Origin of the sequence: Streptomyces monashensis (genome assembly GCF_001866665.1) — a bacterium.
GTDB lineage: Bacteria > Actinomycetota > Actinomycetes > Streptomycetales > Streptomycetaceae > Streptomyces > Streptomyces monashensis.
In genome coordinates this window covers 56,503-169,983 of sequence record NZ_MLYO01000031.1, presented here as the reverse complement: position 1 = coordinate 169,983, position 113,481 = coordinate 56,503, and the positions used below count along the sequence as shown (strand labels likewise).

The 113,481-nt window shown below is 73.3% G+C and carries 97 protein-coding genes and 2 pseudogenes (2 of these 99 cut by a window edge); 52 read left to right on the top strand and 47 right to left on the bottom strand.

Annotated features, from left to right (window positions below):
* On the bottom strand, positions 1-195 hold the 5' portion of the coding sequence (locus BIV23_RS18755) for a tetratricopeptide repeat protein (RefSeq protein ID WP_071382023.1). The gene continues 153 nt to the left of window position 1, outside the view; the window shows 195 of its 348 coding nt (coding positions 1-195); the start codon lies at positions 193-195; the stop codon falls past the left edge of the window.
* Between the two features lie 507 nt (positions 196-702).
* On the opposite strand from BIV23_RS18755, the gene BIV23_RS18750 reads away from it, so the two are divergent.
* The 6 genes from BIV23_RS18750 to BIV23_RS18725 all read left to right on the top strand — a co-directional run bounded on the left by BIV23_RS18750 (position 703) and on the right by BIV23_RS18725 (position 8,465).
* Positions 703-1,137, top strand: a complete 435-nt coding sequence (locus tag BIV23_RS18750) for an OsmC family protein (protein ID WP_071382022.1) — start codon at positions 703-705, stop codon at positions 1,135-1,137.
* A 162-nt stretch (positions 1,138-1,299) separates the two neighbouring features.
* Entirely contained in the window at positions 1,300-2,283 is a 984-nt protein-coding gene (locus BIV23_RS18745) for an ABC transporter permease (protein WP_071382074.1), read from the top strand.
* Position 2,284: 1 nt separating this feature from the next.
* On the top strand, positions 2,285-3,238 hold the full coding sequence (locus tag BIV23_RS18740; protein ID WP_079173235.1) for an ABC transporter permease: 954 nt from the start codon (positions 2,285-2,287) through the stop codon (positions 3,236-3,238).
* Entirely contained in the window at positions 3,235-5,319 is a 2,085-nt protein-coding gene (locus BIV23_RS18735; RefSeq protein ID WP_071382021.1) for a dipeptide ABC transporter ATP-binding protein, read from the top strand. The genes BIV23_RS18740 and BIV23_RS18735 overlap by 4 nt, the downstream gene beginning before the upstream one ends.
* A gap of 67 nt (positions 5,320-5,386) precedes the next feature.
* Positions 5,387-7,069 (top strand): ABC transporter family substrate-binding protein, encoded by a 1,683-nt coding sequence (locus BIV23_RS18730; RefSeq protein ID WP_177239946.1) that lies wholly within the window; start codon positions 5,387-5,389, stop codon positions 7,067-7,069.
* 97 nt (positions 7,070-7,166) lie between these two features.
* Positions 7,167-8,465: a serine hydrolase domain-containing protein gene (locus BIV23_RS18725; RefSeq protein WP_071382020.1), complete on the top strand. Its 1,299-nt coding sequence runs from the start codon at positions 7,167-7,169 to the stop codon at positions 8,463-8,465.
* 30 nt (positions 8,466-8,495) lie between these two features.
* On the opposite strand, the gene glpK is transcribed toward BIV23_RS18725, so the two are convergent.
* Positions 8,496-10,025: a glycerol kinase GlpK gene (glpK, locus tag BIV23_RS18720; protein ID WP_071382019.1), complete on the bottom strand. Its 1,530-nt coding sequence runs from the start codon at positions 10,023-10,025 to the stop codon at positions 8,496-8,498.
* Positions 10,026-10,070: 45 nt separating this feature from the next.
* Positions 10,071-10,838 (bottom strand): IclR family transcriptional regulator, encoded by a 768-nt coding sequence (locus BIV23_RS18715; RefSeq protein WP_071382018.1) that lies wholly within the window; start codon positions 10,836-10,838, stop codon positions 10,071-10,073.
* Between the two features lie 194 nt (positions 10,839-11,032).
* On the opposite strand from BIV23_RS18715, the gene BIV23_RS18710 reads away from it, so the two are divergent.
* A complete protein-coding gene (locus tag BIV23_RS18710; protein WP_079173234.1) occupies positions 11,033-11,530 on the top strand; it encodes an ATP-binding protein in 498 nt (165 codons plus the stop codon).
* A gap of 68 nt (positions 11,531-11,598) precedes the next feature.
* Entirely contained in the window at positions 11,599-12,642 is a 1,044-nt protein-coding gene (locus tag BIV23_RS18705) for a PP2C family protein-serine/threonine phosphatase (RefSeq protein ID WP_079173233.1), read from the top strand.
* A gap of 103 nt (positions 12,643-12,745) precedes the next feature.
* Here BIV23_RS18705 and BIV23_RS18700 read toward each other — a convergent pair whose 3' ends face one another.
* The 5 genes from BIV23_RS18700 to BIV23_RS18685 form a co-directional block, all read right to left on the bottom strand.
* Complete coding sequence (locus BIV23_RS18700; RefSeq protein WP_071382071.1) at positions 12,746-13,711, bottom strand: pirin family protein; 966 nt, start codon at positions 13,709-13,711, stop codon at positions 12,746-12,748.
* A 131-nt stretch (positions 13,712-13,842) separates the two neighbouring features.
* Entirely contained in the window at positions 13,843-14,712 is an 870-nt protein-coding gene (locus BIV23_RS50385) for a hypothetical protein (RefSeq protein ID WP_177239945.1), read from the bottom strand.
* Between the two features lie 460 nt (positions 14,713-15,172).
* Positions 15,173-16,156 carry a pyridoxal-phosphate dependent enzyme gene (locus BIV23_RS18695; RefSeq protein ID WP_071382016.1) on the bottom strand — a complete coding sequence of 328 codons (984 nt, stop codon included), beginning with the start codon at positions 16,154-16,156 and terminating at the stop codon, positions 15,173-15,175.
* Positions 16,157-16,224: 68 nt separating this feature from the next.
* Complete coding sequence (locus tag BIV23_RS18690; RefSeq protein ID WP_245790573.1) at positions 16,225-17,526, bottom strand: VWA domain-containing protein; 1,302 nt, start codon at positions 17,524-17,526, stop codon at positions 16,225-16,227.
* A 53-nt stretch (positions 17,527-17,579) separates the two neighbouring features.
* Positions 17,580-18,437: an AAA family ATPase gene (locus BIV23_RS18685; protein WP_071382014.1), complete on the bottom strand. Its 858-nt coding sequence runs from the start codon at positions 18,435-18,437 to the stop codon at positions 17,580-17,582.
* A gap of 122 nt (positions 18,438-18,559) precedes the next feature.
* Between BIV23_RS18685 and BIV23_RS18680 the strand changes: the two genes are divergently transcribed.
* The 4 genes from BIV23_RS18680 to BIV23_RS18665 all read left to right on the top strand — a co-directional run bounded on the left by BIV23_RS18680 (position 18,560) and on the right by BIV23_RS18665 (position 21,784).
* Entirely contained in the window at positions 18,560-19,135 is a 576-nt protein-coding gene (locus BIV23_RS18680; protein ID WP_071382013.1) for a TetR/AcrR family transcriptional regulator, read from the top strand.
* 276 nt (positions 19,136-19,411) lie between these two features.
* Entirely contained in the window at positions 19,412-20,155 is a 744-nt protein-coding gene (locus tag BIV23_RS18675; RefSeq protein WP_071382012.1) for an ABC transporter permease, read from the top strand.
* Between the two features lie 22 nt (positions 20,156-20,177).
* Positions 20,178-20,849 (top strand): ABC transporter permease, encoded by a 672-nt coding sequence (locus BIV23_RS18670; RefSeq protein ID WP_071382011.1) that lies wholly within the window; start codon positions 20,178-20,180, stop codon positions 20,847-20,849.
* On the top strand, positions 20,846-21,784 hold the full coding sequence (locus BIV23_RS18665; RefSeq protein ID WP_071382070.1) for an ABC transporter substrate-binding protein: 939 nt from the start codon (positions 20,846-20,848) through the stop codon (positions 21,782-21,784). Before BIV23_RS18670 ends, BIV23_RS18665 begins: the two co-directional genes overlap by 4 nt.
* Positions 21,785-21,804: 20 nt before the next feature.
* Here BIV23_RS18665 and BIV23_RS18660 read toward each other — a convergent pair whose 3' ends face one another.
* The 7 genes from BIV23_RS18660 to rhaI all read right to left on the bottom strand — a co-directional run bounded on the left by BIV23_RS18660 (position 21,805) and on the right by rhaI (position 30,795).
* Entirely contained in the window at positions 21,805-22,959 is a 1,155-nt protein-coding gene (locus tag BIV23_RS18660; protein ID WP_071382010.1) for an ABC transporter ATP-binding protein, read from the bottom strand.
* 61 nt (positions 22,960-23,020) lie between these two features.
* Positions 23,021-23,662 carry a LutC/YkgG family protein gene (locus BIV23_RS18655; protein ID WP_071382009.1) on the bottom strand — a complete coding sequence of 214 codons (642 nt, stop codon included), beginning with the start codon at positions 23,660-23,662 and terminating at the stop codon, positions 23,021-23,023.
* A complete protein-coding gene (locus BIV23_RS18650; RefSeq protein ID WP_071382008.1) occupies positions 23,659-25,137 on the bottom strand; it encodes a LutB/LldF family L-lactate oxidation iron-sulfur protein in 1,479 nt (492 codons plus the stop codon). The genes BIV23_RS18655 and BIV23_RS18650 overlap by 4 nt, the downstream gene beginning before the upstream one ends.
* A complete protein-coding gene (locus tag BIV23_RS18645; RefSeq protein WP_071382007.1) occupies positions 25,134-25,889 on the bottom strand; it encodes a (Fe-S)-binding protein in 756 nt (251 codons plus the stop codon). Before BIV23_RS18645 ends, BIV23_RS18650 begins: the two co-directional genes overlap by 4 nt.
* Before the next feature lie 120 nt (positions 25,890-26,009).
* Entirely contained in the window at positions 26,010-27,458 is a 1,449-nt protein-coding gene (locus BIV23_RS18640; protein ID WP_177239944.1) for a rhamnulokinase, read from the bottom strand.
* Positions 27,455-29,494: a bifunctional rhamnulose-1-phosphate aldolase/short-chain dehydrogenase gene (locus tag BIV23_RS18635; protein WP_071382005.1), complete on the bottom strand. Its 2,040-nt coding sequence runs from the start codon at positions 29,492-29,494 to the stop codon at positions 27,455-27,457. Before BIV23_RS18635 ends, BIV23_RS18640 begins: the two co-directional genes overlap by 4 nt.
* A 134-nt stretch (positions 29,495-29,628) precedes the next feature.
* The gene (rhaI, locus tag BIV23_RS18630) at positions 29,629-30,795 is read right to left on the bottom strand and encodes an L-rhamnose isomerase (RefSeq protein WP_071382004.1); all 1,167 of its coding nucleotides are present in this window, start codon (positions 30,793-30,795) and stop codon (positions 29,629-29,631) included.
* 282 nt (positions 30,796-31,077) lie between these two features.
* Here rhaI and BIV23_RS18625 point away from each other — a divergent pair, with 282 nt between their 5' ends.
* From BIV23_RS18625 to BIV23_RS18585, 9 genes are all read left to right on the top strand, one after another.
* Positions 31,078-32,595 carry a sugar ABC transporter ATP-binding protein gene (locus BIV23_RS18625; RefSeq protein ID WP_071382003.1) on the top strand — a complete coding sequence of 506 codons (1,518 nt, stop codon included), beginning with the start codon at positions 31,078-31,080 and terminating at the stop codon, positions 32,593-32,595.
* Positions 32,592-33,662 carry an ABC transporter permease gene (locus tag BIV23_RS18620; RefSeq protein WP_071382002.1) on the top strand — a complete coding sequence of 357 codons (1,071 nt, stop codon included), beginning with the start codon at positions 32,592-32,594 and terminating at the stop codon, positions 33,660-33,662. The genes BIV23_RS18625 and BIV23_RS18620 overlap by 4 nt, the downstream gene beginning before the upstream one ends.
* A complete protein-coding gene (locus tag BIV23_RS18615; RefSeq protein WP_071382001.1) occupies positions 33,655-34,644 on the top strand; it encodes an ABC transporter permease in 990 nt (329 codons plus the stop codon). The genes BIV23_RS18620 and BIV23_RS18615 overlap by 8 nt, the downstream gene beginning before the upstream one ends.
* Positions 34,645-34,688: 44 nt before the next feature.
* Positions 34,689-35,768: a rhamnose ABC transporter substrate-binding protein gene (rhaS, locus tag BIV23_RS18610; RefSeq protein ID WP_071382000.1), complete on the top strand. Its 1,080-nt coding sequence runs from the start codon at positions 34,689-34,691 to the stop codon at positions 35,766-35,768.
* 17 nt (positions 35,769-35,785) lie between these two features.
* The gene (locus BIV23_RS18605; RefSeq protein ID WP_071381999.1) at positions 35,786-36,106 is read left to right on the top strand and encodes an L-rhamnose mutarotase; all 321 of its coding nucleotides are present in this window, start codon (positions 35,786-35,788) and stop codon (positions 36,104-36,106) included.
* Complete coding sequence (locus BIV23_RS18600; protein ID WP_071381998.1) at positions 36,103-37,464, top strand: BNR repeat-containing protein; 1,362 nt, start codon at positions 36,103-36,105, stop codon at positions 37,462-37,464. Before BIV23_RS18605 ends, BIV23_RS18600 begins: the two co-directional genes overlap by 4 nt.
* 59 nt (positions 37,465-37,523) lie before the next feature.
* Positions 37,524-38,549: a LacI family DNA-binding transcriptional regulator gene (locus tag BIV23_RS18595; RefSeq protein ID WP_071381997.1), complete on the top strand. Its 1,026-nt coding sequence runs from the start codon at positions 37,524-37,526 to the stop codon at positions 38,547-38,549.
* 98 nt (positions 38,550-38,647) lie between these two features.
* Positions 38,648-39,949, top strand: a complete 1,302-nt coding sequence (locus BIV23_RS18590) for an alpha/beta fold hydrolase (RefSeq protein ID WP_071381996.1) — start codon at positions 38,648-38,650, stop codon at positions 39,947-39,949.
* A 60-nt stretch (positions 39,950-40,009) separates the two neighbouring features.
* Positions 40,010-40,867, top strand: coding sequence for a pentapeptide repeat-containing protein (locus BIV23_RS18585; protein ID WP_071381995.1), 858 nt, complete (start codon positions 40,010-40,012; stop codon positions 40,865-40,867).
* Here the strand turns inward: BIV23_RS18585 and BIV23_RS18580 are convergent.
* Positions 40,829-42,418 carry a cytochrome P450 gene (locus BIV23_RS18580; protein ID WP_079173232.1) on the bottom strand — a complete coding sequence of 530 codons (1,590 nt, stop codon included), beginning with the start codon at positions 42,416-42,418 and terminating at the stop codon, positions 40,829-40,831. The genes BIV23_RS18585 and BIV23_RS18580 overlap by 39 nt on opposite strands.
* Before the next feature lie 141 nt (positions 42,419-42,559).
* Between BIV23_RS18580 and BIV23_RS18575 the strand changes: the two genes are divergently transcribed.
* Both BIV23_RS18575 and BIV23_RS18570 read left to right on the top strand, forming a co-directional pair.
* The gene (locus BIV23_RS18575; protein ID WP_071381994.1) at positions 42,560-43,165 is read left to right on the top strand and encodes a TetR/AcrR family transcriptional regulator; all 606 of its coding nucleotides are present in this window, start codon (positions 42,560-42,562) and stop codon (positions 43,163-43,165) included.
* Between the two features lie 81 nt (positions 43,166-43,246).
* Complete coding sequence (locus BIV23_RS18570; RefSeq protein ID WP_071381993.1) at positions 43,247-43,972, top strand: DUF2470 domain-containing protein; 726 nt, start codon at positions 43,247-43,249, stop codon at positions 43,970-43,972.
* Here BIV23_RS18570 and BIV23_RS18565 read toward each other — a convergent pair.
* From BIV23_RS18565 to BIV23_RS18550, 4 genes are all read right to left on the bottom strand, one after another.
* Positions 43,940-45,142: a lactonase family protein gene (locus BIV23_RS18565; protein WP_177239950.1), complete on the bottom strand. Its 1,203-nt coding sequence runs from the start codon at positions 45,140-45,142 to the stop codon at positions 43,940-43,942. The two genes, BIV23_RS18570 and BIV23_RS18565, sit on opposite strands and share 33 nt — an antisense overlap.
* Positions 45,143-45,252: 110 nt before the next feature.
* Entirely contained in the window at positions 45,253-46,275 is a 1,023-nt protein-coding gene (locus BIV23_RS18560; RefSeq protein ID WP_071381992.1) for a hypothetical protein, read from the bottom strand.
* A gap of 122 nt (positions 46,276-46,397) precedes the next feature.
* The gene (locus BIV23_RS18555; protein ID WP_177239943.1) at positions 46,398-47,651 is read right to left on the bottom strand and encodes an FUSC family protein; all 1,254 of its coding nucleotides are present in this window, start codon (positions 47,649-47,651) and stop codon (positions 46,398-46,400) included.
* A 74-nt stretch (positions 47,652-47,725) separates the two neighbouring features.
* A complete protein-coding gene (locus BIV23_RS18550; RefSeq protein ID WP_071381991.1) occupies positions 47,726-48,220 on the bottom strand; it encodes an FBP domain-containing protein in 495 nt (164 codons plus the stop codon).
* An 88-nt stretch (positions 48,221-48,308) separates the two neighbouring features.
* On the opposite strand from BIV23_RS18550, the gene BIV23_RS18545 reads away from it, so the two are divergent.
* Positions 48,309-49,244 (top strand): DUF3626 domain-containing protein, encoded by a 936-nt coding sequence (locus BIV23_RS18545; protein WP_079173231.1) that lies wholly within the window; start codon positions 48,309-48,311, stop codon positions 49,242-49,244.
* Here the strand turns inward: BIV23_RS18545 and BIV23_RS18540 are convergent.
* Positions 49,189-49,836, bottom strand: a complete 648-nt coding sequence (locus tag BIV23_RS18540; protein WP_071381990.1) for a helix-turn-helix transcriptional regulator — start codon at positions 49,834-49,836, stop codon at positions 49,189-49,191. The two genes, BIV23_RS18545 and BIV23_RS18540, sit on opposite strands and share 56 nt — an antisense overlap.
* A gap of 276 nt (positions 49,837-50,112) precedes the next feature.
* Here BIV23_RS18540 and BIV23_RS18535 point away from each other — a divergent pair, with 276 nt between their 5' ends.
* From BIV23_RS18535 to BIV23_RS18525, 3 genes are all read left to right on the top strand, one after another.
* On the top strand, positions 50,113-53,292 hold the full coding sequence (locus tag BIV23_RS18535; RefSeq protein ID WP_071381989.1) for a cytochrome P450: 3,180 nt from the start codon (positions 50,113-50,115) through the stop codon (positions 53,290-53,292).
* A gap of 177 nt (positions 53,293-53,469) precedes the next feature.
* Positions 53,470-54,759, top strand: a complete 1,290-nt coding sequence (locus tag BIV23_RS18530) for an ROK family transcriptional regulator (RefSeq protein ID WP_071381988.1) — start codon at positions 53,470-53,472, stop codon at positions 54,757-54,759.
* A 137-nt stretch (positions 54,760-54,896) separates the two neighbouring features.
* Positions 54,897-55,778, top strand: coding sequence for an alpha/beta fold hydrolase (locus BIV23_RS18525; RefSeq protein ID WP_071381987.1), 882 nt, complete (start codon positions 54,897-54,899; stop codon positions 55,776-55,778).
* Positions 55,779-55,938: 160 nt separating this feature from the next.
* Here the strand turns inward: BIV23_RS18525 and BIV23_RS18520 are convergent, their stop codons facing one another.
* Positions 55,939-56,970 (bottom strand): PHP domain-containing protein, encoded by a 1,032-nt coding sequence (locus BIV23_RS18520; RefSeq protein WP_071381986.1) that lies wholly within the window; start codon positions 56,968-56,970, stop codon positions 55,939-55,941.
* 124 nt (positions 56,971-57,094) lie between these two features.
* Between BIV23_RS18520 and BIV23_RS48680 the strand changes: the two genes are divergently transcribed.
* Entirely contained in the window at positions 57,095-57,340 is a 246-nt protein-coding gene (locus BIV23_RS48680; protein WP_071381985.1) for a hypothetical protein, read from the top strand.
* Positions 57,341-57,358: 18 nt separating this feature from the next.
* On the opposite strand, the pseudogene BIV23_RS18510 reads toward BIV23_RS48680, so the two are convergent.
* Positions 57,359-58,207 (bottom strand): annotated as a pseudogene (locus BIV23_RS18510) (glycoside hydrolase family 16 protein); the annotation flags it as partial.
* Positions 58,208-58,465: 258 nt separating this feature from the next.
* Here BIV23_RS18510 and BIV23_RS18505 point away from each other — a divergent pair.
* Both BIV23_RS18505 and BIV23_RS18500 read left to right on the top strand, forming a co-directional pair.
* A complete protein-coding gene (locus BIV23_RS18505) occupies positions 58,466-60,925 on the top strand; it encodes an ArnT family glycosyltransferase (protein ID WP_071381983.1) in 2,460 nt (819 codons plus the stop codon).
* A 42-nt stretch (positions 60,926-60,967) separates the two neighbouring features.
* Complete coding sequence (locus tag BIV23_RS18500) at positions 60,968-61,912, top strand: ribose-phosphate diphosphokinase (protein WP_071381982.1); 945 nt, start codon at positions 60,968-60,970, stop codon at positions 61,910-61,912.
* A gap of 19 nt (positions 61,913-61,931) precedes the next feature.
* On the opposite strand, the gene BIV23_RS18495 is transcribed toward BIV23_RS18500, so the two are convergent.
* Entirely contained in the window at positions 61,932-62,312 is a 381-nt protein-coding gene (locus BIV23_RS18495; protein ID WP_079173240.1) for an anti-sigma factor antagonist, read from the bottom strand.
* Between the two features lie 157 nt (positions 62,313-62,469).
* Complete coding sequence (locus tag BIV23_RS18490) at positions 62,470-63,420, bottom strand: NADP-dependent oxidoreductase (protein WP_177239942.1); 951 nt, start codon at positions 63,418-63,420, stop codon at positions 62,470-62,472.
* 71 nt (positions 63,421-63,491) lie between these two features.
* On the opposite strand from BIV23_RS18490, the gene BIV23_RS18485 reads away from it, so the two are divergent.
* A complete protein-coding gene (locus BIV23_RS18485) occupies positions 63,492-64,460 on the top strand; it encodes a GlxA family transcriptional regulator (RefSeq protein ID WP_177239941.1) in 969 nt (322 codons plus the stop codon).
* A gap of 1 nt (position 64,461) precedes the next feature.
* Here BIV23_RS18485 and BIV23_RS18480 read toward each other — a convergent pair whose 3' ends face one another.
* Positions 64,462-66,087 (bottom strand): amidohydrolase, encoded by a 1,626-nt coding sequence (locus BIV23_RS18480; protein ID WP_071381979.1) that lies wholly within the window; start codon positions 66,085-66,087, stop codon positions 64,462-64,464.
* A 33-nt stretch (positions 66,088-66,120) separates the two neighbouring features.
* Positions 66,121-67,632 (bottom strand): APC family permease, encoded by a 1,512-nt coding sequence (locus BIV23_RS18475; protein ID WP_071381978.1) that lies wholly within the window; start codon positions 67,630-67,632, stop codon positions 66,121-66,123.
* Between the two features lie 145 nt (positions 67,633-67,777).
* Here BIV23_RS18475 and BIV23_RS18470 point away from each other — a divergent pair, with 145 nt between their 5' ends.
* Positions 67,778-68,497: a TetR/AcrR family transcriptional regulator gene (locus BIV23_RS18470; RefSeq protein WP_071381977.1), complete on the top strand. Its 720-nt coding sequence runs from the start codon at positions 67,778-67,780 to the stop codon at positions 68,495-68,497.
* A 44-nt stretch (positions 68,498-68,541) separates the two neighbouring features.
* Positions 68,542-69,006 carry a pyridoxamine 5'-phosphate oxidase family protein gene (locus BIV23_RS18465; protein WP_071381976.1) on the top strand — a complete coding sequence of 155 codons (465 nt, stop codon included), beginning with the start codon at positions 68,542-68,544 and terminating at the stop codon, positions 69,004-69,006.
* 140 nt (positions 69,007-69,146) lie between these two features.
* On the opposite strand, the gene BIV23_RS18460 is transcribed toward BIV23_RS18465, so the two are convergent.
* Positions 69,147-69,596, bottom strand: a complete 450-nt coding sequence (locus tag BIV23_RS18460) for a nitroreductase family deazaflavin-dependent oxidoreductase (RefSeq protein ID WP_071381975.1) — start codon at positions 69,594-69,596, stop codon at positions 69,147-69,149.
* Between the two features lie 199 nt (positions 69,597-69,795).
* On the opposite strand from BIV23_RS18460, the gene BIV23_RS18455 reads away from it, so the two are divergent.
* The 3 genes from BIV23_RS18455 to BIV23_RS18445 all read left to right on the top strand — a co-directional run bounded on the left by BIV23_RS18455 (position 69,796) and on the right by BIV23_RS18445 (position 71,906).
* Positions 69,796-70,257: a nuclear transport factor 2 family protein gene (locus BIV23_RS18455; RefSeq protein WP_071381974.1), complete on the top strand. Its 462-nt coding sequence runs from the start codon at positions 69,796-69,798 to the stop codon at positions 70,255-70,257.
* 200 nt (positions 70,258-70,457) lie between these two features.
* Positions 70,458-71,687: a cytochrome P450 gene (locus BIV23_RS18450; RefSeq protein ID WP_071381973.1), complete on the top strand. Its 1,230-nt coding sequence runs from the start codon at positions 70,458-70,460 to the stop codon at positions 71,685-71,687.
* Positions 71,688-71,699: 12 nt separating this feature from the next.
* Entirely contained in the window at positions 71,700-71,906 is a 207-nt protein-coding gene (locus tag BIV23_RS18445; RefSeq protein WP_071381972.1) for a ferredoxin, read from the top strand.
* On the opposite strand, the gene BIV23_RS18440 is transcribed toward BIV23_RS18445, so the two are convergent.
* Positions 71,881-72,468 (bottom strand): TetR/AcrR family transcriptional regulator, encoded by a 588-nt coding sequence (locus tag BIV23_RS18440; RefSeq protein WP_071382066.1) that lies wholly within the window; start codon positions 72,466-72,468, stop codon positions 71,881-71,883. The two genes, BIV23_RS18445 and BIV23_RS18440, sit on opposite strands and share 26 nt — an antisense overlap.
* 119 nt (positions 72,469-72,587) lie before the next feature.
* Between BIV23_RS18440 and BIV23_RS18435 the strand changes: the two genes are divergently transcribed.
* Positions 72,588-73,046, top strand: a complete 459-nt coding sequence (locus tag BIV23_RS18435) for a nuclear transport factor 2 family protein (protein WP_071381971.1) — start codon at positions 72,588-72,590, stop codon at positions 73,044-73,046.
* 25 nt (positions 73,047-73,071) lie between these two features.
* On the top strand, positions 73,072-73,605 hold the full coding sequence (locus BIV23_RS18430; protein ID WP_071381970.1) for a flavoprotein: 534 nt from the start codon (positions 73,072-73,074) through the stop codon (positions 73,603-73,605).
* Here BIV23_RS18430 and BIV23_RS18425 read toward each other — a convergent pair.
* The gene (locus BIV23_RS18425; RefSeq protein ID WP_071381969.1) at positions 73,602-74,468 is read right to left on the bottom strand and encodes a hypothetical protein; all 867 of its coding nucleotides are present in this window, start codon (positions 74,466-74,468) and stop codon (positions 73,602-73,604) included. The genes BIV23_RS18430 and BIV23_RS18425 overlap by 4 nt on opposite strands.
* Before the next feature lie 253 nt (positions 74,469-74,721).
* A complete protein-coding gene (locus BIV23_RS18420; protein ID WP_071381968.1) occupies positions 74,722-75,603 on the bottom strand; it encodes an endo alpha-1,4 polygalactosaminidase in 882 nt (293 codons plus the stop codon).
* 140 nt (positions 75,604-75,743) lie between these two features.
* On the opposite strand from BIV23_RS18420, the gene BIV23_RS18415 reads away from it, so the two are divergent.
* Positions 75,744-76,712: an aldo/keto reductase gene (locus BIV23_RS18415; protein ID WP_071381967.1), complete on the top strand. Its 969-nt coding sequence runs from the start codon at positions 75,744-75,746 to the stop codon at positions 76,710-76,712.
* Positions 76,713-76,725: 13 nt separating this feature from the next.
* Here BIV23_RS18415 and BIV23_RS18410 read toward each other — a convergent pair whose 3' ends face one another.
* Entirely contained in the window at positions 76,726-77,535 is an 810-nt protein-coding gene (locus tag BIV23_RS18410; protein ID WP_071381966.1) for a phytanoyl-CoA dioxygenase family protein, read from the bottom strand.
* A gap of 70 nt (positions 77,536-77,605) precedes the next feature.
* Between BIV23_RS18410 and BIV23_RS18405 the strand changes: the two genes are divergently transcribed.
* Entirely contained in the window at positions 77,606-78,490 is an 885-nt protein-coding gene (locus BIV23_RS18405) for a helix-turn-helix domain-containing protein (RefSeq protein ID WP_071381965.1), read from the top strand.
* 292 nt (positions 78,491-78,782) lie between these two features.
* Positions 78,783-80,666: an RICIN domain-containing protein gene (locus BIV23_RS18400; protein WP_245790568.1), complete on the top strand. Its 1,884-nt coding sequence runs from the start codon at positions 78,783-78,785 to the stop codon at positions 80,664-80,666.
* A gap of 1 nt (position 80,667) precedes the next feature.
* On the opposite strand, the gene BIV23_RS18395 is transcribed toward BIV23_RS18400, so the two are convergent.
* The 5 genes from BIV23_RS18395 to BIV23_RS18375 form a co-directional block, all read right to left on the bottom strand.
* Positions 80,668-81,159, bottom strand: coding sequence for a universal stress protein (locus BIV23_RS18395; RefSeq protein WP_071381964.1), 492 nt, complete (start codon positions 81,157-81,159; stop codon positions 80,668-80,670).
* Between the two features lie 32 nt (positions 81,160-81,191).
* Positions 81,192-82,445 (bottom strand): arsenic transporter, encoded by a 1,254-nt coding sequence (locus BIV23_RS18390; protein ID WP_071381963.1) that lies wholly within the window; start codon positions 82,443-82,445, stop codon positions 81,192-81,194.
* A 62-nt stretch (positions 82,446-82,507) separates the two neighbouring features.
* Positions 82,508-83,752 (bottom strand): polysaccharide deacetylase family protein, encoded by a 1,245-nt coding sequence (locus BIV23_RS18385; RefSeq protein WP_177239940.1) that lies wholly within the window; start codon positions 83,750-83,752, stop codon positions 82,508-82,510.
* 199 nt (positions 83,753-83,951) lie between these two features.
* On the bottom strand, positions 83,952-84,653 hold the full coding sequence (locus BIV23_RS18380) for a DUF4232 domain-containing protein (protein WP_071381962.1): 702 nt from the start codon (positions 84,651-84,653) through the stop codon (positions 83,952-83,954).
* A gap of 152 nt (positions 84,654-84,805) precedes the next feature.
* On the bottom strand, positions 84,806-86,197 hold the full coding sequence (locus BIV23_RS18375; protein WP_071381961.1) for a serine/threonine-protein kinase: 1,392 nt from the start codon (positions 86,195-86,197) through the stop codon (positions 84,806-84,808).
* Positions 86,198-86,244: 47 nt separating this feature from the next.
* Here BIV23_RS18375 and BIV23_RS18370 point away from each other — a divergent pair, with 47 nt between their 5' ends.
* Entirely contained in the window at positions 86,245-86,793 is a 549-nt protein-coding gene (locus BIV23_RS18370) for an RNA polymerase sigma factor (RefSeq protein ID WP_071382063.1), read from the top strand.
* Between the two features lie 15 nt (positions 86,794-86,808).
* Here BIV23_RS18370 and BIV23_RS18365 read toward each other — a convergent pair whose 3' ends face one another.
* Positions 86,809-89,178 (bottom strand): SpoIIE family protein phosphatase, encoded by a 2,370-nt coding sequence (locus BIV23_RS18365; RefSeq protein WP_071381960.1) that lies wholly within the window; start codon positions 89,176-89,178, stop codon positions 86,809-86,811.
* A gap of 266 nt (positions 89,179-89,444) precedes the next feature.
* Between BIV23_RS18365 and BIV23_RS18360 the strand changes: the two are divergent.
* Positions 89,445-92,542, top strand: a pseudogene (locus BIV23_RS18360) (glycoside hydrolase family 2 TIM barrel-domain containing protein).
* On the opposite strand, the gene BIV23_RS18355 reads toward BIV23_RS18360, so the two are convergent.
* Positions 92,523-93,065: a methylated-DNA--[protein]-cysteine S-methyltransferase gene (locus BIV23_RS18355; protein ID WP_071381959.1), complete on the bottom strand. Its 543-nt coding sequence runs from the start codon at positions 93,063-93,065 to the stop codon at positions 92,523-92,525. The pseudogene BIV23_RS18360 and the gene BIV23_RS18355 overlap by 20 nt on opposite strands.
* A gap of 178 nt (positions 93,066-93,243) precedes the next feature.
* Here BIV23_RS18355 and BIV23_RS18350 point away from each other — a divergent pair, with 178 nt between their 5' ends.
* The 3 genes from BIV23_RS18350 to BIV23_RS18340 all read left to right on the top strand — a co-directional run bounded on the left by BIV23_RS18350 (position 93,244) and on the right by BIV23_RS18340 (position 95,902).
* On the top strand, positions 93,244-93,483 hold the full coding sequence (locus BIV23_RS18350; protein WP_071371402.1) for a hypothetical protein: 240 nt from the start codon (positions 93,244-93,246) through the stop codon (positions 93,481-93,483).
* Between the two features lie 3 nt (positions 93,484-93,486).
* A complete protein-coding gene (locus BIV23_RS18345) occupies positions 93,487-93,864 on the top strand; it encodes a toxin Doc (protein ID WP_071381958.1) in 378 nt (125 codons plus the stop codon).
* A 295-nt stretch (positions 93,865-94,159) separates the two neighbouring features.
* On the top strand, positions 94,160-95,902 hold the full coding sequence (locus BIV23_RS18340) for an RICIN domain-containing protein (protein ID WP_071381957.1): 1,743 nt from the start codon (positions 94,160-94,162) through the stop codon (positions 95,900-95,902).
* Between the two features lie 39 nt (positions 95,903-95,941).
* Here BIV23_RS18340 and BIV23_RS18335 read toward each other — a convergent pair whose 3' ends face one another.
* Positions 95,942-97,114 (bottom strand): lactate 2-monooxygenase, encoded by a 1,173-nt coding sequence (locus BIV23_RS18335; RefSeq protein ID WP_071381956.1) that lies wholly within the window; start codon positions 97,112-97,114, stop codon positions 95,942-95,944.
* Positions 97,115-97,537: 423 nt separating this feature from the next.
* Between BIV23_RS18335 and BIV23_RS18330 the strand changes: the two genes are divergently transcribed.
* Positions 97,538-97,972: a subtilase-type protease inhibitor gene (locus tag BIV23_RS18330; protein ID WP_071381955.1), complete on the top strand. Its 435-nt coding sequence runs from the start codon at positions 97,538-97,540 to the stop codon at positions 97,970-97,972.
* 482 nt (positions 97,973-98,454) lie between these two features.
* Here the strand turns inward: BIV23_RS18330 and BIV23_RS18325 are convergent, their stop codons facing one another.
* Positions 98,455-99,981 (bottom strand): MFS transporter, encoded by a 1,527-nt coding sequence (locus BIV23_RS18325; protein WP_071381954.1) that lies wholly within the window; start codon positions 99,979-99,981, stop codon positions 98,455-98,457.
* A 189-nt stretch (positions 99,982-100,170) separates the two neighbouring features.
* Here BIV23_RS18325 and BIV23_RS18320 point away from each other — a divergent pair, with 189 nt between their 5' ends.
* The 3 genes from BIV23_RS18320 (at position 100,171) to BIV23_RS18310 (ending at position 102,031) form a co-directional block, all read left to right on the top strand.
* Positions 100,171-100,515, top strand: coding sequence for an ArsR/SmtB family transcription factor (locus BIV23_RS18320; RefSeq protein WP_071381953.1), 345 nt, complete (start codon positions 100,171-100,173; stop codon positions 100,513-100,515).
* 6 nt (positions 100,516-100,521) lie between these two features.
* On the top strand, positions 100,522-101,046 hold the full coding sequence (locus BIV23_RS18315; RefSeq protein WP_071381952.1) for an SRPBCC family protein: 525 nt from the start codon (positions 100,522-100,524) through the stop codon (positions 101,044-101,046).
* A gap of 121 nt (positions 101,047-101,167) precedes the next feature.
* Entirely contained in the window at positions 101,168-102,031 is an 864-nt protein-coding gene (locus BIV23_RS18310; RefSeq protein ID WP_107471201.1) for a ribonuclease BN, read from the top strand.
* On the opposite strand, the gene BIV23_RS18305 is transcribed toward BIV23_RS18310, so the two are convergent.
* The 5 genes from BIV23_RS18305 to BIV23_RS18285 all read right to left on the bottom strand — a co-directional run bounded on the left by BIV23_RS18305 (position 102,028) and on the right by BIV23_RS18285 (position 109,216).
* Positions 102,028-104,853, bottom strand: a complete 2,826-nt coding sequence (locus BIV23_RS18305) for an NHLP bacteriocin export ABC transporter permease/ATPase subunit (RefSeq protein WP_071381951.1) — start codon at positions 104,851-104,853, stop codon at positions 102,028-102,030. The two genes, BIV23_RS18310 and BIV23_RS18305, sit on opposite strands and share 4 nt — an antisense overlap.
* A gap of 1 nt (position 104,854) precedes the next feature.
* On the bottom strand, positions 104,855-107,104 hold the full coding sequence (locus tag BIV23_RS18300; protein ID WP_079173230.1) for an NHLP family bacteriocin export ABC transporter peptidase/permease/ATPase subunit: 2,250 nt from the start codon (positions 107,102-107,104) through the stop codon (positions 104,855-104,857).
* Entirely contained in the window at positions 107,089-107,892 is an 804-nt protein-coding gene (locus BIV23_RS18295; protein WP_071381949.1) for an HlyD family efflux transporter periplasmic adaptor subunit, read from the bottom strand. Before BIV23_RS18295 ends, BIV23_RS18300 begins: the two co-directional genes overlap by 16 nt.
* 154 nt (positions 107,893-108,046) lie before the next feature.
* The gene (locus tag BIV23_RS18290; protein ID WP_071381948.1) at positions 108,047-108,262 is read right to left on the bottom strand and encodes a hypothetical protein; all 216 of its coding nucleotides are present in this window, start codon (positions 108,260-108,262) and stop codon (positions 108,047-108,049) included.
* 540 nt (positions 108,263-108,802) lie between these two features.
* Positions 108,803-109,216, bottom strand: coding sequence for a PaaI family thioesterase (locus BIV23_RS18285; protein ID WP_071381947.1), 414 nt, complete (start codon positions 109,214-109,216; stop codon positions 108,803-108,805).
* Positions 109,217-109,422: 206 nt separating this feature from the next.
* Between BIV23_RS18285 and BIV23_RS18280 the strand changes: the two genes are divergently transcribed.
* Positions 109,423-110,847 (top strand): S1 family peptidase, encoded by a 1,425-nt coding sequence (locus BIV23_RS18280; RefSeq protein WP_071381946.1) that lies wholly within the window; start codon positions 109,423-109,425, stop codon positions 110,845-110,847.
* A gap of 145 nt (positions 110,848-110,992) precedes the next feature.
* Here the strand turns inward: BIV23_RS18280 and BIV23_RS18275 are convergent, their stop codons facing one another.
* Positions 110,993-113,128 (bottom strand): SpoIIE family protein phosphatase, encoded by a 2,136-nt coding sequence (locus BIV23_RS18275; RefSeq protein ID WP_071381945.1) that lies wholly within the window; start codon positions 113,126-113,128, stop codon positions 110,993-110,995.
* Positions 113,129-113,479: 351 nt separating this feature from the next.
* On the opposite strand from BIV23_RS18275, the gene BIV23_RS18270 reads away from it, so the two are divergent.
* Positions 113,480-113,481 carry a 2-nt sliver of a response regulator transcription factor gene (locus BIV23_RS18270; RefSeq protein ID WP_071381944.1) on the top strand. The gene runs 610 nt beyond the window's last position, so only 2 of the gene's 612 nt are visible here; the start codon is cut by the window's right edge — 2 of its three bases fall inside, at positions 113,480-113,481; its stop codon lies beyond the right edge, outside the window.

Below are 113,481 nucleotides of genomic sequence, written 5' to 3'. Positions count from 1 at the left end.
CTCGGCGCGGCGCAGTTGGGCCGAGTGGTAGTAGGCGCGGGCCAGCAGCAGCCGGGGTCCCGTCTGCTCCGGCACCTCCTCGACCAGCCCGGTCAGCACCCGTGCCGCACCCGCGTAGTCCTTGGCGTCGAAGAACTGCCGTGCACGCTCCCAGCGCTCGGCGGGCGTGCCGTGGTCGTAGTACGTGGTCTCCACTCGCGTCTCCACTGTGACCTCCTTCGACGGCCACAACGGAACGCGTTCGTTCAATATTCCACTGGCTGTTCCGGGTGTCCGGGGCGGCCGGCTCGGCGTCGGCCCGCTCGGTGACCAGGGCGAGCACGCGGCCGGCCACGGCCCGGTCCGCGTCGGGGATGCACGCGTAGATCCGCGCGCTGACCGGCGCGGTCGCGGCGCAGGCCGCGGCGTACAGCTCCCGTCCGGCGTCGGTGGCGCGCACCTGGGACGGCTCCTCGGCGGACACCGGACCGGCGGCCGTCAGTGCCTCCATCGCGCGCAGCGCATCGCCTCGGTGACCTTCACCGCACCCGTGACCTCGGCGACGAGGCCGGCCCGCTCGACCGTGCCGTCGGCCACGACGACGAGCCGGAGGACGACGGACCGCAGGAAGTCAGCCCCAGCGGGGCAACCGCCCGGTCCACCGCGACCCGGGACGCGCTCACCTCGTCAGAACCGGCCCGCCGCGGGGTTAGGGTCGCCGGCATGACCGACAACTCCCTGCGCTCCGTCACCGTCGAGCGCACCAGCACCGGCCACTTCGTGGCGACGAACGCCCGCGGCGGCTCCGTCTCCTTCGGCACCGGGGCCGCCGGCGACACCGAGTTCACCCCGGTCGAGCTGCTCCTCGCGGCGCTCGGCGGCTGCACCGCGGTCGACGTGGACATCGCGACCACCCGGCACGCTGAGCCCACGTCCTTCACCGTCGCCGTGCGGGGCACCAAGGTCGACGACGACCTCGGCAACCGCCTCACCGACCTCGCGGTGACCTTCCACGTCGCGTTCCCCGACGGCGAGGGCGCCGAGCGGGCCCGGGCCATCCTGCCCCGGGCCGTCAGGACCTCCCACGACCGGCTCTGCACGGTCAGCCGCACGGTGGAGACGGGAACACCGGTGACGGCGACGATCGCGGACGCCTGACGCCGTGTAACACCGGGACGCTCCGACATCTCCCCCATTGCCGGGTATTCCGGACCGTTTGCTGCGACAGTATGTCGGCCTCGTGGCGGGACCGGCCGAAGCCTGGCTTTCTCCGCAAGGTACGAACCAAAGTGATGATCACGCCTTGGGGAGGTGCTGCGGATGGTCCGCTCTGTGCTGCGCAAAGCAGCGGGCTGGGTGCTGATGATCGTGGTCGCGACCAACGCCACGTTCTTCCTGGCCAGTTGGTTCCTGGACCCCCGGTCCAACTTCAGGGAACTGCGGCCCGTCCGCAGCGAGGCCCAGATCGACCAGGCCCTCGCGCCGTACGGCCTCGACCCGCGGGTCCCGGTGGTGCACCGCTGGTGGGACTGGCTCACCTCGGTGGTCCTCCACTTCGACTGGGGGAAGTCACCCACCGGCGTCCCCGTCAACGGCGAGGTGGGCTACCGGGCGCTGGTCAGCGCGGAGTTGGTGCTCGTCGCGACGATCCTGTCCGTCGTCGTCGGCGTCGCGCTCGGGGTGTACACCGCGGCCCGGCAGTACGGCTTCGCCGACCGGATCTCGCAGGCGGTGTCCATCGCGGTGCTCAACGTGCCGACGTCCGTGGCCGCGCTCGCGGTGGTCTTCGTCGCCATCTGGCTCAACCAGCACGCCGGACTGCGCTTCCTCTACGTCGCCGGGGAGAACTCGCCCGACGTCACCGGAACGCTCCCGGTCATCGGCGACCGCCTGCTGCATCTGATCCTGCCGACCCTGACCCTGACCCTGATGGGGTACGTCGGCTACCACCTGACCCAGCGTTCCCTGCTCCTCGACACCCTCGACGCCGACTTCGTCCGCACCGCCCGGGCCACCGGGCTCACCTGCGGCCAGGCGATCCGCCGGCACGCGCTGCGGGCCGCGCTCATCCCGACGGCGGCCTCCGTGGCGTTCGGCATCCCCGCGATCTTCACCGGCGCCGTCATCACCGAGACGGTCTTCGGCTGGAACGGCATGGGCCGCTACTTCATCCAGACCATCGCCAAGAACGACGTGCACGGCGCGGTCGCGACGGCCGCCTTCGCCGCGGCCCTCACCGCGATCGGCGCGATCCTCGCGGACATCGCCACGGTCTTCCTCGACCCGAGAGTGAGAGTGAGCTGACGTGGCCACCGACGCGACCCCGCACGCCCCGTCGCGCCCGACGTCCGACGCTCCGGCCCGTACGGCGGCCCGCCCCGCGCCGCAGCCGGCCGAGCTCGGCCTCGGCCGGCTCTATCTGCGCCGCTTCGTACGCAACCGCCCCGCCGTCGCCGGTGTGGTGATCTTCCTGCTGCTGGTGCTGTTCAGCGCCTTCGGCGGCCGGTTCACCTCCTACGCCTACACCGACGCCGACTTCACCGCACTCACCCGCCCGCCGGGCGCCGCGCACTGGTTCGGCACCAACCAGGGCGGCGACGACATCTACGCCTGCGCCGTGCACGGGCTCCAGCGCTCCCTGGTGATCGCGGTGAGCGTGTCCGTGCTGACGATCGTCGTCGCCGCGCTCGTCGGCGCCGGCGCCGCCTACGCCGGCGGCCGCGTCGAGCGGGCGACCCTCGCCCTCGTCCACTTCCTGCTGATCGTCCCGTCGTTCCTCGTCCTCGCCCTGGTCTCGCACCGGCTCGCCGGCGACTGGCGCGTCCTGATCGTCGTCCTCACCGTGTTCGGCTGGATGCCGACCGCGCGGGTGATCTGGTCCGTGTCGACCTCGCTGCGCGAACGGGACTATGTGACGGCGGCGCGCTTCATGGGCGTCGGCCCGCTACGCATCGTCCTGCGCCACATCATCCCCAACCTGGGCTCCCTGCTGATCGTCAACCTCACCCTGGGCGTCGTGACGACCGTGCTCAGCGAAACCGCCCTGTCGTTCCTCGGGTTCGGCGTGCAGACCCCGGACGTCTCCCTCGGCACGATGCTCGCGGACGGAGCGGGCACCGTCACCAGCGCCCCCTGGCTGTTCGCCTTCCCCGCGGGACTGGTCGTCCTGCTCACCGTGTCGATGACGCTCATCGGCGACGGACTGCGCGACGCCCTCGACCCCACGTCCGTGACCGGTTCGGCGGGAGGCCGACGATGACCCTCGCGACCCCCGCGCCCGTCCCCGCGGCCACCGGCGCGCCCGCCCCCGTGCTCTCCGTGCGGGACCTGCGGATCTCCTTCCCCTCCGAGGCCGGCCCCGTCGAGGCGGTACGCGGCGTCGGTTTCGACCTGCTCCCCGGCCGCACCCTGTGCATCGTCGGCGAGTCCGGCTCCGGCAAGTCGGCCACCGCCACGGGCATCATGGGCCTGCTGCCGCCCTCCGCCGACGTCGGCGGCCAGGTGCTGCTGGAGGGCCGGAACCTGATCGGCCTCGACGACCGCGAACTGTCCCGCGTCCGCGGCAGATCCATCGGCATGGTCTTCCAGGACCCCCTCTCCGCGCTCACCCCGATCTTCTCCGTGGGCCGGCAGCTCTCCGACGCCCTGCGGGTCCACCAGGACCTGACCCGGCGCGCCGCCTGGGAGCAGGCCGTCGAACTCCTCGACCTCGTCGGCATCCCCGACCCGCGCGGCCGCGCTGCCGCCTTCCCGCACGAGTTCTCCGGCGGCATGCGCCAGCGCGTGGTCATCGCCCTGGCGATCGCCAACCGGCCGTCCGTGCTCGTCGCCGACGAGCCCACCACCGCGCTCGACGTCACCGTCCAGGCACAGATCCTCGACGTCCTGCGCCGGGCGCAGCGCGAGACCGGCGCCGGGCTCGTCCTCATCACGCACGACCTCGGCGTCGTCGCGGGCCACGCGGACGACGTCGCCGTCATGTACGCGGGCCGGTTCGTGGAACACGCGGGCGTCGAGGAGCTGTTCCGCCGGCCGACGATGCCGTACACCGCGCGGCTGCTCGCCGCCGTACCGACCGTGGACGGCGGCGAGCGCCGGCCTCTCGTGCCCATCGGCGGGGAACCGCCCTCCCTGGTCGGCCTGCCGGCCGGCTGCCCCTTCGCGAGCCGCTGCGCCGTCGCCCTCGACGCCTGCCGCGCCGACGAACCCGGGCTGCGCGAGGTCGGCGGGCACGGGCGGGTGGCGTGTCTGCGGGCCGGGGAGATCGCCGACGGCACCCTCGACCCGGCGGGCGGCGCCGCACCGGCCGACGACCGGGTGCCCGCGGCCCGGGCCGCTGCCGGTGAGGTGGTGCTGCGCGTCGAGGACCTCGTGAAGACGTTCCCGGTGACCAAGGGCGCCGTCCTCAAGCGCCGGATCGGCACACTGCACGCCGTCAACGGCGTCGGCTTCGAGCTGCGGGCCGGCGAAACCCTGGGCCTCGTGGGCGAGTCCGGCAGCGGCAAGACGACGACCCTCATGGAGATCCTGCGGATGCGGCGGCCCGAAGGCGGCCGGATCGAGATCGCCGGCACCGACGTCGCCACGCTCGCCCCCGGTGCGCGCGCCCGCGCGCTGCGGCAGGACGTCCAGATCGTCATGCAGGACCCGCTCGGCGCCCTGGATCCCCGCATGCCGGTCTCCCAGCTGCTCGCCGAACCGCTGCGGGCCGCGGGCCGGGACCGCGCCTCGATCCGCGCCCGGGTGCGCGAACTGCTGGCCCTGGTCGGCCTGGACGACACGGCGGGCGCCCGTTTCCCGGCCGCGCTCTCCGGGGGCCAGCGCCAACGCGTCGGCATCGCCCGCGCCCTGGCGACGGAGCCGAGGCTGCTCGCCCTGGACGAGCCGCTGTCCGCCCTGGACGTCTCCGTACAGGCCGGGGTGATCAACCTGCTGGCACGCCTGAAGTCCGAACTCGGCCTCGCCTACCTCGTGGTCGCGCACGACCTGGCCGTGATCCGGTACGTCTGCGACCGCATCGCGGTGATGTACCTCGGCCACATCGTCGAGACCGGCGAGACCGAGGCGATCTTCGCCGACCCCCGGCACCCCTACACCCGGGCGCTGCTGTCCGCGGTCCCGGTGCCCGACCCGGCGCGGGAGCGCGCCCGCGAACGCATCGTGCTGGAGGGCGAACAGCCCGGCGCCGCCCGCCTGCCCGACGGCTGCGTCTTCGCCGACCGCTGCCCGCTGTACCGCCGCGCCGACGACACCGTACGGCAGCGCTGCCGCACCCGGCGCCCCGAGCCCGCCCTCGTGCCCGGCCGCCCCGGCCACCAATACGCCTGCCACGCGGTCTGACCGGCCCCGTCCCCGGGCCCGCAGCCACCCTCCGCACTCCCCGCCGACCCAGAAGGAACCATCCGCCATGCGCGCACGACTGGCCCTGCCCGTCGCTCTCCTCGCCGCGATCTCCGTCACCGCCACCGCCTGCCAGTCCTCGTCCGGCCCGGGCGCCACGGGCTCGGACGCGAAGGACACCCCGGCCGCGGCATCGGGGGCCGCCGACTACCACCCCACGCCGTACGACCGGATCCGGGACGGCGGCACCTACACCTCCGCCGGGACCTTCGACGACCAGGGCAACCCGTTCAACGTCAACGCGACGCTGACCGCGAGCCGGGTGTGGTCCTGGTACAACGCCGACGCGATCACCTACTCGCCGACCGGCGACGTGCAGTACAACCCCGACTACTTCAGCGACGTGAAGGTGTCCGTCGAGGGCGGCGACCAGAAGGTCACGCTGACCTTCAACCCCAAGGCCGTCTTCAACGACGGCACCCCGATCGACTGGACTGCTATCAGGGCCACCTGGACGGCGAACAACGGCTCGAACAAGGCCTACGCCGCGAACTCCACGGACGGCTACGACCGCATCACCTCCGTCGAGAAGGGCAGGGACGCCAAGCAGGCCGTGATCACCTTCAAGGGCGTCTACCCCGCCTGGTCCAGCCTCTTCACGACGTTCCTGCATCCCAAGGCGGCCACGGTCGAGAACTTCGACAAGGCATACGTCAAGAAGGCCCACCCGGAGTGGGGCGCGGGACCGTACACGATCGGCTCCTGGGACACCCACTCGGGGAACATCACCTTCGTCCGCAACCCCGAGTGGTGGGGCAGGAAGGGCAAGCTCGACAAGCGCGTCTACGTCAACCTGGAGTCGACCGCCGCGGTCAACGCCTTCAAGAACGGCCAGCTCGACTCCGTCTCCGCCGTCGACGCCGAGAGCCTCAAGCAGGTCAAGGGCCTCAAGGGCACCGAGATCCGCCGCGGCGGCAGCCCCTTCGAGTACTCCCTCTACCTCAACAGCAAGTCCCCCGTCCTCGCGGACGAGGCCGTGCGCAAGGCCGTCGAGGAGAGCGTCGACCGCACCCAGATCGCGAAGATCCAGTTCCAGGGCCTCGACTACCGGGAGCCGCTGCCCGGTTCGGCGGTGCTGTACAGCTTCCAGAAGGGCTACCAGGACAATGTCTCGGCCGTGCTGGCGTACGCACCGGCCGAGGCGCGGAAGGAACTCGACGCGGCGGGCTGGAAAACCGGAAGCGACGGCATCCGGGCCAGGAACGGCAGGAAGCTGGAGATCGGCTACACGCTGCTCGGCGACGACCCCCTGGGCAAGGCCACGGCCGGTGCCCTCGCCGCGATGCTGAAGCAGGCCGGCATCCGGCTCGTCATCGACAAGGCCGACGAGGCGGACTTCGCCGGCATCCTCAGCGGGCGCAAGTTCGACCTGTTCGTCTCCGGCAACCGCTCCATGGACCCGTTCGGCGCCCGCTACCTGTGCGACTTCTACTGCTCGGACCGTGACTCCAACATCACCGGCGCCGGCACGCCCGCGCTGGACAAGGAGATCCGCGCGACCGGCCGCATCGCCGACCGCGACCGGCAGATCACGGCGGTCGACAAGGTCGAGCGCGACGCTCTGCGGCAGTACGCCTTCCTCCCGCTCTACAGCGGCCCCTCGACCTACGCCGTGAAGAAGGGCCTCGCCAACGTCGGCGCGACCATCTTCTACAACCCGCTCCCGGAGACGGTGGGCTGGGAGAAGTGATCTCAGGGGCGCGATCATCCGTGGGGAGGATGTAAGGGCCGTCCACCCCTGATGAGGATGTCCGGGTCATGTTCGTTCGGCACGGAAGGGACATCCCTTGCGCATCCCCCGGTTATTCGGAACAGCCCTGGCCACCACGCTGCTGCTGACCGTCGCGGCGCCGGTCGCGTCCGCCGCCGCGAGACCGGCCGCCGCACCGGCCGCGTCGTCCGCGCTGGACCCGGCGACGCTCGGCAGGACGCTCGACGCGGTGCACGACGCGGGCATGTACGGCATCTACTCCTCCGTGCGCGACGGCTCCGACCGGTGGGCCGGCGCCTCCGGGGTCGCCGACGTGGACACGGGGCGCCCGGTGCGGCCGGACCTGCGGCACCGGGTCGGCAGCATCAGCAAGACGTTCGCCGCCGTGGCCGTCCTCCAGCAGGTCGAGCGCGGCCGGATCCGCCTCGACGCGCCCATCGGCGACTACCTGCCGGACCTGGTCCCGGGGGAGCGCGGCCGCGAGATCACCGTCCGCATGCTGCTCAACCACACCAGCGGCATCGGCGACTACGTCCTGAGCGCGTTCCCCTCGCTCCGGCAAAGGTCGACCGCCAGCCTCGACGAGGACCGCTTCCGCTCCATCGCGCCCGAGGAGCTGGTCCGCCTCGGACTGGCCGCGCCCGCCACCGGCCGGCCCGGCGAGACGTGGTCGTACTCCAACACCAACTACGTCATCGCCGGACTGCTGCTCGCCAGGGTCACCGGCCAGGACCCCGAGGCGTACATCACCCGCCACGTCATCGACCGGGCCGGCCTGCGGCACACCTCCTACCCGCGCTCCGCGTACCTCCGGGGCCCGCACTCCCGCATGTACGAGAACTTCTACGGCCTGATCGACCCGCCGCGCGACTACAGCGTCTACGACATGTCCTGGGCCTACACGGCCGGCGCGATCGTCTCCACCACCGACGACCTGAACCGGTTCTACCGCGCCCTGCTGGGCGGACGGCTCGTCGGCCCCGACGCCCTCCGGCAGATGCAGACCACGGTCCCGGCGGGCGGCGGCATGAACTACGGACTCGGCATCTACTCCGTCGACGTGCCCGGCTGCGGCCGCTTCTGGGGGCACGACGGCGCGGTGTTCGGCGCCGGCACCGTCGCCCTGTCCAGCCCCGACGGCAGCCGTCAGGTGGCCGCCGGCTGGAACCTCATGAAGTACGAGCGCCTCGACTCCGCCGGCACCGGCTTCGAACCGAGCCCGATCGACGACGCCCTGAACCGCTACGTCGTCACGGCGCTGTGCCCGTCGGCGACACCGGCCTCGGCCCGCGCGGCGACCACCTCGCTGCGGCGGATCCTGACCGGCACGGGCACGGACCTCTCACCGGCCCCCTGGGCCGCGGTCCTGCGCTGACGGCAGGGCAGCGGGCGGACCGGTCCGGTGTCACGGCGTGCCCGGGCCGGCGGAGCGCGGAGGCCGGGCCCAGCCCAGCGACCGTTCCACCGCCCGCTGCCAGTTCTCGTACTCCGCCGCGCGCAGCTCGGGGTCCATGTCGGGCAGCCACTGCCCGGCCCGGTGCCAGTTGCGGCGCAGCACCTCCAGGTCCGGCCAGTAGCCGGCGGCGAGCCCGGCCGCGTACGCGGCGCCGAGCGAGACCGTCTCGGCGACCATGGGCCGCACCACGGGCACGTCCAGCACGTCGGCCACGAACTGCATCAGCAGGTTGTCCGCGGTCATGCCCCCGTCCACCTTGAGCTGCTGCAGGGGGACCGAGGAATCGGCGTTCATGGCGTCGACGACCTCCCGGGTCTGCCATCCGGTGGCCTCGAGCACGGCCCGCGCCAGGTGCCCCTTGGTGATGTACGAGGTGAGGCCGACGATGACCCCGCGGGCGTCGCTGCGCCAGCGCGGCGCGAACAGCCCCGAGAAGGCGGGCACGATGTAGCAGCCGCCGTTGTCCTCGACCGTCCGGGCGAGGGTCTCGATCTCCGGGGCGCTGCTGATCAGGCCCAGCCGGTCCCGGAACCACTGGACGAGCGCTCCGGTGACGGCGATCGACCCCTCCAGGGCGTAGGCCGGCCGCTGGTCCCCGATCTTGTAGGCGACGGTGGTGAGGAGCCCGTGCCGGGACCGCACCATGTCGGCGCCGGTGTTGAGGAGCAGGAAGCTCCCCGTTCCGTAGGTGCACTTCGCCTCGCCGGGGGAGAAGCAGGTCTGGCCGAAGAGCGCGGCCTGCTGGTCGCCCAGCGCGGCCGTGATGGCGACGCCCGGCAGCACCGCGCGGGCATCGCCGTACAGCTCGGCGGACGACCGGATCTCGGGCAGCATCGAACGGGGCACTCCGAAGAAGGCGAGCAGTTCGTCGTCCCAGGCCAGCGAGCGGATGTTCATCAGCATCGTGCGGCTGGCGTTGGTGGCGTCGGTGATGTGCAGGCCCCCTTCCGGGCCGCCGGTGAGGTTCCAGATCAGCCAGCTCTCCATCGTTCCGAACAGCACCTCGCCGTCGTCGGCGCGCTGCCGGAGCCCCTTGACGTGGTCGAACAGCCAGCGGATCCGCAGCGCCGAGAAGTAGGTCGAGGGCGGCAGACAGCACCGCTCCATGAAGAACTCCTCGCCGGGGTCGTCCCTCAGCTCCTCGACGAGCGGTGCCGTGCGGGTGTCCTGCCAGACGATCGCCCGGCCGAGCGGGGTGCCGGTCCGCCGGTCCCAGAGCACGGTCGTCTCGCGCTGGTTGGCCAGACCGATGGCGGTGACCTGCCCCGGGTCGACACCGGCGACGGACAGGGCCTCGGGCACGACACGGCGGAGGTTCTGCCAGATCTCGGCGGCGTCGTGCTCGACCCAGCCGGGCTCGGGGAAGTGCTGCTGGTGCTCCTTCTGCGCCACCGAGACCAGACGCCCGCGGCGATCGAACAGGATGCATCGGGTCGAGTTGGTGCCCTGATCGATGGACATTACAAACCGTTCAGCCATGATCGGGTCTGCCTTCCGAGGGGTCGAGGAGGCGGCCGGCCCGGCCTACCATCGGGTGGCTCCGAGGTCCCGGGAGATCGCTCGTGAGGCCTCGCGGATCAGGGTGATCAGATTCGGGCGGGGGCGGCCCTGGCTGTCGCAGATCCGCTCGACCGCCCCGGACAGGCCTATGGCGCCGACGACGAGGCCGCCGTGCCCCCGGATCGGCGCGGCGAGCCCGGCCTCGCCCATGCTCATCTCCTGGATCTCGGCGGCCCAGCCCACCTCCCGGACCTCGGCGAGCGCCCGGGTGAGCTGCTCGCGATCGACGAGGGTGTGCCGGGTGTACGCCTCCAGCTCCGTCTCCCCGGCGGTCTCGATCGTCGCGGTGCCGTAGGCGAGCAGCACCTTGCCCAGCGAGGAGGCGTGCAGGGGCAGCAGCGAGCCCACGTCCAGGGTCTGGAAGGTGTCGTCCGGCCGGAACACGTGGTGGACGACGAGCACGCTGCCCTCCAGGGGCGTGCCCAGGCGAACCGCCTCCCCGCTGCGGGCGGCGAGGGCGTCGGCCCAGTTCAGGGAGCGTGAGCGCAGCTCGTTGACGTCCAGGTAGCTGGTGCCCAGGTGCAGCAGGGCGGCTCCGAGCTGGTATTTCCCGGTCGCCGCGTCCTGCTCCACGAAGTCCACGTGCTGCAGCGTGCGCAGGATGCCGTGCGCGGTGCCCTTGGCCAGTCCCAGGGAGGCGGCGACCTCGCCGAGACCGAGGCGGCGGGGCCCGCCGGCGAGCAGGCGCAGGATCGCCGCCGCCCGTTCGATCGACTGGACCGGTCCGGCCATGAGGCGAGCCTATTACCGCCGTGGACGCTTCGCCGTACGGGCGGGCCGCGCCCGGGGAGCCCCCGGGAGATCCGCGTTCGGTAATGCCGACCGCCGTTCATTGACCTGTCCGAATTGTCTCCGTAGCTTGCTGCTCAGCCGGTATGCGCCGGGACTCGGCGCCGCACCGGTCGCTCACATCACCGGGAGAGACCATGGCGGCACAGCTCAACACGCTGCTTCGGGCGGCCTACCACCACGTGTGTCCGGTGCCGCCCGCCGCCGGCGCCGTCTCGGCTGTACGCCGCAGCACGGCCGCGGTCCTCGCCGACTGGAGCCTGCCCCCGGACGTCGTCGAGGACGTGCTCCTCGTGGTGTCCGAGCTGGTCACCAACGCGATCATCCACGCCCGCCCGCCGGCCGTGCTGCGGGTGTCCTGGCGGCCCGACGGCGGCGCCCGCACGATGAGCATCGAGGTCACCGACGCGGGACCCGACCTCGTGACGGGCTGCTCCCGCACCGGGGTCGACCCGGACGAGCACGGCCGGGGCGAGACGATCGTCCGTGCCCTCGCCGCACGCCACGGCATACGCGTCCACCCCGGCGGGGTCACCCGCTGGGCCGAACTCGCGATCGGCCAGGACGCGACCTCCGCCGGGCCGGGGCGGGTGGCGTCCGCCGAGCCGCCGGAGCGCTGTGCCCGGATTGCGTAGATATTCTGTGAGATGTGATCGAGTCTGGGCGGCCACGGCTCCGCCACCGCCGCGGCCGGGGGAGCTTCGTGCGGCTGTCGCCGGTCGTCCTGACCGTCGTCATCGCAAGCCTGGCCTATTCCACCCCTCCGGACATGGCCTTCAGCCGTCTCCTGCCCGCGGCGCCGGCCCTCGCCGCCTCCATGTGGCCGGTGCTCCCCACCGTCCTGCTGGGCACCGTCTGCCTCTTTCTGATGATCGGGCTGAGTCTGGTGTTCCCCGGGCTGGGGACGTGGTGGACGGCCGCGGGGATCATCGCGGTCACCGTGGCGGCCGCGTACGGCAGCCACGTCCGGCTCCAGCGGGAGCGGACCCTCTTCCAGGTGCGGCTCGTCGCCGACGCGGCGCAGCAGGTGGTGCTGAGCCCCATGCCGCACCGCCTCGGCGGCGTCGAGATCGAGTCGCTGTATCTCGCGGCCGCGGCGGAGGCCCGGATCGGCGGGGACTTCTACGAGGTGGTCGACACGCCCTACGGGGTCAGGCTGCTCATCGGTGACGTGCGGGGCAAGGGCCTGCCGGCGGTGGGGGCCGCCGCGGCGATCGTCAACGCCTTCCGGGAGGCGGCCTACGGCGAGGCCGACATGGTCGGTGTCGCGCGCCGGCTGGACGCCAGCAGCACCCGTTACAACGCCTCCTTTCCCCCCGAGGGGCTGATGGAGCGCTTCGCCACCGCCCTGCTCGTCGAGATCCCGCACGAGGGCGGGCGCATCGAGATCCTCAACTGCGGCCACCCCCCGCCGCTCCTGCTGAACCACGGGAAACTCCGCGCCCTCGAACCCACCACCCCCTCGCCGCTGCTCAACCTCGCGGACCTGATCGGCGATCACTACAGCGTCGACACGTTCGACTTCGCCCCCGGCGACCTGCTGCTCCTCTACACCGACGGGGTCGCCGAGGCCCGCGCCCACGACGGCGAGTTCTTCCCGCTGGCGGGCTGGATGCGCCGACAGCCCCCGTCGTCGCCGCGCGAACTGCTCACGGCCCTGCACCGCGACCTGCTGCACTACAGCAGAGGGCGCCTCGACGACGACATCGCCGCCCTCGCCGTACGCCTGCGCGAACCCTCGGAGTGAGCCCGGTCACGTGAGGTCGTCCTCGCCCCGCACCTCGTGGTCCGTGGTACGGCGGAGCCTGTCTGTGCGGGGACCTGATGGCCGGAAGGTGAGTCTCCGCAGCTCAACGTACCCTTCCGCGCGGCTTCAGCGGGGTCGCCGGCAGTTGCGGTGCGGGCAGAGGGCCTCCGTCGTAGCCGTGGACCTCGCCGAAGCGGGTCCCCTTCATCCAGTCCTCGCGGGCTTCCTCGATCTCTTCCTGGGACCGGCCGATGTAGTTCCACCACATGACGAGTTCCTCCGCGAACGGCTCGCCGCCCAGCAGCATGACTCCCGCGTCCGACTCGGCGCGCAGCGGGAGTTCGGTGCGGCCGCAGCCGAGGTAGAGCATCGAGCCGGGGAGCACCGGTACGTCGTCCACGCGTACCTCGCCGGACATCGCCAGCACGCCGTACTCGAAGTCAGGCTCCAGGGGGAGGCGGACGTCGGCGCCCCGGGTCAGGGCGAGGTCCGCGCCGATGATCGGGGTGTACGTCGTACCGGGGGAGGCCGAGCCGTCGAGGTCGCCCAGGATCACCGTGGCGGTCAGGCCCGCGGCGGTGACCGTCGGCAGGTCCGGGTGGAACTCGAACTCCGGGTCGGTGTGCCGGTGTTCGTCCGGCAGGGCGACCCAGAGCTGGGCGCCGTGCAGGAAGCGGGCGTGCGGCCGAGGGCTCTCCTCGGAGTGGCTGATCCCGTGGCCGGAGGTCATCAGGCCCAGCTGCTTGGGGCGGATCGTCTGGAGGCTGCCGGTCGAGTCGCGGTGCAGTACCTCGCCCTGGTGGAGCCAGCTCACCGTCTGAAGGCCGATGTGCGGATGCGGCGGGACCTGCATGCCGGGCTCGTCCGCGATGTCGTCCGGGCCGTAGTGGTCGACGAAGGCCCACGCGCCGATCATGCGCCGGCCCAGGTTGGGCAGCAGGCGCCGCACCTCGGTCGACTCGCCCAGCTTCACCTGACGGGGGCTCAGCAGCTCGCGCACGGGTTCGGCGACGACGAACCCGCGGCCGCCGCAGACACTGGGTACGGGCGCGCGGTCAAGGTTGCTCATGCCGCCCAACCTAGCGGCCGGCGCCCCGCGCCGCCGGGCGGACGGGCCACCCGACCCGCGAATGGAGTCCGAGCGGTGACTTCGGGCCAGTGGGTCCACGAAGTCCCGCCGGTTCACGGAGCCGGGCCGTGTCATCGAGCGCGTGCGCCGACGGGGTCGAGCCACGTCGGCCGGGCCGACGACCGGCCGCGGGCCTGCGCGGTCGTCGTCGGCGCGCAGCCGGTCGCGTACGACGTACCGCTCGCCGGTGCAGGCGGTCTGCTTGGTGTGGTGCGGGCCGCGGACAGCGGGGCGCCGGCCGCGGGGGCCGTCGTGATCGTCACCGACGTGCGCGCAGAGGCGTCGGCGCCCGAACGCGCCGATGGGCTGGGCGAGTTCGGCCTCGGCGGCCTCGTGCGCGGCGCGGTCACCCGCGCGGACAGCTCGCCGAAGCACCGCCCGCTCGCGCTGCCCCTGGAGACCGCCGGCACCGGCGTCCGCGAGTCGCGGCCGGACTGCGCTCCGGCGCCCAGGTGCGCGGCACGGGCGGGCCGCCCGGCGCCGCCCGGGTGGCCCTGGTGGACGTCGTGGGCGACGCCGTCGCCACGACCGCCGCCGTCGCCGACGGGGCGGCCGCCTTCTCCGGCCTGGACGGCGGCCGGTACACGCTGAGCGCGGTCATGGAACTCGCCCACCCGGACGCGTGGTTCACAGGCGACGCCTCCGGATCCGGTGTGCTCGGGGACGGGACGGCCGTGCCCCGGCACCTGGCTCGGTACCGGCGCGGGCTCCGGCGCGCTGGCGACGCCGTCGCCACGACAGCCGCCGTCGCCGACGGGGCGGCCGCCTTCTCCGGCCTGGACGGCGGCCGGTACACGCTGAGCGCGGTCATGGAACCCGCCCACCCGGACGCGTGGTTCACAGGCGACGCCTCCGGATCCGGTGTGCTCGGGGACGGGACGGCGGTGCCCCGGCACCTGGCTCGGTACCGGCGCGGGCTCCGGCGCGCTGGTGGACGGCACCGGGCGCGGGATGGCGGATACGGGCGACGGCACCGCCGTCGGGGTCGCCGGTCCGGGCTGCGACGTGCTCGGCACGGGCCGCCGGGGGCTGCGTGCCCACCGGCGACGGCACCGGCGACGGGATGGTCGTACCGGGCGAGGACGGCACCGGCGACGGGGTGGCCGTACGGGCCGGGAGTGGCTGTCGCTCTGGGCCGCCTGGGCGGTGATGGTGCCGGCGACGGCCAGGGCGGCGCCTACGGCGGAGACCCCCAGGGCAGCCCGCAGCCTGCGGACGGTGCCGGGGCGGTGGGCTCGGTGTGCGGTCATGGGTTCCTTCGCTCGCTCGCGTCGGACAACTGGTCGAAGTGGAGGCCTCCACCCCGACAGACGTCCGACCCCGGGCGAGGTTGCGGGTGCACCCCGAAGACATTTCCGCGGCCCATGCGCGGTCCTTTCCGCGGCCCGCTCGCGGGCTCGCTCAGCCCGTGTGACGGGGGAACTCCGTCGCCCCCTCCTGCGCGAACGCCACCGCGTCCGCGTGCCCGAACAGGCCGGGCAGCCCGCCGGTGTGCACGAAGACCGTCTTCTCGCCCGGCCGGATGTCGCCGTCGGCGACGGCCGCGCGCAGGCCGGCCAGGGCGCGGCCGGTGTAGACGGGGTCGAGGACGAGGCCCTCGGTACGGGCGGCGAGCCGCAGCGCCTCGGCGGCCGGGCCGGTCAGCGTCGCGTACCCGTCGCCCACCTGGTCCCGGCGCACCCGCAGCTCCTCGGCCGTGACCTGCCGCGCCGTCAGCGGTGCCGCGAACGCCGCGACCGCCGCGGCCGGGTCGGCCAGCGCGCCCACGTCGACACCGAGCACCGCGCCGGCGCCCAGGGCCGCGACCAGCCCGGCCATGGTGCCGCCCGAGCCGAGCGCGACCACCACCGTGCGCAGCTCGGGCAACTGCTCGTCCAGTTCCTCGCCGCAGCGCACGTAGCCCCGGGCGCCGCGCACGCCCGACCCGCCGAACGGGATCAGCGCGGGCCGGGCACCCTCGGCCCGCAGCCGTGCGCACACGTCGTCCGCCGCCGCGTCCAGACCCGCCTGGCCGACCTCGCCCGCCCATGCGATCCGCGCCCCGAACAGCCCGTCCAGGGCCAGGTTCCCGGACCGTGCGGCGCCGGGCTCGCCGCGCAGCACGAGAACGGCGGCCAGGCCCAGCCGGGCGGCCGCGGCGGCGGTCAGCCGGGCGTGGTTGCTCTGCGGGGCGCCGGTGGTCACGAGCGTGTCGGCGCCCTCGGCGAGCGCCGCGCCCGCCGTCCACTCCAGCTTGCGGATCTTGTTCCCGCCGCCGCCCAGACCGGTCAGGTCGTCGCGTTTGATCCACAGGTCCTCCGGGCCGAGCCCGAGCGCGGCGGCGAGCCGGGGCGCGGGTTCGACGGGGGTGGGGAAGCTGCCGAGCGAGACGGGAGAGGTGTTCATGGCGTACGTCCTTCGGCGCCGGTCGGGCGCGGTTCAGGTGCGGATCGCGGTCGTCGCGGACCAGTCGATCACACCGGCAGCAGCCGGGCGATCAGCGCGCTGAGCTGACGGGCCGTACGGCACTCGTGCATCTCGACCAGCTCCGCGTAGGCGGGCGCGGCCGAGTCACCGGTGCCCCAGCGGTCTTGGGGCTCCGGGTTCAGCCAGTACACGCGCCGGGCGCGCCGGGCGACCTCGCGCACGGCGGCCAGGTTCGGATCGCTCATGTTGGTGCGGGCGTCGCCGAGGACGAACACCGTCGTGCGCGGGCCGACCGCGGCGCCGTACCGCTCGGCGAACTCGCCCAGCGCCACGCCGTAGTCGCTGCTGCCGTGCCAGCCGGTCAGCGTGGCCTCGGCGCGGATGCGGGCGCCGAGCCCGTCCGGGTCGGCCCGGCCGTGGTCGAGCAGTCCGGTCACCTCGTCCAGCCGGTTGACGAAGGCGAACACCCGGATCTTGCTGAACTGGTCGTGCAGCGCCTGCACCAGCAGCATCGTGAAGTCCGAGAATCCCGACACCGAACCGGACACGTCGCACAGCAGGACCAGTTCGGGGCGGACCGGGCGGCGCCGGCGCAGCACCGGCCGCATCGGCACCCCGCCCGTGGACAGCGAGGAGCGCAGCGTGCGGCGCAGGTCGACCGTGCCGCGCGCGGCCCGGCGCCGGCGCGCGGCCAGCCGGGTGGCCAGTTTGCGCGCGAGCGGCTGAACCGCCCTGCGCAGCTCGGCCAGTTGGTCCCGGCCGGCGAACAGGAAGTCCACCCGGTCCGCGGTCGGTACGACACCGCGCCGGGCGATCTCGTCCCGCCCGCGCCGCTCGGCCACCCGGCGCCGCGCCTCCGCGCCGACCATCCGCCGGAACTGCTCGATCCGGCCGCGGATCTCGTCGTCCAGCAGCCGGTCCGCGAAGCCGCCGCCGCTGCCGTCGCCGTTCCCGCCCCGGAGGTCCGAACGTACGCGGGCCAACAGGGTCTGCGGGCGCAGCCGGTCGAGGGTCTGGTACGCCGAGAAGCCGTCGGAGCCCGGTGAACTGCCGTATCCGCCCATGCCGTCGACGGCCTCGGCCGCCAGCCGGGCCATCATCACCTGGTCACCCGCGGCCAGCGCCTCGGCCAGGCGGTCGCGCAGCTCGTCCCGGTCGGATCCGGCGTCGGCCGGGCCGCCCACCGCGCGCGGGAAGTACAGGTCGAAGACGGGGTCGAACACCGCCCGCTGGCCGGGCCCGTGCAGCAGCGTCGCGGCCAGCCCCTCCCGCAGCAACTCCCGGTCGGCGAAGCCGAGTTCCCGCGCGGCGCGGGCCGCGTCCACGCTCTCGCCGGTGCCGATCCGCATCCCGTGCGCGCGCAGCGCCCCGACCAGGCCGGTGATCCGCTCGGCGACCTCGGTCACAGGGCGTCCAGGTCGAGCTTCGCCGCCGCCTTCTGGATGTCGTCCTGGTGCTTGAGGATCACCCCGAGACTGTCCCGGACGACCGTCTCGTCCAGCGCGCCGGCGCCCAGGGCCAGCAGGGTGCGCGCCCAGTCGACGGTCTCGGCGACGGACGGTGCCTTGCGCAGGTCCATCGCGCGCAGCGCGCCGACCACCCGGACCACCGACGCGGCCAGCGCCTCGGTCAGGCCCGGCACCTTCAGCCGGACGATCCGCCGCTCCAGCTCCTCCTCGGGGAAGCCGATGTGCAGGAACAGACAGCGCCGGCGCAGCGCCTCGGACAGCTCCCGGCCGGCGTTGGAGGTGAGGACGACGAACGGGCGGCGGGTCGCGCTGACCGTGCCCAGCTCCGGGACCGTGATCTGGAAGTCGCTGAGCACCTCCAGCAGCAGCCCCTCCATCTCGACGTCGGCCTTGTCGGTCTCGTCGATCAGCAGCACCGTCGGCTCGTCCCCGCGGATGGCGGTGAGCAGCGGGCGCGGGAGCAGGAACTCCTCGCTGAAGATGTCGGTGCGGGTCTCGTCCCAGCTCTCGTCGCGGCCCGCGCTGATGCGCAGCAGCTGCTTGGCGTGGTTCCACTCGTACAGCGCCCGGGACTCGTCCACGCCCTCGTAGCACTGGAGCCGCACCAGCCGGGCCCCGGCCACCTGGGCCACGGCCTTGGCCAGTTCGGTCTTGCCCACCCCGGCCGGGCCCTCGACCAGCAGCGGCTTGCCCAGCCGGTCGGCGAGGAACACGGTCGTCGCGACGGCGGGCGAGGCGAGGTAGCCGGTCTCGGCGAGGCGGGCGCAGACGTCGTCGACGGACGTGAACAACGGGGCCTCCGGCGGGTCGGGAATGAGGTCCGGGCTCCTATCTAAGCGCTTGTTCAGCATCCCTGTCACGCAAATACACCGATCGGTTTCCCCGTCGTCCTTCCCCCGGGTAACCTCGCCGTATGGCCACCACCACCGACAAGGCGTCCTCCCGCGACCGGCTGCTCGACGCGGCCGCCCGGCTCTCCTACCGCGACGGCGTCGGCATCGGCATCGAGGCCCTGTGCCGGGAGGCGGGCGTCTCCAAGCGGTCGATGTACCAGCTCTTCGACAGCAAGGACGCGATGCTGGCCGCGAGCCTGGAGCGGCGGATCCCGCGCTACGAGGCCCGCCTCGCACACCCCGACCCGGACCACGCGACCCCGCGCGAGCGCATCCGCCACGTCTTCGAGCAGGTCACCGGCGCCGCCGCGGACCCCGACTACCGCGGCTGCCCCTACCTGGCCGTCCTGGTCGAGCTGAAGGACCCCGAGCACCCGGCGAGCGTGGTCGCCCGCGCCGTCAAGCAGCGGCTGACGGACAGCTTCCGTGCCGAGGCCGAGCGCGGCGGCGCCCGCGACCCCGAACTGCTCGCCCGCCAGCTCGTCCTGGTCTTCGACGGCGCGAGCGCGCGGGCCGGCGCGCGGGTGGAACACCTGGAGGACGGACTGGCCGTGACGACGGCGACCGCGCTGATGGACGCGGCGGGGATGGACTGAGCCGGCCGCCGGCCGCCTGCCGAGCGCTCCGCTGGAGGTGCCGCGATGCGCCGTCGGTCATCCGCGGGTCCGTCGTGGCCGGTCGCGCCCACGCGGCGGAGCCACATATCGACGGAGCCCCGTGCCCCTTCGGGGCGCCGCCGAACCGCACCGGGCGTCGCCGGACCCGCTGAGCCGGTCCCGGCCGCCCGGCGCGCCGCACGCCGGCACAGCCCCGCGCCCCGTACGGGCCAGCACAACGCGCCCCCGCGCTCGCCCACCCGGTCCAATGGGACGGTGACCATCCCGCCGCACGACTGCCTCGCACGCAACGCCTGGATCTGCGGCGCCTATCTGCGCACCCGCCGGCAGATCCTGCTCGACGCGACCGTCCAGCACCTCCAGCTGACCGCCCTGTCGGTCCTCGTCGGCCTCGTCATCGCCGTGCCGCTCGCGGTGCTGGCCCGCCGCTGGCGCTGGGCGGCAGGACCGGTCCTCGCCCTGACGACGATCCTCTACACCATCCCGTCGCTCGCCATGTTCTCCCTGCTCCTGCCGGTGTACGGCCTGTCCGCCACCCTCGTCGTCGCCGGACTCGTGCTGTACTCCCTCACCCTCCTCGTCCGGAACATCCTCGCGGGCCTGCGCGCGGTCCCCGAGGAGACCCGGCAGGCCGCGCGAGGTCTCGGCTACGGCCCGGTCCGCCTCCTGCTCACCGTCGAGCTGCCGCTCGCCCTGCCCGCCGCGATGGCCGGGCTGCGCATCGCCACCGTGTCGGCGGTCTCCCTGGTCACGGTCGGCGCGATCGTCGGCTTCGGCGGCCTCGGGAACCTGATCTACGCGGGCATGAACACCTACTTCAAGGCCCAGGTCCTCACCGCGTCCGTGCTGTGCGTGCTGATCGCCGTCGCCGCCGACCTGCTCCTGCTGGGCGTGCAGCGGCTCGTGACACCCTGGACGAGGGCCGGCCGGGCCCGCGCGCCCGCCGCACGCGGGCGTCCGCGCGCCCGGCTCCTCGGGACGAGAGCGGGCCGCGCATGAACGACCGGACGGCGGCCCGGCCATGAGCACGCTCACCGCGGCCTGGCACTGGCTCACCGACCCCGCGCACTGGTCGGGCGACGACGGCATCCGGCACCGGCTGCTCCAGCACCTCGTCCTCACCGTCGTCTGCCTCGCCGTCAGCTGCGCGCTCGCGCTCCCGGTCGCCCTGGTCCTCGGCCACCTCGGCAGGGGCGGCGCGCTCGCCGTGAACGTCTCCAACGCCGGGCGTGCCGTGCCCACCTTCGCCGTCCTGGTGCTGCTTCTCCTCACCCCGGTCGGCCGGTGGGGCGAGGGACCCACCGTGGTGGCACTGGTGCTGTTCGCCGTCCCGCCGCTGCTCACCAACGCCTACGTCGGCATGCGCGAGGTCGACCGCGGTGTCGTCCGCGCGGCCCGCGGCATGGGGATGACCGGAGCGCAGATGCTGCTGCGCGTGGAGCTGCCCCTCGCCCTCCCGCTGGTCATGACCGGGGTGCGGATCGCCGCCGTCCAGCTGGTCGCCACCGCCACCATCGCCGCGCTCGCGGGCGGCGGCGGCCTCGGCCGGATCATCACCGCCGGGTTCAACCTGGCCAGCACCCCCCAGGTGGTCGGCGGCGCGATCCTGGTCGCCGCGTTCGCGCTCGTCGTCGAGGGCGTCTTCGAGGCCGCCGAACGCCTGGCCCCGGTGTGGGCCCGGGGCGGCCGATGAGAAGAGCCCTGCCCGGCGTCCTGCTGCTCCTCGCCCTGACCGGCTGCGCCACCGGCCCCTCCCTGGAGAACCGCGGCGCGGTCACGGCACCGCCCGGCGACAGCGACCACCTCACGATCGGCTCCGCCGGTTTCACCGAGAGCGACCTGCTCGCCCAGCTGTACGCCCAGCTCCTGAACCGGGCCGGCCACCGGACGTCGATGATCACGGTCGCCAACCGGGAGCTGTACGAACCGGCCCTGGAGTCCGGCCAGATCGACGTCGTGCCCGAGTACGCGGCCACCCTCGCCGACTGGCTGAACGCCAAGACCCACGGCGCCGACGCCGGCCCCGTCGGCTCACCCGACCTCGACGCGACGATGCGGGCCCTGCGCGGGCTCGCCGCCCCGCGCGGGCTCACCGTCCTGCCGCCCGGCCGCGCCGTCGACCAGAACGCCTTCGCCGTACGCGCCGACTACGCCCGCGAACACCGTCTCAAGAACCTCAGCGACCTGGGCGCCTCGGGGCTGAAGGTGCGCCTCGCGGCGGGCGACGAGTGCGTCCAACGGCCGTACTGCGAACCGGGGTTGAAGAAGGTCTACGGCATCGACGTCACGGGCGTCGACCCCAAGGGCGTCGGTACCACCCAGGCCAAGCGGGCCGTGCAGGCGGGCCGGGACCAGATGGTGCTGACCACCACCACGGACGCCACGCTGGACCAGTTCGGCCTGGTGCTCCTCGCCGACGACAAGCACCTCCAGAACGCCGACTACATCGTCCCGGTCGTCAACCGCTCCCGCGCGGGCGGCGAGGGCGTGACCGAGGCGCTCGGCAGGCTCAACGACGTCCTGACGACGGCCGACCTGGCGTCCATGAACCAGCAGGTCGACAGCTGGCGCCGGCTGCCCGCCGACGTCGCCCGCACCTATCTCACGGACAAGGGCCTGCTGAAGTAGGCCGGTCGGCCCTGCCCGGTTCAGGCGTCCGAGACCGAGTCGAACGGCACCTGCCCCCGCGCCACGCCCCGCGCGTCCGCGTCCACCGAGCGGCGCAGCGCCTCGTGCAGCTTCGCCGGGGTGAGCACGCCGAGGAAGCGCGCGCCGTCCAGCACCGCGACCCACCCGGCGTCGTACTGGAGCATCACCCCGAACGCCTGCTTCAACGGCGCGCCCACCGGCACCCACGCGGTCATCCGGTGCGTGCGCTCGCCGACCGTGCCGCCCGCCGCCAGCGCGTCGAGGCCGACCCAGCCGTGCAGATCGCCGTCCGGGTCGAGGACGACCGCCCAGCGCGCCCCCTCGGCCCGCAGCCGCTCCGCGGCCCGCTCGGCGGGCTCGTCCAGCCGGGCCACCGGCGGCTGCTCCAGGTCGTCCGGCTCGATCTCGGTGACCGACAGCCGTTTCAGCCCGCGGTCGGCGCCCACGAAGGAGGCGACGTACGGCGTGGCGGGCGCCCCCAGCACCGCCCCCGGCGTGTCGAACTGCTCGATCCGCCCCTGTCCGTACACCGCGATCCGGTCACCGAGCCGGACCGCCTCCTCGATGTCGTGTGTGACCAGCAGCACCGTCTTGCGCACCGCCGCCTGCATGCGCAGGAACTCGTCCTGCAACTGCTCGCGCACCACCGGGTCGACCGCGCCGAACGGCTCGTCCATCAGCAGCACCGGCGGATCGGCGGCGAGCGCCCGAGCCACCCCGACCCGCTGCCGCTGCCCGCCGGACAGCTGCTCCGGGTAGCGCGGGCCGTACGTCGCCGGGTCGAGCCCGACCAGGTCGAGCAGCTCCGCGGCCCGCGCCCGGGCCTTCGCCCGCTTCCAGCCGAGCAGCGCGGGCACCGTCGCGGTGTTGTCCAGGACGGTGCGGTGCGGGAAGAGCCCCACCTGCTGGATGACGTACCCGATGCGGCGGCGCAGCCGCACCGGGTCGACGCGGGCGACGTCCTCGCCCTCGACGAGGATCCGGCCACAGGTCGGCTCGATGAGCCGGTTCACCATCATCATGGTCGTCGTCTTGCCGCAGCCGGACGGCCCGACGAGGGTGACCAGCTCACCCTCGTCGACCTCGAAGGAGAGGTCGTCCACGGCCGTCGTACCGTCCGGATACCGCTTGGTGACCTGCTCGAACCGGATCATTCCCCCACGCTAACGGCGCCGTGCGCGCCCTGCCCGCCGGCGTGGCGCAACGGGGCACCGGTCAGCCGAGCAGGATCACCTCCAGCGTGCGCGGGCCGTGCACGCCCTCGACCCGGTCCAGCTCGATGTCGCTCGTCGCCGAGGGACCCGAGATCCACGTCAACGGCCGTGCCGCATCGAGGCGTTCGAGGGCCTCGGGCACGGAGGAGACGACCTGGTCCGGGACCCGGACGACACAGATGTGGTGGTCCGGGATCAGCGAGATGCGGCGGCGGCCCTGGTCGGGGGAGCCGTCCAGGACGATCGTGCCCGTCTCGGCGATCGCCACCGCACACCCCGTCACCACACTGCCGACCCGGTCCAGCCGCTGCGGAGTGCTGGCTGCCCGGTCGTGGATCCACACCGGATCGGCGGCGGCCAGCCAGTCCGGCGGCAGTCCCGGCGGCACGAGCATCTCCTGCGAGCCGCGCCTGGCCAGCAGCCGCATGACGAGCATCCGCACGTCCTCGGCGGCGGCGCGGTGCACGATCGCCCGGTAGTCCGCCAGGTTCTCGGCCAGCAGCTCAATCGTCTCCTCGGTGCTGCGCCGCCCGTGCGTGCGCAGATAGTCCCGGCCCACGACCTCCTCGTACGGCCGCTCGTCCGGGACCACGTCGGCGAGCGCCCGCCGCACCCGCCCCAGCACCCTTTCCCTGCTGCTCACTTGGTCTCGTCCTCTCCACCGCGGGTGCGCTGCCACCAGTCCCGGAACGGTTCCGCCGGCACCGGTGGCAGATCCCGGGTGCCGGTCCACGCCCGGCCAGGGCCGGGCAGCGTGCGGGGGTGCAGGCGACGGGTGCGGGAGGCGAGCCGCTGTCCGGCGCGCAGGGCGGCGGGGCGGGCCAGCGCCCAGCGGGCCGCGCGCATGGCCGCCCGCTCGGCCGCGTGTCCCCTGGCGGGCTTCAGCAGCACCCGGTTGCCCTCCCGCACGGCCGGACCGCCCTCGACCACCCGCTCGCGCAGGTGCACCAGCACTTCCGGGATGTCGATGGCGACGGGACAGACCTCGTAGCAGGCCCCGCACAGGCTCGACGCGTACGGCAGGGAGGCGTCGATCTCGCTTGCCGTGCCCCGCAGTTGGGGGCTGAGGATGGCGCCGATCGGGCCCGGGTAGACCGAGCCGTAGGCGTGTCCGCCCGCGCGCTCGTAGACCGGGCAGACGTTGAGACAGGCCGAGCAGCGGATGCAGCGCAGGGCCTGGCGGCCGACCCGGTCGGCGAGGGTGTCGGTGCGGCCGTTGTCGAGCAGGACCAGGTGGAAGGCGCTCGGACCGTCGCCGTCGGTGGTGCCGGTCCACGTCGAGGTGTACGGGTTCATGCGCTCGGCGGTGGCGGAGCGGGGCAGCGTCTGGAGGAAGACCTCCAGGTCGCGCCAGGTCGGCACCACCTTCTCGATGCCCACGACGGAGATCAGCGTCTCGGGGAGGGTGAGGCACATGCGGCCGTTGCCCTCGGACTCGACCACGACCAGGGTGCCGGTCTCGGCGACCATGAAGTTGGCGCCGGAGATGCCCACCCTGGCGCGCAGGAACTTCTCGCGCAGGTGCAGCCGGGCCGCCTCGGCGAGCTCGGCGGGCGCGTCGGTCAGGCCCTCGGGGGCCGGGCGGCCCCACGCGCCCATCTCCTTGGCGAAGATGTCCCGGATCTCGCCCCGGTTGCGGTGGATGGCCGGGACGAGGATGTGCGAGGGCCGGTCCCTGCCCAACTGCACGATCAGCTCGGCGAGATCGGTTTCGTAGGCGTGGACGCCCTCTTCGAGAAGGGCTTCGTTGAGCCCGATCTCCTGCGTGGCCATCGACTTGACCTTGACGACCTCCGACTCGCCCGTCTCCTTGACGAGTCGGGTGACGATCCGGTTGGCCTCGTCGGCGTCCGCCGCCCAGTGGACCGTGCCACCCGCGGCGGTGACCGACTCCTCCAACTGCTCCAGGTACCGGTCGAGATGGCGCAGCGTGTGGTCCTTGATGCGCCGGCCCGCCTCCCGGAGTTCGGCCCAGTCGGACACCTCGGCCACCGCCCTGGCCCGCTTGGCGCGGATGGTGTGGGTGGCGTGCCGCAGATTGCCGCGCAGGGTCGCATTGCCGACGGCGGTCCGGGCCGCCTCCGGAAACGCGGGCATGCCGACGAACGTCCCGCTCATACGGCCGGTTCCTCCTCCGTGCTCGCCAGGATCTCCGCGATGTGCACCGGCCGCAGGTCCGTGTGCAGCCGGCTCATCGTGCCGCCGAGGTGCATCAGGCACGAGTTGTCGGCCGCGCACAGCACCGACGCGCCCGTGGACTCGGCGGCGCGCACCTTGTCCGCGCCCATCGCCGCCGACACCGCGGCGTTCTTCACCGCGAACGTGCCACCGAACCCGCAGCACTCCTCGGCCCCCGGCAGCTCCACCAGTTCGAGCCCCTTGACCGCCTGCAGCAGCCTGTGCGGCCGGTCGCCCAGTCCGAGGCCGCGCAGCCCGTGACAGGTCGGGTGGTACGTGACCTTGTGCGGGTAGTACGCGCCCACGTGAGTGACCTCCAGGACGTCGACCAGGAACTCGGTCAGCTCGTACGTCTTCGGCACCACCGGTGCCAGCGCCCGGGCCAGCGAGTCCCCGCGCCCCTCGGCGCGCGCCCGCTCGCCCAGCCGGGGATACAGCTCCCGCACCATCGCCGCGCAGGACCCGGACGGCGTGACGATCGCCTCGTACCCGCCGAAGACATCGGAGAAGTGCCGGGCCAGCGGCTCCGTCTCATGGCGGTAGCCGGTGTTGTAGTGGGCCTGTCCGCAACACGTCTGGTCCATCGGGAAGTCGACGTCGACGCCCAGTCTGGTCAGCAGTTTCACCACGGCCCGGCCGGTGTCGGGATAGAGCGTGTCGTTGACACAGGTCAGGAACAGGGCGACACGCATCGCGGCTCCTCGGGGTCGGTCATCGGACGAGTGCAGGGTAGTGGGCGGGTACCGCCGGGGCGAGAGGGCGACGCACCGTGCGCCGCGTCGGCCGTGCGGCACGATCACCGCGCAGCGCCCTCATCGCCGGGCGAGCCGTGCCTCGGCGGCGCGCCAGCGGGCCGCGTCGCCGCGCGGCGTGTACCGGGTCAGCGGCTGGGTGCGGGTGAGCAGCCCGCGCATCGCGGCGAGGTCACCGACCAGTCCGTGGGCGCGGGCCTGCACGAGCACGTTGCCGAGCGCGGCCGCCTCCGCGGCGCCCGCCACCACGGGCAGTCCGCAGGCATCGGCCGTGAGTTGGCAGAGCAGCGCGTTGCGGGTGCCGCCGCCGACGACGTACACCACGTCCACCGGGCGGTCGGCGAGACGTTGCGCGTCCGCGACGGCCCGCCGGTGGGCGAGCGCCAGCGAGTCGAGGACGCACCGGGTGATCTCGCCCCGTGTCGCGGGCACCGGCTGCCCCGACGTCCGGCAGGCGGCGGCGATCCGCTGCGGCATCCGGCCCGGCGCCAGGAACACCTCGTCCCCGGCGTCCACCACCGAACGCAGCGCGGGCGCGGCACCTGCCTCACGCAGGAGCAGCCCCAAGTCCGGTTCGCCCCACGCACGTTGGCACTCCTGGAGCAGCCACAGCCCCATGATGTTGCGCAGGTAGCGGACGGTGCCGTCCAGCCCGAGTTCGTTGCTGAAGTTCGCGGCCCGGCTCTCCTCGGTGAGCACGGGGGCGGCCAGCTCCAGCCCGGCCAGGGACCACGTGCCGGTGCAGATGTACGCGAAGCGCTCCCCGATCGCAGGGACGGCGGCCACGGCCGACGCGGTGTCGTGCGAGCCGACCGCCGTCACCGGCACGGGTCCGCCGAGCCCGGTCTCCTCCAGCACCTCGGGCCGCAGCGTCCCGGCCGGATCCCCCGGCTGCCGCAGCGGCGCGAACAGAGCGAGGTCGACGCCGAGCCGCTCGGCGATCCCGTACGCCCAGGTCCGCGTCCGGGGATCGATGAGCTGGGTGGTGGAGGCGTTGGTCAGCTCGGTGCCCTGCTCACCGGTGAGCCAGTGGCTGAGCAGGTCGGGGATGAGCAACAGCCGTTCCGCATGGGCGAGTTGGTGCGACGCGCGGGCCGCGGTGAGCTGGTAGAGGGTGTTGAAGGGCGCGTACTGGATGCCGGTCGCGGCGTACAGCTCCCCGGCGGGCACCGTCGCCCACACCTTCTCGGCGACGCCCTCGGTGCGGGCGTCGCGGTAGTGCACCGGGTTGCCCAGCAGGGCGCCGTCGGCGTCGAGCAGGCCGTAGTCGACGGCCCAGCTGTCGATGCCGACGGACGCCACCTGCCCGGCCGCCCGCAGTCCGTCCAGGACACCGGCGTACAGCGCGAGCGCGTCCCAGCGCAGCCCCTCCGGGACGCGCACCGGCCGGTTGGGGAACCGGTGCGCCTCACCCAGCTCCAGCGAGTCGGCCCCCACGCGGCCGACCATCACCCGTCCGCTGGACGCGCCCAGGTCGACCGCGGCGTACGAGCGCACGGCCGTGCTCATCGCAGGAACGCGGCCGCCACACCCGCGTCGACCGGGATGTGCAGCCCGGTGGTGTGCGTCAGGTCGCCGCCCGTGAGCGCGAGGACGGCGCTCGCGACATGCTCGGGCAGCACTTCCCGCTTGAGGATGGTCCGCCCCGCGTAGAACTCGCCCAGCTTCTCCTCCGGCACCCCGTACACGGCGGCCCGCTGCGCGCCCCAGCCGCCGGCGAAGATCCCGGAGCCGCGCACCACCCCGTCCGGGTTGACCCCGTTGACCCGGATCCCGTGCTCACCCAACTCGGCGGCGAGCAGCCGCACTTGATGGGCCTGGTCCGCTTTGGTCGCCGAGTAGGCGATGTTGTTCGGCCCGGCGAAGACGGCGTTCTTGGACGCGATGTAGACGACGTCACCCCCCAGTCCCTGCGCGATCATCACCCTGGCCGCCTCCCGCGACACGAGGAAGGAACCCCGGGCCATGATGTCGTGCTGCAGGTCCCAGTCCCGTACCGAAGTCTCCAGCAGTGGCTTGGAGATGGAGATCCCGGCGTTGTTCACGACGAGGTCGACCCCGCCGAAGGCGAGCACGGCAGTCCGGAACGCGGCGGCGATCTGCTCCTCGTCGGTGACGTCCACGGTGACGGCGACGGCCTTGTCCGGCCCGCCCAGCTCTTCCGCGACGGCGGCGGCGTTGTCGGTGTCGAGGTCGGCGACGACGACACACGCCCCCTCGGCGACGAGACGCCGCGCGATGGCCTTCCCGATCCCGCTGCCGCCGCCCGTGACGAGCGCGACCCGGGTGGCCAGCGGCTTCGGCCTCGGCATCCGCCGGAGCTTGGCCTCCTCCAGGGCCCAGTACTCGATACGGAACTTCTCGGACTCCTCGATCGGCGCGTACGCCGACACGGCCTCCGCGCCGCGCATCACGTTGACGGCGTTGACGTAGAACTCGCCCGCCACGCGCGCGGTCTGCTTGTCCCTGCCGAAGGAGAACATGCCCACGCCCGGGATCAGCACGATCGCCGGGTCGGCACCGCGCAGGGCGGGGGAGTCGGGCAGCGCGTGCCGCGCGTAGTAGGCGGCGTACTCCTCCCGGTAGGCGGCGTGCAGCTCCTTCAGCCGCGCCACGGCCTCCTGAAGGGGCGCGGCCGGCGGCAGGTCGAGCACCAGCGGCCGTACCTTGGTGCGCAGGAAGTGGTCCGGGCACGACGTCCCCAGCGCGGCCAGCCGGGGGTGCTCGGCCCGTGCCAGGAAGTCCAGCACCACGTCGGCGTCGTCGAAGTGCCCGACCTGCGGCCTGTCCTGGGAGGCCAGGGCCCGTACGTACGGCGCGAGCGCCGCCGCCCGCGCCCGCCGCTCGGCCTCGGGCAGGGCGCCGTACCCCTCGACGAGCGGCCCGAAGGGCTCCGCCCTGCCCCGCTCGGCGAGGAACTGCTCGGCGGTGCGGATGATGTGCAGCGAGTTGCGCTCGCACTCCTCGGAGGTGTCGCCCCAGGCGGTGATGCCGTGCCCGCCGAGGATGCACCCGACGGCCCGCGGGTGGGCGGCCTTGACCGCGGCGATGTCGAGGCCCAGCTGGAAGCCGGGCCGCCGCCACGGCACCCACACCACGCTGTCTGCGAAACACTCGGCGGTCAGTTTCTCCCCGTCGGCCGCACAGGCGAGCGCGATCCCCGAGTCCGGATGCAGGTGATCGACGTGCGGTGCGTCCACCAGAGCGTGCATGGCGGTGTCGATGGACGGCGCCGCCCCGCCCTTGCCGTGCAGGCAGTAGTCGAACGCGGCGACCATCTCGTCCTCCCGCTCGACCCCGGGATAGACGTCGACGAGCGCGCGCAGCCGATCGAGCCGCAACACCGCGAGCCCGTCCTCGGTCAAGGTCCCCAGATCCCCTCCGGAGCCCTTGACCCACATCAGCTCGACGTCACCACCGGTGACGGGATCGGTGGCGGTGCCTTTCGCGGAGGCGTTGCCGCCGGCGTAGTTGGTGTTACGGGGGTCGGAGCCGAGCCGACGGGAGCGGGAGAGGAGGGCGGCGGCTTCGGGGTGGGACGTCATGAGGAACGGTTCCTTTCCAGCAGGGGGTGGGTACACCAGGGGCGCGGAGCCGCATCGATATGCGGCTCCGCCGAGTGGGCGCGACCAGCCGCATACGACCCGCACCCCGCAACGGCGCTCGACCGGGCGGACGCTCACGCCCCCCAGCCGGCCTGCTGTCCCCCGACTCGCTCGGCGGCAATCCGCTCCGCCCAGCCCGAGAGGGCATACGCCGCGAGCGGCTCGGGATCCACCCCCATCTCCCCCCGCACCTCCCGCACCAACGTCCGCACATCGGTGTTGTACGCGTCCATCAGCACAGCGTTGGCACCGAGCACATCACCGGCAACCTGCGCATCGGCCAACGCCGCCCGGTCGACCAGCAGCGCCTTCGCCGTGGCCTCCTGAACATTCATCACCGACCGGATGATCGCCGGAATCTTCGCCTCGATGTTGTGACACTGATCGAGCATGAACGCGATCCCGGCCTCCGCCGCGAACCCGCCGCCGCGCACCACCTCGTACATGATCCGGAACAGCTGGAACGGGTCGGCGGCCCCCACCATGAGGTCGTCGTCGGCGTAGAAGCGCGAGTTGAAGTCGAACCCGCCGAGCCTGCCCTCCCGCAGCAGCGTGGCGACGATGAACTCGATGTTGGTCCCGGGTGCGTGGTGCCCGGTGTCGACCACGACCTGCGCCTTCGGCCCGAGCTTGAGACAGTGCGCGTACGCCGTGCCCCAGTCCGGCACGTCCGTCGCGTAGAACGCCGGCTCGAAGAACTTGTACTCCAGCAGCATCCGCTGCCCCTCGCCGAGCCGCTCGTACACCTCGGCCAGCCCCTCGGCCAGCCGGTCCTGGCGGGCGCGGATGTCGTCCTGGCCGGGGTAGTTCGTGCCGTCGGCGAACCACAGCTTGAGATCCCCTGACCCCGTCGCGTCCATGATGTCGACGCACTCCAGAAGATGATCGAGCGCCTTGCGCCGCACCGCCGCGTCCGGATGACAGATGCTGCCCAGCCGGTAGTCGTCGTCCTGGAAGGTGTTGGAGTTGATCGCGCCCAGTCTCAGCCCGCGCTCCTCGGCGTACTTGGCCAGTGCCGCGTAGTCCTCGACCCTGTCCCAGGGGATGTGCAGGGCCACGGTCGGGGCCACGCCGGTGAACTCGTGCACCTTCGCCGCGTCCTGGAGTTTCTCCCAGGGATCGCGGGGCACACCGGCCTGGGCGAACACCTTGAAACGGGTTCCCGAGTTTCCGTACGCCCACGACGGCGTCTCGACGGCCTGGGTCCTGAGCGCGGCCTTCACCGCGGCGAGGTCGGTCACTGCGGGCTCCTGATGGTGTCGGTCGGAACAGTGATGCAGGGGCGTGTGAAACGATTCAGGACGGCAAGCTAGGGGCCTCTCGAAGGGGTGTCAAGGACTCCGACCCGGCCGGTTTTCCGTGACTCCGCCGTGACCTTGGGCTATCGAAATCTTTTCGATACGGACCCATTGACGTGACATGGCTGCGGTGTCTACGGTCCCGGCAATCCAGTTGAAACCTTTCACGACGCTGTGGACGCGGGTCTCGCGGCCGTTTCCGCCGGAGTCGTCGAGGAGCCTGCCATGACCCACCCGCCCGACACGGGACCGGCGCCGGTGCTGGCACTGAGGGGCGTCTCCAAGTCCTTCGGCGCCGTACGTGCCCTCAGGGACGTCTCCCTGGAGCTGCTGCCCGGCGAGGTGCACGCCCTCGCCGGAGAGAACGGCGCGGGCAAGTCGACGCTGATCAAGACCCTCGCCGGGGTGCACCGGCCGGACACCGGCCAGGTGCTGCTCGACGGCGAGAGCGTCGTCTTCCACGGCCCCGGCGACGCCCGCGACGCGGGGATCGCCGTCATCTACCAGGAACCCACGCTCTTTCCCGACCTGTCGATCGCCGAGAACATCTTCATGGGCCGCCAGCCCCGGCGGGCCCTGCGCCGCATCGACCACAAGGCCACCCGCGCCGCCACCGCCGCCCTGATGAAACGGCTCGGCGTCGACCTCGACCCCGACCGGCCCGCCCGTGGACTGTCGATCGCCGACCAGCAGATCGTCGAGATCGCCAAGGCGCTCTCCTTCGACGCCCGGGTCCTGATCATGGACGAGCCGACCGCCGCCCTGACCGGCAGCGAGGTCGCCCGGCTCTTCGGCGTCGTGCGCACCCTGGGCGAGCAGGGCGCCGCCGTCCTGTTCATCTCGCACCGCCTGGAGGAGATCTTCCGCATCTGCCACCGGGTGACCACACTGCGGGACGGCGCCCGGATCGCCTGCGAGCCGCTCGACGGCATGACCGAGGACGACCTGGTCCGCCGGATGGTCGGCCGCGAGCTGGCCGAGCTGTATCCGAAGCAGGAGGTGGAGCCCGGCCAGGTGGCGCTCCGCGTGCGGCGGTTGACCCGGGAGGGCGTCTTCACCGACGTGTCGTTCGAGGTGCGGCGCGGTGAGATCGTCGGTCTCGCCGGGCTGGTGGGCGCCGGCCGTACCGAGGTGGCCCGCGCGGTGTTCGGTGTCGACCGGTGGGACGCGGGCGAGGTCGAGGTCGACGGGCGTCGGCTCACCGGCGGCGCGCCCTCCACGGCGATGGCCGCGGGGCTCGCCCTCGTCCCCGAGGACCGGCGCGCCCAGGGCCTGGTGATGGACATGTCCATCGAGCGGAACATCGGGCTGACCGGACTGCGTACCACCGTGCGCGCCGGGCTGGTGGACCGCGGCGCCGAACGCAGCCGCTCCCTGGACTGGGCGGTGCGGCTCCGGGTGAAGTACGCCCGGATCGCGGATGCCGTCGGCACCCTCTCGGGCGGCAACCAGCAGAAGGTCGTCCTCGCCAAATGGCTCGCGACCGGCCCCAGGGTGATCATCGTGGACGAGCCGACACGGGGCATCGACGTCGGCACGAAGGCGGAGGTGCACCGGCTGCTCTCCCAGCTCGCCGCCGAGGGGGTGGCGGTGCTGATGATCTCCTCCGACCTGCCCGAGATCCTCGGCATGGCCGACCGGGTGCTGGTGATGCACGAGGGCCGGATCACCGCCGAGATCCCCCGCTCCGAAGCCACCGAGGAGACCGTGATGGCCGCAGCCACCGGGAGGGCCGCCGCATGACGGTGACCACCCCCGGCTCCACCCCTGTCGCCGAAGCGGCCCCGTCTCCGGGGACCCGGTTGGTCGACCGCGTCTTCAGGATGCGCGAACTCGCCATCCTGGTCGTCCTCCTGGTGATGATCGCGGTCACCCAGGCCGGTAACAGCCAGTTCCTGTCCGTGCAGGGCATCAAGGACCTGCTGCTCAACGCGACCATCCTGGTGCTGGTCGCCACCGGCCAGTCCCTGGTGGTGATCACCAGGAACGTCGACCTGTCGGTGGGCTCCACCGTCGGCATCAGCGCCTTCGCCGCGGGCACGTACCTCCACGGAGGCGGGAACCCCGTCATCGCGATCGTCCTGGCCGTCCTGCTCGGCGTCGGCTTCGGCCTCCTCAACGGCCTGCTCGTCAGCCTCGGCCAGGTCCCGGCCCTCGTGGTCACCCTCGGCACCCTCTACATCATCCGCGGCATCGACTCCATCTGGGTCGGCGCACGCCAGATCACCGCGGCCGACCTCCCCGGTGGCTTCGTCGACTTCGGCTCCGGCGGCGTCTTTGCGCTGCCGTGGCTGGCGGTGATCGCGCTGGCCGTGCTGGTCGCGACGGCGTACTACCTCAAACACTTCGGCGGCGGCCGGGAGTTGTACGCCCTCGGCTCCAACCCCGAGGCCGCCCGGCTGGCCGGCATCCCGGTGCGCCGGCGCATCCTCACCGCCTACACCGTCTGCGGAGCGCTCGCCGGGCTCGCCGGGGCGATGTACCTGGCCCGGTTCGGCAACGTCGACTCGGGCACCGGGAACGGCTACGAACTCACCGTCGTCAGCGCCGTCGTGGTCGGCGGCGTCGTCTTCACCGGCGGCTCGGGCAGCGTCTACGGCGCCGCGCTCGGCGCCCTGCTGCTCACCTCCGTCAACAGCGTGCTGCCCGCGCTCGGCGTCAGCTCCGTGTGGGTGCTCGCCATCAACGGTGTCCTGCTGCTCCTCGCGATCGCCGTCGACCGGGTCGTCGCGCTGCGGGTGGCCGCCGCCCTGAAGAAGAAGTCGGTCCGGCCGGGGACCGCCCTGCCGAAGGAGAACGCCGGTGTCTGAGTCACTGACCCGCGCCGTCCGCTGGGACACCGTCGTCGGCGCGCTCCTGATCGTCCTGTTGCTTCTGTCGTTCGGTTTCGTGGACGGTTTCGGAAACGCGCTGAACCTGTCCTTTCTGATCGGTAACACGCTTCCGATCGCATTGATCGCCCTGCCGATGACCCTGCTCGTGGTCTGTGGCGAGATCGACCTGTCGGTGGCGTCCACGGCCGGGCTGTCCGGGGCGGTGCTGGGCAAGCTCTGGAACGAGGGCATGGCGATCGAGACGATCATCCCGCTCTGCCTGCTGCTGGGCGTGGTGTGCGGAGTGGTCAACGGCCTGCTCGTGACCCGGCTCGGCCTGCCGTCCCTCGCCGTCACCATCGGAACCCTCGCCGCCTACCGGGGCCTCGCCCAGATCGTGCTCGGCTCCGACGCCGTCACCGACTTCCCCTCCCGGTACCTGGACTTCGCGTCCGGCCGGCTCGGCGGCACGTTCCTGCCCCAGGCGTTCCTGCCCTTCCTCGTCCTGCTCGCGATCGCCGTGCTCGTGCTGCACGCCACGCCGTTCGGGCGCCGGCTGTTCGCGGTCGGCGCGAGCGAGGAAGCGGCACGCTTCGCCGGGATCCGGGTGAAGCGGACCAAGCTGCTGCTCTTCGTCGCCACCGGGTTCATGTCGTCGCTCACCGGTGTCTTCTGGGTGCTGCACTACGCCAGCGCGCGCTACGACAACGCCACCGGGCTCGAACTCTCCGTCGTGGCCGCCGTGCTGCTCGGCGGGATCGACTTCGACGGGGGCCGGGGGACGCTGGGCGGTGCGATCGCCGGAGTGTTCCTGCTCGGTGCGCTGCAGAACGTGATGAGCCTGCTGAACGTCTCCGCGCAGTCCCAGATCGTCGTCACCGGGGTGCTGCTGGTCGTCTCCGTGCTCGGCCCCCGGGTCGCACGCCAGATCTCCGTCGCGCGCGTGGCCCGCAGAGCCGCCTCGACGCCGACCTCGTAGCCCGTGCCCTCCCCTTCCCTCTCCCTCGCAAAGGATCCGCCGCCATGCGCAAGCCGTCCCTCCGTCGTACCTGCGCCGCCCTCGCCGCCGGAACCTCCCTCGCCCTCGCCCTCACCGCCTGCGGCGGCACCACCAAGAACGACGTCAAGAACGATGACAAGTCCGCGGCCTCCGCAGGCAAGGCCGATCCGAACGCCGCCACCAGGAAGGGGCTCACCGTCGGCTTCCTGCCCAAGCAGGTGAACAACCCGTACTTCACCACCGCCGACAAGGGCGGCGAGAAGGCGCTCGCCGAACTCGGCTCGACATACAAGGAGGTCGGCCCGTCCAGCGCCACCGACACCGCGGGGCAGGTGAGTTACGTCAACACGCTCACCCAGCAGCAGGTGAACGGGATCGCCGTGTCCGCGCAGGACCCCGGAGCGCTGTGCACGGCGCTGAAGCAGGCCATGAGCAACGGCATCAAGGTCGTCACCTACGACTCCGACACCAACCCCGGCTGCCGCAACGCCTTCGTCTCGCAGGCGTCCGCCGAGGATCTGGGCCGTACCGAGGTGCAACTGCTCGCGCGGCAGATCGGGTACAAGGGCGAGATCGCGATCCTGTCGGCCGCGCAGACCGCGACGAACCAGAACACCTGGATCGGCTACATGAAGGACGAGCTGAAAAACCCCAGGTACAAGAACGTCAGGCTCGTCACGATCGCCTACGGCAACGACGACGCCCAGCAGTCCTTCCAGCAGACCCAGGGCCTGCTCCAGGAGCATCCGGACCTGAAGGGGATCATCTCCCCGACCACCGTCGGCATCAAGGCCGCCGCCCAGTACCTCTCCGGCTCGAAGTACAAGGGCAAGGTCCGTCTCACCGGCCTCGGCACGCCGAACGACATGCGCACGTACGTCAGGAACGGCACCGTCGACGCCTTCGAGCTGTGGGACCCGGCGGCGCTCGGCGACCTGGCCGCGCGGGCCGCGGTCGCGCTGGCCTCGGGGCAGATCACCGGCAAGGAGGGGGAGTCCTTCAAGGCCGGCGCCACGACGTACACCCTCGGCAAGGACGGCGTGATCACCCTCGGCAAGCCGACCGTGTTCGACGCCAGGAACATCGACCGGTTCAACTTCTAGCGGGACGGGGGCCGCTGATGCAGCGCGTGTGCTTTCTGCTGAAGGTCCGGGCGGACCGCCTCGACGAGTACCGGGAGCGGCATGCCGCCGTCTGGCCGGAGATGCTCGACGCCCTGAGGGCGACCGGCTGGCGCAACTACTCGCTCTTCCTGCGCGAGGACGGCCTGCTCGTCGGCTATCTGGAGACCGAGGACTTCGCCGCCGCCCGGGCCGGCATGGCGGCCACCGGCGTCAACGCCCGCTGGCAGGCCCGGATGGCGCCCTTCTTCGAGTCGCCGCACGGCGCCCTGCCCGACGAGGCCATGACGCCGCTCACGGAGGTGTTCCACCTGTCATGACCGCCGCCGGAAGCGGGCGTGCGGCACCCCGGATCACCCCCCTCGGCCGCACCCTCCTCGACCCCCGGGCCCTGTACTTCGTCTCGTACGACGGGCTCGTCAACACCAACTCCTTCCAGAAGAACGGCCTGTTCACCTACCGGGGCCGGCAGTACGCGGCCTGGTACGCGGAAGACCGCCGGGTGACCGTCGCCCGCCGCACCCCGGGCGCGGCGGACTGGGCGACGGTGACGCTGGACCACCGGCTGAAGTGCGACGACTCGCACAACGTGATCTCGATGGGCGTCTCGCGGTGGGACGGCCGGCTGCATCTGGTCATGGACGCGCACAGCGACGGCTTCCGGTACGTGAAGTCCGCCGCCGGGCTGCTCGACCGCCCCGCCGGCATGCCCTGGGACCGCTCCGCCTTCGGCGTCGTGCGCACGACCCTCGACGGACTCGCCCTCACCACACGGTTCACCTACCCGCAGTTCCTCGCGACCCCCGAGGGCGACCTCCAGCTCAGCTACCGCGTCGGCATCTCCGGCGACGGCCGCAACGCCCTCGCCGAGTACGGCCGTTCGGGCTGGACGGTGCTGGGGGAGTGGAGCGCCTCGACGGGCACGTACACGAATGAGCACGGCACCAGCACCGCGCGGAACATGTATCTGCACGGCATCGACTACGACGTCCACGGCCGGCTGCACGCCCTGTTCACCTGGCGCGAGCAGAACGCCGCCGTGCTGTGCGCGGGTGGCGGGCTGACCAATCACGACACCGGCTACGTCCACTCCGCCGACCGGGGGCGGACCTGGCGCAACGACGCGGGGACGGTCGTCGGGACCACCGGCGGCGCGGACCCGGTCGGCGTCACCGGCCCCGGACTGGTCGTCGATCCCCTCGGCCCCGACCACTGCCTGATGAACCAGGAGAGCCAGGCCACCGACTCCGCCGGGCGGCCGCACGCGGTCATCAGCTATGTACCGGACCGCTTCGGGCCGTGCACCACGGACTACGTCGCCGACCGCGTCGCCCACGGACGCGCCTTCCACCTCCGCAAGGGCCCGGACGGGACATGGCGCAAGACCGAGATCCCCGTGCCCCTGGACTCCAGCCAGCGCACCAGGCTCGTCCTCGACCGGTACGACAACGCCTACGCGGTCCTTCCCCGCGGCCGTATCGCCGCCGCCTCGAACGCCTCCGGGTACACCGACTGGACGCCGCTGTACGACGGCGCCGGGCTGAACGCCTTCGGCGAGGTGGTGATCGACGAGACCCGGGCCGCGGCGGACGGCGTCCTGTCCTTCCTCTACCAGGAGAGGTCCACCGGCAGGACGCCCTCGCCCCTGTACGTGGCCGACTTCGCCCTGCCCGCATGACGGTAATGTGAAGGACCGCCCGCCGTCCGTCCCTTTCGTCCCCTGGAGGTCCTCGCCCGATGACCCAGTCGGTGGGTATCAAGGACGTCGCCCGCGCCGCCGGAGTCTCGGTGGGCACGGTGTCGAACGTCATCAACCGCCCGGACGCCGTCGCCAGCGAGACCCGGGCCCGGGTGCTGTCCGCGATCGACCGGCTCGGCTACGTCCGCAGCGAGTCCGCGCGCCAGCTGCGCGCCGGCCGCAGCCGGATCATGGGCCTGCTCGTGCTCGACATGGGCAACCCCTTCTTCGTGGACGTGGCCCGCGGCGCCGAGCGGGCGGCCCGCGAGGCGGGGCTCGGCGTGATGGTCTGCAACAGCGCGCAGAACGCCGCCGAAGAGGCCGAGTACCTGTCCCTGTTCGCCGAACAGCGGGTGCGGGGCGTGCTGCTGACCCCGGCCGACGCCACCGGCCGCAACATCGCGGCCTTCCGTCGCCACGGCATCCCGTTCGTGCTGGTCGACCGGGTCGCCGAGGGCACCACGGAGTGCTCGGTCTCCATGGACGACGTCGCGGGCGGCGCCCTCGCGGTGCGTCATCTGGTGGACGCCGGGCACCGCTCGATCGCCTACGTCAGCGGACCGCCCGGCCTCAACCAGGTCCGCGACCGCCGTACCGGCGCGCTGAGCGCGCTCGCCGAGGCCGGGCTCGGCCAGGGCGCGCTGCGCGAGCTGCCCACCGAGCGCCTCGACGTGGCCGCCGGCCGGGACGCGGGCGCCCGCCTGCTGGGCCTCGCCGACCGCCCCACCGCCGTCTTCTGCGCCAACGACCTGCTCGCCCTCGGCGTCCTGCAGGCCATGTACGCGGCGGGCGTGCGCGTCCCGGACGACCTGGCGATCGTCGGTTACGACGACATCGAGTTCGCGGCGGCGGCAGCGGTGCCGCTGACCTCCGTACGACAGCCGGCCGTCACCATGGGCGCACTCGCCGCCGAGCTGCTGCTGGAGGAGACCGAGCAGGGCGAGGGGCGGCGGCCGCACGAGCACCGCCGGGTGGTGCTCCAGCCGGAGTTGGTGGTGCGCCGCTCCAGTCTGGCCGCGCGCTGACCGGAAGTTCAGTAAAAAACCATGATCCCCGGGGTCGGCCGGTGGCCGGTCATGTGCTGAACTGAGTCCCGTCCGTACCGTCCGCCCCGGGAGCCCCGTTGAGCCTCAGTTACCGCCAGCCCGGCGTCGTCCTCACCGACCGCCGCTTCGCCGTGCCCCTCGACCACGCCGACCCGGGCGGCGAGACCATCGAGCTGTACGCCCGTGAGGTGGTCGCGAGCGACAAGGCCGGGCAGGACCTGCCCTGGCTGCTGTACCTCCAGGGCGGGCCCGGCTTCGGGGCGAATCGTTTCGTCGGGCGTCAGGCCTGGCTCGACCGGGCCCTGAAGGAGTACCGCGTCCTCCTTCTCGACCAGCGCGGCACCGGCAGCTCCACGCCCGCCACCCGGCAGACGCTCCCGCTGCGCGGCGGCCCCGTCGAGCAGGCCGACTACCTCGCCCGCTTCCGGGCCGACTCCATCGTCCGGGACTGCGAAGCCATCCGCCCCGAGGTCACCGGCGGCGCCCCCTGGACCGTGCTCGGCCAGAGCTTCGGCGGCTTCTGCGCGGTGTCGTACCTCTCCCTCGCGCCCGAGGGCCTCGCCACCGCCGTCGTCACCGGCGGCCTGCCGTCCCTGCACGCCCACGCCGACGACGTCTACCGTGCCGCCTACCCGCGCATCGAGCGCAAGGTCACCGCGCACTACGCCCGCTACCCGCAGGACGTCGAACGGGCCCGCCGCATCGCCGACCACCTCCTCACCCACGACGTGGTCCTGCCCAACGGCTACCGCTTCACCGCCGAGGCCTTCCAGTCCCTCGGCCTGATGCTCGGCATGAGCGACGGCAGCCACCGGCTGCACCTCCTCCTGGAGGACGCCTTCGTCCGCACCCCGGCCGGTCCGGAGCCGGCGGACGCCTTCCTGGAACAGGCCATGGGCCTGCTGTCGTACGCCAGTTACCCGCTGTACGCCCTCGTCCACGAGACGATCTACGGCCAGAGCGCCCGCCCCACCGCCTGGGCCGCCGAACGGATCCGGGCCGAGTTCCCGCAGTTCGACGCGGCCAAGGCCCTCGCGGGCGACGCCCCGGTGCTGTTCACCGGCGAAACGATCCACCCCTGGATGTTCGACGCCGACCCCGCCCTGCGCCCGCTGCGCGAGACGGCCGAGGTCCTCGCCGCACGCACCGACTGGACCCCGCTGTACGACCCGGCCCGCCTCGCCGCGAACGAGGTGCCGGTCGCCGCGGCGGTCTACCACGACGACATGTACGTCGACACGGCCCACTCCCTGGAGACCGCACGCGCCGTGCGCGGACTGCGGACCTGGGTGACGGACGAGTTCGAGCACGACGGGCTGCGGACGGGGGCGCCGCGGGTGCTGGACCGGCTGCTGGCGCTGACGAGGGACGAGGCGTAGCGCGCCAGCGCGTCCGGCCGGCAGCGCACGGCACTCCCGCAGGTCAGTAGGGTGGAGCCCATGCCGGAACAGATAGCCGACCTCTCCGACCTGCGCGGCGACTGCGCCCAGTGCTTCGGGCTGTGCTGTGTCGCCCTGCCCTTCGCCAGGTCCGCCGACTTCGCGCGGGACAAGCCCGCCGGGACACCGTGCGCGAACCTCCGAGGCGACCACCGCTGCGGCATTCACACGGACCTGCGCACCCAGGGCTTCACCGGCTGCACGGTCTACGACTGCTTCGGGGCCGGGCAGAAGGTCGCGCAGGTCACCTTCGGCGGACAGGACTGGCGTACCGGCTCCAAGGAGCACGCCCGCCGGATGTTCGACGTGTTCCCGGTCGTCCGGCAGCTGCACGAGCTGCTGTGGTACCTGACCGAGGCGCTCGGCCTGCCCGCCGCCCGGCCCCTCGAGGCCGAGCTGCGCCGGGCGCTGGAGGAGACCGAACGGCTGACCCGGCAGAGCCCCGGGGAACTGGCCGCCCTGGACGTGGCCGCGCACCGGCAGCGGGTCAACGTGCTCCTGCTGCGCACCAGCGAGCTGGCCCGGGCGGGCGTCGGCGACGGGAAGAGCGGGAAGAAGGGCAAGGGGGGCGGCAAGGACCGGCGGGGCGCGGATCTCGTCGGGGCCCGGCTGCGCGGCGCCGACCTGCGCGGTGCGACGCTGCGCGGTGCCCTGCTCATCGCCGCGGACCTCTCCGGGGCGGACCTGCGGGGCGCTGACATGATCGGTGCCGATCTGCGCGACGCGGACCTGACCGACGCCGACCTGACCGGTGCCTTCTTCCTCACCCAGCCGCAGGTGAATGCCGCGCGGGGCAGTGCCGGTACGCGGTTGCCGACGTCAGTCGGCCGGCCGGTGCACTGGGCAACCAGCGGGTGAGTGCGGGGACGTGTCGTCGTTCGGCCGCGGCGTCGTCGTGGTCGATCGCGCGCACGCGGCGGCAGCCGCATGTTCCACGCGGCCCCGTGCCCCTTCGGGGCGTCTGTCCAACCCCAGCCGCAACCCCTCCGGCATGACCGTCAGCCGCTCGATCACCTTCAGCCGGTAGGCGGGGTCGGCCCGCAGCTCGTAGCGGCGCAGCAGCAGGCCGAGGACCAGGGTGGCCTCGTGCAGGGCGAACTGGCGGCCGATGCAGGCCCGGGCGCCGGTGCCGAACGGCTTGAAGGTGTGCGGCGGACGGGCCCGTACGGCCCCCGCCTCGAAGCGGTCCGGGTCGAAGCGCTCGGCGTCCTCGCCCCACACCTCGGGGTCGCGGTGCAGCATCGGCGTCAGGACCAGCGCCCACGCGCCCCGGCGCATCGGATGGTCGCCGGCGAGCACCGTGTCCCGCACGGCCTCGCGGGCGTAGGCCGGCGCGGTGGGCCACAGGCGCAGTGACTCGTCCAGCACCCGGCGCACGTAGCGCAACTTGGCGACCTGCTCGTACGCGGGCCGCTCGGTGTCGCCCCAGACGCGGTCCACCTCGGCGCGGGCCCGGGCGGCGATCTCCGGGTGGCGGGCGAGGTAGTACAGGGCGAAGGAGAGCGCGCCCGAGGTGGTCTCGTGGCCCGCCACCAGGAAAGTGATCACCTGCTTGCGGACGTTCTCGGCCGAGAGCTTCTCACCTGTCCGCGGGTGCGCCGTGTCCAGCATCCGGTCCAGCAGGTCGCCCTCCCCGCGGCCGGCCCGGCGCCGGGCCGCGACCAGGTCGTCGACCGTGCGGTTGAGGTAGGTCATGTCGGCCGCGTTGCGCCGGGCGGCGGAGCGCAGCAGCAGCGGGACGAGCGGCCCGGGCACGCTGTTCAGGCGCTGGGCATAGGTGAGCGTGCCGACCATCGCGGTGACGAAGGGGTGCGGCCGGTCCCGCTCGAAGGAGCCGAAGTCGTGCCCGAACCCGGTGCGCGCGATCGTCTCCAGGGTCAGCTTGGTCATGTCCCCGGGCACGTCCACCGTGCGCCCGGCCGCCGTCTCCCGGTCCCAGTGGCCGGTCAGCCGCTCCGCGACCGCCAGCATCATGGCGTGGTAGCCCTCCATGGCCTCCCGGCTGAAGCCGGGCGCCAGGACGTCGTGTGCCAGCTGCCAGTTGGGCTCGTGGTTGTAGGCCGTGAACAGCCCGTCCCCGGCGATCGGCCGCAGATTGGCCACCCCGAGCCCGACGTGCTTGGCGAACCGGTTCTCGTCGGCGAGGTCGGCGGCGAGCGCCGCTCCCCACACGAACACGAACTCCTTGCCGAAGGCGCGGCGCCGGAAGACGGGGCCGAGGTCGCGCGCGAGGCGCATCGAGTCCTGCAGGGGCGTGCGCCGGTTCACGCCGAGGACGTCACCGAGCAGCGGCACCCGGCGCGGCGGATGCGGGATCCGGTCCAGCTCGGGCCAGCCCAGCTCGGCACTGCGGAAACCCTTCGGCAGTTCGGTTTCCCTGGTCTCCGTCGTCTCCGTCGTCCGCGCCATGACGCCGATCTCCCTTGATCCAGCGAGCCGTTGAGCCGGTGCCGCCCATGTTGTACGTGAGTTCAATAACGCGGCCCAGTGTGATCCGTCCCTCGAACCGGCGTCAAGGCTTGTTGAACCGGTGTCCAGTAAAGTGACGGCATGGCCGCGAACCAGGGGGAGCGAGCCCGGCGCCGACTGAGTACCGGGGAGCGCCGTGAGCAGCTGCTGTCGGTCGGCGCGAAGCTGTTCTCGGAGAGTCCCTACGACGAGGTGTGGATCGAGCAGGTCGCCGAGATCGCCGGGGTCTCGCGCGGGCTGCTGTACCACTACTTCCCGACCAAGCGGGACTTCTTCGCGGCGGTCGTGGAGCGCGAGAGCGAGCGGATGCTGCGCATGACGGCGGCCGTGCCCGGGGTGCCGGTGCGCGAGCAGCTCGCCGCCGGGCTCGACACCTACCTCGGCTACGTCCGCGCCCACGCCCATGGATTCCGTGCCTTCCATCGCGCCGACGCGGCCGGTGACCAGGCCGTACGGCGGGTCTACCAGCGGGCGCTGGCCGCACAGGAGGAGCAGATCCTCGCCGCGCTCGCCGCCGACCCCGAGTTCGGGGCCGCTTTCGAGGCCGCTCCCCAGGTGCGGCTGGCGGTGCGCGGCTGGCTCGCCTTCACCACCGCCGTCTGTCTGGAGTGGCTGCGCGAGGGGGAGTTGGGCCAGGAGCAGGTGCGCGATCTGTGCGCCCGGGCGCTGCTGGGTGTCATCGGCTGATCTCGCACGGCGTGGAGACGTGGTTGGCGCACGCCCTGTTCTCCGATAGGTTAGGCAAGGCTTACCTAAGGAGGTCTCGGGATGGGTGACACACAGGACTGGACGGCCGCGCCCGGCGCGGCGGAACGGGCGCGGTCGGTGCTCGCCGCCGCATGGTCGTGCGCGGTGACCGCGGACGGCGTGCGCGAGGAGTGCGTCGGTGCGCACACCGTGACCGACGGCGGTGCGGTCCGGCTCGCGGTGCCCGACGGCAGCGCCCTGCTCACCGCGGCGATCTGCGCCCCGCGCCAGGAGCCCTGCGCCGTGCTGGAGTTCGCCGACGTCGCCCCCGTACCGGTGCGCGGCCGGATCCGGGCCCGGCTCTACCTCGCCGGCTGGTTCGCCGCGGACGGCGGCGAGCTGCTGTTCCGGCCCACCCGGGTGGTGCTGCGGGAGTCGGGCGGTGCCGTGGTCGTCGACCTCGGCGAGTTCGCCGCCGCCCGGCCCGACCCCCTGGCCGCCGCCGAGGCCCGGCTGCTGACGCACCTCGCCGACGCCCACCCGGACGCCGTCGAGCGGCTCACCCGGCTGGTGCGGCCCGAGAGCCTGCACGCCGCGACCCGGGTGCTGCCCCTCGCCGTCGACCGGCACGGACTGACCCTGCGCATCGAGCGCACCCGCGCCCACGGCGACGTACGCCTGCCCTTCCACACGCCCGCCGACGACGTCACCCAACTCACCGAGCGGGTGCACGCGTTGCTCGCCCAGGCCGCGGCTGCGGGCTGCCCCCGGGCGCTACAGCGGCAGCGCGCAGACGGCGACGGGTGAGGCGAACGGCTCGCCCGCCGACCGGAGTTCACCGCCGTCGCGGTCCACATGGAAGACGGTGACCGTGCCGGAGCGCTGGTTCGCCGCGAACAGCAGTGTGCCGTCGGGCGAGAACGCGATCTGCCGCGGGAAGTCCCCGCCCACCGGAACCGTGCCGAGCAGTCGCAGCCGGGCGCCATCGGCCTCGACCGCGTACCGCGCGAGGGTGTTGTCGCCCCGGTTGGCCAGGAACGCGTAGCGGCCGTCCGCCGTCACCAGGAACTCCGCCGGGTAGTTGGTGACGGTGCCCGTCGACCCCGTGGACTGCGGCGCGCCGATCGTCAGCCGGCCGGAGCCCGGGTCGTAGGCGCAGACGGCGACGGTGTCGTCCACCTCGTCGGCCAGGTACGCGTACCTCCCGCCCGGATGGAAGGTCAGATGGCGCGGGCCCGCCCCGGGCCGGGTGTGCGCCTGCGACACCTCCGTGAGCGTGCCCGCGGCCTCGTCCAGCCGGTAGGTGTAGACGGTGTCGGTGCCGAGGTCGACCGCGAGGACGTGGCCGCCGTCCGGGCTCGTGATGAACTGGTGTGCGTGCGGCCCCTGTTGACCCGGGCCCGGGGCCGGCGAGGTGTGCGTGACCAGGGCCGTGCGGTCGCCGAGGGCGCCCGCGGCGTCGATCGGGTGCACGGCGACGCTGCCCGAGCCGTAGTCGGCGCTCAGCAGCCAGCGCCCGGACGGATGCACCGACACATGACAGGGGTCCGCGCCGCCGGTGCTCCGAGTGCCGAGGAGGCACCGGTCCGCCAGACGTACGGCCGTCACCCCGCCGTCGTCCCGCTCGTCCACCGCGTACAGCGTGCGCCCGTCCGGATGCACCGTGAGGTACGACGGGTCGGGGACGCCGGTGAGCGTGCCCGAGCCGGAGATCCGGCCGGTCACCGGGTCGTACGAGGCCAGTCCGATGCCCGCGCCGCCGCCGTCGACGGAGGTGTAGGTGCCGATGAACAGCGGGCGGGGGCCGGACGGGTCACCGGGCGGTGCGGCGGCCCGCGGCTGCTCGGCCGGGAGGGGGCGGTCCGCCGGCGCTGCCGTCGGGGACGGCACCGCCGCCACGGCCGCCGTGCCCGCCACGGCCCCGACGAACCGGCGCCTGCTCCAGCGCCCGCTCTCCGCCGCTTCCTCCGCGTCCATGCCGCACCTCAGGTCGTCGCCCGCCCCGGTCGTGACAGCAGCCACCTTGGCCCCTGCGAGTCGTCAACGGCAAGTAGGGCAACGGAGATTGCGCACCGTGCAACATGCGGTCACCAGTCGCCGTCCGTGACCGGCTTGCCCGGGGCGTCCTTCAGCGGCTGGACCTGGCCGGCGGACGGGGCCTGCCAGGGGTCGAGGTCGTCGCCGAGCCACTCACCGACCGGCTTGACCTCCTGGAGGGCGTCCGTGGGGGCCAGATCCTCGGCGTCGGCGTCGTAGTAGTCGAACCAGGGCAGGCCCGCGCGGGTGTACGCCGCCCGGTCCACCGGTGACGGCGGGGGCGTCTCGCCGGTGATGTGCCGCCACTGCGGCGGCGTGACCAGGTGCACGAACACGCGCCCGGCGGGCTCCTCGGACCAGTCGGCGAGCGGCCGGTCGTCCCGGTACACCTCCTGGCGCATCGAGCCGCCGACGCCGAGCCCCATGGCGGCGGGCGCCGCCGCCCCGGGCGCGGCCGGCATCATGACCGCGCCGTACCCGCCGACCGGCGGACCGGCCGCCCGGGTGCGGTTCCTGGCCGCCTGCCTCTCCTGCTCGCGGCGCCGCCACGCGGCGAGCAGGTCCGGGCGCAGCGCGAAGGACCGGAGCTGCACCCCGCCCCACACCTCCTCGCCGGTGACCTGTCCCTCGACCGTCGCGCCGAGTCCCAGCGGCACGGCGACGAACTGCCGGACCGTTCCCTCGCCGGAGTTGATGCCGTCCAGCCACGGCTGGCGGGGCAGCACCACGTAGTTCTGCGGATCCTGGGTGAGCCGCTCGCTCCAGGGCCTGCCGGAGACCGCGCACACCGTGCCGATGCCGACCTGGAGCGCGGCCGGTTCCGTCGTACCCGCGAAGCTCAGCCACATCGCCTCGCGCAGATACACCGGCAGCATCACGCCCCCACGGACCCGCCACCGCTCGGGCACCCGGTCCGCGTAGTCGGCGACCGGCCGGACCGGGAACTCGCCGAGCCCCGGCGGCAGCGGATGCGTGCCCGCCCCGGGCAGCCGCAGCGTGCGGACGAACCGCACCGCCGCCCCGCCCGGCAGCCGCAGCGAGTTCCCGCTGATCCGTACCCCGGTGCCGGTCATCCGGTGGCCCCCTCCTGTCGCGCTGTCCGCCTGGCCGCGCACCGCCGTGGAACGTGCGCCCGGGCCGGGGAAGCCCGTCCGGGAACATGTGCCCGAGAGGGTGCGCCCGAGAGCGTCCGTCCTCACCGAGAACGCTCGCCGAACCCCGTACGGTTCCGCCACAGCTCGTCCTGCACACCGAGGCGCTCGCGCAGCCGGGTGGTGCGCGGCAGCTTGGCCCGCTGCTCGCGGGAGACCCGGTCCAGCTCCTCCAGCAGGCGGCGGGTGCGGTGCTCGGTGTCCAGTTCGTCGATGATCCGGTTCGCCTCGGTGAGCACGGCGCCCAGCAGCTGCCAGTTCTCCCAGTTCCCGGCGACCTCGTCCCGCAGCAGCGTGGCCAGCCGGTCCCGGGTGCCGGCGGCCGTGTGCAGCTCGGCCGTCAGCCGGGTCTCCGCCGACTCGGCGTCCTGGCTGAGATGAGTGGTGACCAGCACCGCGAAGCTGACCACCGCGTCACCGATCTCGGACAGCAGCTGCTCCACGGTCGCCCCGGTCCGGGGCGGGAACAGCTCCTCGGACCCGCGGGCCTTCGCCAGGTCCGTGAAGGAACGGGCCAGCACCCGCAGGACCACCGTGCAGATCTCCAGCGTGTCGAGGCCCGTGCGCAGCACCACCCGGTGCAGCAGGCCCTCCTTGACGCGCGGGTTGAGCCGCAGACTGTCCTCGGCCTGCCGCAGCGAGGCGTCCACATGGGCGATGTGCTGGTCCAGCCGCCGGGCCTCGTGCAGCCGCTCGGCTGCCCGCTGCCAGGGGATCCCGCCGGCGGCCTCCTCGCCCATGCGCAGCATCAACTGCCGCAGCCGGCGCGCCAGGTCCTCGATCGAGCGGCCCGCCTCGTCCACCCACACCGGGGGCGGCAGCAGCAGGTTGCAGGCCGTGCCGACGACCGCGCCGATCAGCGTCTCCACGATGCGCGCCCATGCCGTGAACCCGATCGTGGTGACCCCGAGCACGAGCATGGCGCTGATCGCCACCTCGGCCACGTACTCCTCGACCCGCACCAGATGTCCGACCGCCAGCGAGGCCACGATCAGCAGTGCGAGGCTCCACCAGGTCAGGCCCACCAGCACGCTGAAGGCGATGGCGACCAGCACGCCGGCCACCACGGCGTTCACCCGTCGGATGCCGTTGGTGAGGGTGGCGTAGAACGTCACCTGGACCACCAGCAGCGCGGTCAGGGGTGCGGTCAGCGGGGCCGGCTCGGGGCTCAGCCGCAGGGCGATGACATAGGCGATCGTCGCCGCCGTCGCGGAGCGCAGCGTCTGGACGACCACCGGCTCCCGGCGGCGCTCCACCAGGCGCAGCAGTCCCCGGGGCCACTTCCGTACGTCGTGCATCCCTTGGCCTGTTCCCGTTCCCCGGACGCCTCGAACGCCCCCGGTCGGGGGCCGCGCCCCGTCGGCGGGCCGGGTCAGGTGTAGAGCCTGTCGAGGAAGGCGTGCAGATGGCCCCTCGCGCGGTCGATCTGCTCCGCCACGCTCAGGCTCTCCTCGATGCGGATGCCGGACTCCGGCACCTTCCTGCCCCGCACGTACAGGGAACACGCCAGGTCGGTACACATGTACAGGCCGACCGAGTTGCCCTCGCGGCCCGCCGGTCCCGCCTTGCGCGCGGTCATCAGCGTCACCCCGCCGCGCGGATGCGTCGTCAGGCACACCGAGCACATGCTGCGGTGCAGGAATCCGCGCTGCGCGGCCTGGAAGCGCAGGGTGACGCCCACGAGCCGGTCGTCCCGTTCGGTGACCACATAGCTGCGGTCGGGCGCGCCCGGATCCCGCCAGCCGAGGAAGTCCAGGTCGTCCCAGGGGCGTTCGTCGAGGTCGCGCGGGACCGCCAGCCGCTTGGCCTCCCCCTTGGAGCAGTTGACAAAGGAGTTGCGGATGTCCTGCTCGGTGAGCGATTTCATGGGGGAGTCCTTCTGGGTGCGCGGGTGATGGTCAGCCTAGGGGGCCTAGGTTTTCGACCAGCTTATGTAGGCAAAAGGAGAGTGGCCAATGGATTTCCAGGAGGGGCTGCCGCCGCGTGCCCGGCGGGCGCTGGACCACGTCGCCGCCGGGGTGACCGGCCCGCCGCTCGACCCCGGCCTGCGCATCACCCTGAACTTCCATCCGGACCGGATCTCCGCCGGAGCGCCGATCCTCGAGGCGCTGGCCCGGGACGGCGCGTACCACTCGCAGTACGTCACCGGCACCAGCAACGGCGGGCTCACCGCGCACCCGGGCGGTGACCGCACGCGCTGGGAGAGCCGGATCTTCGCAGGCGCGTACGACGACGCGCCCGCGCCGGAGCGCCCGCTGTACGGCGCCCTGAACTTCCGCCGACAGGTGGTCGGCGCGGCGCCCCGCTTCGGCTCCTCGCACCTGAGGCTCACCGGCGCGGTCCTGCGGCGCGCCACCTTCTGCTACCCCGACAGCGCGGCCGAACCCGCCGACTTCGGGGTGGCCGGGGCGATGCCGCTGATCGCGCTCGCCGAGGCGGACGAGCAGGACGCGCTGAACGACTACGTCGAGAGCCATGTGCACGCCGGTGTGCTGCTGGCCAGGGACGTCGAGGCGCTCGTCCTCGACGCCGGCTACCGGGGCACCGACGTCGAGACGGCGGCCCGGCGCCTGCCCTTCCCCGTCGAATGGCACCCCGGCTACCGGCTCACCGTCACCGCGCTGCGCCGGCACGCCGACTACCGGGGTCCCCGGTACGCCGACCTCGGCGCCCGGATCGCCGAGCGCGGCCTGCTCACCCCGCGCGTCATCGGCGACGCGGCCCGTACCGGCCGCCACGAACTCCAGCACCTGAAGATGGTCTGGCACACCCTGGCCCGCTTCGGCGCGCCGGAGGGCGCGGGCACGGCCCGGGTGCCCGCGGCGCGGCCGCGCCCTACTCCGTCTCCGGCGCCCTGCTCCGCGCCCGGGGCGGCCACACCCCCGGCCTGAGGACGCCCGACGCGTAGGCGCGGGCGACCAGTTCGGTCCGGTTCGCCGCGCTCCAGCGGGCCGACAGCCGGCGCAGGTGGTAGGTGACGCCGTCCTTGCTGAGGCCCAGTTCGCGGGCGGCCTCGGCCGTGCTCGCGCCGCCCGCCAGCAGGGCCAGCACCCGCCCCTCCACCGGGGTGACCGGTGCCGGTTCCGGCTCGGGCGGCGCGCACTCGCCCTGGACCCGGAGCATCACCAGCAGCGCCGGGGTCTCGTCCACGGTGTCGCTGACCGGGTCCGCCGTCAGCTCCCCGAACCGCTCCGCCCCGCCGGGCGCGCGCCAGCGCACCGACACCTGGTAGCGCGAGCGGTGCCGCAGCCGCAGCGCCTGGGCGATCCGCTCCACCTGCCCGGCCTCCTGCGGCCGGAACAGCTCCAGCACGTCCCGGCCGCGCAGCCGCCCCGGCGTCGTACCGCACTCCGCCGCCATCGCGGGATTCGCCAGCACCACCTGGCCGTACACGTCGCACACCGCGACCGGCACCGACACCCGGTCGAAGACCAGCAGGGCCCGGTTGCGCCAGACCACCGCGTCGGCCCGCCCCAGGTCCATGTCCACCTCCCGATGCGTCGAGCCGTCCCTGCCGGTCCGTGCTCGTCGGTCCACGCTCGTCGATCGCCGCCGGCCGATCCCCGCACATCCAAGACGAGAACCCAGGTCAGCGGCAAACCGCACGCCTCCCGCGGGCCGGCGCAAGCCCCGCAACCGAGTTTTGACTGCGCGATCGTGTAGTGCCACGGCGCTGGCACGTGCCACCGGTCGCCCACGCTGGATCCAGTGCTCGGTTACCGCGAGTACTCCGCTACGGCGAAAGGCAGTTGTCGCGTCATGCCCCCCACCGCACCGCACCCCGACCCGGCCGCGGCCCTGCCCGGCGTCCCCGTCGTCGACATCACCGCCACCGGCCCCGGTCGCACCCCGATCCAGCAGGTCATGGAGCTGATGCGCGCCCACGGCCCGGTGCTGGTGCGCCGGCTGCACGGCCGTGACGTGATGTTCGTCGCCGACGCCGACCTCGTCGCGGACCTCGCCGACGAGGACCGGTTCGCCAAGCACATCGGTCCCGCCCTGGAGAACGTGCGCGAGTTCGCCGCCGACGGCCTGTTCACGGCGTACAACGATGAGCCCAACTGGGCCAAGGCGCACGACATCCTGATGCCCGCCTTCGCGCTCGGCTCGATGCGCACCTACCACCCCGTCATGCTCGAGGTGGCCCGCCGGCTCATCGGCTCCTGGGACCGCGCGGCCCGCAGCGGCGAGGCCGTGAACGTGCCCGACGACATGACCCGCATGACCCTCGACACCATCGGCCTGGCCGGGTTCGACTACGACTTCGGCTCCTTCGAGCGCGCCGAGCCGCACCCCTTCGTGGAGTCCATGGTCCGCTGCCTGGAGTGGAGCATGACCCGGCTCGCCCGGACCCCGGGCGAGGACCACTCCGCCCTCGACGCGGCCTTCCGGGCCGACGCCGACTACCTCGCGCAGGTCGTGGACGACGTGATCGCCTCCCGCGCCGGCACGGACCAGAGCGGCGCCGAGGACCTGCTCGGCCTGATGCTCAGCGCCCCGCACCCCGCCGACGGCACCACCCTGGACACCGCCAACATCCGCAACCAGGTCATCACCTTCCTCATCGCCGGCCACGAGACGACCTCCGGCGCGATGTCCTTCGCCCTGTACTACCTGGCCAAGAACCCGGCCGTGCTCCGCCTGGTGCAGCGCGAGGCCGACGCGCTGTGGGGCGACGACGCCGACCCGGAGCCGACGTACGACGAGATCGGCCGGCTCACCTACACCCGCCAGGTTCTCAACGAGGCGCTGAGGCTGTGGCCGACGGCCGCCGCCTTCAGCCGCAGGGCCCGCGAGGACACCCTGCTCGGCGGCCGGATCCCGATGCGCGCCGGACAGGCCGTCACCGTCATGGCGCCGATGCTGCACCGGCAGCCGGTGTGGGGCGACAACCCCGAGCGCTTCGACCCCGAGCGGTTCACCGCCGAGGCGGAGGCGGCCCGCCCGGTGCACGCCTTCAAGCCCTTCGGCACCGGCGAACGCGCCTGCATCGGGCGGCAGTTCGCGCTGCACGAGGCCACCATGCTGCTCGCCATGCTGGTCCACCGCTACCGGCTGCACGACCACGCCGACTACCAGCTGCACGTCAAGGAGACCCTCACCCTCAAGCCCGAGGGCTTCACGCTCACGCTGACCCCGCGCACCGCCGCCGACCGCGTCCACGCCCCGCTGCCCGGCGCCGCGGCCCCGCAGGAGGACGCCGCACGGACCCCGGACACGCTCCCGGCCCGCGTCCGGCCCGGCACCGCCGCCCTGTTCCTGCACGGCAGCAACTACGGCACCTGCCGCGCCTTCGCCGCGCAGCTCGCCGACGAGGCCGCCGCCGTCGGCTGTGCCACCGAGGTCGCCGCCCTGGACGCGTACGCCGACGGGCTGCCCACCGACCGGCCTGTCGTCATCACCGCCGCCTCCTACAACGGCCGCCCCACCGACGACGCGACCGCCTTCGCCGCCCGCCTGGACGCCGCCCCCGACCTGACCGGGGTCACCTACGCCGTCCTCGGCGTCGGCGACCGCAACTGGGCGGCCACCTACCAGCACTTCCCCACCCGCGTCGACGCCCGCCTCGCCGAGCTCGGCGCGACGAGGCTGACCGAGCGCGCCGCCGCCGACGCCTCCGGCGATCTCACGGGCACCGTACGGGAGTTCACCACCCGGCTGCGCACCGCCCTGCTGACCGAGTACGGCGACCCCGACGCCGCGCCGCGGACCACGGACGAACCCGCCCACGCCTACGCGGTCCGCACCCTGGCCGGCGGTCCGCTGGACGCCCTCGCCGAGCGGCACGAGCTGGTCCCGATGACGGTGACCGAGGCCCACGACCTGACCGCGCCCGGCTACGCGCGCACCAAGCGGTTCCTGCGCATCGCCCTGCCCGAGGGCGTCACCTACCGCACCGCCGACCATCTCACCGTGCTCCCGGCCAACGCGCCGGAGCCGGTGGACCGCGCGCTCGCCGCGTTCGGCCTCGACGCCGACGCCGTCCTGGACATCCGCGCCACCCGCCCGCGCCGCGACGGCCTCGCCGTCGACCGCCCGCTGACGGTACGTCAATTGCTCACTCACCACGTCGAGTTGCAGGAGCGCCCGACCGGCCGGCAGCGGGCTCTGCTCGCCGAGGCCAACCCCTGCCCGCCCGAGCGGGCCGCCCTCGCCGCGCTCGGCGACGACGACCCGCGCACCCTGCTGGAGCTGGTCGAGGACCACCCGGCCCTGCGCGGCGCCCTCGGCTGGCCGCTCCTGCTCGACCTGCTGACCCCGCTCAAGCCGCGCCACTACTCGGTGTCGTCCTCCCCGGCGTCCGACGCGCGCCACGTCGACCTCATGGTCTCCGTGCTCGACGCCCCCGCCCGCTCGGGCCGCGGCCGCTACCGGGGCACCGGCTCGGGCCACCTCGCCGCCCTGAAGCCCGGCGACACCGTGTACGCCCGGGTCCAGCCCTGCCGCGAGGCATTCCGGATCGACGGCTCGGCGCCGGTCGTCATGATCGCCGCCGGCACCGGCCTCGCCCCGTTCCGCGGGGCCGTCGCCGACCGTGCCGCCGCCCGCGCCGCGGGCGCCGAACTCCCGCCCGCGCTGCTGTACTTCGGCTGCGACGCACCCGACGCCGACTACCTGCACGCGGACGAGCTGGCCGCCGCCGAGGCCGCCGGTGCCGTCTCGCTGCGCCCGGCCTTCAGCGCGGCGCCCGAGAACGGTGCCCTGTTCGTCCAGCACCGCATCGCCGCCGAGGCCGACGAGGTCTGGGACCTGCTCGACGCGGGCGCCCGGGTGTACGTCTGCGGTGACGGCTCCCGCATGGCCCCCGGCGTCCGCGAGGCGTTCCGTACCCTGTACCGGGAACGCAACCACGACGCCGACGGGTCCGCCGCCGACGGCTGGCTGAACTCGCTGGTGGCGGACGGGCGTTACGTCGAGGACGTGTACGCGGCGGGCTGAGCCGCGGGGGAGGGGCGCGCGGTGGGGGCGCAGCGGCGGCTGCGGCCTCCGTCGGCGCCCCGCTCCGTGGCGGAGCCGCTCTTAGCTCAGATCGTGAACTAAGACGGCGGTAAAGTCGCGTTCCGACTGCCCGAAGGAGTATGTTGCAGGTCGGGCAGGGTTTGTGAAGGGAGCGGCATGGCGGGGCGGAACGGGCGCACGGTACGCGACCTCAGGCGGGGCAACCGCACGGCCGTGTTGCAGAAGCTGTACTTCGACGGCCCGCTCAGCCGGTTCGAGCTGGGCCCCGCGACGGGCCTGAGCTCCGGCTCGGTGAGCAACGTCGTCGCGGATCTGGTCGCCGACGGGCTGGTCGAGGAGGCGGGCAGCGTCGACTCCGACGGCGGCCGGCCGCGCACCCTGCTGCGCGTCAGCCCGCACAGCGGACAGATGATCGGCGTCGACGTCGGCGAGACCCGGGTCCGCGTCGAGCTCTTCGATCTGGCCCTGACCGAACTCGCGCGCACGGAACGCCCGTTGACGCCGCAGGGCTACGACGTCGAGGTGATCGCGGGCCACATCCGCGACGGCATCGCCGAGGTCCTCGGCGCCGAACGGGCCGTTCCCGAGCGGCTGCTCGGCGTCGGTGTCGGGGTCCCCGGCATCGTCGAGCACACCCCGGACCGGGGTGCCGTCGTGCACGGCCAGACCATCGGCTGGGACGCCGTACCGCTGGAGCGGCTGCTCCGCTCGGCCTCCCGGCTCCCGGACGGGATCCCGTACTTCATCGACAACGGCGCCAAGACCCTGGGCCAGGCCGAGATGTGGTTCGGCGCCGGACGCGGAGCCCGCAACGCCGTCGTCGTCCTGTTCGGCTCCGGCGTCGGTGCCTGCCTGGTCACGCCGGAGGTGGAGCACGGGCGCGCCGTCGAGTGGGGGCACCTGACGGTCCGGGTGCGCGGGCGGCGCTGCCGGTGCGGTGCGCCCGGCTGCCTGGAGGCCTACGCGGGCGCCGAGTCCCTGCTCGCCCGCTGGCGCGAGGAGGGCGGCCGGCCGCCCGAGCCTGCCGACGAGGAGACCGCGCTCACCGCGATGCTCGTCGCCGCCTACCCGCCCGAGGGCACCGCGCCCGACCCGGTGGCCCTCGCCGTCCTGGAGGAGACCGCCGAGTACCTCGGCGCGGGCCTGTCCGACCTGATCAACCTCTTCCAGCCCGAGCGGATCATCGTCGGCGGCTGGGCCGGGCTCCAGCTCGGCACCCGTTTCCTGCCCGCCGTACGCCGGCACGCCGCGACGTACGCGCTGCGCCACCCGGCCGACCGGGTCACCATCGACCTCGGCCGGCTCGGCCCCGACGCGGTCACCGTCGGCGCCGCGATCCTCCCCCTGGCCGACTTCTTCGCGAGCGGCGGCCGCCGTCCCGAACCCCTTCCCGAGGACCGCCTGCCGGCCTGGCGCGCCGCCCTGCGCGAGCGCGCCCCGCGCTGAGCGGCGCCGTGGGCCCGAGGGCGATGACGTCGCGGGTAATCGACCCGTGCGGGGGATCCGGGGAGCATCGGTGATGTCAGGGCGACCGAGCAGCGTCGCACCCGGGCCCGAGGGCCCCGCACCTTACGGAGGCACCCATGCCGTACTTCGAGAGCCCCGTCGACGGAACCCGACTGCACTACACCGACCACGGCCCCGCGACCGGCCCCGTGGCCGTCTTCGTCGCCAGCGCCTACCTCGGCCACGAGATGTGGGAGTACCAGACCCTGCCGCTCGCCGAGGCCGGATTCCGCTGCGTCGCCCTGGACCGGCGCGGCCACGGACGCTCCGACGACACCTGGTCCGGTTACGACCTCGACACCCTCGCCGACGACCTGCACGGCCTGCTCGACCACCTCGACCTCGACGAGGTCACCCTGGTCGGGCACTCCGTCGGCACCGCCGAGGTGGTCCGCTGCGTGACCCGGCACGGCACCGCCCGCGTGCACCGCGTCGCCCTCGTCGCCGGGGTCTGCCCCGGGATCGTCCGCTGCCCGAACCTCCCCGAGGGCGTCGACCCCGAGGCCATCCGCGCCGACGAGGAGCTGTTCCGGCGTGACCGGCCCGCCTACTACACCCTCCTCGCGGACGACTTCTTCGCCGTCCAGTTCCCGGACAACGCCGTCTCGCCGGCCTACGTCGGCCATCTGATCGACCTCTGCCTGGCCGCCGGGCCACGCGCCTCGACCGGGGTCCGGGCGGTGGTCGCCGACCTGGACATCGCCGACGAGCTGCCCGGCCTCGACCTCCCGGTGCTGGTCGTGCACGGCACCCATGACGCCTCCGCGCCCCTGGCCCTCACCGGCGAGCGTGCGGCCCGGCTGGTGCCGGACGGCACCCTGAAGGTGTACGACCGGGCCGGCCACGGCCTGTTCGCCACACACGCGGACCGGCTCACGGCCGACCTGCGGCAGTTCATCGAGGCGGGGGCCGTACGGCGGACCGCCGAATTCGCCGGGGCGGGCGCCGGCGCCCGGTGACACGGGTCACGTACAGCTCCGGAACACCCGGGGGCGGTTGCCCGTTGAACCAAGTGTGGGTGTGGCGGACTCCTCCGCCGGGAGACGACCGCACTGCGCGCCCACCGCCCGGCCGCCCCGGCCGTGATTCCCCCGTCACGGCCGGGGCTTTCCACGTCGCTCACGCCCGCGCCGGGATCCGGCCCTCACGGGTCCAGGCCAGCAGTTCGTCGGCCGACCAGGTGGTGACCACCCGTTCGGCCCGCACCGCGCACTCCTCGGCCCGGGCGCACCCGAGGATCTGCCAGTCCAGCTGGCCCGGTGCGTGCGCGTCGGTGTCGACCGAGAACAGCACCCCCGCCGCCACGGCCCGGCGCAGCAGCCGGCGGGGCGGGTCCAGCCGCTCGGGCCGGCTGTTGATCTCCACGGCCGTACCGGACTCGGCACAGGCGGCGAACACCGCGTCCGCGTCGAACTCCGACTCCGGCCGTCCCCGCCCCGTGATCAGGCGCCCGGTGCAGTGCCCGAGGACGTCCGTGTGCGGATCGCGTACGGCGGCCACCATCCGCCGGGTCATCGAGCGGGCGTCCATCCGCAGCTTGGAGTGCACGGACACCACGACCACGTCCAGCAGCCGCAGCAGTTCCGGCTCCTGGTCCAGCGAGCCGTCGTCGAGGATGTCGCACTCGATGCCGGTGAGCAGCCGGAACGGCGCCCAGCGTGCGTTCAGCCCCGCCACCACGTCCAGCTGCTCGCGCAGCCGCCGCGGCGACAGGCCCCGGGCCACGGTCAGCCGCGGGGAGTGGTCGGTCAGTGCCGTCCATTCATGGCCGAGCGCGGCCGCCGCCCGCCCCATCTCCTCGATCGGGCTGCCGCCGTCGGACCAGTCCGAGTGGGTGTGGCAGTCCCCCCGGATCAGCGCCCGCAGCCCCGCCCCGGCGCCCTGCGCGGGCACGCCCCCGCCCTCCCGCTCCAGTGCGCTGAGATACCCGGGCACCTGGCCGGCCAGCGCCTCCCGCACCACCTGCGCGGTCTTCGGCCCGACCCCCTTCAGCGCCTCCAGCGTCCCGGCCGCCGCCCGCTCGGCGACCTCGCCCTCGGGCAGCGCGGCCAGCGTCCGGGCGGCCGTACGGAAGGCCTTCACCCGATAGGTGGGTGCGAGCGACCGCTCCAGGAGGAAGGCGATCCGCTCGAGCGCGGCGACGGGTTCCACACGACCAAGGCTGCCGCAGACGCGCCGACGGGGCGCGGGGAGCGGCGACCGACCGCCTGCGGCCGGCCGCGGGCGAAACCGCTCGGGATCACCCCGGACCCGGATGCGTTCTACGCTGATGTGCATGACCGAACAAGCAGCTCCCCACATCTCCCATCCGCGGGTCCTGGTGCTCGGGGTGTGCCCGGGCAAGCCGGGTGAGCCGCCCTTCCGGATCATGGAGATCGACGGTCAGGTGATCGGTGCGGCCCGCAACGTCACCGACGTACTGGAGACCGCCGCGTCGTACGGCATCACCATCCACGACATGGACGACCCCGACGTGGTCCGCTGGGTCGGCGGAGGCAAGTACACCTGGACGCTGCACTGAGCCCGGTCCGGCTCAGCCGTTGCTCGTCGTCACCGACACCGAGTCCACCACCAGCTGCTGCGGGAACCGCGTGGAGCCGTCGGGGTCGCCGGGCCAGTAGCCGCCGACGGCCAGGTTCAGGATCAGGAAGAAGGGCTTGTCGTCGAACACCCATGTCCCGCCGCCCAGGTCGGCGGGCGTGCGCCGCTCGTAGACGGTCCCGTCCACCGACCAGGTGATCGAGCCGGGCGCCCAGTCCACGGCGAAGGTGTGGAAGGCGTCCGCGAAGGCCTGCCCGTTCGGCAGCGAGTACGCCGCGCCGATGCCGCCGGAGCCGGAGTAGCCGGGGCCGTGGATGGTGCCGTGCACGGTCGAGGGCTCGAAGCCGACGTTCTCCATCACGTCGATCTCGCCCGAGTCCGGCCAGTTGACCGGCGTGCCGAGCATCCAGAAGGCCGGCCACATGCCCTGCCCGCGCGGGATCTTCATCCGTGCCTCGACATGCCCGTACCGGGCGTTGAACTTCCCGGCCGTGTTCAGCCGGGCCGAGGTGTACTGGCAGGTGCCGTACCAGCACTGGTACCCGGCCGGGTTCTCCTTGCGGGCCGTGATCACCAGGTGTCCCTGGCCGTCCAGGGCCGCGTTGTCCGTCCCGGACGTGTAGTACTCCCGCTCGTGGTTGTTGACGTTGTCGCCGGTCTCCAGCGTCCACTTCGAGGAGTCGACCGCGGCGCCCGCGGGCCCGTCGAAGGTGTCGGAGAAGGTGGTGACGGCTGCCGCGTGCGGAGCGGCGGTCTGCGCCCGGGCCGGGCCGACGGCGGCGGTGCCGACCAGGGCGGCGGACAGGGCGGCGAAGAGGCAACTGCGGAGCAGGCGTGGGGAAGCCATGACTCTCCGTTCACTGTGGGGGGGGTGAGTCGCCTCTTGATTCAAGGGGTGAGATAAGTGGTCGTCAACACTCCGGTACAGACCTATTTCTGACGAACCGTCAGATGAAAATGTGCTACCCCGCCGGTAAGGAATTCACTTGACCGGCGTCATTGCGATGTCATGCGGTTAAAGAACAACCCTTGACGCGGTGAGAGTTTCCTTGAAAACGGCCCGCATCGGCGTTATGGGCGCACGGCGTGCCGAAGACTGCTGCCCATGGCCACGAACGTCCTCCACGCAGCCGCCCCCACCGGTGCCGATCGCCGCCAGCCATGGCGGTCACCGCAGGGCGAGCCCGCGTACGCCCGTCCTGTACTGCTGATTCTCGTCGTGCTCGCCGCCGTGCTGTACGCCTGGGGCATCGACCGCAGCGAGTACCACACGTTCTACGCGAGTGCCGCCCGCAGCATGACGGAGAGCTGGAAGGCTTTCTTCTACGGCTCTTTCGATCCCGGTAATTCCATCACTCTCGACAAATTGCCGGGATTCCTCTGGCCACAGGCGTTGTCCGCGCGGCTCTTCGGATTCCATCCGTGGGCACTGACCCTGCCCCAGGTCCTGGAGGGCGTGGCGAGCCTGCTGGTGCTGCACCGCATCGTGCGCCGGTGGGCCGGAGTGCACGCGGCGCTGATCGCCGGGGCGGCGTTCCTGGTGACCCCCGTCGCGGTCGGGCTGTTCCGCACCGCGGTCGAGGACCCGATGTTCACGCTGTGCCTGCTGCTGGCGGCCGAGGCCACCCAGCGGGCCGCCCTGGCCGGCCGGCTGCGCCCGCTGGTCCTGGCCGGTGTATGGGTCGGCGTCGGTTTCCAGGCCAAGATGCTGGAGGCGTGGGCCGTCCTGCCCGCGCTCGCCCTCGTCTACCTGGTCTCAGCACCGCTCACGCTGCGCCGGCGGCTGGCCCACCTCGGCGTCTCCGCCGTGGTGATGACCGCGGTGTCGGCGTCGTGGATGCTCGCCGTCACCCTCACCCCGGCCAAGGACCGGCCCTATGTGGACGGCACCACCAACAACTCCGCGTTCAGCATGGTCGTCGGCTACAACTTCCTGACCCGGTTCTCCTCGCTCGGCATCAGCGCGGCCTCGACGGGGAGCATCAGCTCGACTCAGGGCGGCGGAGGCGGCGGCCACGCCCGCACCGGGCAGGGCCTCGGCCAGGCGACCGGTCGGGGCACCGGGTCGGGAACCGGTCCGGCGACGGGGACGGCGACGGGCGCGGGAGCGTTCGGCGGTGCCGGTCACCGTGCGCACAGCGGTGACCGCGCCTTCGGCGGGGACCGCGCGCCCGGCGGTTCCGGTGCCTTCGGCGCGCGGGGTGCGCAGGGCTTGGGGGCGGCCCGGAACCCGGGCGGATCCACGAGTGCGGGCACGGCGGCCGGACGGGCAGGTGGCGGCGGCGGTGGCTTCGGCGGTGACCAGAACGGCTGGTCGAAGATGTTCGGCACGTCGCTCGCCTCCCAGACCGGCTGGTTCTACCCGATCGCCGCCATCGCCGCGGTGTGCGGACTGCTGTGGTCCCGGGGACGGCCGCGCACGGACCGACTGCGCGCCGGGTACGTCCTGTGGAGCACCTGGCTGGCCCTGTACTTCCTGGTCTTCAGCGCCGGCAGCGTCGCCGGGCACACGTACTACATGGGCGTGATCGCCGTGCCGCTCGCCGCGCTCACCGGTGCCGGGACCGTGCTGATGTGGCGCGCCTACCGGGCCGGCGGCCCCCGCGCCTGGGCCCTGCCGGGCGCGGTGGCGGCGACGGCGGCCTGGGCCGCGTATCTCGCCGGGCAGTTCACGTCCTTCGCGCCGTGGCTGGCGCCCACCGTGGGCGTGCTCGCCGTCGCCGGTCTGGCGCTGCTCTTCCTGGCCCGGACGGGCGGGCAGCGGGCCGGCGGCCGGTTCGCGCTCGCCGGGCTCGCCGCCGCGCTGGCCGCCCTCCTCATCGCCCCGAGCGCCTGGGCGGTGCAGGTCTTCGCCCCGTCGTACCGCACCAACACCATGGGCGCGGTCGGCCCGTCCGCCTCCGGGCGCGGCTTCGGCGGGACGCGCCCTGGGACCGGACGGCTCGGGCAGACGGCCTGGGCCGGAGGTGCCGCCTTCGGGCGGGCGAGCCGGGGCGGCACGCGCGGCATGACCAGGACCGGGGCCGGCGGCGGCATGGGCGGCTTCGGCGGCGCGTCCGGGACCGGCGCACTGACCGCGGTGCAGCGGCGGCTGCTCGACTACACCCGCGCCCACCAGGGCTCCGCGGCCTACCTGTTCGCCACCACCAGCTGGAGCACGGCATCGCCGTACATCCTGGCGGCCGGTGCCCACGTGCTGCCGGTCGGCGGCTTCAGCGGGCGCGTGCCGTTCCCGACCGAGGGCCGGTTCCAGCAGCTCGTCGCCGACGGCACGGTGCGCTACGTGCTGCTCGGCGGCGGACGGGGCATGGGCGCCGTGTTCGGGGGCGCCGGGCAGGCGGTCACCGGTGAGCGGACGGCCGCGGGCGTCGTGAAGCAGGCCACGCCGGCCGCCGGACAGACGGCCGCCACGCAGATCACCGCCTGGGTACAGGCCACCTGCACCGAGGTCCCGGCCTCGGCCTACGGCGGCACGGACTCCGCCGCCGCGGCGCCGTCCCCGGCGGGACGCGTCGGGGCGACGGCCGGCGCACAGACGCTCTACCGGTGCGGGCGGGGCCAGTAGCATGAGCCCGGCAGCCGGTGCCGATCATGCGAGGAGCGGATCGTGCGGGACATCTCCGTCTTCAGCGGCAGTGCTCATCCCGAACTGGCCCGGGAGGTCTGCGCCCACCTCTCGGTGCCGCTCAGCCCGACCCGGGTCAGCCGGTTCGCCAACGACTGCCTCGAGGTGCAGCTCCAGGCCAACTGCCGGGAGCGGGACGTCTTCCTGATCCAGCCGCTGGTCCGGCCGGTGCAGGAGCACCTGGTGGAACTGCTGCTGATGTGCGACGCCGCCCGGGGCGCCTCGGCGGCCCGGATCACGGTCGTCATGCCGCACTACTCCTACGCCCGCTCCGACAAGAAGGACGCGCCGCGCATCTCGCTGGGCGGGCGTCTGGTCGCCGACCTGCTGGTCGCGGCCGGCGCCCGCCGGGTGCTCGCCATGACCCTGCACGCCCCACAGGTGCACGGCTTCTTCTCGGTGCCGGTGGACCATCTGCACGCGCTGCGCGAACTGGCCGCGCACTTCAGGCAGTACGACCTGACGCGCACCACGGTCGTCTCGCCCGACCTCGGCAACGCCAAGCAAGCCGCCGCCTTCGCCCGGCTGATCGGGGCGCAGGTGGCGGCCGGCGCCAAACAGCGCTACGCCGACGACCGGGTGAGCATCAGCTCCGTCATCGGCGATGTCACCGGCCGCGATGTCATCGTGCTGGACGACGAGATCGCCAAGGGCAGCACCGTGCTCGAACTCCTCGACAGACTCCGGGAGTCGGGGCCTCGCTCGATCCGGGTGGCGTGCACGCACGGAGTGTTCGCGGGCGGCGCCGTCAAACGGCTGAGCGAGCAGCCGGACGTCCTGGAGATCGTCTGCACCAACACCGTTCCGGTGCCGGAGGACGAACACACCGGAAAGCTCCGGGTGTTGTCCATCGCCCCCGCCCTGGCCGAGGCGGTCCGGCGCATCCACAACGGTGAATCGGTGAGCGCCCTGTTCGAGCACGCGTAGCGCACGGGGCAGGTGCCGGTCACAGCGAGCCGGACGCGGCTCCGGGCCGGGCCAGGGCCGCGTCCAGGCTCGGATGCGCGGGCAGCAGCCGGGACAAGCCGGTGGCCTCCAGGACACGCAGGGTCAGCGGCTGCGCGCACACCAGGTACAGCTGCCCGCCGCCGTCCAGCACCCGGGAGCGGGCCCGGTGCAGCAGCCGCAGCCCCGAGCAGTCGAAGAACTCCACCGGACCCAGGTCGATCACGACCCGGGCGCCGGGCCGGCCGGTGAACCGGTCCAGCAGCGGGCCGATCTCCGTCGCCGAGACGAGGTCGATCTCGCCCCGCAGCTCCAGTACCGTGTGCGCCCGGTGCTCGTAGACCCGCAGATGGCGGTGGAAGGGTGCACGCTCGTCCCGCACGACCGTCTCACCTCCCACCCGCGCCCGGCCGTTCCAGGTCAGTTCCCGACCGTCAAGTTACCCTCCGCGGGAGGAATTTGAGCATGTTCGATTGACATATGTCGACGGGTTTCGGCGCCCGTCGACCGGATGTCCGACGGGCGCCCGCTGCTCGTCCTCAGCCGGCCAGCAGCACCAGCTTCCCCGTCGTCCGGCCGGTCTCGCCCAGGGCGTGCGCCTTCGCCGCGTCGGCCAGCGGGAACGTCCCGGCGATCGTCGCCGTCAGCTTCCCCGCGGACGCCAGCTCCGCGATCGCCTCCATCCCGGCGCGGTCGGCGTCCACCAGCATGCGCACGGCCCGTACGCCGAGCCGCTCGGCCTCGTCGTCGAGTTCCCGGGAGCCCACGGGCAGGATCGACACCAGGACACCGCCCGGCCGCAGCATCCGCAGCGAGGCGACGGAGGTGTCCCCGCCGAGGGTGTCCAGGACGACGTCGACGTCCCGCACGGTCCCGGTGACGTCGGTGGTGCGGTAGTCGACCGGCTCGTCCACGCCGATCTCCCGCAGGAAGTCGTGCTTGCCCGCGCTCGCCGTCCCGATCACGTACGCGCCCCGCGCCTTGGCGATCTGCACCGCCACGTGCCCGACCCCGCCGGCCGCCGCGTGGATCAGCACGCGCTGCCCGGGCCGGACGTCCGCGTGCTCGGTCAGCGCCTGCCAGGCGGTCAGGGACACCAACGGCAGTGCGCCCGCCTGCACATGGTCGAGGGAGGCCGGCTTGCGCGTGAGGGCACGCACCGGCGCGAGCACGTACTCGGCGTGCGAGCCGGCGCCGTAGGGGTAGGGCAGCATGCCGAAGACCTCGTCGCCCGGCGCGAAGGCGGCCACGCCGATCCCGGTCTCGGCGACCTCGCCGGACACGTCCCAGCCCAGCACGAACGGCGGCTCGCCCAGGAAGACGCCGAGGGCCCGGTGCTTCCAGTCGGTGGGGTTGACCCCGGCGGCCCGCACCCGGACGAGCACCTGGTTAGGCCCCGGCTTCGGCCGCTCCAGCTCCACTTCCCGCAGCACCTCGGGACCGCCGAGGACGTCCTGGCTGATGGCTCGCATCGTGTTCACATCGCTCATGGTCACCCAGCCTGCCCGGGTTCGCGCGGCCGGGAAATGGCATGACAGCCACCTTCCGATAGGATCCTGCCATGCCTGATGCACCGCTGCGCACCCGGCGCCCCGAGCGGGTGGCCGTGCTGGCCCTGGACGGCGTCTACCCCTTCGAGCTGGGCATCCCCAGCCGCATCCTCGGCGCGGCCGACGGCCACTACGAGGTGCTGACCTGCTCGGTCGACGGCCGGCCGGTGCGCAGCAGCGCCGACTTCACGATCGGCGTCCAGCACGGCCCCGAGATCCTGGACACGGCGGACACGGTGGTCGTCGCCTCCATGCCCCCGGCGTACATCCCCGGCGAACTGCCCGCCGAGGTCGCCGCCGCGCTCGCCCGCATCCGCCCGGACGCCCGGATCGTCTCGATCTGCACGGCCGCGTTCGTCCTCGCCGAGGCCGGCCTGCTCGACGGCCGCAGCGCCACCACCCACTGGCACATGACGGAGCCGTTCCGGCGCCGCTTCCCGCAGGTCGACCTCGACCCGGACGTCCTCTTCGTCGCCGACGGCCGCATCCTCACCTCGGCCGGCGCCGCCGCCGGGGTCGACGTCTGCCTGCACATGGTGCGCACCGACCACGGCAGCGAGCTGGCCAACTTCGTCGCCCGCTGCTGTGTCGTCCCGCCCTTCCGGGACGGCGGCCAGGCCCAGTACATCGAGCAGCCCGTCCCGCAGAGCGGCGCGGCGAGCACGGCCGGGACCCGCCTGTGGGCCCTGGAGCGGCTCGGCGAGCCGCTCACCCTGACCGACCTCGCCGGCCACGCCCGGATGAGCCTGCGCACCTTCGCCCGCCGCTTCCGCGACGAGGTCGGCCTCAGCCCCGGCCGCTGGCTGATCCAGCAGCGCGTCGCCCGCGCCCGTCATCTCCTGGAGTCCAGCGACCTGCCGGTGGACCGGATCGCCGCCGAGGTCGGCTTCGCCACCGGAGCCTCGCTGCGCCAGCACCTGCACGCGGCGATCGGGGTGTCCCCGCAGGCCTACCGCCGGACGTTCCAGCGGGCCCGCTGAATCACGGCGCGCCGTACACCCGCTCCCCGCCCACATAGGTGAGCGCCACGGCCGTCTCGGCGATCGCCTCCGGCGGACCGGCGAGCGGGTCCCGGTCGAGCACCACCAGGTCGGCGAGCGCCCCGACGGCCACCCGGCCGGTGTCGTCCAGGTGGTTCACGTACGCCGACCCGGCCGTGTACGCGCTCAGCGCGTCCGCGAGGTCCAGCCGCTGACCGGGCAGGAACACCGGTCCGCCGCCGCCCGGTTCGACCCGGTTGACCGCGACATGGATGCCCTGGAGCGGATCGGGGCTGCTCACTGGCCAGTCGCTGCCCGCCGCGAGCCGCGCCCCGGACCGCAGCAGCGCCCCGAACGGGTACTGCCAGGAGGCCCGTTCGGCCCCGAGGAAGGGGATCGTCAGCTCGTCCATCTGCGGCTCGTGCGCGGCCCACAGCGGCTGGATGTTCGCGGTGGCGCCGAGCCGGGCGAACCGCGGTACGTCGTCCGGATGCACGACCTGGAGGTGGGCGAGGTGCGGCCGGGTGTCGCGCGGCCCGTTCGCGGCCCGCGCCGCCTCGACGGCGTCCAGCGCGTCCCGTACGGCCCGGTCGCCGAGCGCGTGGAAGTGGCACTGGAAGCCGAGGGCGTCCAACTCGGTGACGTACGTGGGCAGTCGACCCGGATCGACGAAGCTCTTGCCCCGGTTGGCGGTCGCGCACCCGCACCGGTCCAGATAGGGGTCGAGTAGCGCGGCCGTACCGTTCTCCGCGACCCCGTCCAGCATCAGCTTCACCGTGCCCGCCCGGAACCGACCGTGGTCCAACTCCCGGCGCTTCTCCACCAGTTCGGGAATCTGCTCGGCGCCCCGCTCCCGGTCCCACCACAGGGCGCCGCGCACCCGCGCCGTGAGGGAACCGTCCCGGGCCGCGGCGACATACGCCCCGGCCGGGTCGGCCATGCCGAGGAAGTCGCCGACCAGCGCGTCCTGCCAGGCGGTGATGCCGAGCGCGTGCAGATGCCGCTGGGCGTGCAGCAGCGCGGCCAGCCGGTCGGCGGGGGTCGCGGGCGGGGTCAGCCGGCCGACCAGCCGCATCGCCCCCTCCTGGAGGGTGCCGCTCGGCTCGCCGGAGGCGTCCCGCTCGATCCGTCCGTCGGCCGGGTCGGGGGTGTCCCGGCCGATACCGGCCAGCTCCAGCGCCCGGCTGTTGACCCAGGCGCCGTGATGGTCCCGGTTGGGCAGATACACCGGCCGGTCCGGTACGACCGCGTCGAGCAGTTCCTTGGCCGGCGTACCGCCCGCGAACGCCTCCATCGACCAGCCGCCGCCGAGGATCCACGTCCGGTCGGGACGGTCGTCCGCATAGGCGCGTACGGCGGCCACGGACTCCTCGGCCGTCCTCGCCCCCGTCAGATCGCACTGGGTCAGCTCCAGCCCGGCCGGCACCGGATGGACGTGCGCGTCCTGGAAGCCGGGCAGCAGCAGCCGTCCGGCGAGGTCCACCACCTCGGTGCGCGGCCCGGCGAGTTCACGTACCTCGTCGTGCCCGACGGCGGTGATCCGGTCACCGGTGACGGCCACGGCGCTCGCCGTACGACCCTCGGGGGTGAACACGGGGCCGCCGGTGAAGAGAAGATCAGCGTGCATGATGCCTTTCCCTGAGATCACGTGCTCGACAGGTCAGTTGGAGGTGGGGGAGGAGGGGAGCAGCTCGGGTGCGTCGGCGTCGGTGCCCGCGCCCGTGCGGAAGTACGGCGACCTGCGCGCCCACTTGGCCCACGCGGCCACCGCGAACCCGGAGGCGATCATCGCCACCGGCATGAGCAGCAGGAACCAGCCGTTGTCCGCGCGCAGTTCCAGACGGTCGGCCGAGCGGTAGAAGGACCAGCCGAGATACCCGCCGAGCCCCAGCAGCGCGAGCGCGCTCAGCGTGGGCAGCACCACCGCGCGCACCCCCAGCCGCCAGTCCTGCCGCAGCGTGCTCCGGAAGCGCGCGGCGGCGGCGAGCGCGGTCAGCGCGTACGACAGCGCGACGACGATCCCGACCGCGTTCACCGTCGCGTCGATCATGTCGGCGAGACGCGGGATCACCAGCGCGAGCAGCGCCACCGCCACGGACAGCGCCCCGATCAGCAGCGTCCCGGCCGCCGGGGTGCCGTACCGGCGGCTGACCCTGGACCACACCGGCCCGAGCGTTCGGTCCCGGCTCATCGCGAACATCCCCCGGGCCGTCGGGATGACCCCCGCCTGAAGCGAGGCCACGGCCGAGAACATCAGCGCCACGAGTGGCAGCGCTGCCAGCGGCTGATGGGCCAGCCGGTCCCCGAAGTACGCCAGCCCCTCGGCGCCGTGCCCGGCCAACTCCCGTTCGGACAGCACCCGTTGGAAGGCGACCGAGCCGAGCAGGAACAGCCCGAGCATGGTCACCAGGGTGATCGTCCCGGCCCGGGAGGCGTCGCGCGGGTCGCGCACCTCCTCGTTGACCGTGAACGCGGCCTCGAACCCCCAGTAGCAGAACACCGACAGCAGCATCCCCTGGGCCAGGGCGGACGCCGAGGGGATCGCGAAGGGGTCGAACCAGGAGAGCCGGAACGGGTGCGGGCCCCGCACGATGCCGTAGCCGCAGAACCCGAGCAGCACCACGTACTCGAACACCAGCAGCCCCGTCTGCAGCCGGGCCGCCGTACGCACACCCGTCACGGCGGTCAGCGTGACCGCGACCAGCACCACGATGCCGACCGCCGTCGTCTGTGCCGTCGACCCCGCGTCGAGCGCGAGGGAGCCGATCCGGTGCACGCCCGCCTCCTGGGCCAGCTGGAGCAGCGCCGAGCCGGTGACCGCCGTGGTGTAGGCGAGGAACGCCACGCTCGCCACGCAGTTGACCCAGCCGACCATGAAACCGAGCCAGGGACTGAGCGAACGGCCCACCCACACATAGCCGTTGCCCGCGTTCGGCTCCACCCGGTTGAGCCGGGAGTAGGCCCCGGCGATGCCGAGGACCGGCAGGAACGCCAGCAGCATGATGGCCGGCAGGTGCAGGCCGACCACCCCGGCCGTCACCCCGAGACCGATGCCGATGCTCGTGGTCGCGGCCGTACTGGAGGCGGCGACGGCGATGCCGTCCAGCACGCCCAGGGACTTGCGCAGCTCGGGCTGCGCGGGGGGATCCACACCGAAGGGGGTATCGCTCATCGCTGGCTCTCCGCTCGCACCGGGGGGCCCGGTCGGCCCCGGTGACCGGAGATGAAACCGCCGGTGCACTTCACAGGTCAACGGTGTTGTCATAAGGTGCCGGGCACGTCCGGGGGAGGGCGTCCGGATCCGAGGGAGGACCTTCATGAGCGAACGTGTCGTCCCGCCCGCCGCGCGGCGGCGCCGGCGCCCCACCAAACAGGGCGTCGTCCTGTCCGCGGAGCTGATCGTCGCGACCGCGCTGCGACTGATCGAGGAGCACGGCTCCGAGGCGCTGTCCGTGCGTCGCCTGGGCCGGGCCCTCGGCGCCGATCCCAGCTCCCTGTACCGGTACTTCCGGCACACCGACGACCTGATGCTGGCCGTCGCCGACGAGCTGATCGGCCGCTCGATGCGCTCCTGGCGGCCGACCGGCGACTGGCCGGCCGACCTGCGCGACCTGGGCCTGCGCATGCACGCCGGAGCCCTCGCGCACCCCCGTGCGGCGGTGCTCAGCGCCCACCGGGTCACCGGGCGCGCGCAGGAGATCCAGGCCGTGGAGACCATCCTCGGGGTGCTGCGGCGGGCCGGGTTCCCGGACCCGGAGGCGGTGCGGATCTACCACGCCTTCGTCGACCAGGCCCTCGCCTTCGGCGCCCTGGACTCCGCGGGCACCGCCCTGCCCCGGGCCGCGCGCGAGGCCGAGGCGCAGGTGTGGCGCGACACCTACGGCCGGCTGCCCGCCGCCACCCACCCGCACATCGCGGCCACGTCCCGCCATCTCGTGGCCACCATGCGCGCCAGTTCCTACCCGGCCGCCCTCGAGCTGTTCCTGACGGCCGCGCGGACACGCCTCGACCACGTCCGTGCGGACGGGGCGGGCTGACGGTCACACTGGACGGGATCCGCATCCCGAGGAGGCCGTACGCGATGACCCCACCGCCCGCCCGCACCACCGCGGAGCGCACGAAGGACACCCTGCACCGGCTGGAACACGACGTCGACGCCTGGGTGGCCACCGCCGGCCCCGACGGCGGCGCCCCTCATCTCGTGCCGCTGTCCTTCGTGTGGGACGGCGCCACGCTGCTGATCGCCGCCCCGGCCGACAGCGCCACCGGCCGCGATCTCGCCGCCACGGGCCGCGCCCGCCTCGGCCTCGGCCCCACCCGGGACGCCGTCGTCATCGAGGGCATCGTCCAGACCGTGCCCCCGGAGGACCTCCCGGAGGAGGACGCGGAGGTCTTCGCCGGCAAGACCGGCTTCGACCCCCGCCAACTCGCCACCCGCTACCTGTACTTCAAAGTCCTCCCACGACGCGTCCAGGCCTGGCACGAGGAGAACGAACAGGAGGGCAGGGAGCTGATGAGAGACGGTGAGTGGCTCAGCGCCCCGTAGCGGAACGCGGCCGTGACGGCATACGGCCCCGCCGCGACGGGGGAACGCGGCGGGGCCTTGATGCACGAGTGCCCGTCCCGGTACGGGGTCACACCTGTCCGGCGCAGATTTTTCTAAATTCCGCCGGTTCCCGGCGCGGATCAGCTCCCGTCGACGGGCTCCAGAACGAAGACCGGGATCGCGCGCGAGGTCTTCTCCTGGTACTCGGCGTACGGCGGGTACGCGGCCACGGCCCGCTCCCACCACAGTGCCTTCTCCTCGCCGGTGACCTCACGGGCCCGCATGTCCCGCTTGGCCGGGCCGTCCTGGAGCTCCACGTGCGGATCGGACGTGACGTTGAAGTACCAGACCGGGTGCTTGGGCGCGCCGCCCTGCGAGGCGACCGCCGCGTACGTCCCGTCGTGCTCCACCCGCATCAACGGGGTCTTGCGGATCTTGCCGCTCCTGGCCCCCCGGGTCGTCAGGATGATCACCGGAAGCCCGGTGTCCATCAGCGTCGTCCCCTTCGTCCCGCCGGAGCCCTCGTACAGCTCGACCTGCTCGCGCACCCACTGGGTCGGGCTGGGCTCGTACTCGCCCTCAAGAGGCATGGGTTGATCCCCTTCGTCGGTTCAACGGCTGTCTGCCACCGCGCACAACACCGGCGGCCGCGCGGATCATCCGCACCGCGCATCCCTTCCCCCGTACGGCCCTTACCTCACAGGTAGTCGAGCTCCACCGCCACCCGGCGGCACAGCGGCCCCGTCCCGGCCGCGCACCACCACCGGCACCCGAGGAGGCGCACCCGTCATGTCCGCCACTCCCACCGCCACCCCCACCCGCACCGTCGTGCGGGAACTGCTCCGCCGGATCGGCGAGGGCGAACCACGGCGGATCGCCGAGCTGTACGCGGACGGCTGCGACTGGCGCCTGGACCGGCCGCAGGACGCGCACGGCCGGGCCGCCACCCCGTGGATCCGGCACCGCTCCACCCGGGCCGACGCCGAGGCCCACTTCCGGGAGCCGGCCGCCCACCACGTACCGGGGCAGGCGGACACGACCGTGGAGCGGATCCCGGTCGACGGCGAGGACGCGGTGGTCCTCGGCGTCATCCGGCAGACGGCCGCACCGACCGGCCGGGCGTACACGGCCCGGTTCGCCCTGCACCTCACCGTGCGGGGCGGCCTGGTCGTACGGCACCACGTGTACGAGGACAGCCTCGCCGTGGCCCGCGCCTTCGCGTCGGGGGACGGCCGTACCCTGGAGCCATGACCGGCCATCCGGGTGGACCCGCGGCGGCCGGCCGGCGGCCCAGGGCCCCGGAATCCGGCCGGTTTCCCTCCCTCGCACCCCTCATCTTCAGCCAGATCCCTCGGTTCACCGAAGTGGCCGAACTTGTCGTGGACCTATAGGTGCCTCGGGCATCTAATGAAGATCGGTACCACGCACTTCTTCGTCTGCGAGGTCTTCTCATGACGGAACTGACGGACATGACCGGCCCGGCGACCCCGGCCGACCCCGTCGCCTTCCCGCAGGACCGCACCTGCCCCTACCACCCGCCCACCGGTTACGAGCCACTGCGTGACGGGCGGGCCCTGTCCCGCGTCACCCTCTTCGACGGCCGTGAGGTCTGGGCGGTCACCGGACACGCCGCCGCCCGCGCCCTGCTCTCCGACCCCCGGCTCTCCTCCGACCGCCGCCGGCCCGAGTTCCCCGTGCCCGCCGAGCGCTTCCAGGGCATCCAGGACCGCCGGGTGGCCCTGCTCGGGCTGGACGACCCCGAGCACAACCGGCAGCGGCGGATGATGATCCCGGAGTTCACCGTCCGGCGCGCCACCGAGCTGCGGCCCTGGATCCAGCGGGTCGTGGACGGGCTGCTGGACGCGATGATCGCCCAGGGCCCGCCCGCCGAACTGGTCTCGTCCTTCGCGCTGCCCGTGCCGTCGACGGTGATCTGCCATCTGCTCGGCGTGCCGTACACCGACCACGAGTTCTTCGAGGAACAGTCCCGCAGACTGCTGCGCAGCCGGACGGCCGACCAGGCCGTGGCCGCCCGCGCCCGCCTGGAGGAGTACATCGGGGGGCTGATCGACGACAAGGCGAAGGCGGCCGAGCCGGGCGACGGCATCCTCGACGACCTCGTTCACCAGCAGCTGCGCGACGGCGTCCTGGACCGTGCCGACGTCGTCTCCCTGGCCCTGATCCTGCTGGTCGCGGGCCACGAGACCACCGCAAACATGATCTCGCTGGGCACCTTCACCCTGCTCCAGCACCCCGAGCGGCTCGCCGAGCTGCGCGCCGACCCGGCGCTGCTGCCCGCCGCCGTCGAGGAGCTGATGCGGATGCTCTCCATCGCGGAGGGGCTGCAACGGGTGGCGCTGGAGGACATCGAGATCGGCGGCGAGACGATCCGGGCCGGCGAGGGCGTGCTCTTCTCGACCTCGGTGATCAACCGCGACCCGGCCCAGTACGAGGACCCCGACAGCCTGGACTTCCACCGCGGCACCCGGCACCACGTGGCGTTCGGCTTCGGCATCCACCAGTGCCTGGGCCAGAACCTGGCCCGCGCGGAACTGGAGATCGCCCTCGGCGCGCTGCTGACCCGGCTGCCCGGCCTGCGCCTCGCCGTGCCGGCCGAGGAGATCCCCTTCAAACGCGGCGACACGATCCAGGGGATGCTGGAACTCCCCGTGACCTGGTAAGAGGCTCAGCTCATGCGATTCAAGGTCAGCATCGACACGAACGTCTGCATCGGCGCGGGGCAGTGCGCGCTCGCCGCCCCGAAGGTCTTCACCCAGGACGACGACGGCTTCAGCGCGCTGCTCCCCGGCCACGAGGACGGCACGGACGAGCCGATGGTGAAGGAGGCGGCCCGCGCCTGTCCGGTCGGCGCGATCACGGTGTCGGAGACCACCGGCTGATCCCGTCCGCACCGGCGGCCGCCACCAGGGCCCGCGCCGCCTCGCGGGCCTCGGCCGCCGGCCGCGCGCCGCCCGTGACACCCGCCGTGACCATGGCCCCCTCCGCCAGCAGGAAGAGGGGGCCGGTGAGTACGGCGGGCAGTCCGGCCGCGTCCACCAGCGAGGCGAGGTAACCCCGGAAGGCCTCCTTGTGGGCGCGGACCTGCTCGGCCACAAGGGTGGACGTCGCGCCCAGCTCGCCGTAGGCGTTGAGCCAGGCGCAGCCGCGGAAGCCGGTCTCGCCGAACCACTCCTGGAGCCAGTCGAACACGGCCGGGATCCGCTCCCGCGGGTCCCGCTGCCGTGCGACGTGTGCGGCCAGCCGCCCGCGCCAGCGCTCGTCGCGCCGGACCAGGTACGCCACGACGAGCTGCTCCTTGGTCGGGAACAGCTGGTACAGGCGCTTGAGCGACAGCCCCGAGGCACCGCGCAGTTCGTCCATGCCGACGGCCTGGATGCCGCGGGCGTAGAACAGCTCCTCCGCGGCGTCGAGCGCGCGCTCCCGGGCGAGCGCGGTGTCCATCGGCGGCATCGGCACTCCTTGACTCCCTGACGGGTTCCTTGACGAGAGAACGAACGTTCTCCTACGGTAGCAGCCGAATGGAGAACGCTCGTTCTCCATCGCTGTCCGAGGAGGAGACCATGGCCGACCGCCCGCCGCTGCCGCCGTTCACCCGCGAGAGCGCCGCACAGAAGGTGCAGGCCGCCGAGGACGCCTGGAACACCCGGGACCCGCACACGGTGGCGCTCGCCTACACGCAGGACTCGGTCTGGCGCAACCGCGGCACCTTCGTCACCGGACGCACCGAGATCGTCGCGTTCCTCACCGCGAAGTGGGAGCGCGAGCTGGACTACGCCCTGCGCAAGGACCTGTGGGCCTTCGACGGCAACCGCATCGCCGTCCGCTTCCAGTACGAGTGCCACGACGCCGCCGGGCAGTGGTGGCGCTCGTACGGCAACGAGCTGTGGGAGTTCGACGAGCACGGCCTGATGACCCGGCGCGAGGCCGGCATCAACGACGTCGCCATCGAGGAGCGCGAGCGCCGCATCGCCGGACCCCGGCCCGAGAGCGAGCGCGGGGGGTCCTTCCCGCTCCGGTAGCTGCGCCGTTCAGTAGGGTTCGCGGATGACCCGACAGGCCGAGAAGCCCTTCCTGTACGTCGTCGTCTGCGCGGCGGGCGTCGCCGCCGGCGTCGACAGGCTGATCACCGCCGCGCAAGCGCGGGACTGGGCGGTCGGCGTCATCGCGACACCGGTCGCGGCGGGCGGCTTCTTCGACCTGGAGGCCGCGGCGGCACGGACCGGCCGTCCCGTCCGCTCGGCCTGGCGGACCCCGGCCGACCCCCGTCCCTTCCCGCCGCCGGACGCCGTGGCGGTGGCACCGGCCACCTTCAACACCGTCAACAAGTGGGCGGCCGGCATCGCCGACACGCTCGCCCTCGGCACCCTGTGCGAGGCCGCCGGCCTCGGCATACCCGTGGCGGCCCTGCCCTGCGTGGCCGCCGCCCTGGCCGCCCACCCCGCCTACCTCGACAGCCTGGCCCGGCTGCGCGGCATGGGCGTCCGCTTCGGCGAGCCGTACAACGGCGAGGTCCGGCCGGACGGCAGCCGGCCGGACTTCGCGTGGGAGCGGGCACTGGACCTGCTCGGGCCGCTCTAGCGGCAGGTCAGCTTCGGGCCCTCCAGCATGGCCCCGGTGTACATGCTCTGGCCCTGCGGCACCCAGTAACCGAGCTTCGAGACCACCGTGGAGCACTTCGCCCCGAGGGTGACGCGGACCCGGAGCTTCTCCGGGTGGCCGGGCTGGAGCTCGGTCACCGTGCAGTCCAGGGAGTTCGCCAGCCGGGTCTTCGACGGATAGCGGCCCACCAGCGGGTTCACACAGCGGTGGTCGGCGCTGCGGATCTGTACGCCGGTGCCCTCCTCGCCGATCATGCCCAGCCGCGCGTTGCCGTCGCCCTCGTCGCTGTTGCGGTGGATCGTGTACGTCACCGTCGTCGTGCTGTTGCGGCGCAGCACGGTGTTGTCGGCGCTGACCACGTGCGTGGCCTTGGCCATCGGCGCGGTCAGCGACACGGTGGCCCTGACCGTGCCCTTCAGGTCGACCCCGGCCGGCACCGACTTCACGTGCACCGTGGCGGAGATGTCGTACTCACCCGGACCGGCGTACAGCCGCGAGCCGGGCAGCGACCCGGTGCCCAGGGACTTGCCGGCGCGGTGCACCTCCCAGGAACCCTCGGTGCGGCAGACGTACTGCACCTTGGCGTCCGTGCCCCGGCAGGTGGCCGGGGCCGTGATGTTCAGTCTCGGCGATCCGGTGTCCGCGCACAGGCTGACCTGGGCCTGCTCGCCGTGCGAGCCGCGCAGGGTGCCCGCGGGCGCGCACAGCGTGCCCGGCGTCTCGGGCGCGGGGGCGGCGGATGCGGGTGCGGCAGTGGACTGCGCGCAGGCGGGGGTGACGAGGGCCAGGGGCAGCAGTGCTGCCCCGGCCAGGGCTCTGAACGTGGTGGAACGTGTCGGCACCGCGTTTCCTCCGAGGCGGCCGTGACCGGCCGGACGCCGGTCGTCTGCCGCCGAGAATGAGCCGACAGTACGACGATCCGCGCCTCCCACGCCGGGCGGTCACCTGACGGCAGCAACCACAGCGCCCCAAAGGGGCGCGGGGCCGTATCGATGTGCGGCCGCGCTGCGCGGGCGCGAGCGACCACCACGGTGCCGCGGACGCCTGACGGCATGTCAGGGCGACTCGACGGCACATCGCCCCCCTGGCGGAGCGCTACCGTGCTTTTCGGACGTATTCCGCGCTCCCCGGAGGGGAGACGTCCCGGTCCCGGCGGACGATGCTCAGCCGCCCGCCCCAGCCGTCGAGCGCCTTGCGCAGGCCGCTGTCGGTGTACTCGATGTCCACCACCCGGTCGGCGAACGCCTTCGCGTACACCCCGCACTCGTCGTGCTGTCCGCACTCCTCCGCGACCGCGAAGTCCAGCCCGGCCCGCCGCCGTTGACCGGCCAGTTCGGCGGTGTTCTTCTGGGCGACGGCCAGATGCCGGGCGTGTGCGTGCCGGGACAGCAGGGCCATGAAGGCCGTCGCGTCGGACGCGGTGAGCAGTCCGTGGGAGCGGGTGTAGCTGTCGTAGTTGTCCGGTTCCACGGCGTCGAAGCCCTTGTCGGCGCAGCCGTCGATCCACCGGTTCACCCGCGCGGCCACCCGTGTCCGCCTGGCCGCGGTGCCGATGTCGAGCAGCGGCTCGTTCCAGTCCTCGTCGATGACGGCCCTGCCGTGCGGGTCGCGCAGCAGCAGGTCGGCCGGCCAGGCGGAGCGCTCCTCGGGCTGGGCCTGGAAGGCGTTGACGTAGCAGATGTTGTACAGCCCCCGCGCGGGCGAGTCGGAGCGGTCGCGGCTGACGATCCGCACGCCCGTCGGCGGGGGATAGGCGCCGCCGATCTGGTAGTCGAAACCGGCGTGCCGCGGCGGCAGCCGTACCGCCGTGGCCGGTCGCGCCGCGCCGCGGCCCTCCTCGGCCGGAGGGCCGCCGGAGCCGCCCGAGCCGCCGGCGTGGCAGCCGGCCAGGGCCGACACGGTCACGATCAGGGTCACCGCCAGGGCGCCTGCGGTCCTCACGGAACCCGCGGCGCGGTGCACACCCGTGGGAGGCAAGTCCGCTCCGTCCTGCCCACGCCGGGCGGCGCGGCACGTGTCAGGATCACATCGCCCGCGCGTTCGCCCCGTCAAGTCGATGCCCGGTCAGGCCGTAGGCTCGGTGCCGACCATCGTTACCGACGGCGGGAGCAGCATCGATGCAGTACGTGAAGCTCGGTTCCACGGGCCTGGACGTGTCGCGGATCTGTCTGGGCTGCATGACCTACGGCCTGCCCGACCGCGGCGTCCACGAGTGGACCCTCGACGAGGAGGCCTCCCGCCCGCTCATCCGGCAGGCGCTGGAGGCGGGCATCAACTTCTTCGACACCGCCAACGTCTACTCCGACGGCACCAGCGAGGAAATCACCGGCAGGGCCCTGCGCGACTTCGCGAACCGCGACGACATCGTGCTGGCCACCAAGCTGAACGGCCGGATGCGGCCGGGCCCGAACGGGGCCGGGCTGTCGCGCAAGGCCGTCATGACCGAGATCGACCACAGCCTGCGCCGCCTCGGCACCGACTACGTCGACCTCTACCAGATCCACCGCTACGACCACACGACTCCGATCGAGGAGACGATGGAGGCGCTGCACGACCTGGTCAAGGCGGGCAAGGTGCGCTACATCGGGGCGAGTTCGATGTACGCCTGGGAGTTCTCCAAGGCGCAGTACACCGCCGAGCGGCACGGCTGGACGAAGTTCGTGTCCATGCAGAACCACTACAACCTGCTCTACCGCGAGGAGGAGCGGGAGATGCTGCCGCTCTGCGCGGACCAGGGCGTCGGGGTCCTGCCGTGGAGTCCGCTCGCGCGCGGCCGGCTCACCCGCGACTGGGGCACGGTCACCGAGCGCAGCGCCAACGACAACTTCGGCAGCAGGCTGTACCTGGAGAGCGACCGCTCGATCGTCGAGGCCGTCACCCGGATCGCCGAGGCCCGTGGCGTGCCCCGCGCCCAGGTCGCCCTCGCCTGGCTGCTGCACCGGGCCGTCGTGGCGGCCCCGATCGTCGGCGCCGCCAAGCCGCACCACATCGAGGACGCGGCCGCGGCCGTCGAACTGGAGCTGAGCGAGAAGGAGCTTGAGGAACTGGAACAGCCGTACACGGCACGGGCGATCAGCGGTCACTGAACGGTCGGTGTGGTCAGTGCGGTCCGTGCGGTACGAACTCCGTGCCGCACGGACCGGCCCCCTCGGTCAGCGGCAGCGGCACCCGCTCGCCGCTCATCGTCAGCGTCCGGTAGTACGCGCCGATCCGCTCGGCCGACCGGCCGACATAGTGCCCGATGAAGGAGCGCCGGAAGCGGTCGGCGGTGCGGTTGGGTCCCGAGCCGTGCACCAGGCTGCCGTTGAAGAACAGCACGTCACCCGGCGCCAGATCCACCGGGACCGGCACGAGTCCGGGCGGCGGCGGCACGTACTCGCGGGCGAACGACAGCCCCTCGTCGGCGAGTTCGGGACAGAACAGGCCCATCCGGTGGGTGCCCGGGACGACCTCGAGGCCGCCGTTGTCCCGGTCGATCGGCTCGCAGGCCACCCACGCCGCGATGCAGGTGCCTGGCTCGACCCGGAGATAGAAGTTGTCCTGGTGCAGCGCCTGCCCGCGCGCCCCCGGCGGCTTGAAGTAGAACATGCTCTGCGCGGCCAGCACCTCCTCGCCGAACAGCACCTCCAGCACGGCCCGCAGCCGGGGGTCCAGCAGGAACTCCCGGGCCGGCGCGCTGAATTCGTGCGGCTGCATCACCCGGGGGTGGCGGCGCAGCGGGTCGGGGTCGGCCGGGCGGGGCTCGAAGCGGCCCGGGACCGGACCGGCCGCGTGCAGTGCCGTGAAGTGGGTGCACAGCCGCTCGGTCTCGGCACGGCTGAACAGGGCGCGTACGACGGTGAATCCGTGCTCCTCGAACCGCTGCCGGAGTGCCCTGGGCGGGATGGCGGTGTCGTTCGTGGCTGTCATGTGTCCGCTCCTGAAGTCCGGTGGTCCGGTCGCATGTCCGTCACGCTAGGCGGGTGTGCCCGAGGGGAGGATGCCCGTGCGTGCTGAGAACCTGCCCGTGACGGCTGCCGCCGGCGACCCGTCCCCGCCGCCGGACCTGGTGGTGACCGGCCGCTACGACCAGGGTCCGGGCTACCGCGTCCACCGGCCCCGGGGCTCGGCGAGCTGGCTGTTCACCTTCACCACGGGCGGACACGGACTGCTCCGCCAGGGCGGTGCCCGCACCCGGGCCGGCGCGGGGGACCTGGTGGTGCTCGCGCCCGGCACCGCCCACCGGTACGCCGTCGCGCCCGGCGCCGAGCGCTGGCGGTTCTGGTGGGCGCACTGCGGGGCACGCCCGTCCTGGACGCCCTGGCTCGCGCCGTACGCCCTGGCCGACGGCCTGTACGCCGTACCCTCCGCCCCCGCCGCGCCGCACGAGCGGATCGCGGTGGCCTTCGCCCGGATGCTCACGGACCGGGGCGCCGCGCGCGGGCCGGACCCCGTGGTCGTGGCCGACGGCTTCCCCGCCCGCGAACTGGCGCTCTGCGCCCTGGAGGAGGCCGTCCTGCTCGCGGTGTCCGGCGCCGGGGCCACGCCGTGCGGACCGCGGGACGATCCCCGGGTGCGCCGGGCCGAGGAACTGATCGCGGCCGACCCCGGCGCCCCGCACACCGTCCGCTCCCTCGCCGAGAGCGTCGCGCTGTCCCCGTCCCGCTTCACCCACCTGTTCACCCTGCGCACCGGCCGGTCCCCGATGCGCGCCCTGCGCGAGGCCCGGCTGCGGCACGCGGCCCGGCTGCTGCGGGGCACCGATCTGACGGTGGAGCGGGTGGCGGCGGCCTCGGGATTCCCCAGTCCCCACCACTTCAGCCGGATCTTCCGGGAGCGCTACGGGATGCCGCCCGGCGCCTACCGGGCGGGCGAGCGGCGATAAGGGTGGAATCGGTTTGCCGGGGCCGACCGCCTTTGACGAATAGTCAACAGAAGACCTTCCGCCCGGAATCGCGAGAAGCGCGAGATCCCTTGTTCCAAAGCGCCGCACTGTGCAAAAGTGTGCGCTGCCGCATGCAGACAATCACATTCCCCGCTGCATGCGCCAGGCCGCTCCCCGTACACCCCCCACGCTTCAAAAGAGCCGCCTCAGGTGGACGCCCGAGCTGCCCCATCACCTCTCCATACTGGTTGGTATGGACTAATTCCCGTATCCGTCTGGAGGAATTGCGGTCGTGAATGAGGCAGGCCTGTCGGACGAGGAACTGAGTGCCGAACTGAAGAAGTGGACGGGCACGACTCCCGCGCTGCATCCGGTCGGTGAACTGCTCGACCGGCACTGGGAAGCCGCCTTCGCCTACGCCCGGTTGTGCACGGACGGCACGCGCGCCGCCGGCATGCTCACCACCGCCGCCTTCACCCGGCTCTTCGGTGCCTCGCTCCGGCAGGCCGGCCCGAGCGCCGCCTGGCGGCCCCAGCTGCTCGTCGCCGTCCGCCGGATCGCCGCCGAGTGGGACACCGACGGCCGCGAGGAACTCCTGCACCCCGCACTGCGCTCCAGCGCCACCGGTGAGCGCGCCTCCGCCCGGCTGCTGCCCCCGCCCGGCCGCCGCCTGCTCTCCCGCGCCTTCCAGGGGGTGCCGCAGACCTCCCGCGCCGTCCTGTGGCACACCGAGGTCGAGGCCGAACCGCTCGCCGTACCGGCGGCCCTGCTCGGCCTGGACGAGGAGGACACGCGCGTCGAACTGCGCCGGGCGCGCGAGCGGTTGCGCGAGGAGTGCCTCCAGGTCCACCGGGAACTCGCCCCCGAGGCCGAGTGCCGGAGCTATCTGCGCATGCTCGACGTGACCTACCGGCGCGGCGGCGTCGACCTGGACCCGGACCTCGCCGGGCACCTTGCCCGCTGCACCCACTGCCGTCGCACCGCCGACCAACTCGCCGCGTTCCACACCGGGCTGGGGCTCGCGCTCGCCGAGGCGGTGCTCGGCTGGGGCGCCCGGGACTACGTCGCCGCCCGCGCGCGCCGCACCGAGGAGCCGCCCGCGCCCGCCCCGGACCCCGCGTCCCTGACACCCCTGTCCGGCGAGTCCTTCACGTCGGCCGAGCCCACGGGTCACCCCACCGGCCCCGCCGCTCCCACCCGCCGTCGCGAGCCCGTACCGTCCGCGCGCCGCAGCCGTATCGCCACCCCCGCCACGTCCGCTTCCACCGGCCCCGACGGTGAGCCCGCCCCTTCGCGCCGCTCGGACCGGCGCGCCGCCCGCCGGGCCCGGCGCCGCAACCTCGCGCTGGCCGTGGGGACCGTGAGCGGCCTGATCGTGCTGCCCCTGGTGCTGTGGTCGGTGCTCGGCTCCGGGGACCACCCGGCGCCGGGCGCGTCCGGTGGCTCGTCCAGAGCGCCGGGCAAGGGCACGGCGAGCCCCGGCGCGTCCTGGGCCGGGGCGGGCACGGCCGGGCAGGGCGCGGTGCGCGGGCGGCTGCGCAACCTCGCCTCCGGCCTGTGCATCGGCGTCGTCGGCGGCAAGGCCGTCCAGGGCGCCGAGACCGAACTCGCCGCCTGCGGCGCGACGCCGAGCCAGCAGTGGACGTACGAGGCCGACGGACTGTTGCGGGACTCCGCCGCGCCCGGCCTGTGCCTGGACTCCAGCCTCGGCTACTCGGTGCGCCTCGCCCCCTGCTCGGCCACCGGCGCGGCCGCGCGGAACATCCGCTACGACTTCACGCTCCAGGGCGTGCTGGTGCCGCGCTGGAACCAGGAGCTGGCGCTCACCCCGGCCGCCACCGACGGTTCCGGCGCCCTGGTCACCAAGAACCGCGCCACCGGCACCGACCAGCGCTGGTCCGTCGACACCGCCAAGCCCGAGCTCCGGATGCAGAACGTCGACTGGGACAGCGACAGCCTCGCGTCACCGACCCCCACCCGGCACCTCGCACCCCCGGCATCGACACCCACCCCCAAGGCGTCCGGCACCACCGCCGCACCGGCCCCGGTCTCCACGCCCACCTCGGCCGCCCCGACGCCCACGCCCTCCGTCCCGTCCGATCCCTGTGCGGCGTACCCGTACAACTGCGGCTGGGGCGGCGGGGGATACGACGGCGGCGGGTGGCACCACCGCTGACTCAGAGGTGGTGCGGCGGCGGGGGCGGGAGGGTGCCCAGCGGCGGGGCCGGTTCCGGCCACACCAGCAGGACCGGGCACGGGGCGTGGTCGACGGCGAAGCGGACCGCCGGGCCCAGGCTGTGCGGGCCGAGCCGGGAGCGGTCGCCGTCGCGGGCCAGCACCAGCAGGCCGGCGCCCTCGCACGCGGCCACCACCTCCCGCTCGACCCGGCCCGACCGCTCCTCGCGCACACAGGGGCGGCCCAGGCGCTCCGCGGCCGCCTCGAGCAGCTCGGCCGACGATGTCCCGCCCAGCGCCTCCAGCCGGTCGCCGGGGTCCCTCTCGGGGTGGCCGCGCCCGAGCAGGCCCGCGAACGCGCCGTGCGCGAGCCCCGGCACCTCGGCGCCGGTGACGTGCAGCAGGACCACCTCGGCGCCGCCCGGGGCGTGGTCGCGCACGGCGTCCACGCAGGCGGGCCAGGTGCCCTCGACGAGCCAGGCGATCACACGCATCCGGTCGGCCTCCCCGGGTCTCGGACACCCTCTCAGAGAATCTGCAACGAGCCCCACAGTGCCACCACCGCGACCGCCAGGGACGACGGCACGGCGAGCAGGCCCAGCCGGGTGAACTCGCCGAGGTCCACGCCGTGCTCGTGCTGGTGCACGATCCGCCGCCACAGCAGCGTCGCGAGCGAGCCCGCGTAGGTCAGGTTCGGACCGATGTTCACCCCGAGCAGCACCGCCAGCACCGCGCCGGGCCCGGCCGGCGCGGCGAGCGGCAGCAGGACCAGCACCGCCGGGAGGTTGTTGATCAGGTTCGCCAGGACGGCGGCCAGCGCGGCGATGCCCAGCAGCGCGGGCAGGCCCGTGCCGCCCGGCAGCACCCGGCCGAGGACGTCCGCGAGCCCGTTGTCGACGACGGCCCGCACCACGATGCCCAGCGCCAGCACGAACGCGAGGAAGGAGGGGGCCGCCGCCCGTACGACGGTCAGCGGTGTCGCCCGGCGGCGCACCAGGGCCCGGCCCGCCAGCACCAGCGCGCCCGCCGCCGCCATCCAGGCCGGCTCCACCCCGAACGCCGACGCCACCACGAACCCCGCCAGCGTGCAGCCGACCGTGACCAGGGCGAACAGCGGCAGTCGCGGAGGCTCGCCGGAGTCCTCGCCGAGCGGGGCCGCCGCCGCCAGGTCACGGGCGAAGAACCGCCGGAAGACCACGTACTCGGCGCCGATCGCCACCAGCCACGGCAGCGCCATCAGCGCCGCGAACCGGGTGAAGCTCAGCCCGCTCGCCGCGAACGCCAGCAGGTTCGTCAGATTCGAGACCGGGAGCAGCAACGACGCGGTGTTCGACAGGTGCGTACAGGCGTAGACGTGCGGTTTGGGCCGTACGCCGGTGCGCGCGGCCGTGGCGAAGACCACCGGGGTGAGCAGGACGATCGTGGCGTCCAGGCTGAGCACGGCGGTGATGGCGGACGCCAGCGCGAAGACCGCCGTCAGCAGCCGCACCGGCCGGCCCGCCGCCCACCGGGCCATCCACGCCCCGCACGCCCGGAACAGCCCCTCCACATCGCAGAAGTGGGCGAGCACCAGCACCGCCGCCAGGAACCCGACCACCGGCCCGAGCCGCTCCGCCTCCGCCCGGGCGTGGTCGAGGGAGATCGCGCCGGTGGCGACGGCGATCCCCGCGGCGGGGACGGCCATGACCGCCTCCGGCAGGCCGAAGGGCCGCACGACGGCCCAGGCGAGCACGGCGGCGAGCAGCACGGCGGAGAGCGCTTCGGCGAGCGGGGTGTTCAGGGCGGGTCCTTCCCGAGTGGATCACGCGGACCCGCCCATGAAAACAGACGATCCCGAACGGCTCAGGAGGACCGGCTGCCCGCCGCGCCCAGGAACTCCGCCCAGCCGCCCACCGGGGACTGCCCGGGCACCAGCGTGCGCAGCTTGCGCAGCACCGCCTGGTCCTGCGCCTCCAGCCAGTGCACGAGCTGCTTGAACGACACGAACCGCACGTCGTCGCCGTACGCGGCCATCTTGCCGATCGCCTCCTCGACGGCGTCCATGTAGATGCCGCCGTTCCAGCGCTCGAAGTGGTTGCCGATGAAGAAGGGGGCGCGGTTGGTCGTGTAGGCGCGGTCGAAGCCGGCGACGTACGCGTCGCGGGCCTGGGTGCGCCAGGCGCCGTACTGGGCGCGGTCGCCGTTCGGGTTGCCGGCGGACTGGTTGAACATCATGTTGTAGTCCATCGACAGCACCTGGAAGGAGTGCCCCGGGAACGGGATCGACTGGAGCGGGAAGTCCCAGATCTTCCCGCCCTGCACCTTGCCCGGCCAGATCTGCAGGCCGCCGGGGGAGCTGGCGTCGTACTTCCAGCCGAGCGCGGCGGCGGTGGGCAGCAGGTTGGACTGGCCCTCCAGGCACGGGGTACGGCCGCCCATCAGCTCCTTGTGGTAGTCGAAGGGCAGCGGGTCGAGGTCCGTGAAGCCGGTGTTGGTCTTCCACTGCGTCACGAAGGCCATCGCCTGGTCGATCTCGCTGCGCCACTCGGCCGGGGACCAGTTGCGCACCCCGGTCGCCCCGCAGAAGTGCCCGTTGAAGTGGGTGCCTATCTCGTGGCCCTCCAGCCAGGCCGCCCGGACCTGCTGGAGCGTGTTGTGGATGTGCCGGTCGGCGAGGTAGCCGATGTCGGAGGCGCCGACCGGGTGCTGCGGCGGGCGGTACAGCGTCTTCTTCGACTCGGGCAGGGCGTAGATGCCGCTGAGGAAGAACGTCATCGTGGCGCCGTGGTCGGCGGCCACCTTGCGGAACCGGGAGAAGAGCTTGTTGCTCAGCTCGCCCGCGCCGTCCCAGGAGAACACCACGAACTGCGGCGGCTTCTGGCCCGGCTTCAGCCGGTCGGGCGTCGGCTGGTGCGGCTGGGGGCCGGTGTCGGCGGTGGAGCCGTCGCCTATCGGCCTGGCCGGCCGCGCCTGGGCGGTGTCCTTGTCGCCCGAGGAGTCCGGGCCGCCGACCGAGAGGCCGGTCCCGGAGGAGCACGCGGCCAGCGTGCCCAGAGCGCCGGCCGCCGCGCCCGCCGTCAGCACCCGCCTGCGTGAGATCCCGCTCATCTTGTCCCCGAATTCCTTCTCCAAGGCCCTCTGCGGGGCCTGCTCACCGTGCGGTCGACGAGTTCGATCGCTGGAGCGGCGGGAAAGATCGGGGCGGACGGCGGCTGTTGCCGTCCTGTGACAGTTGTGGCGCGCTCATGACGAACCCCGCCGGCCCACACGGGGCGGCGGGGTTCGTCGCGGGACTCTTCCGCGCAGGTCAGGGAGCCGTGCCGGGGGCCAGGACCGAGAGGAATACGGACGAGGAGTTTCCGCCCACGGGCACCGCCCCGCCCGTCCAGGCGACCCTCAGGGAGTCACGCTCGTCCGGCGGCGTGACCACCAGAGCGGCCGGGGTGGCCGTCGTGGCGCCGCTGACGCCGGGGTTGGAGAAGGACAGCCCCGCCCAGGCGCTCTGCCCCGGCCTGAGCGTGACCGTCACCGGGGAGCCCGACTCGCGCTTGGGGTCCGGGCCGAGCTGGCCGCCGGAGGCGCTCACGAACGCCGCGCCCGGGAAGCCGTGCAGGGTGCAGGTGCGGCCGGAGGTGTTCGTGAACACGACCGGGAAGTTCTCCTGGCCGGCGCCCGGGTCGTTGCCGCCCACGGAGGCGCGCAGCTGCGAGGTGTGGCAGCGGTCGGAGGAAGCCGCGGAGGGGGCCGTGCCGCCGCCCCTGGTGGTCGTCGCCCGCGGGGCGGACGGGACGGCGGCGCCGGGGCCGGTGGCGGCGGAGCCCGGGGCGGAGGTGGCCGGTCCCGGGCTCTGGGTGTCGCCCGTCGCGGGCGCGGCCGTACCGGACGCGGTGAGGGGCGGGCTGCTGTGGACGTCGTGGCTGTTGCTGCCACAGGCGGTCAGGAGGCCCAGCACGGCGAACGTACCGACGAGCAGGGCCCCGTGCCGCGCGGACCGGGGTGCGTACACCATGTCGCTCACCACTCCTGTGAGGGTCAGGGCACACGAGGGAACGGGTGCCCGAGGCGCCGAGTGCGCCGTCATGGGGATCCGATGCAGACAGTGCCCGAAAAGTTCGGCACACGCAGGGTTTCTTCCCCACGGGGCGCTCCGGCAGGCGTCCGTCAACCGACCCGCAGCGAACGGAGTACCCCGTCCGTGGCGTCACCGGTTCCCTGCTCGCGCACCTGTACGTAGACCTGCGGTTGACCGGAGCCCTCCGCCGGGGTCAGCGCGGACTCCGTGATCGAGCCGCCGTCGGGGCAGCCGCTCCAGGCCCGCACCAGGCCGTGGAAGCCGGCGTCGGCGAAGGTGCGGCCGCCGGAGTAGCGGCAGCCGGCATGGGTCAGGCCGTTGACCTTCCCGGCCAGGTCGCCGTGCTCGCTGACCCCGACGAACACGCCGTTCACCGGCTTGGCCAGGTCGGACCACCGGGTCAGGTCGTCGGCGACCACCAGCCCCGGTTCGTGTCCCTTGGCCAGCCCCAGCACCCCCGGGTCCCAGCCGGAGTCCCGCAGCTCGTGGCCCCAGCCCGCGGGCACCTGGACGACGACCCGCCCGGTCGAGTCCGTCACGCGCGTCCCGTCCGGGGAGCCGGCGCGATGGTGCAGGACGACGGTCACGGTGACCGCGGCCGCCGCGGCGGCGAGCAGCGCGGCCAGCGACATCGTGACGACGTTCAGCCGCCCGCGCACGCCGTCCAGCCGCCGGGCGTCGCCCGGCGCCGCGGCCGCGGCCAGCCGGTCCAGCTCCTGCGCGAACGCCTGCGCGCCGGGCCAGCGCCGCGACCGGTCCGGCTCCAGGGCGCGCAGCACCGCCCGCTCCACGTCCTCGCCGAGGTCCGGCCGCAGCCGCCGGGGCGGCACGACCCGGCCCGGGGGCCCCGGCACCGTCCCGGTGAGCAGCTCGTAGCCGACCGCGCCCAGGCTGTAGACGTCGGCCCGCTCGTCGATGCCCTCGCCGGGCTCGGCCTGCTCCGGCGGCTGATAGCCTGCGGAGCCCGCGGCCAGTGTCAGCACCGAGGCCTGCGCGAGGCTCTTGGCGAGGCCCAGGTCGGCCAGCAGCAGCCGCCGGGTGCCGTCCGGGGCGGTGTGCAGCAGCACGTTGGTCGGCTTGATGTCCCGGTGCACGATGCCCGCCTCGTGCAGCGCGGCGGCGCTGCGCGCGGCCTCAGCCGTCAGCGCGAGCGCGTCCCGCACCGGCAGCGGGCCGTCGGCCAGCAGATCGGCCAGGGTGCCGCCGTCGGCGTACTCCATCACGAAGTACGGCCTGCCGTCCGGGAGTTGACCGATGTCGTAGACCTGCACGATCCGGCTGGAGCCGGCCCGGCGCAGCAGCCGGGCCTCGGACAGGAAGCGCTCGCGGATGTCGAGCCGGTGTGTCCAGTTCTCGGCGAGGACCTTCACCGCGACCGGCGCCTGGAGTTCTTCGTCACGGGCGAGCCACACCGTGGCGAAGGCGCCGCTGCCCAGCGGCCGTTCGAGTCGGTAGCGGCCGATCCGCTCCAGGGAGTGCATACGACTATCATGCCTGGCCTGAGATCGACTCGAAGAGGGGCTTGTCCGTGCAGGACCAGACGCCGCTGGAAGACCTCGCCCGGCGGGCCGCCGCCGGCGACAATGTCGCGCTGGACCGGCTGCTGGCCGAGATCCGCCCGGAGGTGCTGCGGCGCTGCGCGCGCTTCCTGCCCTGCCGGGAGGACGCCGAGGAGGCCGCACAGGACGTGCTGCTCCAGGTCGCCCGGCACATCACCGCGTTCGAGGGACGCAGCCGCTTCGGCACCTGGCTGTACACCGTGGTCGCCAACTGCTGCCGGCAGAAGTACCGGGAGCTGAAGCGGCGCGCCGCCGAGCAGCCCGCCGCGATCGAGCCCGCGTACGCCGTCGACCCGCGCACCACCAGCGTGATCGCCGGCTCCCGGGTGGACCTGCTGGAGGCCCTGGACCGGCTGGAGCGCACGCATCCCCACCTGGTCGCGCCGCTGGTCTACCGCGACATCTGCCAGCTGGACTACGCCGAGGTCGCCGAGCGCGTCGGCATCCCCCTCGGCACGCTCAAGTCCCGCCTGCACGAGGCCCGCAAGCAGGTGCGGCCCTGGCTGGCCGGGGCGTAGCGCCCCTGTCCCGGGCTACCGGTCCTCGTCGTACAGCGGCAACTCCGCCCAGATCGTCTTGCCCTCGGGGGTGTGCCGGCTGCCCCAGCGCCGGGTGAGCTGGGCGACCAGCAGCAGGCCCCGGCCGCCCTCGTCGAAGATCTTGGCCCGGCGCAGGTGCGGGGCGGTGTGGCTGGCGTCGGAGACCTCGCAGATCAGCGTGGCCGCGTCATGGATCAGCCGGAGCCGCACCGGGTGGGCGCCGTACCGGAGGGCGTTGGTGACCAGCTCGCTGACCACCAGCTCCGCCGTGAACGACGCCTCGCTCAGCCCCCAGGTGTCCAGCTGCTCCCCGACCTGCTTGCGGATTGGCGCGACCAGCGCCGGGTCGGCCGGGACATGCCAGGTCGCCACCTGCGCGGCGGGCAGGCCGCGGGTGCGGGCGAGCAGGAGCGCCACGTCGTCGGCGCAGCCGCCCGGTGGCAGCAGGCGGTGCAGGACGCGGTCGCAGGTCTCGTCCAGGGAGCCCGCGTACTCCCCGAGCGCCTGGAGCAGCATGTCCCGGCTCGTCTCCGGGTCCCGCTCCCGGGCCCACACCAGCCCGTCCGTGTAGAGCGCGAGGACGGTGCCCTCGGGCAGCTCCACCTCGGTGGACTCGAAGGGCGGCCCGCCGAGGCCCAGCGGGGGACCGGCGGGCAGCTCCAGCGCCTGCGGTGTGCCGCCGGGCCGGAACACCACCGGCGGCGGATGCCCGGCGCGGGCCGCGGTGCACCGGCGTGACACCGGGTCGTAGACGGCGTACACACAGGTCGCGCCGAGCTCGCCGGGGGTGCCTTCGCCGGACTCCGCCGACAGCCGGACCACCAGGTCGTCCAGGTGGGTGAGCAGCTCGTCCGGGGCCAGGTCGATGTCGGCGAGGGTGCGCACGGCGGTGCGCAGCCGGCCCATGGTGGCCGAGGCCTCGACGCCGTGTCCGACGACGTCCCCGACGACCATGGCGACCCGCATCCCGGACAGCGGGATCACGTCGAACCAGTCGCCGCCGACCCCGGCCCGCGCGGCCGGCAGATAGCGCGAGGACGCGTCCAGCGCCGCCGTGCTGGGCAGGGTGCGGGGCAGCAGGCTGCGCTGGAGTGCGAGGGCGGTCTCCCGCTCACGGGAGTATCGGCGGGCGTTGTCGACGCAGACGGCGGCGCGGGCGGTGATCTCCTCGGCCAGCAGGACGTCGTCCGCCGTGAACCCGTCCGGGCGCCGGTACCGGGTGAGGACCGCGACCCCGAGGGTCAGTCCGCGCGCCTGGACCGGCACCGACATCGAGGAGTGCATGCCGAACTCCCGCACCCGCCGGGCACGCGCGGTGTGCCAGGTCAGCCATTCGGCGATGTCGCCCTCGGCCACGGAGGCGACGATCGTGTGGCCCGCGGTCAGCGAGTCGGCCTGCGGGGAGCCGGCCGGGTACGCCTCGGCCTGCCCCGGGCTGATCACGGCCTCCGGCGCCTGCGGGTGCACCGACCGGTGGGCGGTCCGGCGCAGGGTCACCGGCGCCGTGACGCGGGCCGGGGGCTCGCCGCCCTGTTCCTGCGGGTCGAGCAGGTCGATGGTGACGAAGTCGGCGAGGGCGGGCACACACACGTCGGCCAGCTCCTGGGCCGTCCGGGTCACGTCGAGGGTGCTGCCGATGCGCACGCTCGCCTCGTTGACCAGCTGGAGCCGCTGCCGGGCCCGGTAGTTGTCGGTGATGTCGTGCGCGGTCAGGCACACCCCGCGCACCCGGCCGTCGCCGTCGCGGACCGGGGCCAGCCGGGCGAGCCAGGCGTGGGAGCGGTCGTCGTCGCGGGTGACGGTCTGCACGTCCTGCGCGCGGCCGTCGACCAGCACCTCGAGCAGAGCCTGCTCCAGTTCCGCGCTCTGCGCCCTGCCGCCGATCTCGGCGAGCCGCAGTCCGCGCACCCGGTCCTCCGGCAGGCCGACGACGTCCGCCATGGCGTCGTTCATGCGGCGCAGCCGGAGCGTGTCGTCGTACACGGCGAGGGCGCACGGCGACTGGACCAGGACCGCCTCGGCGAGCGGGTCGTCCGCGGCGGGCGGCTCGCCGCCGGTCAGCGGGGTGACCACGAGCCAGTCGCCGGCGTGTCCGTCGTGCGGCGGTCTGCGGTGGGCGAGCAGCCAGACGGGGAGCCTACGGCCGTCCCGGTGGCGCAATCCGAGCGTTCCCGCCCAGCGGCGGCCCGTGGGCAGGGCCGGGGGGTCGTCGGCCAGCAGCTGGGCGGCGGGGCGGCCCACCACGGCCTGGGCGGGGTGGCCGAGCAGGCGCCGGGCGCCCTCGTTCCACTCCGCCACGGTTCCGGTGTCGTCGATGACAGCCCGGGCCGTCGCCGCGTCGTCGAACGGATAGACCCGGCTCATCGTCGCCGCTCCCAAGCGCACACTCACAGTGAACAGGTGGCACCGCTTCCGTTCCAGCGTAGTGCTTCCGGCGTGCCCCTGAACCGCGACCCCGGTCCCGGTCGGCCGGCGGGCCGGACAGGACCAAGGGGCAAATCCGGCCGATGCGTGGCCGGGGGGCGGACGGGGGCGCCGGACCCTTGACGATCGCGTGTGGCAGTCCGTCAGAATCCGTTTGTTCACGATCAGTTGTGAGTATTTCCGGGTCCTGATGAGGGGGAGCCGCCATGACGGTCACGCGCCGATCGGTACTGGTCGCAGCAACCGCAACACCCGCGGCCGGCGCGCTGCCGGGCACCGCGGCCGCTCCGGCCGCCCTCGCCGCCGACGCGTCCGCGGCCGCCGGCGGCCGCCGCACCGTGCCGCTGCGGGACGGCTGGCGCTTCGCGCTGGTCGACCCGGACGGCATCACCGACCCGACCGGTGCCGACGACCGGGCCGCCGACCCCGGCTACGACGACACGGACTGGCGTGAGGTCGCCGTCCCGCACGACTGGAGCATCGAGCAGACCCCGACGACCGACCACGGCACCACCAGCGGCACCGGCTTCCTGCCGGGCGGCCTCGGCTGGTACCGGCTCGCCTTCGCCCTCCCGCCCGCCTGCGCGGGGCAGCGGATATCGGTGGAGTTCGACGGGGTCCACATGGACTCGTACGTCTCCTGCAACGGCACCGAGGTGGGTCACCACCCCTACGGCTGCACCGGTTTCGCCTTCGACCTCACCGGCCTCGTGCACACCGACGGCGGCACGCCGAACGTCCTCGCGGTCAAGGTGCGCAACCGGCTGCCGAGCAGCCGCTGGTACTCCGGCAGCGGCATCTACCGCGAGGCCCGCCTCGTGATCACCGAGCCGGTGCACGTGGCCCGCTGGGGGACGTACGTCACCACGCCCGAGATCGCGGCGGACCGGGCCGGGTCCGCGTGGCGACGACCGTCGTGAACGAGTCCGGCACCGGCACGGACGTCCGGGTGCTGTCCCGGATCGTCGGGCCCGACGGCCGTACGGTCGCCCGTGCCGCCACCACCGTCGCCGTCTCCGAACAGACCACCGAGATCCACGAACTGACCGTCCCCGAGCCGGAGTTGTGGGACGTCGACACCCCTGGCCACCGCTACACACTGCACACCGAGCTGCGCGCCGGCGGCCGCACCACCGACACCTACCGCACTCCCTTCGGCATCCGCGGCTACCGCTTCGACCCCGACGAGGGCTTCTCCCTCAACGGCACCGTCACCAAGATCAAGGGCGTCGACCTCCACCACGACCAGGGCGCGCTCGGCGCGGCCGTCAGCCTCGACGCGGTCCGCAGACAGATGCGGATCATGAAGTCGATGGGCGTCAACGCCTTCCGCACCTCCCACAATCCGCCCTCGCCGCAGATGATCCAGGCCTGCGAGGAACTGGGCATCGTGATGATGGTCGAGGCCTTCGACTGCTGGCGCACCGGCAAGACGACGTACGACTACGGCCGGTTCTTCGACGAGTGGTGCGAGAAGGACGCCACCGAGATGGTGCTCGCCGCCCGCAACTCGCCCGCCGTGGTGCTGTGGTCCATAGGCAACGAGATCCCCGACTCCACCTCCACGGCCGGGCTCGCCATGGCCGACCGGATCATCGGCGCGATCAAGGCCGCCGACGACACCCGCCCGGTCGTCATCGGCTCCGACAAGTACCACGGCGTGCCCGCCACCGGCTCCCCGGCCGACCTCATGCTCGCCAAGCTCGACGGCCTCGGCCTGAACTACAACACCGCGAAGTCGGTCGACGGCCTGCACGCGAAGTACCCGCACCTGTTCCTCTTCGAGTCCGAGTCCTCCTCGGAGACCTCGACCCGGGGTGCCTACCAGGAGCCGGAGCACCTCAACACCGGCGAGAACCACACCCCCGGCCGGCGGGAGACCTCCTCCTACGACAACAACCTCGCCTCCTGGACGATGAGCGGCGAGTACGGCCACAAGAAGGACCGGGACCGCACGTGGTTCGCGGGGCAGTTCCTGTGGTCCGGCATCGACTACATCGGCGAGCCGACGCCGTACGACGTCTTCCCGGTCAAGGCGTCCTTCTTCGGCGCCGTCGACACCGCCGGTTTCCCGAAGGACATGTACCACCTCTTCAGGAGCCAGTGGACGACCGAGCCGATGGTCCATCTGCTGCCGATGACCTGGAACCACGAAGCCGGTGACACGGTGGAGGTCCGGGCGTACGCCAACGTGCCGTCCGTCGAGCTGTTTCTCAACGGGAAGTCCCTGGGCGTACGGGAGTTCGACGTCAAGAGGACCACGGACGGGCGCGCGTACCTGGAGACCACCGAGGCCACCGGTGACGACAAGACCTTCACCGACGGCCCCTATCCGGGCAGCTACACCAGCCCCAACGGCAGCGCGGGCAAGCTGCACCTGACGTGGAAAGTGCCGTACCGGCCGGGCGAGTTGAAGGCCGTGGCCCGGCGGGACGGCGAGGTCGTCGCCACCGACGTGCTGCGCACCGCCGGCGCCCCGCACGCCGTGCGCCTCACGGCCGACCGCGACCGCCTCGCCGCGGACGGACGCTCCCTGGTCTTCGTCACCGCCGACATCGTCGACGCGCGGGCAGTGGTGGTGCCCGACGCCGAGCACCTCATCACCTTCGACGTGACCGGCGGCTCGCTCGCCGGGGTCGACAACGGCCGTGAGGAGAGCGCCGAGCGCTACCAGGCGAGCACCCGCACCGCGTTCCACGGCAAGGCCCTCGCCATCGTGCGGTCCGGTACGGGAGCGGGGGAGGTGACGGTCACCGCGCGCGTGGCCGGCCTGCGCACGGGGCGGGTGAGCGTGCGCGCCACCGCGGCCCGCGAGACGTCCCGCACCCCGGCAGCCGGGTTCCGGCCGGACCCCCCGGCGCCCGTCGACTACCCGCGCCCGGACGCCGGTTACTCCGGTCGCGGGGACACCCCGCCCGCCGCGATGCTGGACGGCGACCCGGCCACCGGCTGGTCCAACGCCTTCGTGAAGCAGGCCACCGCGCTGCTGCCCGCCTTCAGCGGGGCACGGGCGACGGACTGGGTCTCCTACGACGCCGGGCGCACCCGCGGCTTCGACCGGGTCGAGGTCTCCTTCACCGTGGACGCCGGGCACACGCTGCCCGCGCGGGCCGAGGTGGCGGTGTGGGACGGGCGGGCGTACGTGCCGGTGACGGGCGCGCGGACACAGTGGGCCACGGCCTCGGACACCCCGACGGTGATCACCTTCGACCCCGTGCGCGGCTCCCGGCTGCGGCTGACGCTCACCAGCGCCCACCCCGGCACGCCGAAGGGCGCCGTGCGCATCAGCCGGCTGGACGTGTAGCGAGGCCGTCCGCCGACGACAAGGCGGGCTGCAAGGCACCTTCGTGCGTCAGCAGCCACACCTTGGCCTCGACGCCGCCCGCGTACCCGCGCATCGAGCCGTCCGCGCCGATCACCCGGTGGCAGGGGCGCAGGAGGAGCAGCGGGTTGGCGCCGAGGGCCCGGCCCACCGCGCGCAGCTCGGCGCGGGCCACGCCCAGCCGGGCGGCCAGTTCGCCGTACGTCGTCGTGGTGCCGTGGGCAACGCCGTCGAGGGCCTGCCACACCGCCCGCTGGAACGGGGTGCCGGCGGGCGCCAGCGGCAGGTCGAAGCGGACCGGGCGGCCCGCGAAGTAGGCGTCGAGCTGCCGGTGCGCCTCGGCGAACGGCGCGTCGTCACGGTCCTCGGGGCGTACGGCGGGCGCGCCGCGCTGCCCGGGCAGGGTGAGCGAGGTGAGCGCGCAGCCGCCCGCCGAGACGCAGCCGGTCAGCAGCAGGTCGCCCAGCGGGCTCGGGTGGACGGTGTGCACGGTGCGGGTGTTCATGACGGCTCCTTCGGTCCCCTGGTGCCTCTTCCTGTTCTCCGCTGTCGAGTCTGGTGTGTCGCGCGCCCGGGGACCGGCGGGAATCGGACATGGCTGTCGGGCGCCGCAGGTACCGTGCCGAGTGGTGTCTGACCTGCTGATATTTACGGGTAAGTACCCGCGCGGTACCCTGTGGGGTATGCCAGCTCTCAATGTGGAGTTCAGCGACCGGGAACTTGAGGACCTGCGGCAGATCGCCAAGGAGCGCGGTACGTCGATGAAGGCCCTCGTGCGTGAGGCCGCCGCCGCCGACATCGCCCGGCACCGGGCGCTCCAGGAGGGCGCCGAGGCCTTCCGGAAGTTCTTCGCCGCGCACGCCGAGGAGTTCGCGGCGGCCTTCCCGGACGACGAACCCGCGACCAAGGACGAGGCCGCCTGATCGATGCCCTCCGTCATCCACATCGACGTCCCCTGGCTGCTCCAGCGCCATGAGGAGGTCCTGCCCGACCAGCCCGCGGTCGACGACTTCTCCGCGCTGGTCGCCGCCGTGGCCCGGCACCGCGTGGACCCGCCCCGGCTCGGCGTGGACTCCGACCCCGCCTGGCGGGCCGCCGCGCTGCTGCACACCCTCGCGCTGCTCAAACCGCTGCCCGCGGCCAACGCCCGCTTCGCCTGCGCGACCGCCGTGGCCTACATGTTCGTCAGCGGCGTCGGCATCGACCCGCCCTACGGCGCCCTCGTCGACCTCGCCCGCGACCTGATCTCCGGCAAGGCGGACGTGTACGGCGCGGCCGACCGATTGCGGTCCTGGCAGATCTGAACGGTCCCCGGCGGATCCGAGCCTGTCCGGGGCGCTGGAAATATCGAATACGGTCACCCTCGAGCAGTCCTGACCGTATGCTTTCTGACTTTCCTTCAAAACTGCCGATGTTGTGCGGGTGTCTTGTTGCTCGTGTGGAAGTTGTGCGAGGGTTGACACGCCCGTGCGGGGGGTAAAGTCCGGAGTTCTTCCGGCAGTTGCGGATGCTTCACCGGCCGAACGCCGGTGAATTCGCCTCCCCGTGCGCGCCGCAGAGGTACGCATCGACGCATCACGCATCAAAGGAATCCGCTCAGTGCCCACCCCCCACCCTCCTCGTCCGCCCTATCCGCCGCCCGGCGGAGATCCGGGGGAACCGGACGAGTCGCTCGCCGGCCCGCTGCGGGCCGGCTCCGATGCGGAAGGCTCGCGGTCCGCCGCCCTGCTCCTGGCCCGGCACTGGCAGCCGGCCCAGGAGTACGCGGTCATCTGCCTCGCCCTGTCCGGGCCGCTCGCCCACATGGTCACCGCCACCGCCTTCCACCAGGTCCTCGGGCGCCTCGCGCTCGGCGAACCCGCCGAGGCGCTGCGTCCCCGGCTGCTCGTGGCAGTCCGGGACACAGTCGTCAACTGGTCCGCCACGGACCGGATCACCGCCGTACTGCCCGGCCTCGGAAAGCCCGCCGGGGGCCGCGGTATGCGCGCGGCCAAGACGCTGGTACCGGAAAACCGCGCCCTGTCCGACCGCTCTTTCCACGCCCTTCCCCGACTGGACCAGACGCTGCTCTGGCACACCGAGGTCGAGGCCGAGCCGATATCCGTCCCCGCCGCGCTGCTCGGTATCGACACCGACAGCGCGACGGCCGCGCTGGCGCAGGCGCGGGAGAAATTCCGCGAGGGCCTGGTGCGTGCCCACCGGGAACTCGCCCCGGGAAAGGACTGCCGCTACTACAACCGTCTGCTCGACGTCCCGATCCGCCGCGGCGGAGCCCTGCTGCCCGACGTCCAGGAACACCTGTCCGCCTGCGCCTACTGTCGGCACGCCGCCGAGCAACTCGGCCACGCCGACGCCGCTCCCGGCGTGCTGCTCGCCGAGGCCGTGCTCGGCTGGGGCGCCCGCCGCTACCTCGACTCCCGCCCCGGCCGCCGCGGCGGCCCCGCGCGCAGCGGTTCCCGGCGCTCGGGCGGACGCCGCCGCGGCGGCGGCAGACCCGGGCTGCTCGACCGGGCCGCCCGGTCCGGCGGGCGCTACGACGCCGACGGCGAACCGGGCGAGCCGCGCGCCCGCACCCGGGCGCCCCGCGGCCGGCGCCGCGGCGGCGGCGCGAGCGGACCGCTCGCCCGGATACCGGCGGCCGTGCTGCGGGTGTCCGGTACCGCGGTCTCCTCCCGGACGCTGCTCACCGGGGTCGGGGTGGCCTCGGCCGGGCTGCTCGCGACCGTGCTGGTGATCAGCATGTGGCCGAACGGCGGCGACGGCACCGACCCGGTCGCCTCCAGCAGCGCCGTCCCCGGCACCGGCGGCCGGTCGGCACCCGGTTCCGCCGGCGCCCCCGGCTCCGCGGGCCTGCCCACGTCCGGCCGGTCCACCCGGCTGCGCAACGCCGACTCCGACCTGTGCCTCGACATCAGGGGCACGCCGAAGGCCGGGGCGGGCGCGATGCTGGCCGTCTGCTCCTCGGCGGCCACCCAGCAGTGGACGTACGGCACGGACGGGCTGCTGCGCAGCGCGGCCGACTCGGGCCTGTGCCTGGACTCGCACGCCGACGCCGGAGTGGTGATCCTCGGCACCTGCGCCGAGGAGGGCTCGCAGCGGGCCGCCGACGTGCGCTACGACCGCACCGCCCAGGGCGAGTTGCTGACCCGCTGGGACCGCACCCTGGCCCTCGCCGGCGCGGGCGCGGACCCGGGAGCCGACCTCGTCGTCAAGGTCCGGGACCGGTCGGCCGGCCAGCGCTGGGTCACCGACACGCCGTCGGCGAGCCCCGGCTCCCTCTCCGTCGCCGGCACGGGCGCCCCCTCCGCACCGCCCGCGCGGCCGTCGGAGAAGGAGGCCTGACGTACCGCCGGTGGCGGTCCGCCCGTCACCGGCGGTACGTCAGTCGGTGGGGTCCGGGGCGAGGGCGGTTGCCGACACGCTTCCGGGGCGGGTGTGTCCGGACAGGGCGAGGGTCAGGTCGAACTCGGCCAGCAGGCACCTGATGACGTGCTCGACGCCGGCCTGTCCGTCCAGGCCGAGCCCGTAGACGTACGGCCGCCCCAGCAGCACCGCCCGCGCGCCCAGGGCCAGCGCCTTGAACACGTCGTCGCCGGTGCGCACGCCGCTGTCGAACAGCACGGTCAGCCGGTCGCCGACGGCCGCGGCGACCCGGGGCAGCGCGTCGGCCGCCGCGACCGAGCCGGCCACCTGCCGGCCGCCGTGGTTGGAGACCACCACGCCGTCCATGCCGGCGTCGGCGGCCAGCCGGGCGTCGTCCGGGTGCAGGACGCCCTTCAGGACGATCGGGCCGTCCCAGTGCTCCCGCAGGAAGGCCAGGTCGGGCCAGGACTTGCCCGGATCCCCGAACAGGCCCAGGAAGTGCAGGACCGCCGCGTTCGGATCCTCCTCCACGGGCCGGGCGAGCCCCGCGCGAAAGGCCGGGTCGGTGAAGTAGTTGGCGGTGCCCACTCCGTGCACGAACGGCAGATACGCCTGGTCCAGGTCGCGGGGCCGCCACGCCAGCAACTGGGTGTCCAGCGTGACCACCAGCACCGAGAACCCGGCGGCCTTCGCCCGGCCGAGGAAACTCCGGGTCACCTCGCGGTCCTTGCCCCAGTACAGCTGGAACCACCGCTCGGCGTCGCCCATCGCCTCGGCCACCTGCTCCATCGGCGTGCTGGACGCCGACGACAGGATGTACGGCACGCCCTGCGCGGCGGCGGCCCGGGCGGCGGCCCGTTCGGCATCGGGATGCATGATCTGCAGTACGCCGACGGGGGCCAGCGCCAGCGGCGCCGGCAGGGACCGCCCGAGCACCTCGGTCGACAGGTCGCGCTCGCCGACGTCCCGCAGCATGCGCGGCACGATCCGGTGCCGGGCGAGCGCGGCCCGGTTGGCGCGGGCGGTGCTGCCGTCGCCCGCGCTGCCCGCCACGTACCCCACCGGGCCCGGGGCGAGCCGGAGTTCGGCCAGCTCCTCCAGCCGGGTCAGATCGGTGGGCAGGCGGGGCACGGCACCCGTCATCCCGTTCAGATAGATCTCGTACTGGAAGTCGGCCCAGTGCTTCGCCATCCGGTGGTCCGCCTCTCGTCGCCGATGAGATGGGTACAGGTGCGGCCCGACCATACTGGCGGGTAGCCGGGCGGGCGCCGGCCGGGGGCCCGGGGGGTGGGTGATCACTTCGTGATCGCCACATGAACACGGGGAGTCATGAATCGCTTCAACGGCGACAGGGCCGGAGTGTTTCAGGACGATTAACGATGCGGTGATTTCCGGCCATTGGATGGCTCGTGACGCGCGGAACCCGCTCCGTTCCTGGGTCACGGTGTGCGAATTCCGTGACATCACGCCACTGATTCAACACGAAAGGTTACCGAAACCTATGCGTTCGATGTGTGTTTCGAGCGGGGACTCGGCAGAGTGGCGCTCGCCGCTCCGGCGCCCGATCCGGGCACGGGGAGGCATCTCGTCCGATTGAGCGGAAGGATGCACACAATGCGGAACACCGCGCGCTGGGCAGCGGCCCTCGGCCTGACGGCCGCTGCCGTCTGCGGACCCCTGACCGGGGCCGCCGTCGCTGCACCGGGCGCCGCCCCGTCCTCGCTGTACGCCCCCTCGGCGCTGGTACTCACCGTGGGGCACGGCAACGACGCGGCCACGGCCACGCCGGAGCGCGCCGTCACCCTCACCTGCGCCCCCACGGCCGCCGGCACTCACCCGGACGCGGCCCGAGCCTGCGCCGAACTGCGCGGCACCGGCGGTGACTTCAACGCGCTGAAGCCCGCCGAGGGCGTGTGGTGCACCGAGCTGTACAACCCGGTCGTCGTCACGGTCCAGGGCGTCTGGCAGGGCCAGCGCGTCTCCTACGAGCGGACCTTCGGCAACGCCTGCGTCAAGGACTCCATCACCGGCGGTGTCTTCGCCTTCTAGGCGACCCGCCTGCCGAGACCGGGATCGCGAGGTACCCGTACGCGCCGGAGCAGGTCCGTAACTGGGGAGTGCGGCCACTGGAGCGGGGAACCAGCGATCTCGTACCGGGGCCGACGGGCGGAGTGGGGCCGCCCGCCGGTCTCCGGGCACACAGCCGCTCCCCGGGGCAGGCCCGTGGGGGGCCTTCCCGGGGAGCGGCGAAAAAACACCGGTTTTATTCAGTGCCGTTGTACCCGCGTCGAAGCGGCGTCTCACATGCCGGACGTTTCGGACACGCAGAGCGACGCGGCTCGGGCGTCCCGCCGGGACGCGCCCAAAGAGGCGGGACGCACCGCCACCACCGTTCGGGCGGCGTGACCGGCGCCAGGACCAGGAACCGGGCGTCGTCCCTGTCGCCGTCGCCTTGCGCGCCACCCCGACAGGCCGAGGGGCCGCCGTCTCCCTGCTGACGGCGGCCCCTCGGGCTTCTCGGCTCCCGGCGGTCACATGTGGACGACCGGAGCGGCTCCCGCGTCCTGCTGCGGTACCCCGCGCCGGTAGAGCAGGAAGGCGATCAGCGCGCCCGCGGCGAAGAGCCCCGCGGACCACCAGAACGCGGTCGTGTAGCTCTCGATGGTCGCCTGCGCCTGCACCAGCCTGCTGGTGGCGTCGCGGCCGGACAGATAGGTGGTGGCGGCGGTCGAGGCGAGCGTGTTCAGCAGCGCAGTACCGATCGAACCGCCCACCTGCTGCATGGCGTTGACGGCCGCGGAGGCCACGCCGGCGTCCTCGGCCGCGACCCCTCCGGTGGCCAGCTGCATGGCCGGCGGCATGACCAGGCCGAGGCCGACGCCGATCACGATCAGCTGGGGCAGCACCGCGCTCGTGTAGTGCGCGCCGAGGCCGATGCCGGTCAGCCAGGCCATGCCGGCCGTGGCGATCGCGAAGCCCAGCGGGATGACGGCCTTGGGGCCGATGCGGGGCAGCAGCAGGGTGGTGCCCACCTGGGCGGTCACCATCAGCGCGCCGACCATCGGCAGGAACGCCACACCGGTCTTCGTGGGGCTGAAGCCGAGGTTGAGCTGGAGGTAGTAGGTCAGGAAGAGGAACACGCCGAACATGCCCGCGCCGGTGATGAGCACCGCGATGTAGGAGGCGGCGCGGTCGCGGTCGAGCAGGATGCGCAGCGGCAGCAGCGGGTGCGCGGCACGGGTCTGCCACCAGGCGAAGGCCGCGAGCAGCAGGCCGCCCGCGATCAGGAAGCCCCAGGTCAGCGGCGAGCTCCAGTGGTGGGTCTCGGCGTTGGAGAAGCCGTAGACCAGGGAGAACAGTCCGCCGGCGACCAGGACGGTGCCGGGCACGTCGAGCCTGGAGTTCGCCGCGTCGCGGTGGTTGCTCAGCAGGAGCCAGCCGCCCGCGAAGGCGACGACGGCGATGACCACGTTCACGTACAGGGTCCAGCGCCAGTCCAGGGCGTCGGTCAGCACACCGCCGAGCAGCAGACCCACGGCGCCGCCGGCGCCGGCGATCGCGCCGTACACGCTGAAGGCGCGGGCCCGCTCCCGGGGGTTGGTGAAGGTGGTGTTGAGCAGCGACAGCGCGGCGGGCGCGAGCAGGGCGCCGAAGGCTCCCTGGAGGGCACGGGCGATCACCAGCATGGTGAAGCCGTTCGCGGCGCCGCCGAGCGCGGAGGCCCCGGCGAAGCCGACGACACCGACGAGGAAGGCGGGCTTGCGGCCGAAGAGGTCGGCTATGCGGCCGCCGAGCAGCAGCAGTGAGGCGAACGCGAGGGCGTAGGCCGTCACGATCCACTGCCGGCTGCCGTCGGAGAAGCCGAGGTCGGTCTGGGCGGACGGCAGGGCGATGTTCACGATCGTGGCGTCGAGCACGACCATCAGCTGGGCGACGGCGACGACCGCGAGGATCCACCAGCGCTGCGCCGGGGCCGCGCTCGGTCCGGCGTCCGCACCGGTCGCGCCGATCCCGACGGCTCCGGCGCGGGAGCCCTCGGCGAGGGTCTTCTGGGACATGAACCACTCCAGGGAAAGTCGTCCGGGACAGAACGAACGCGCTGAGAGGGGCGGCGCGTAAACGAAACAGTTTCGTACACATCGAGGCTAGGGCACTCGCTGCGAAACGGCAACGTTTCGCTGGGTGTCGCGCATCACGGGCGTCTTTATTCCTTGACAGGCATATAACTGGTGACGCATATTCGCTGTATGTCCGACGCAGCGCTGTGGTCCGCCCTCGCCGACCCGCACCGGCGGGCGATCGTGGCGCTCCTGCTGGCCGGCCCCCGGCCGGTCGGAGAGATCACCGAGGCCTGCGGACTGAGCCAGCCGAGTACGTCCAAGCATCTGAAGGTGCTCCGGGAGGCGGGCCTGGTCCGGGTCCGGCAGGACGCCCAGCGCCGTGTCTACGCCCTGGACCCGGCCCCGATCGCCGCCCTCGACGCCTGGCTGGCGCCCTACCGCAGGCTGTGGAACAGCAGCCTGGACACCCTGGGCCGGCGCCTCGACGCGACCTCGGACGACACCCCCCACCCCGCACCACCGGAGGACTGAGCCCCCATGCCCGTCGACCTCACCGGCACCTATCTGACCCTGGACGACGGCCGCCCCGCCGTCCGGTTCACCCGCACCTACGACCACCCGGTGGACCGCGTCTGGCAGTTCGCCACCGACGCCGACGAACTGGAGCAGTGGTTCCCGTTCCGCGCCGAGATGGAGCTGCGCCCCGGCGGCACCATCCGCTTCACCGACCCGAAGACGCCGGAGTTCACCGGCACGGTGCTCGCCGTCGAACCGCCGCGGCACCTGTCCTTCGCGTGGGGCGCCGACGAACTCCGCTTCGACCTGGAGGCCGTCGGGGAGCGGCGCACCCGGTTCACCCTCACCCATGTGCTCGGCGAGACGGACACCGCAGCCCGCAACGGCGCCGGCTGGGAGGTGTGCCTCGCCGCCCTCGACGCCAGGACACGCGGCGAACGCTTCGAGGGCCCGCACGCCGGGGTCAGCGCGGCCTGGAAGGAGTTCTACGCCGCCTACCTCGACGCGGGCGTGCCGTCCGGGGCGCCGGTGCCGGGGCTGGACTGACGGGGCGGGCCGGCCGCCGCGCGGGGGCGTCACGGCGGGCCGTCCCGGTCCGCGCGCCGTGTCCGTCCCGGGCGCGAGTTGCCCGGAGCGCGCGGGGGTGGATGAATCGGCTCAGGAGAGCATGGCGGTGGCGAGCCCGGGAGGAGCCGTGAAGCGGTGGCGGCGCGGCCTGCACCGCGCCTGGCAGTGGCTCCGGGTGCGGGCCCTGTTCGAGCACGGCCGTGAGCTGGAACTGCTGCACCGGGCGATGGGGTTCGCCACCCTGGCGCTGGTGACGCTGGCCCCGCTGCTGATCGTGGTCGCCGCCGCCGACCCGCTGGCCCGGGGCGGCTTCGCCGCCTGGCTCACCGACGGCATGGGCCTGTCCGGCGAGTCCGCCCGCGCGCTCGCGGACGTCATCAGCCCGTCGCGCAAGGTCATCGGCACGACGAGCGTCTTCGGCCTCGTGCTGCTCGGCGTCTTCGGGGTCACCTTCGGCGGCAGCGTGCAGAACGCCTACGAACGGATCTGGGGCCTGGCCTCCGGTCCCTGGCACCGGGTGTGGCGGCAGGCGACCTGGCTCCTGGTGCTCACCGCCTACCTCTACCAGGAGGCCGCCACCAAGACCACGCTGTCCGGCGGGCAGCGGATCGTGCTGTCCGCGGTGACCGGCGTGATCTTCTTCTGGTGGGGGCAGCGCTTCCTGCTCGGCGGCCAGGTCCACTGGCGCGCCCTGCTGCCCGGCGCCGTCGTCACCGTCCTCGGCCTCTCCGGACTGCGCGCCTTCTCCTACCTCGTCTTCACCCCGCTGATCGTCACCAACGCGCTCAGCTACGGCGCGGTCGGCACCGTCCTCGTGGTCGAGTCCTGGCTGATCGGCGTCGGCTTCGTCCTCTACGGCGGGGCCCTGGTCGGCCGCTGGTTCTGCGCGCACCACTGGACGTCCCTGCGCCCCCACCGGCCCGGGAAGGAGCCCCGAGGGCCGGGCGACCCCGACGGGTCCTAGGCCATCTGCCTGCGCACCAGCTCGTGCAGCCGGCCCCCGGTGTCGGCGAGCAGGGCGGCCGGGCTGCCCTGCTGGACGACCTTGCCGTCCTCCATCACGATCACCCGGTCGGCGTCCAGGACCGTCGAGAGCCGGTGGGCGATGACGACGCGGGTGGCGTTCAGCTTGCGGGTGCTGTCGATGACGATGCGCTGGGTGTCGTTGTCCAGGGCGCTGGTCGCCTCGTCGAAGAAGAGGATGCGCGGGCGCCGGATCAGGGCCTGGGCGATCATCAGTCGCTGGCGCTGGCCGCCGGAGATCGCGCCGCCCGCCGCCACGATGGTGTGCAGGCCCATCGGCATCCGCTGGATGTCCTCGGCGAGGCCCGCCATCTCCGCCGCCGCCATCGCCTCCTCCGGCGTGTACGGCTCGGTGCCGCAGATGACGTCCAGGATGGAGCCGGTGAACGGCTGGGCGTGCTGGAGGACCACTCCGCACTGCCGGCGGACGGCGGACTGGTCCAGCGCCGCCAGGTCCTGGCCGTCGTAGAGGACGCTGCCGGAGACCGGCCGGTCGAAGCCGATCAGCAGCCTCAGCAGGGTGGACTTGCCGCAGCCGCTCGGGCCCACGACCGCGACGAACTCGCCCGGCCGGATCGAGAAGGACACGTCGTCCAGGACCAGCGGGCCGTCGTCGGCGTAGCGGAAGGACAGGCGCCGGGCCTCCAGCGCGCCGGACAGCCGGCCCGGCCGGGTGCTCGCCGAGCGCACCTCGGGCGTCGCCTCGAAGACCGGCTTGATCTCCTCGAACAGCGGCAGCGCGGCCACCGCCGAGACGAAGGAGCCGGTCAGCTGGGTCACCGAGGTCAGCACCATCGTCACCGAGGTGTTGAAGGTGAGGAAGTCCGCCGCCGACATCGCGCCCTTCGCCGGGCCCGCCAGCAGCATGAACATCAGCAGCGTCACGATCGGCAGATAGACCGCGCCGAGCACCGACGACAGGTTCTTGATCCGGCCGACCTTCTGCTGGAGCTCCCGGCCGCGCGCGAACTCCCGCGCCCAGGCGGCGTACGCGTAGTTCTCGGCCGCCGCCACTCGCAGCTTGGGCAGCCCGCGCAGGGTCTGGAAGGCCTGGTTGTTCAGCTTGTTGCCGAGCACCACGATCCGCCGCTGCCAGCGCACCTGCCACAGCCCGAGCCCGAGGAAGACGGCCCCGATGACGACGAGCATGCCGAGCGCCGCCATCGCCATCGGCACGCTGTACCAGAACAGCATGCCCAGGTTCATCGCGCCGACCGTCACCGACTGCGCGACCACGGGTCCGACGCCCGCCAGCAGCCGGCGGATCGTGCTGATGCCCATGGCGGCACTGGCCAGTTCACCGGTGGAGCGCTGGGTGAAGAAGCGGGTGGGCAGGCGCAACAGCCGGTCCCATACGGCGGGTTGGAGCGCCGCCTCGATACGGCCCTCCAGGCGCAGGATCGACAGGTTCTCCAGCAGGGTGAAGGCCGCCGCCACCACACCGCTCACCATCACGGCCAGGCACACCTGGACGATCAGGCCCGACTGCGCCGTCGGCACGTACTCGCCGAGCACCTTGCCGGTCGCGACCGGGACCAGCGCGCCGATCGCCACCGTCACCAGCCCGGCCAGGAGCAGCGCGACCAGATCGCCGCGGGTGCCCTGGAGGCTGAAGCGCAGCAGGCCGATCGGGGTGAGCGCCTTGTCGGGCAGCGGCCGGTAGAACATCACCGCGCGCGGCTCGAACTCCTCCGCGTTCGCCTTCTCGATCGGCGTCTCGCGCCCCGTGCCCGGATGCACGGCCACATAGCCGCCGCGCCGCCACAGCAGCGCGACCGGTGCCCCGGACAGCGCCCGGTGCCCGACCAGCGGGCCCACGTTCTCCCGCCACCAGCGCCCGTCCAGCCGTACGGTGCGGGTGCGCACCCGGGAGGCGAGGGCCACCCGCTCGACCGGGTCGAGGCGCTCGCTCTCGGTGCCGCTCTGCGCGGGCTCGGCGAGGGTGATCCCGGCCGCCTCGGCGACCAGCTTGCAGGCCGCGTACCCGGCGTCCGCGTCGGCGGCCGTGGTCCGGCGGGCCGAGCGGCGGCCGATGGAGGCGAGCAGCGTCTGGTCGGCCTGGGCGCGGACCTCCTCACCGGCCTTGATGCCGGCGGCGGCTCGCGTCTCGTGGGTGCGCTCGAGTTGCTCGATCCACCGGTCCAGCGCGGTCAGCAGCCGGTACTGCTGGTCCACCATGGACTGCCACAGCGCCGGGTCCATCAGCAGATCGGCGGCGGCCTCCGCGCCGTACAGCGAGCCGTACTGCACGCTGCCCGGCGGCACCTGCATCCAGAACACGTCGTCGTCGGACGGCGCCTGGGAGCGGTCCTCGGCCATCGGGGCCTGGAAGAGGACGGACAGACCGCGGCCGACGCCGAGCGCGACCGCGTACTCCAGCGGGCTGGTGGCGGGCGGCACGTACTGCGGGTTGCCGTACTCGTCGTACGACCAGGTCTGGGTGTTCGCGGGCTGGTACAGCTCGCGCAGGTTGATCCGGTGCAGCACACAGTCGCGCACCGGGCGGGCGACGAGGGTGTGCTGGGGTCCGGCGACCGGGCCGAGCAGCAGGGTGCCCGCCTCCAGCCGGCCGAGGTGGTGCCAGTGGCCCTGCTGGGCCGCGTCCACCGCGAACAGGTCCAGGGCGCCGGCCGCGACCAGCCACAGCACCTGCGGGCCCTCCAGGTCGACCCGGTTGAACCCGGCGCAGTCCACGCGCGCGCCCAGCGAGCCGAGCGCGCCGAGGACGAGGTCGCCGTCGTACCCCTCCTGAACAGTCGTCATGTCACCGCTCCCTGACCAGTGCCGCGTACGCGCCGCCGTGCGCCACCAGCTCCTCGTGCCGCCCGCGTTCGACGACCGTGCCGTGCTGGAGCACCACGATCTCGTCGCTGTCGCGGACCGTGCTCAGCCGGTGCGCGATCACCACACAGGCGCAGCCGCGCCGGCGCAGGTTGTCCATCACGACCAGCTCGGTCTCCGCGTCCAGCGCGCTGGTCACCTCGTCCAGCACGAGGATGCTCGGCCGGCGCACCAGCGCCCGCGCGATCTCCAGGCGCTGGCGCTGCCCGCCGGAGAAGTTGTGCCCGTCCTGCTCGACCTTGCTGTGGATGCCGCCGGGCCGGCGCATGACGACGTCGTACAGCGCCGCGTCCTTCAGTGCCTCCACCACGGCCTCGTCCGGGATGGACGGGTCCCACAGAGCGATGTTGTCGCGGACCGAGCCCTCGAAGAGGAACACGTCCTGGTCGACGAAGGAGACGGAGGAGGCGAGCGCCCCGCGCGGGATGTCGTCCAGGCGGCGGCCGTCGATGCGGATCACGCCGTCCCAGGGGGCGTACAGGCCCGAGATCAGCCGGGAGACCGTCGACTTGCCGCTGCCGGAACCGCCGACCAGCGCCACCTGCTGCCCCGGGCCCACGGTCAGGTCGAAGCCGCTCAGCAGCGGCTTGTCCAGCGGGCTGTAGCCGAAGGTGATGTTCTCCAGCTCGATGTGCCCGTGCAGCCGGCGCGTGGAGTCGCCGCCGCCACCGGGGCGGGCGTAGAGCGGGTCGGCCTGGAAGTTCTCCACGTCCTTCAGCCGGGCCACGTCGGCCGCGAAGTCCTGGATGCGGCCCGCCACGCCGTTGAGCCGGGTGAGCGGGGCGGTGAAGCGGGCCACCAGCGACTGGAAGGCGACCAGCAGACCGATCGAGATGTGTCCCTCGACGGCCTTCATGCCGCCGATCCACAGGATCAGCGCGCTGTTGAAGGTGGCCAGCGTCGGCGCGACCACACCGAGCCAGGCGCTCGGCACGCCCAGCCGCTGCTGCTCCTCCAGCGTGGTGGCGTGCTGCCCGGCCCACTTGCGGAAGTAGCCGTCCTCGCCGCCGGTCGCCTTCATCGTCTCGATCAGCTGCAGACCGGTGTACGACGTGTTCGTCAGCCGTGCCGTGTCCGCGCGCAGCTTCGCCGTCCGGGTCGCCCGCAGCCGTACGACGAGGCGCATGGCGACCACGTTGAGCAGGGCCACGCCGATGCCGACGAAGGTGAGCTGCGGGTCGTAGGTGTAGAGCAGCACCGCGTACAGCACCACGACGATCGCGTCCACGCCGGCCGCCGCGAGGTCGCGGGCCAGCGTCTCGGCGACCTGGTCGTTGGACTGCAGGCGCTGGACGAGGTCGGCGGGGGAGCGCTGGGAGAAGAAGGTGACCGGCAGCCGCAGCAGATGGCGCAGGAAGCGGGCGCTGGACAGGGTGGAGGAGATGATCCGGCCGTGCAGCAGGTTGGCCTGCTGGAGCCAGGTCAGCGCCAGGGTGAGCAGCACACAGGTGCCCATCGAGGCGAACAGCACGCCCAGCAGGGAGGTCCGGCCGCCGATGAGGAACGTGTCGATGTAGGTGCGGCTGAGCGCGGGCACCGTGGCGCCGACCGCGACCAGCAGCAGGCTGGCGAGGACGGCGGCGGGCAGGGTGCCCGCGGTGCCGCGCAGCCGGGCCGGCATCGCGCCGAGCACGCCCGCCTTGCGCCCGCCCCTGCTGAAGCCGTCGCCGGGCTCCAGTACCAGCACCACACCGGTGAAGCTGCCGTCGAACTCCTCCATGGGCACGAAGCGGCGGCCCTTGGCGGGGTCGTTGATGTAGACCCCGCGCCGGCCGAAGCGGCGGCCCATGCCGTCGTAGACGACGTAGTGGTTGAACTCCCAGAACAGGATGGCCGGTGCCGCGACCTCGGCGAGCGCGGCCAGGTCCATCTGCATGCCCTTGGCGGTGAGGCCGTAACTGCGGGCCGCCTTGAGGAGGTTGGAGGCGCGCGAGCCGTCGCGGGAGACACCGCAGGCGATGCGCAGTTCCTCCAGCGGGACGTGCCGGCCGTAGTGGCCGAGGACCATCGCGAGGGAGGCGGCGCCGCACTCGACGGCCTCCATCTGGAGCACCGTGGGGGTGCGGACCGTGCCGCCACGGGGCCTGGGCACCGGCCGCTTGGCCGGGGCGGCCCTTCTGCGGCCGCGGGTGTCCTGGCCGGTTCCTGTCTGAGGGCTCACGGCAGCAGCCAATCGATCGGGCGCTGGTCGGCCAGCTTGACCGAGGCGGAGGCGAGGGTCATCGAGTCGAGCCCGAACGGCGGCCCGTCGGAGGTGGACCAGCGATAACCGCTCTTCGTCGCCGACGTGTCCAGGACGACGGTGACGGCCACCGGGCGACCCGTGCGGGTGAACTGCTGGCCGAGCTGGCTGTCGCCGAGGAACGCCGCGATCGACTGGGCGGACTGCGCCTCGCGGTCCACCGCCTTCACCCGGCCGCGCAGCACGCCGTACGTCTGCGTCGGCACCGAGGAGACGGTGAGGTCGACGGGGGCGTGCGCGGGGATGGAGGCGGCGTCGTCGGCGGGGACGTACACGGTCGCGTACAGCGGATCGGAGGCGTGGGCGACCTTCTCCACGGAGGCGACGTTCGTGCCGGTCTGGATGATCTGCCCGATGGTGGCGGCGAGCGCGCTGACGCGGCCCGCGGCGACGGTACGGACGACCGAGTCGCCCTGCACGGTACGGACCTTGAGTACGGGCGCGTTCGCGGGCAGTTGTTCGCCCTGCCGCGCGAGGACGGCCGTGACCTGGCCGGAGACCGGGCTCTGCAGGAGGTAACTGCCCTGGCCGTGCGTGAGGATGGCCGGCGCGCTCACGGTGGAGGCGACCGAACCGGTCACCGCCCAGACGGAGGCCGCGGCCATGACGACGACGGTGACCGCCAGCGCGAACCAGCCCTGGGGACGGGCCAGGCGCACCGGAAGGTCCAGCTCTTCCGGCGACTGGAGCTTGGCGAGGGCCTGTTGGCGGAACTGCACGGAACTTCCCTCACCCGAGAGGAGACAGCGTGACGGAACAGGGGCCGGGCACCCGCCGAAGAGCCGAGGGGCACGGTCCGGCTCCGGTGTGCGGGCACCCGAGAGTCCCGGAGCCGGGAAACGGCTCCGGGACGTCGGTTGACACTGGGTGCGATCAGAGACCGGCGACCAGGTCGGTGACCGGCTGCACGTTCAGGCCGGTGACACCCTCGACGGTGCCGACGGCGGTGTTGACCAGGCCGGAGACCGGGGCGATGCCGTTGATGGCGCCCGTCACGGTGTTGAGGGCGTTCACGGACAGACCGCCGGAGACGTTGTCCAGCTCGGCGTCCGAGATCTCGACGGTCTCAACCTGGGGGGTGGAGTTCATGATGGAACTTCCCTTCCTAAAGGATATTTCACAAGGGGGAAGCGGCCCCCTCTGGGGACAGACGGACGGCCGCGACCGCAGGCCGCCGGCCCCCGTGGCCCGGAGGCCGCAGTGCCCTGCGGTGCGATGGATCAAAGCACGCAGGCTGGGCGCGCTTCCAATCAATCAACGCGCTCACCAGGGCACTTGGTCCAGGAACGGGTTCATCCGTGCAGGCCTGTGCACGGGTTGTCGGCGCTTTCTTCACAAGCCGCGCGGCATCGCCGCAATCGCTTGCTGCTCTTCCCCTTGCCTTACCGACGGCGAATCCGGCACTCCGCGCCAAAGCCGTGTCCCGGGATGCCGGGTTGTGCAGATCCCCCGCCGTCGGTGACCCGCTTGGGTATTCGATGTGCAGATTCGCTGAAGCCGGGATTCCGGTATGCGCGCGGAACGGACCGTTACTGATCGGTGGCGGACCGTGTCGGAACGCAGTGGGCTCAGAGCCGACTGAGAGCCGATCAGGAGTCAGCCGGGCGCCGACCGGGAGCCGAGGGGGCGTCAGTCCAGGATCGCGTACACGGTGCTGGCCCGGGCGGCCAGTGCCCCCGAACCCGCGTCGGACAGTGTGACGTCCGCGAACGCCATCCGGCGGCCCAGTTTCGTCAGGACCGCTTCGATCAGGACATCCGCGCCGGTCACCAGGCGCTGGAACGACGTGGACTGCTGCACCGTCGTCATCGGCACGAAGGCGCCCCGCGCCGCCGACACCGCGATCACCGTCGCCGTGTCGGCGGCCGCCATGAGCGCCTGCCCCGACAGCCCGCCGCCCTCCCGGGCCAACCGCTGCGACCAGGGAAGACGCAGCACCGCCCGGTCCGCGCCGATGCCTTCGACGCTCAGCCCGAGAGCGCGCACCCAGGGCGCGAACCGGTCGGCGAGGATCTTGTCGGCTTCGGCGGTGGTCATCGTCATATGGGCGATTGTTCCCGGCCGCGCCCGCCGTCACGCACACCGCGGCCGACCCTGGCCGATTCACCCGTCCCGTACGGCAGTTGCGCCGCCCGTTTGAACACGGCGCGCGCCCGGTGCGTACGTACGGCCATCCAGGCGCCGAACCGAACTGCCCAAGAGCGGCAGACCCCCGTCCCCAGGAGGTCGAGAAGTTGAGTCACAAGCGAATGCCCAAGCGCAAGGCCGCGATAGCGGTGGGCGGTGTCGCGGCGCTCGGAGCGGCGGCTCTCCTGCTGCCCAACGCCATGGCGTCCCAGGACAAGAACGACACGAACGCCGCGGGCACCCTCGGCACCGCCCGGACCCTGAAGGCCTCGGACGCCTCCGGCCTCGCCGCCCGGCTCGAGAAGACCCTCGGCACCGCCTTCGCCGGCTCCTACTACGACAGCGCCAAGCAGCAGCTCGTCGTGAACGTGGTCAACGGCGACGACAACCTGACGGCCCAGGCGCAGAAGGCGGGCGCGATCGTCCGCGAGGTGCAGAACAGCACCAAGGCGCTGAAGACCGCAGCCGGGACGCTGAAGACCAAGGCGACGATCCCCGGCACCTCGTGGGCCGTCGACCCGCGCACCAACAAGATCCTCGTCACCGCCGACTCCAGCGTCACCGGCGCCAAGTGGAACAAGCTTCAGTCGACCGTGCAGAGCCTCGGCTCGGGCATGGCGACCCTGAAGAAGTCCGCCGGCACCTTCAAGACGTTCGTCTCGGGCGGCGACGCCATCTTCGCCCAGACCCAGCAGGGCGGCGTCCGCTGCTCCCTCGGCTTCAACGTCACCGCCTCCGACGGCAGCCCCGCGTTCCTGACGGCCGGTCACTGCGGGGTCGCGGCCAAGGCCTGGTCCGACTCGCAGACCGGCCAGCCGATCGCCACCGTCGACCAGGCCAAGTTCCCGGGCAACGACTTCTCGCTCGTCAAGTACAACGACAAGACCACCCAGGCGCCCAGCGAGGTCAACGCCGGCAACGGCCAGACCGTGCAGATCACCAAGGCCGCGGACGCCACCGTCGGCGAGACCGTGTTCCGCATGGGCTCCACCACCGGCCTGCACAACGGCCAGGTCACCGGCCTCGACGCCACCGTGAACTTCGCGAGCGAGACCGTCCCGGGCGGCACCGACACCGTCAACGGCCTCATCCAGACCAACGTGTGCGCCGAGGCCGGCGACAGCGGCGGCTCCCTGTTCACCCAGGACGGCAGCGCGGTCGGCCTGACCTCCGGCGGCAGCGGCGACTGCACGAGCGGCGGCGAGACCTTCTTCCAGCCGGTCACCGCGGCCCTCCAGGCCACCGGTGCGACGCTGGGCGGCGGCGGCAACGCGGGCAACGGCGCGGGCGGCCAGTCCGGCTCCGCCGCCCCGTCGGCCTCGGCGAGCGACCCGGCCGGCGCCGGCGGCGACCAGATCGGCGGCTCCGCCGCCCCGTCCGCCTCGGCCACCGACCCGTCCGGCAGTGGCAGCGCCAGTGGCAGCGGCCAGTCCGGCGCGGGAACCGGCACCGGCACCGGGACCGGCGACCCGTCCGGCACCGGCGCCGGCGACCAGTCCGGCAGCGGCACCGCGAACAACGGCTCGTCCCTTCCCGGTTCGAACTGATCCCTGAGCCGACCGGCTCGCCCCGACACCCCGACCGGCCTCACCCGCGGTTCCCGGCCGGCGGGGTCATGGTCCGGCCCTCCGGCGGGAGGGCCGGACCCGTCTGTCGTACGGGTCGTGCATGGGACATGCGGGGTGAAGGGGGTCAGGGACCGGGGCAGGCCCGCAGCAGCAGCACCGCCACGTCGTCCGCCCGCCCCCGGGCCGCCGTGCTGTGCCGTACGACCTCGTCCGCCAGCTCCTCCAGCGGCCGGTGCCCGCACTCCGACAGCAGCCCGCCGAGGTCGACCAGCGCGTCCTCGATGTCGATGCCGGGGGACTCCACCAGACCGTCGGTGTAGAGGACCAGCACCGAACCGGGCGCGAGGGACACCTCGGTGGTCGGATACGCGGCGGCCGCGTCGATCCCGAGCAGCGGGCCGCCCGCCAGGTCCAGTACCCGCACCCGGCCGTCCGGCCGCCTGAGCAGCGGCGGCGGATGGCCCGCCCGCGCCATCACGGCCCGCCCGCGCGCCGGGTCCAGCCGCAGGTACAGACAGCTGGCGAACAGTTCCGCGCCGAGGTCGATCAGCAGCCGGTTGGTGCTGCTCATCACCTCGTGAGGGTCCTGCCCGACCGTGGTGTACGCCCGCACGCCGGTACGGATCTGCCCCATCAGGCCCGCCGCCGTCACGTTGTGCCCCTGGACGTCCCCGATCACCGCCGACGACAGCGGCAGCGTCGGCACCAGGTCGTAGAAGTCCCCGCCGATGTCCATGCCGTGCATGGCCGGCAGATAGCGGGCGGCGGCCTCGATGCCGGGCGGCGGCACCAGTGAGCTGGGCAGCAGGGCCTGCTGGAGGCCGTGCGCCAGCCGGTGCTTGGCGTCGTAGAGCTGGGCCCGCTCCAGCGCCTGCGCGATCAGCCCGCCGAGGGAGGTCAGTACGGCCCGTTCGTCGGCGGGGAAGACATGCGGCTCGGCGTACGCCAGCACGCACGTGCCCACCGGCCGCCCGGACGCGATCAGCGGCAGATACGCCCAGGCCGCGAAGCCGTCCGGGACGGCGTGCCGGTCCGGATACAACCGCTCCAGCTGCTCCCGCGAGTCGAAGAACGCGGGCACCCCGCTGATCAGGGCATGGGTGCCCGGGGTGCGCTCGGCCAGCGGCAGCCCGTCGAAGCGCTCGACGACGCCCGGATCGGCGTACCCCCGGTGCCCGAGCACATGCAGCCGCCCGCCCTGCGAGCCGAGGATCACCACCGCCTGCCCGCCGACCGCCGGGGTCACCTCGTCCCACACCAGCTGCACCACGTCCTGCACGCCCACCGCCTCGGTCAGCGCGCCCGCGAGGCTCAGCACCTGCGAGATCGTCACCAGCCGGGTCGGCGCCGGACCGCCCCGCGGCGCCTCCTGCGCCATGTCGGCCACCGCCCGGGCCCGGGTGATCCGCACGCTCAGCCCGCTCCGGCTGGGATACATCCGGAACGACAGCCACTCGCCCGGCGGACGCAGCGCCACGAACGACGTCATCTGCTGGCTGAGCAGCGCTCCCCGGTAACGTTCCTCGTACATCGGGTCGTCGAGCCAGGGCACCGACGCCCACGGCAGCGTCCCGAGCAGTTCCCCGGCCGTGCGGCCGAGCAGTTCGGTGGCAGCGGTGTTGGCGAACGTGATCCGGCCGTTCAGATCCAGCGACAGCAGCCCGTAGGGCAGCCGGGCCACCATCCGTGCCGCCTCGGCGGAACCCGTCGCGACCGCCGACACCGGCACCGGCAGCACATCGACCTCGGGGCCGAGCGGCCGGTTCTCCGCCACGGCCCGTTCCAGTCGCAGCGCCAGCCGGTCGCAGGCCGCGGTCAGATCGGCGCGCTCCACGTCCGACAGCTCCGGCGGATGCGCGCCCGGCCAGGTCACGAACACCGCGCCGTACAACCGGTTCTCGGTCGCCACCGGCACCGCGGCCAGCGCGAACGGGTACGGCAGCACCAGCGCGATCCGCGGATACCGGCTGGCCATCTCCTCCTCGCCCCCCACCCACACCAGCCGCCGCTCGCGCGCCGCGTCGGCGACCGGGATCCGCGCGCCCAGCCCGACCCGCTCCCACGGCGCCGCGAACGCCCGCGGCATGCCCGCGTGCACCGCCATCTCCAATACCGGCTGGTCGGGCCGGAGCAGATACACCGCGCCGGAGTGGGCGCGGACCTCCTCGAGCATCGAGGCCAGGGCGAGCGACAGCACCGGCCGGGCGGCCGTCGTGCCCTCGGCCGCCGGTGCCGGCCCTGAGCCCGGCCCGTCGGACACGCCACCACCTCCTCGTACGGCCGCGCGTCGCGCCCCCGGGGACCAGACTCCCTCGCGGGAGCGCGCCGCGCACGGCGAGCGCCCCGGTCCCGCCCCGGGCCGCCCGTGCCACGGAGCCGCAGGACAACCGGTCCGCCCGGACGCGTGCCGAAGACATCGGAAGCGCGGGCGGCGTACGGGCGCTCCGTGTGCGCCCCCGCGCACCCTGATGGCCGATTCTTCGCGCCCGTGAAAGGAGGACGCGCCCAAGAATGGGCAAGCGCGCGGGGACGAGGGGTACGACGGGACGGGCCGCGACGGTGGGGCCGGGCGATGAGTACGCGGTACGACGAGCTTGCGAGGGGGCGGGCAGT

What these genes read in the sequence shown, in the direction of transcription:
- BIV23_RS18750 (WP_071382022.1), top strand. Translation starts at nt 703, where the DNA reads ATGACCGACAACTCCCTGCGCTCCGTCACCGTCGAGCGCACCAGCACC.
- BIV23_RS18745 (WP_071382074.1), top strand. Translation starts at nt 1,300, where the DNA reads ATGGTCCGCTCTGTGCTGCGCAAAGCAGCGGGCTGGGTGCTGATGATC.
- BIV23_RS18735 (WP_071382021.1), top strand. Translation starts at nt 3,235, where the DNA reads ATGACCCTCGCGACCCCCGCGCCCGTCCCCGCGGCCACCGGCGCGCCC.
- BIV23_RS18730 (WP_177239946.1), top strand. Translation starts at nt 5,387, where the DNA reads ATGCGCGCACGACTGGCCCTGCCCGTCGCTCTCCTCGCCGCGATCTCC.
- glpK (WP_071382019.1), bottom strand. Translation starts at nt 10,025, where the DNA reads ATGGCTGAACGGTTTGTAATGTCCATCGATCAGGGCACCAACTCGACC.
- BIV23_RS18715 (WP_071382018.1), bottom strand. Translation starts at nt 10,838, where the DNA reads ATGGCCGGACCGGTCCAGTCGATCGAACGGGCGGCGGCGATCCTGCGC.
- BIV23_RS18710 (WP_079173234.1), top strand. Translation starts at nt 11,033, where the DNA reads ATGGCGGCACAGCTCAACACGCTGCTTCGGGCGGCCTACCACCACGTG.
- BIV23_RS18700 (WP_071382071.1), bottom strand. Translation starts at nt 13,711, where the DNA reads ATGAGCAACCTTGACCGCGCGCCCGTACCCAGTGTCTGCGGCGGCCGC.
- BIV23_RS18695 (WP_071382016.1), bottom strand. Translation starts at nt 16,156, where the DNA reads ATGAACACCTCTCCCGTCTCGCTCGGCAGCTTCCCCACCCCCGTCGAA.
- BIV23_RS18690 (WP_245790573.1), bottom strand. Translation starts at nt 17,526, where the DNA reads ATGCGGATCGGCACCGGCGAGAGCGTGGACGCGGCCCGCGCCGCGCGG.
- BIV23_RS18680 (WP_071382013.1), top strand. Translation starts at nt 18,560, where the DNA reads ATGGCCACCACCACCGACAAGGCGTCCTCCCGCGACCGGCTGCTCGAC.
- BIV23_RS18670 (WP_071382011.1), top strand. Translation starts at nt 20,178, where the DNA reads ATGAGCACGCTCACCGCGGCCTGGCACTGGCTCACCGACCCCGCGCAC.
- BIV23_RS18665 (WP_071382070.1), top strand. Translation starts at nt 20,846, where the DNA reads ATGAGAAGAGCCCTGCCCGGCGTCCTGCTGCTCCTCGCCCTGACCGGC.
- BIV23_RS18660 (WP_071382010.1), bottom strand. Translation starts at nt 22,959, where the DNA reads ATGATCCGGTTCGAGCAGGTCACCAAGCGGTATCCGGACGGTACGACG.
- BIV23_RS18650 (WP_071382008.1), bottom strand. Translation starts at nt 25,137, where the DNA reads ATGAGCGGGACGTTCGTCGGCATGCCCGCGTTTCCGGAGGCGGCCCGG.
- BIV23_RS18645 (WP_071382007.1), bottom strand. Translation starts at nt 25,889, where the DNA reads ATGCGTGTCGCCCTGTTCCTGACCTGTGTCAACGACACGCTCTATCCC.
- BIV23_RS18640 (WP_177239944.1), bottom strand. Translation starts at nt 27,458, where the DNA reads ATGAGCACGGCCGTGCGCTCGTACGCCGCGGTCGACCTGGGCGCGTCC.
- BIV23_RS18635 (WP_071382005.1), bottom strand. Translation starts at nt 29,494, where the DNA reads ATGACGTCCCACCCCGAAGCCGCCGCCCTCCTCTCCCGCTCCCGTCGG.
- BIV23_RS18625 (WP_071382003.1), top strand. Translation starts at nt 31,078, where the DNA reads ATGACCCACCCGCCCGACACGGGACCGGCGCCGGTGCTGGCACTGAGG.
- BIV23_RS18620 (WP_071382002.1), top strand. Translation starts at nt 32,592, where the DNA reads ATGACGGTGACCACCCCCGGCTCCACCCCTGTCGCCGAAGCGGCCCCG.
- rhaS (WP_071382000.1), top strand. Translation starts at nt 34,689, where the DNA reads ATGCGCAAGCCGTCCCTCCGTCGTACCTGCGCCGCCCTCGCCGCCGGA.
- BIV23_RS18605 (WP_071381999.1), top strand. Translation starts at nt 35,786, where the DNA reads ATGCAGCGCGTGTGCTTTCTGCTGAAGGTCCGGGCGGACCGCCTCGAC.
- BIV23_RS18600 (WP_071381998.1), top strand. Translation starts at nt 36,103, where the DNA reads ATGACCGCCGCCGGAAGCGGGCGTGCGGCACCCCGGATCACCCCCCTC.
- BIV23_RS18595 (WP_071381997.1), top strand. Translation starts at nt 37,524, where the DNA reads ATGACCCAGTCGGTGGGTATCAAGGACGTCGCCCGCGCCGCCGGAGTC.
- BIV23_RS18585 (WP_071381995.1), top strand. Translation starts at nt 40,010, where the DNA reads ATGCCGGAACAGATAGCCGACCTCTCCGACCTGCGCGGCGACTGCGCC.
- BIV23_RS18580 (WP_079173232.1), bottom strand. Translation starts at nt 42,418, where the DNA reads ATGGCGCGGACGACGGAGACGACGGAGACCAGGGAAACCGAACTGCCG.
- BIV23_RS18575 (WP_071381994.1), top strand. Translation starts at nt 42,560, where the DNA reads ATGGCCGCGAACCAGGGGGAGCGAGCCCGGCGCCGACTGAGTACCGGG.
- BIV23_RS18570 (WP_071381993.1), top strand. Translation starts at nt 43,247, where the DNA reads ATGGGTGACACACAGGACTGGACGGCCGCGCCCGGCGCGGCGGAACGG.
- BIV23_RS18565 (WP_177239950.1), bottom strand. Translation starts at nt 45,142, where the DNA reads ATGGACGCGGAGGAAGCGGCGGAGAGCGGGCGCTGGAGCAGGCGCCGG.
- BIV23_RS18560 (WP_071381992.1), bottom strand. Translation starts at nt 46,275, where the DNA reads ATGACCGGCACCGGGGTACGGATCAGCGGGAACTCGCTGCGGCTGCCG.
- BIV23_RS18555 (WP_177239943.1), bottom strand. Translation starts at nt 47,651, where the DNA reads ATGCACGACGTACGGAAGTGGCCCCGGGGACTGCTGCGCCTGGTGGAG.
- BIV23_RS18550 (WP_071381991.1), bottom strand. Translation starts at nt 48,220, where the DNA reads ATGAAATCGCTCACCGAGCAGGACATCCGCAACTCCTTTGTCAACTGC.
- BIV23_RS18545 (WP_079173231.1), top strand. Translation starts at nt 48,309, where the DNA reads ATGGATTTCCAGGAGGGGCTGCCGCCGCGTGCCCGGCGGGCGCTGGAC.
- BIV23_RS18540 (WP_071381990.1), bottom strand. Translation starts at nt 49,836, where the DNA reads ATGGACCTGGGGCGGGCCGACGCGGTGGTCTGGCGCAACCGGGCCCTG.
- BIV23_RS18535 (WP_071381989.1), top strand. Translation starts at nt 50,113, where the DNA reads ATGCCCCCCACCGCACCGCACCCCGACCCGGCCGCGGCCCTGCCCGGC.
- BIV23_RS18530 (WP_071381988.1), top strand. Translation starts at nt 53,470, where the DNA reads ATGGCGGGGCGGAACGGGCGCACGGTACGCGACCTCAGGCGGGGCAAC.
- BIV23_RS18525 (WP_071381987.1), top strand. Translation starts at nt 54,897, where the DNA reads ATGCCGTACTTCGAGAGCCCCGTCGACGGAACCCGACTGCACTACACC.
- BIV23_RS48680 (WP_071381985.1), top strand. Translation starts at nt 57,095, where the DNA reads ATGACCGAACAAGCAGCTCCCCACATCTCCCATCCGCGGGTCCTGGTG.
- BIV23_RS18505 (WP_071381983.1), top strand. Translation starts at nt 58,466, where the DNA reads ATGGCCACGAACGTCCTCCACGCAGCCGCCCCCACCGGTGCCGATCGC.
- BIV23_RS18490 (WP_177239942.1), bottom strand. Translation starts at nt 63,420, where the DNA reads ATGAGCGATGTGAACACGATGCGAGCCATCAGCCAGGACGTCCTCGGC.
- BIV23_RS18485 (WP_177239941.1), top strand. Translation starts at nt 63,492, where the DNA reads ATGCCTGATGCACCGCTGCGCACCCGGCGCCCCGAGCGGGTGGCCGTG.
- BIV23_RS18480 (WP_071381979.1), bottom strand. Translation starts at nt 66,087, where the DNA reads ATGCACGCTGATCTTCTCTTCACCGGCGGCCCCGTGTTCACCCCCGAG.
- BIV23_RS18475 (WP_071381978.1), bottom strand. Translation starts at nt 67,632, where the DNA reads ATGAGCGATACCCCCTTCGGTGTGGATCCCCCCGCGCAGCCCGAGCTG.
- BIV23_RS18470 (WP_071381977.1), top strand. Translation starts at nt 67,778, where the DNA reads ATGAGCGAACGTGTCGTCCCGCCCGCCGCGCGGCGGCGCCGGCGCCCC.
- BIV23_RS18465 (WP_071381976.1), top strand. Translation starts at nt 68,542, where the DNA reads ATGACCCCACCGCCCGCCCGCACCACCGCGGAGCGCACGAAGGACACC.
- BIV23_RS18460 (WP_071381975.1), bottom strand. Translation starts at nt 69,596, where the DNA reads ATGCCTCTTGAGGGCGAGTACGAGCCCAGCCCGACCCAGTGGGTGCGC.
- BIV23_RS18455 (WP_071381974.1), top strand. Translation starts at nt 69,796, where the DNA reads ATGTCCGCCACTCCCACCGCCACCCCCACCCGCACCGTCGTGCGGGAA.
- BIV23_RS18450 (WP_071381973.1), top strand. Translation starts at nt 70,458, where the DNA reads ATGACGGAACTGACGGACATGACCGGCCCGGCGACCCCGGCCGACCCC.
- BIV23_RS18445 (WP_071381972.1), top strand. Translation starts at nt 71,700, where the DNA reads ATGCGATTCAAGGTCAGCATCGACACGAACGTCTGCATCGGCGCGGGG.
- BIV23_RS18440 (WP_071382066.1), bottom strand. Translation starts at nt 72,468, where the DNA reads ATGGACACCGCGCTCGCCCGGGAGCGCGCGCTCGACGCCGCGGAGGAG.
- BIV23_RS18435 (WP_071381971.1), top strand. Translation starts at nt 72,588, where the DNA reads ATGGCCGACCGCCCGCCGCTGCCGCCGTTCACCCGCGAGAGCGCCGCA.
- BIV23_RS18430 (WP_071381970.1), top strand. Translation starts at nt 73,072, where the DNA reads ATGACCCGACAGGCCGAGAAGCCCTTCCTGTACGTCGTCGTCTGCGCG.
- BIV23_RS18415 (WP_071381967.1), top strand. Translation starts at nt 75,744, where the DNA reads ATGCAGTACGTGAAGCTCGGTTCCACGGGCCTGGACGTGTCGCGGATC.
- BIV23_RS18410 (WP_071381966.1), bottom strand. Translation starts at nt 77,535, where the DNA reads ATGACAGCCACGAACGACACCGCCATCCCGCCCAGGGCACTCCGGCAG.
- BIV23_RS18405 (WP_071381965.1), top strand. Translation starts at nt 77,606, where the DNA reads ATGCCCGTGCGTGCTGAGAACCTGCCCGTGACGGCTGCCGCCGGCGAC.
- BIV23_RS18395 (WP_071381964.1), bottom strand. Translation starts at nt 81,159, where the DNA reads ATGCGTGTGATCGCCTGGCTCGTCGAGGGCACCTGGCCCGCCTGCGTG.
- BIV23_RS18385 (WP_177239940.1), bottom strand. Translation starts at nt 83,752, where the DNA reads ATGAGCGGGATCTCACGCAGGCGGGTGCTGACGGCGGGCGCGGCGGCC.
- BIV23_RS18380 (WP_071381962.1), bottom strand. Translation starts at nt 84,653, where the DNA reads ATGGTGTACGCACCCCGGTCCGCGCGGCACGGGGCCCTGCTCGTCGGT.
- BIV23_RS18375 (WP_071381961.1), bottom strand. Translation starts at nt 86,197, where the DNA reads ATGCACTCCCTGGAGCGGATCGGCCGCTACCGACTCGAACGGCCGCTG.
- BIV23_RS18365 (WP_071381960.1), bottom strand. Translation starts at nt 89,178, where the DNA reads ATGAGCCGGGTCTATCCGTTCGACGACGCGGCGACGGCCCGGGCTGTC.
- BIV23_RS18355 (WP_071381959.1), bottom strand. Translation starts at nt 93,065, where the DNA reads ATGAACACCCGCACCGTGCACACCGTCCACCCGAGCCCGCTGGGCGAC.
- BIV23_RS18350 (WP_071371402.1), top strand. Translation starts at nt 93,244, where the DNA reads ATGCCAGCTCTCAATGTGGAGTTCAGCGACCGGGAACTTGAGGACCTG.
- BIV23_RS18345 (WP_071381958.1), top strand. Translation starts at nt 93,487, where the DNA reads ATGCCCTCCGTCATCCACATCGACGTCCCCTGGCTGCTCCAGCGCCAT.
- BIV23_RS18335 (WP_071381956.1), bottom strand. Translation starts at nt 97,114, where the DNA reads ATGGCGAAGCACTGGGCCGACTTCCAGTACGAGATCTATCTGAACGGG.
- BIV23_RS18330 (WP_071381955.1), top strand. Translation starts at nt 97,538, where the DNA reads ATGCGGAACACCGCGCGCTGGGCAGCGGCCCTCGGCCTGACGGCCGCT.
- BIV23_RS18325 (WP_071381954.1), bottom strand. Translation starts at nt 99,981, where the DNA reads ATGTCCCAGAAGACCCTCGCCGAGGGCTCCCGCGCCGGAGCCGTCGGG.
- BIV23_RS18320 (WP_071381953.1), top strand. Translation starts at nt 100,171, where the DNA reads ATGTCCGACGCAGCGCTGTGGTCCGCCCTCGCCGACCCGCACCGGCGG.
- BIV23_RS18315 (WP_071381952.1), top strand. Translation starts at nt 100,522, where the DNA reads ATGCCCGTCGACCTCACCGGCACCTATCTGACCCTGGACGACGGCCGC.
- BIV23_RS18310 (WP_107471201.1), top strand. Translation starts at nt 101,168, where the DNA reads ATGGCGGTGGCGAGCCCGGGAGGAGCCGTGAAGCGGTGGCGGCGCGGC.
- BIV23_RS18305 (WP_071381951.1), bottom strand. Translation starts at nt 104,853, where the DNA reads ATGACGACTGTTCAGGAGGGGTACGACGGCGACCTCGTCCTCGGCGCG.
- BIV23_RS18290 (WP_071381948.1), bottom strand. Translation starts at nt 108,262, where the DNA reads ATGAACTCCACCCCCCAGGTTGAGACCGTCGAGATCTCGGACGCCGAG.
- BIV23_RS18285 (WP_071381947.1), bottom strand. Translation starts at nt 109,216, where the DNA reads ATGACGATGACCACCGCCGAAGCCGACAAGATCCTCGCCGACCGGTTC.
- BIV23_RS18280 (WP_071381946.1), top strand. Translation starts at nt 109,423, where the DNA reads ATGCCCAAGCGCAAGGCCGCGATAGCGGTGGGCGGTGTCGCGGCGCTC.